Annotated in this window: 90 protein-coding genes and 2 pseudogenes (1 of these 92 only partly in view); 49 read left to right on the top strand and 43 right to left on the bottom strand. The window is 37.7% G+C overall.

The window, feature by feature from the left end; genetic code table 11:
- The 3 genes from bafA (ACFINX_RS01230) to bafA (ACFINX_RS01240) all read right to left on the bottom strand — a co-directional run.
- Positions 1 to 2,299, bottom strand: the 5' portion of a protein-coding gene (gene bafA, locus ACFINX_RS01230) for a BafA family autotransporter (protein ID WP_375668194.1). 278 nt of this gene lie to the left of the window's left edge; 2,299 of the gene's 2,577 nt are visible here — the first part of the coding sequence; it begins with the start codon at positions 2,297 to 2,299; its stop codon lies off the left edge, out of view.
- Positions 2,300 to 3,130: 831 nt separating this feature from the next.
- A complete protein-coding gene (bafA, locus tag ACFINX_RS01235; protein WP_375668195.1) occupies positions 3,131 to 5,695 on the bottom strand; it encodes a BafA family autotransporter in 2,565 nt (854 codons plus the stop codon).
- A gap of 362 nt (positions 5,696 to 6,057) precedes the next feature.
- The gene (bafA, locus tag ACFINX_RS01240; RefSeq protein WP_375668196.1) at positions 6,058 to 11,562 is read right to left on the bottom strand and encodes a BafA family autotransporter; all 5,505 of its coding nucleotides are present in this window, start codon (positions 11,560 to 11,562) and stop codon (positions 6,058 to 6,060) included.
- Between the two features lie 572 nt (positions 11,563 to 12,134).
- Here bafA (ACFINX_RS01240) and ACFINX_RS01245 point away from each other — a divergent pair.
- Positions 12,135 to 13,424: an MFS transporter gene (locus ACFINX_RS01245; RefSeq protein WP_375611247.1), complete on the top strand. Its 1,290-nt coding sequence runs from the start codon at positions 12,135 to 12,137 to the stop codon at positions 13,422 to 13,424.
- On the opposite strand, the gene ACFINX_RS01250 is transcribed toward ACFINX_RS01245, so the two are convergent.
- The 3 genes from ACFINX_RS01250 to ACFINX_RS01260 are packed head-to-tail and all read right to left on the bottom strand — an operon-like array spanning position 13,421 to position 14,299.
- A complete protein-coding gene (locus tag ACFINX_RS01250) occupies positions 13,421 to 13,687 on the bottom strand; it encodes a hypothetical protein (RefSeq protein WP_375611246.1) in 267 nt (88 codons plus the stop codon). The genes ACFINX_RS01245 and ACFINX_RS01250 overlap by 4 nt on opposite strands.
- Entirely contained in the window at positions 13,674 to 13,853 is a 180-nt protein-coding gene (locus ACFINX_RS01255) for a hypothetical protein (RefSeq protein ID WP_375611245.1), read from the bottom strand. The genes ACFINX_RS01250 and ACFINX_RS01255 overlap by 14 nt, the downstream gene beginning before the upstream one ends.
- Complete coding sequence (locus tag ACFINX_RS01260; RefSeq protein WP_375649565.1) at positions 13,853 to 14,299, bottom strand: DNA polymerase III subunit chi; 447 nt, start codon at positions 14,297 to 14,299, stop codon at positions 13,853 to 13,855. Before ACFINX_RS01260 ends, ACFINX_RS01255 begins: the two co-directional genes overlap by 1 nt.
- Positions 14,300 to 14,695: 396 nt before the next feature.
- On the opposite strand from ACFINX_RS01260, the gene lptF reads away from it, so the two are divergent.
- The 6 genes from lptF to rsmA all read left to right on the top strand — a co-directional run bounded on the left by lptF (position 14,696) and on the right by rsmA (position 22,235).
- Positions 14,696 to 15,886, top strand: coding sequence for an LPS export ABC transporter permease LptF (gene lptF / locus ACFINX_RS01265; RefSeq protein ID WP_375649559.1), 1,191 nt, complete (start codon positions 14,696 to 14,698; stop codon positions 15,884 to 15,886).
- Positions 15,883 to 16,974, top strand: a complete 1,092-nt coding sequence (lptG, locus tag ACFINX_RS01270; protein WP_375612925.1) for an LPS export ABC transporter permease LptG — start codon at positions 15,883 to 15,885, stop codon at positions 16,972 to 16,974. The genes lptF and lptG overlap by 4 nt, the downstream gene beginning before the upstream one ends.
- Positions 16,975 to 19,335: an LPS-assembly protein LptD gene (locus ACFINX_RS01275; protein ID WP_375668197.1), complete on the top strand. Its 2,361-nt coding sequence runs from the start codon at positions 16,975 to 16,977 to the stop codon at positions 19,333 to 19,335.
- A gap of 109 nt (positions 19,336 to 19,444) precedes the next feature.
- Positions 19,445 to 20,401, top strand: a complete 957-nt coding sequence (locus tag ACFINX_RS01280) for a SurA N-terminal domain-containing protein (protein WP_375629237.1) — start codon at positions 19,445 to 19,447, stop codon at positions 20,399 to 20,401.
- Positions 20,401 to 21,414, top strand: coding sequence for a 4-hydroxythreonine-4-phosphate dehydrogenase PdxA (pdxA, locus tag ACFINX_RS01285; protein ID WP_375668198.1), 1,014 nt, complete (start codon positions 20,401 to 20,403; stop codon positions 21,412 to 21,414). The genes ACFINX_RS01280 and pdxA overlap by 1 nt, the downstream gene beginning before the upstream one ends.
- A complete protein-coding gene (gene rsmA / locus ACFINX_RS01290; RefSeq protein ID WP_375611238.1) occupies positions 21,405 to 22,235 on the top strand; it encodes a 16S rRNA (adenine(1518)-N(6)/adenine(1519)-N(6))-dimethyltransferase RsmA in 831 nt (276 codons plus the stop codon). Before pdxA ends, rsmA begins: the two co-directional genes overlap by 10 nt.
- A 29-nt stretch (positions 22,236 to 22,264) precedes the next feature.
- On the opposite strand, the gene gmk is transcribed toward rsmA, so the two are convergent.
- From gmk to ACFINX_RS01325, 7 genes are all read right to left on the bottom strand, one after another.
- The gene (gmk, locus tag ACFINX_RS01295) at positions 22,265 to 22,942 is read right to left on the bottom strand and encodes a guanylate kinase (protein ID WP_375612929.1); all 678 of its coding nucleotides are present in this window, start codon (positions 22,940 to 22,942) and stop codon (positions 22,265 to 22,267) included.
- 298 nt (positions 22,943 to 23,240) lie between these two features.
- A complete protein-coding gene (mltG, locus tag ACFINX_RS01300; RefSeq protein ID WP_375611236.1) occupies positions 23,241 to 24,350 on the bottom strand; it encodes an endolytic transglycosylase MltG in 1,110 nt (369 codons plus the stop codon).
- 96 nt (positions 24,351 to 24,446) lie between these two features.
- Positions 24,447 to 25,709: a beta-ketoacyl-ACP synthase II gene (fabF, locus tag ACFINX_RS01305; RefSeq protein WP_375611235.1), complete on the bottom strand. Its 1,263-nt coding sequence runs from the start codon at positions 25,707 to 25,709 to the stop codon at positions 24,447 to 24,449.
- 101 nt (positions 25,710 to 25,810) lie between these two features.
- The gene (locus tag ACFINX_RS01310) at positions 25,811 to 26,047 is read right to left on the bottom strand and encodes an acyl carrier protein (protein ID WP_004860281.1); all 237 of its coding nucleotides are present in this window, start codon (positions 26,045 to 26,047) and stop codon (positions 25,811 to 25,813) included.
- Positions 26,048 to 26,307: 260 nt separating this feature from the next.
- Complete coding sequence (gene fabG, locus ACFINX_RS01315; protein ID WP_375668199.1) at positions 26,308 to 27,045, bottom strand: 3-oxoacyl-[acyl-carrier-protein] reductase; 738 nt, start codon at positions 27,043 to 27,045, stop codon at positions 26,308 to 26,310.
- Between the two features lie 18 nt (positions 27,046 to 27,063).
- Entirely contained in the window at positions 27,064 to 28,008 is a 945-nt protein-coding gene (gene fabD / locus ACFINX_RS01320) for an ACP S-malonyltransferase (RefSeq protein ID WP_375668200.1), read from the bottom strand.
- A gap of 77 nt (positions 28,009 to 28,085) precedes the next feature.
- Positions 28,086 to 28,673: an undecaprenyl-diphosphatase gene (locus tag ACFINX_RS01325; protein WP_375634131.1), complete on the bottom strand. Its 588-nt coding sequence runs from the start codon at positions 28,671 to 28,673 to the stop codon at positions 28,086 to 28,088.
- A gap of 335 nt (positions 28,674 to 29,008) precedes the next feature.
- Here ACFINX_RS01325 and rpsF point away from each other — a divergent pair, with 335 nt between their 5' ends.
- From rpsF to ACFINX_RS01370, 9 genes are all read left to right on the top strand, one after another.
- Complete coding sequence (rpsF, locus tag ACFINX_RS01330; RefSeq protein ID WP_375612935.1) at positions 29,009 to 29,416, top strand: 30S ribosomal protein S6; 408 nt, start codon at positions 29,009 to 29,011, stop codon at positions 29,414 to 29,416.
- Positions 29,416 to 29,664: a 30S ribosomal protein S18 gene (gene rpsR, locus ACFINX_RS01335; RefSeq protein ID WP_012754957.1), complete on the top strand. Its 249-nt coding sequence runs from the start codon at positions 29,416 to 29,418 to the stop codon at positions 29,662 to 29,664. The genes rpsF and rpsR overlap by 1 nt, the downstream gene beginning before the upstream one ends.
- A 149-nt stretch (positions 29,665 to 29,813) precedes the next feature.
- Positions 29,814 to 30,794 carry a hypothetical protein gene (locus ACFINX_RS01340; protein ID WP_375668201.1) on the top strand — a complete coding sequence of 327 codons (981 nt, stop codon included), beginning with the start codon at positions 29,814 to 29,816 and terminating at the stop codon, positions 30,792 to 30,794.
- 25 nt (positions 30,795 to 30,819) lie between these two features.
- On the top strand, positions 30,820 to 31,416 hold the full coding sequence (rplI, locus tag ACFINX_RS01345; RefSeq protein WP_375611229.1) for a 50S ribosomal protein L9: 597 nt from the start codon (positions 30,820 to 30,822) through the stop codon (positions 31,414 to 31,416).
- 593 nt (positions 31,417 to 32,009) lie between these two features.
- Entirely contained in the window at positions 32,010 to 33,500 is a 1,491-nt protein-coding gene (locus ACFINX_RS01350; protein WP_273791081.1) for a replicative DNA helicase, read from the top strand.
- A 6-nt stretch (positions 33,501 to 33,506) separates the two neighbouring features.
- Positions 33,507 to 34,883: a DNA repair protein RadA gene (radA, locus tag ACFINX_RS01355; RefSeq protein ID WP_375612937.1), complete on the top strand. Its 1,377-nt coding sequence runs from the start codon at positions 33,507 to 33,509 to the stop codon at positions 34,881 to 34,883.
- Positions 34,884 to 35,025: 142 nt separating this feature from the next.
- The gene (locus ACFINX_RS01360; RefSeq protein ID WP_375668202.1) at positions 35,026 to 35,601 is read left to right on the top strand and encodes a CvpA family protein; all 576 of its coding nucleotides are present in this window, start codon (positions 35,026 to 35,028) and stop codon (positions 35,599 to 35,601) included.
- Positions 35,602 to 35,683: 82 nt separating this feature from the next.
- On the top strand, positions 35,684 to 37,177 hold the full coding sequence (purF, locus tag ACFINX_RS01365; RefSeq protein ID WP_375610159.1) for an amidophosphoribosyltransferase: 1,494 nt from the start codon (positions 35,684 to 35,686) through the stop codon (positions 37,175 to 37,177).
- Between the two features lie 2 nt (positions 37,178 to 37,179).
- Entirely contained in the window at positions 37,180 to 37,929 is a 750-nt protein-coding gene (locus tag ACFINX_RS01370) for an SDR family NAD(P)-dependent oxidoreductase (protein WP_375620812.1), read from the top strand.
- Between the two features lie 70 nt (positions 37,930 to 37,999).
- On the opposite strand, the gene pssA is transcribed toward ACFINX_RS01370, so the two are convergent.
- The 5 genes from pssA to cysS all read right to left on the bottom strand — a co-directional run bounded on the left by pssA (position 38,000) and on the right by cysS (position 43,893).
- On the bottom strand, positions 38,000 to 38,839 hold the full coding sequence (gene pssA, locus ACFINX_RS01375; protein ID WP_375611225.1) for a CDP-diacylglycerol--serine O-phosphatidyltransferase: 840 nt from the start codon (positions 38,837 to 38,839) through the stop codon (positions 38,000 to 38,002).
- Positions 38,840 to 38,847: 8 nt separating this feature from the next.
- Positions 38,848 to 39,546: a phosphatidylserine decarboxylase gene (locus ACFINX_RS01380; protein WP_375668203.1), complete on the bottom strand. Its 699-nt coding sequence runs from the start codon at positions 39,544 to 39,546 to the stop codon at positions 38,848 to 38,850.
- A gap of 117 nt (positions 39,547 to 39,663) precedes the next feature.
- Positions 39,664 to 41,547, bottom strand: a complete 1,884-nt coding sequence (locus tag ACFINX_RS01385) for an ABCB family ABC transporter ATP-binding protein/permease (protein WP_375668204.1) — start codon at positions 41,545 to 41,547, stop codon at positions 39,664 to 39,666.
- A 115-nt stretch (positions 41,548 to 41,662) separates the two neighbouring features.
- A complete protein-coding gene (locus ACFINX_RS01390; protein WP_375611298.1) occupies positions 41,663 to 42,334 on the bottom strand; it encodes a DUF421 domain-containing protein in 672 nt (223 codons plus the stop codon).
- A 50-nt stretch (positions 42,335 to 42,384) separates the two neighbouring features.
- Complete coding sequence (gene cysS, locus ACFINX_RS01395) at positions 42,385 to 43,893, bottom strand: cysteine--tRNA ligase (RefSeq protein WP_375611222.1); 1,509 nt, start codon at positions 43,891 to 43,893, stop codon at positions 42,385 to 42,387.
- A 499-nt stretch (positions 43,894 to 44,392) separates the two neighbouring features.
- Here cysS and ACFINX_RS01400 point away from each other — a divergent pair, with 499 nt between their 5' ends.
- Positions 44,393 to 44,761 carry a TIGR02301 family protein gene (locus ACFINX_RS01400; RefSeq protein ID WP_375612942.1) on the top strand — a complete coding sequence of 123 codons (369 nt, stop codon included), beginning with the start codon at positions 44,393 to 44,395 and terminating at the stop codon, positions 44,759 to 44,761.
- Between the two features lie 417 nt (positions 44,762 to 45,178).
- Here ACFINX_RS01400 and ACFINX_RS01405 read toward each other — a convergent pair whose 3' ends face one another.
- On the bottom strand, positions 45,179 to 46,507 hold the full coding sequence (locus tag ACFINX_RS01405) for a dihydroorotase (protein WP_375668205.1): 1,329 nt from the start codon (positions 46,505 to 46,507) through the stop codon (positions 45,179 to 45,181).
- Between the two features lie 64 nt (positions 46,508 to 46,571).
- Here ACFINX_RS01405 and ACFINX_RS01410 point away from each other — a divergent pair, with 64 nt between their 5' ends.
- Positions 46,572 to 47,444, top strand: coding sequence for a YgfZ/GcvT domain-containing protein (locus ACFINX_RS01410; RefSeq protein ID WP_375612944.1), 873 nt, complete (start codon positions 46,572 to 46,574; stop codon positions 47,442 to 47,444).
- The gene (locus tag ACFINX_RS01415) at positions 47,437 to 48,054 is read left to right on the top strand and encodes a YfbR-like 5'-deoxynucleotidase (RefSeq protein WP_375610152.1); all 618 of its coding nucleotides are present in this window, start codon (positions 47,437 to 47,439) and stop codon (positions 48,052 to 48,054) included. The genes ACFINX_RS01410 and ACFINX_RS01415 overlap by 8 nt, the downstream gene beginning before the upstream one ends.
- 590 nt (positions 48,055 to 48,644) lie before the next feature.
- Here ACFINX_RS01415 and panB read toward each other — a convergent pair.
- The 11 genes from panB to rpoZ form a co-directional block, all read right to left on the bottom strand.
- Complete coding sequence (gene panB / locus ACFINX_RS01420; RefSeq protein WP_375612945.1) at positions 48,645 to 49,460, bottom strand: 3-methyl-2-oxobutanoate hydroxymethyltransferase; 816 nt, start codon at positions 49,458 to 49,460, stop codon at positions 48,645 to 48,647.
- Positions 49,457 to 50,317, bottom strand: a complete 861-nt coding sequence (gene panC / locus ACFINX_RS01425) for a pantoate--beta-alanine ligase (protein WP_375612946.1) — start codon at positions 50,315 to 50,317, stop codon at positions 49,457 to 49,459. The genes panB and panC overlap by 4 nt, the downstream gene beginning before the upstream one ends.
- Before the next feature lie 23 nt (positions 50,318 to 50,340).
- Positions 50,341 to 51,087: a DNA repair protein RecO gene (gene recO / locus ACFINX_RS01430; protein ID WP_375668206.1), complete on the bottom strand. Its 747-nt coding sequence runs from the start codon at positions 51,085 to 51,087 to the stop codon at positions 50,341 to 50,343.
- Positions 51,088 to 51,112: 25 nt separating this feature from the next.
- Positions 51,113 to 52,018, bottom strand: a complete 906-nt coding sequence (era, locus tag ACFINX_RS01435; protein WP_375612948.1) for a GTPase Era — start codon at positions 52,016 to 52,018, stop codon at positions 51,113 to 51,115.
- Positions 52,011 to 52,718, bottom strand: coding sequence for a ribonuclease III (gene rnc, locus ACFINX_RS01440; RefSeq protein WP_375612949.1), 708 nt, complete (start codon positions 52,716 to 52,718; stop codon positions 52,011 to 52,013). Before rnc ends, era begins: the two co-directional genes overlap by 8 nt.
- Entirely contained in the window at positions 52,699 to 53,511 is an 813-nt protein-coding gene (gene lepB, locus ACFINX_RS01445; protein ID WP_375611213.1) for a signal peptidase I, read from the bottom strand. The genes rnc and lepB overlap by 20 nt, the downstream gene beginning before the upstream one ends.
- Positions 53,512 to 53,590: 79 nt before the next feature.
- Positions 53,591 to 53,992: a holo-ACP synthase gene (gene acpS / locus ACFINX_RS01450; protein ID WP_375634162.1), complete on the bottom strand. Its 402-nt coding sequence runs from the start codon at positions 53,990 to 53,992 to the stop codon at positions 53,591 to 53,593.
- A 26-nt stretch (positions 53,993 to 54,018) separates the two neighbouring features.
- Positions 54,019 to 54,627 carry a DUF2062 domain-containing protein gene (locus ACFINX_RS01455; protein ID WP_375610146.1) on the bottom strand — a complete coding sequence of 203 codons (609 nt, stop codon included), beginning with the start codon at positions 54,625 to 54,627 and terminating at the stop codon, positions 54,019 to 54,021.
- Positions 54,628 to 54,720: 93 nt separating this feature from the next.
- Complete coding sequence (gene pyrE, locus ACFINX_RS01460) at positions 54,721 to 55,299, bottom strand: orotate phosphoribosyltransferase (protein WP_375629334.1); 579 nt, start codon at positions 55,297 to 55,299, stop codon at positions 54,721 to 54,723.
- Positions 55,300 to 55,315: 16 nt separating this feature from the next.
- Entirely contained in the window at positions 55,316 to 57,541 is a 2,226-nt protein-coding gene (locus ACFINX_RS01465; RefSeq protein ID WP_375654947.1) for a RelA/SpoT family protein, read from the bottom strand.
- A gap of 128 nt (positions 57,542 to 57,669) precedes the next feature.
- Positions 57,670 to 58,068 carry a DNA-directed RNA polymerase subunit omega gene (rpoZ, locus tag ACFINX_RS01470; protein WP_273791104.1) on the bottom strand — a complete coding sequence of 133 codons (399 nt, stop codon included), beginning with the start codon at positions 58,066 to 58,068 and terminating at the stop codon, positions 57,670 to 57,672.
- Positions 58,069 to 58,638: 570 nt separating this feature from the next.
- Here rpoZ and ACFINX_RS01475 point away from each other — a divergent pair.
- Positions 58,639 to 59,307: a uracil-DNA glycosylase gene (locus ACFINX_RS01475; protein ID WP_375613048.1), complete on the top strand. Its 669-nt coding sequence runs from the start codon at positions 58,639 to 58,641 to the stop codon at positions 59,305 to 59,307.
- 48 nt (positions 59,308 to 59,355) lie between these two features.
- Here the strand turns inward: ACFINX_RS01475 and smpB are convergent, their stop codons facing one another.
- Both smpB and dapA read right to left on the bottom strand, forming a co-directional pair.
- Positions 59,356 to 59,832, bottom strand: coding sequence for an SsrA-binding protein SmpB (gene smpB, locus ACFINX_RS01480; RefSeq protein WP_012231306.1), 477 nt, complete (start codon positions 59,830 to 59,832; stop codon positions 59,356 to 59,358).
- A gap of 18 nt (positions 59,833 to 59,850) precedes the next feature.
- Positions 59,851 to 60,735 carry a 4-hydroxy-tetrahydrodipicolinate synthase gene (gene dapA, locus ACFINX_RS01485; protein ID WP_375612952.1) on the bottom strand — a complete coding sequence of 295 codons (885 nt, stop codon included), beginning with the start codon at positions 60,733 to 60,735 and terminating at the stop codon, positions 59,851 to 59,853.
- Positions 60,736 to 60,985: 250 nt separating this feature from the next.
- Here dapA and ACFINX_RS01490 point away from each other — a divergent pair, with 250 nt between their 5' ends.
- On the top strand, positions 60,986 to 63,076 hold the full coding sequence (locus ACFINX_RS01490; RefSeq protein ID WP_375668207.1) for a lytic transglycosylase domain-containing protein: 2,091 nt from the start codon (positions 60,986 to 60,988) through the stop codon (positions 63,074 to 63,076).
- Positions 63,077 to 64,052: 976 nt separating this feature from the next.
- Here the strand turns inward: ACFINX_RS01490 and ACFINX_RS01495 are convergent.
- A complete protein-coding gene (locus ACFINX_RS01495; RefSeq protein ID WP_375668234.1) occupies positions 64,053 to 64,823 on the bottom strand; it encodes an energy transducer TonB in 771 nt (256 codons plus the stop codon).
- Between the two features lie 242 nt (positions 64,824 to 65,065).
- On the opposite strand from ACFINX_RS01495, the gene ACFINX_RS01500 reads away from it, so the two are divergent.
- From ACFINX_RS01500 to ACFINX_RS01520, 5 genes are all read left to right on the top strand, one after another.
- Positions 65,066 to 67,243 carry a TonB-dependent hemoglobin/transferrin/lactoferrin family receptor gene (locus tag ACFINX_RS01500; protein ID WP_375668208.1) on the top strand — a complete coding sequence of 726 codons (2,178 nt, stop codon included), beginning with the start codon at positions 65,066 to 65,068 and terminating at the stop codon, positions 67,241 to 67,243.
- A gap of 263 nt (positions 67,244 to 67,506) precedes the next feature.
- On the top strand, positions 67,507 to 68,550 hold the full coding sequence (locus tag ACFINX_RS01505; RefSeq protein WP_375611207.1) for a hemin-degrading factor: 1,044 nt from the start codon (positions 67,507 to 67,509) through the stop codon (positions 68,548 to 68,550).
- A gap of 23 nt (positions 68,551 to 68,573) precedes the next feature.
- Entirely contained in the window at positions 68,574 to 69,476 is a 903-nt protein-coding gene (locus ACFINX_RS01510) for a hemin ABC transporter substrate-binding protein (RefSeq protein ID WP_375649502.1), read from the top strand.
- Positions 69,477 to 69,481: 5 nt separating this feature from the next.
- On the top strand, positions 69,482 to 70,579 hold the full coding sequence (locus ACFINX_RS01515; RefSeq protein WP_375668209.1) for a FecCD family ABC transporter permease: 1,098 nt from the start codon (positions 69,482 to 69,484) through the stop codon (positions 70,577 to 70,579).
- A complete protein-coding gene (locus tag ACFINX_RS01520; RefSeq protein ID WP_375629313.1) occupies positions 70,576 to 71,409 on the top strand; it encodes a heme ABC transporter ATP-binding protein in 834 nt (277 codons plus the stop codon). Before ACFINX_RS01515 ends, ACFINX_RS01520 begins: the two co-directional genes overlap by 4 nt.
- Positions 71,410 to 72,556: 1,147 nt before the next feature.
- Here ACFINX_RS01520 and ACFINX_RS01525 read toward each other — a convergent pair.
- Positions 72,557 to 73,531 (bottom strand): tail fiber protein, encoded by a 975-nt coding sequence (locus ACFINX_RS01525; RefSeq protein ID WP_375612960.1) that lies wholly within the window; start codon positions 73,529 to 73,531, stop codon positions 72,557 to 72,559.
- Between the two features lie 1,862 nt (positions 73,532 to 75,393).
- On the opposite strand from ACFINX_RS01525, the gene thiC reads away from it, so the two are divergent.
- The 9 genes from thiC to ACFINX_RS01570 all read left to right on the top strand — a co-directional run bounded on the left by thiC (position 75,394) and on the right by ACFINX_RS01570 (position 87,103).
- Positions 75,394 to 77,229, top strand: coding sequence for a phosphomethylpyrimidine synthase ThiC (thiC, locus tag ACFINX_RS01530; RefSeq protein WP_375668210.1), 1,836 nt, complete (start codon positions 75,394 to 75,396; stop codon positions 77,227 to 77,229).
- Positions 77,226 to 78,176 (top strand): glycine oxidase ThiO, encoded by a 951-nt coding sequence (gene thiO / locus ACFINX_RS01535; protein WP_375631685.1) that lies wholly within the window; start codon positions 77,226 to 77,228, stop codon positions 78,174 to 78,176. The genes thiC and thiO overlap by 4 nt, the downstream gene beginning before the upstream one ends.
- Before the next feature lie 3 nt (positions 78,177 to 78,179).
- A complete protein-coding gene (thiS, locus tag ACFINX_RS01540) occupies positions 78,180 to 78,377 on the top strand; it encodes a sulfur carrier protein ThiS (RefSeq protein WP_273791115.1) in 198 nt (65 codons plus the stop codon).
- A gap of 4 nt (positions 78,378 to 78,381) precedes the next feature.
- On the top strand, positions 78,382 to 79,155 hold the full coding sequence (locus ACFINX_RS01545) for a thiazole synthase (RefSeq protein WP_375629378.1): 774 nt from the start codon (positions 78,382 to 78,384) through the stop codon (positions 79,153 to 79,155).
- Positions 79,152 to 79,757, top strand: coding sequence for a thiamine phosphate synthase (locus tag ACFINX_RS01550; RefSeq protein WP_375611199.1), 606 nt, complete (start codon positions 79,152 to 79,154; stop codon positions 79,755 to 79,757). The genes ACFINX_RS01545 and ACFINX_RS01550 overlap by 4 nt, the downstream gene beginning before the upstream one ends.
- Positions 79,748 to 80,506, top strand: a complete 759-nt coding sequence (locus tag ACFINX_RS01555; RefSeq protein ID WP_375638083.1) for a hydroxymethylpyrimidine/phosphomethylpyrimidine kinase — start codon at positions 79,748 to 79,750, stop codon at positions 80,504 to 80,506. The genes ACFINX_RS01550 and ACFINX_RS01555 overlap by 10 nt, the downstream gene beginning before the upstream one ends.
- Before the next feature lie 448 nt (positions 80,507 to 80,954).
- The gene (locus ACFINX_RS01560) at positions 80,955 to 81,794 is read left to right on the top strand and encodes a uracil-DNA glycosylase family protein (RefSeq protein WP_273791211.1); all 840 of its coding nucleotides are present in this window, start codon (positions 80,955 to 80,957) and stop codon (positions 81,792 to 81,794) included.
- 73 nt (positions 81,795 to 81,867) lie between these two features.
- Positions 81,868 to 84,495, top strand: coding sequence for an aminopeptidase N (pepN, locus tag ACFINX_RS01565; RefSeq protein WP_375668211.1), 2,628 nt, complete (start codon positions 81,868 to 81,870; stop codon positions 84,493 to 84,495).
- 286 nt (positions 84,496 to 84,781) lie between these two features.
- On the top strand, positions 84,782 to 87,103 hold the full coding sequence (locus ACFINX_RS01570; RefSeq protein WP_375620708.1) for an ATP-binding protein: 2,322 nt from the start codon (positions 84,782 to 84,784) through the stop codon (positions 87,101 to 87,103).
- On the opposite strand, the gene ACFINX_RS01575 is transcribed toward ACFINX_RS01570, so the two are convergent.
- Positions 87,100 to 87,624: a methylated-DNA--[protein]-cysteine S-methyltransferase gene (locus ACFINX_RS01575; protein WP_375668212.1), complete on the bottom strand. Its 525-nt coding sequence runs from the start codon at positions 87,622 to 87,624 to the stop codon at positions 87,100 to 87,102. The genes ACFINX_RS01570 and ACFINX_RS01575 overlap by 4 nt on opposite strands.
- An 814-nt stretch (positions 87,625 to 88,438) precedes the next feature.
- On the opposite strand from ACFINX_RS01575, the gene carB reads away from it, so the two are divergent.
- From carB to ACFINX_RS01590, 3 genes are all read left to right on the top strand, one after another.
- Positions 88,439 to 91,924, top strand: a complete 3,486-nt coding sequence (gene carB / locus ACFINX_RS01580; RefSeq protein ID WP_375649456.1) for a carbamoyl-phosphate synthase large subunit — start codon at positions 88,439 to 88,441, stop codon at positions 91,922 to 91,924.
- A 247-nt stretch (positions 91,925 to 92,171) separates the two neighbouring features.
- Positions 92,172 to 92,381, top strand: coding sequence for a cold-shock protein (locus ACFINX_RS01585; protein ID WP_012754908.1), 210 nt, complete (start codon positions 92,172 to 92,174; stop codon positions 92,379 to 92,381).
- Between the two features lie 322 nt (positions 92,382 to 92,703).
- Positions 92,704 to 93,906, top strand: a complete 1,203-nt coding sequence (locus ACFINX_RS01590; RefSeq protein WP_375612967.1) for a pyridoxal phosphate-dependent aminotransferase — start codon at positions 92,704 to 92,706, stop codon at positions 93,904 to 93,906.
- 1,162 nt (positions 93,907 to 95,068) lie between these two features.
- Here ACFINX_RS01590 and ACFINX_RS01595 read toward each other — a convergent pair.
- Together ACFINX_RS01595 and trxB are read right to left on the bottom strand one after the other, a co-directional pair.
- Positions 95,069 to 95,974 carry a LysR family transcriptional regulator gene (locus tag ACFINX_RS01595; protein ID WP_273791217.1) on the bottom strand — a complete coding sequence of 302 codons (906 nt, stop codon included), beginning with the start codon at positions 95,972 to 95,974 and terminating at the stop codon, positions 95,069 to 95,071.
- 42 nt (positions 95,975 to 96,016) lie between these two features.
- Positions 96,017 to 96,973 carry a thioredoxin-disulfide reductase gene (gene trxB, locus ACFINX_RS01600; RefSeq protein ID WP_375638079.1) on the bottom strand — a complete coding sequence of 319 codons (957 nt, stop codon included), beginning with the start codon at positions 96,971 to 96,973 and terminating at the stop codon, positions 96,017 to 96,019.
- A 310-nt stretch (positions 96,974 to 97,283) separates the two neighbouring features.
- On the opposite strand from trxB, the gene ACFINX_RS01605 reads away from it, so the two are divergent.
- Positions 97,284 to 98,678: a TrkH family potassium uptake protein gene (locus ACFINX_RS01605; RefSeq protein ID WP_375668213.1), complete on the top strand. Its 1,395-nt coding sequence runs from the start codon at positions 97,284 to 97,286 to the stop codon at positions 98,676 to 98,678.
- A gap of 1,218 nt (positions 98,679 to 99,896) precedes the next feature.
- On the opposite strand, the gene ACFINX_RS01610 is transcribed toward ACFINX_RS01605, so the two are convergent.
- A complete protein-coding gene (locus ACFINX_RS01610; RefSeq protein ID WP_375668214.1) occupies positions 99,897 to 100,955 on the bottom strand; it encodes a glycosyltransferase family 4 protein in 1,059 nt (352 codons plus the stop codon).
- 17 nt (positions 100,956 to 100,972) lie between these two features.
- Entirely contained in the window at positions 100,973 to 101,446 is a 474-nt protein-coding gene (gene greA, locus ACFINX_RS01615) for a transcription elongation factor GreA (protein ID WP_007347010.1), read from the bottom strand.
- 338 nt (positions 101,447 to 101,784) lie between these two features.
- Here greA and ACFINX_RS01620 point away from each other — a divergent pair, with 338 nt between their 5' ends.
- The 3 genes from ACFINX_RS01620 (at position 101,785) to ACFINX_RS01630 (ending at position 106,082) form a co-directional block, all read left to right on the top strand.
- Positions 101,785 to 102,099, top strand: coding sequence for an SH3 domain-containing protein (locus tag ACFINX_RS01620; protein WP_375612971.1), 315 nt, complete (start codon positions 101,785 to 101,787; stop codon positions 102,097 to 102,099).
- 258 nt (positions 102,100 to 102,357) lie between these two features.
- Complete coding sequence (uvrB, locus tag ACFINX_RS01625) at positions 102,358 to 104,667, top strand: excinuclease ABC subunit UvrB (protein WP_375668215.1); 2,310 nt, start codon at positions 102,358 to 102,360, stop codon at positions 104,665 to 104,667.
- 629 nt (positions 104,668 to 105,296) lie between these two features.
- A complete protein-coding gene (locus tag ACFINX_RS01630) occupies positions 105,297 to 106,082 on the top strand; it encodes a BA14K family protein (RefSeq protein WP_375668216.1) in 786 nt (261 codons plus the stop codon).
- Positions 106,083 to 106,150: 68 nt separating this feature from the next.
- On the opposite strand, the pseudogene ACFINX_RS01635 reads toward ACFINX_RS01630, so the two are convergent.
- Positions 106,151 to 106,462 (bottom strand): annotated as a pseudogene (locus ACFINX_RS01635) (MBL fold metallo-hydrolase); the annotation flags it as partial.
- A gap of 4 nt (positions 106,463 to 106,466) precedes the next feature.
- On the opposite strand from ACFINX_RS01635, the pseudogene ACFINX_RS01640 reads away from it, so the two are divergent.
- Both ACFINX_RS01640 and ACFINX_RS01645 read left to right on the top strand, forming a co-directional pair.
- A pseudogene (locus tag ACFINX_RS01640) lies at positions 106,467 to 106,865 on the top strand (two-component sensor histidine kinase); the annotation flags it as partial.
- A gap of 472 nt (positions 106,866 to 107,337) precedes the next feature.
- The gene (locus ACFINX_RS01645) at positions 107,338 to 107,961 is read left to right on the top strand and encodes a BA14K family protein (protein WP_375649438.1); all 624 of its coding nucleotides are present in this window, start codon (positions 107,338 to 107,340) and stop codon (positions 107,959 to 107,961) included.
- Positions 107,962 to 108,029: 68 nt separating this feature from the next.
- Here ACFINX_RS01645 and ACFINX_RS01650 read toward each other — a convergent pair whose 3' ends face one another.
- The gene (locus tag ACFINX_RS01650) at positions 108,030 to 108,680 is read right to left on the bottom strand and encodes an MBL fold metallo-hydrolase (RefSeq protein WP_375617610.1); all 651 of its coding nucleotides are present in this window, start codon (positions 108,678 to 108,680) and stop codon (positions 108,030 to 108,032) included.
- A gap of 144 nt (positions 108,681 to 108,824) precedes the next feature.
- Here ACFINX_RS01650 and ACFINX_RS01655 point away from each other — a divergent pair, with 144 nt between their 5' ends.
- A complete protein-coding gene (locus ACFINX_RS01655; RefSeq protein ID WP_375668217.1) occupies positions 108,825 to 109,529 on the top strand; it encodes a response regulator in 705 nt (234 codons plus the stop codon).
- A 7-nt stretch (positions 109,530 to 109,536) separates the two neighbouring features.
- A complete protein-coding gene (locus ACFINX_RS01660; protein WP_375622250.1) occupies positions 109,537 to 110,877 on the top strand; it encodes an ATP-binding protein in 1,341 nt (446 codons plus the stop codon).
- 45 nt (positions 110,878 to 110,922) lie between these two features.
- Here ACFINX_RS01660 and ACFINX_RS01665 read toward each other — a convergent pair whose 3' ends face one another.
- Together ACFINX_RS01665 and ACFINX_RS01670 are read right to left on the bottom strand one after the other, a co-directional pair.
- Entirely contained in the window at positions 110,923 to 111,423 is a 501-nt protein-coding gene (locus tag ACFINX_RS01665; protein WP_375622251.1) for a YbjN domain-containing protein, read from the bottom strand.
- Between the two features lie 379 nt (positions 111,424 to 111,802).
- A complete protein-coding gene (locus ACFINX_RS01670) occupies positions 111,803 to 112,072 on the bottom strand; it encodes an accessory factor UbiK family protein (protein WP_375622252.1) in 270 nt (89 codons plus the stop codon).
- A 304-nt stretch (positions 112,073 to 112,376) separates the two neighbouring features.
- Here ACFINX_RS01670 and lgt point away from each other — a divergent pair, with 304 nt between their 5' ends.
- From lgt to pgeF, 3 genes are all read left to right on the top strand, one after another.
- Positions 112,377 to 113,255, top strand: coding sequence for a prolipoprotein diacylglyceryl transferase (lgt, locus tag ACFINX_RS01675; RefSeq protein ID WP_375622253.1), 879 nt, complete (start codon positions 112,377 to 112,379; stop codon positions 113,253 to 113,255).
- Positions 113,230 to 114,309, top strand: coding sequence for a class I SAM-dependent methyltransferase (locus ACFINX_RS01680; protein ID WP_375668235.1), 1,080 nt, complete (start codon positions 113,230 to 113,232; stop codon positions 114,307 to 114,309). The genes lgt and ACFINX_RS01680 overlap by 26 nt, the downstream gene beginning before the upstream one ends.
- A 102-nt stretch (positions 114,310 to 114,411) precedes the next feature.
- Positions 114,412 to 115,203 carry a peptidoglycan editing factor PgeF gene (gene pgeF / locus ACFINX_RS01685; protein ID WP_375668218.1) on the top strand — a complete coding sequence of 264 codons (792 nt, stop codon included), beginning with the start codon at positions 114,412 to 114,414 and terminating at the stop codon, positions 115,201 to 115,203.
- Positions 115,204 to 115,343: the final 140 nt, after the last annotated feature.

A 115,343-nucleotide genomic window follows, 5' to 3' on the forward strand; every position in this document is an offset into this window, starting at 1 on the left:
AGCCAACCTCACTGCGTAATGAAGTGAATGGACGCATGTCACCTGTCATGTCATTCGATAACTTGATTTCTTTACCCTCAACTTGCAACCATGTAAATTGTCCATAAGGCTGCAACCAACTGTTCTTTGACGTCTTAAGTCGATAACCTGCTTCAAAGGAGGCGCCCAGCGCCCATTGCCTATAACTTCCTTCAATCCCTAAACCATTCGTTGAAACTGCCTTTAGAGTATTTTGATAATGATTGTATTTTAAAATACCATCGAGATACCATCCACTATGATCCAAATAAGTGACATAAGCGCCAATACCATAAGTATTGATACCACTGATGCCCCCCCGTGCATGCGCAACACGGGCACGATCATAACTGCCAAAACCACCTATATAAAATTCTCCATTTTCCCACTCGCTTAAACCATTGATCCCCAAAACGATACCGGTCTGATCCAGTTTAAAATCTATATGCTCTGTAACAACACTCTCTTTAGATTTAATCGCATAGGTCCATAAAGCCGTATTCTTTTTACTTTTATCTAGAATTCCTCTTCCCGCACGTACGGTTTGCATTTCATTGTGAAAAATCATCGCTGGAGCCACAGACATAGACAATACCGCATCTGTAGAGGGAGTGGTCAAAAAGTGAGAAACTGAAAGTTTCTCACTCAATTGTAGAAAAGGTTGTTCTTTATGAACTGGACGCACAATCATTTGATCGGCTAAAGATTGAGAAGAGGTTGAAACAGCAGTTTGTTGTTTTTCATCAGAAAGAGGATGAGAACTTCCTGAACCTAAGACTTCAATAACGTGACTTCCAAGAGAGGAAACAGTTGGAGATACAGAAACACTAGAGACATTCTGTGCCCCTCTTAAATGACGTGGAGGTCGTGGTTTAGCTGGTTGTTTTATAATAGGTTTACGAGAGCCTGTATTTTTTCCTCTAGAAGGAGCACCTTGATCAGATAATGCAAGAGGAATCTTCGTTTTCTTGTTTACACACTGTGCTTCAGTATTCGAACGTGTCGTACCTCCAGAGGCTCTTCCTAAATACCAAATTGTAGCACTACCACTAGAATCAGCACATCTATCTCTCTTCAGCAATTGATATTGATAGGCCCCACCATCAACAGCTGTAATGTCCTGACCCGAAAGGTCTGCCAGAGTAAAATTAGCGCCTCCATTGTGGCTTCTATCAGTAATTAAATTAATCCCTGTAACCAAACTATTCTTTTGTGAGAGAAGACCTGTAATTTCACGACCAGAATCTGCAACGCTTATTTTGTGATTACCTGCGCCCTCATCAATCGATAAGTAATCACTCGAATCCCCCGTAGCACTAATATTGAATCGAAAATGTAAACTCCCTGAAAGTTTCTCAACATGAAGTGAAATATATCGTGGATCATACGGTATAGAAGTAAAAATAACAGTCCCATTTTGCCCCCCTAAATCTTCAATTTCAATCTGAGGTTTTTCTCCCATATTCCGTTCACCAACCTCAAATATTGTTTCATCCACTCTGTCCTTTATAGGAATTTTTTCCTTAGTCGTATGATTTGTCCTATCACCAGCGAATAAATAAAGTTCTCCGTGATCATTGATCCTTACTTCTCCAAGGACCTCTTGTACACCAACATGGAACCACGATTTAGCAAAGTTGTTAACAGTCAGACCATCCACAAACCCTTCAGGATATACAACTTGAATAGCATGATCTTTCAAATTAGTAGCATAAGATTCTCCTAACGCTAAGACGTGCTGTCTCCCATTCCCAGAGACCTCAGCATACATTGATTTTCCCCCCTCTTTTCTTTGTCCTGCATAAAGATTTTGTTCTCCGTTATCTCCCACTTTCGTATACCAACCCCACGCTCCATCATACACATTCTGCTGTCCAACTGTTCCACCATCCCCAGTAACTGTGGAATTATATGCACTACTTTTTCTCTCCACGCTTGTAAGATCAATATATGGCTCTTCATGAATAAACTGCTGACCTCCCAAAATTTTGGCGTTCATTGCAATTCCTGCCCGTGTAACTATTTGCATCCCTCCTTTTTTAATAGTGGAACCTACAGAACTTTCTCCATTATCAACAAGCTCTACATCACCATCTTTGAGAATAGTATTATTGCGAAAAAAATTAGACATCAGTGCTATTTTTTTTTCTTCCTCTTCTCTATTTACCACATGTGTTGCTCTTGTTAGCACTCTATTCCTACTCTCAACTGCACTTGCAGATTGCACAAGACAACTACTGATCATCAATACTGAAAAACTTAATTTGTATTTATACCGCATTATCCACACTCCACTCTCAATTATTTAGAAAAATACCCCGCGACTACATAGATAGCTCATTTTAGATTGTATCATAATGTGTTTTATTTATGTCTAAATACAATTTTTTAGTGTATTTTTTTAATTTAAACAACTTAAAGTTGTTTATCTATAAACCACTAAAAAACTCTAACTTAAGGCAGAAAAATTGAATAAAATTCAAAATGTTCACTTAAGTTAAAGGAATAATTTGCATATCTGGAATTATAGATGAAAAAAATGCTCGTGCCCTTTAATGGGGCCCCCTCTTCACGTAAAACAAAACGCCATTGGGTTGTACATTCACTCACTTGTTTTAAAGAGACATCTCTCAATGCACTCAAGCCCATTTCGCCACGTCATCCATGAATGATATACCGGTAAAGCCATTGACCCCCCAATCTTTACGCTTATGAAGAAGCGGGCCGATATCATCATACACTTTGCCATCCCAATGTTGTGACAGCCCTTGACACTAGAGACGATTCATCAGAGACATTTTTACTTCTTTTTTGTATAGTTTTTATACACACCTTCATCCCGCTTGCGATGTGCCAAGCGAATAATTTTGATTGATTCAACATAAACAGATTTGGAATGAGAGAATCCTATGATTTTCGCGACTCTCATTCAACATGCATAGAAATGAATTATTATTATAAATTCAGTATGTTGCCTTTAAAAGAGAGAGTATAAAGACATTTCTACTATTTGAGAAAGTCCTTACACTCTCGAGAAGACATAGCCGAACGTTATCTGTTTAAGTTTGCAAAACAATTACATTTGTAAAGTTAATCAGCCATGCACACATATTTAGAAACTATAGCGTAATCCTAAAATACCTTGAAGAGCATTCTTAATCTTATGTCCTTTTAGATAATGTGCTTCCGCATAAAGTGTTAGTTTATCATTGACCGAACCGTTTAAACCAATTCCCAATTTACCCGCACTGCCTGATAAATCTGTAATAAATTTATACTGGTTATTAATTGTCGTATAATTATTATTTATATTCTCACGCAACCAAGCTGCCATAATGTAAGCTGTTAATGAAGTTTCTGAACTCACAAAAAATTCATGTCCTGCAGTCAATCCAACTTCACTGCGGAATGAAGTTAATGGGCTTAGATCACCTATCATTCCATTGGAAAGTTTTATTCTTTTACCTTCAACCTGCAAACCTGTTAGCTTGATATAAGGCTGCATCCAAGTATTCTGTGCCGGTTCAAAATAACAACCAATCTCAAATGATCCACCTATCGCCCACTGATTGTAATGACTTTGAATGGCTAAACCATTCGTTGATATGGCTTTCAAATTATCTCGGTAATAATTATATTTCAAAACACCATCCATATACCATCCACGATGATCAAAATAAGTTGCGTAAGTTCCAATACTATAAGAGCTCAAATCGCTGTCACCACCTCGTGCATGAGAAATACGTGCTTGATCATAACTCCCGAAACCACCAACATACAACTCTCCATGCCTTAATTCACTCAACTGATCAGCACCAAAGACTAAACCTGTCTGCCCAAGCTTAAAGTGTGTATGGCCTGTCGCAACACGTTCTCTGCTCTTAATCCCATAAGTCCATAGTTCGATATCCTTCTTATTTCTGTCCCAAATTTTTCTACCATTCCGTATAATTTGCAACTCATTATTAAAAATAAGCCCAGGAACTACGGACAACGTTAACACTGCATCTGTAGAGGGGGTTGTTGATGTTTCTCCAGGAAAAAAAGGATTTGTCGGATCTGGTATAGAAGGTTCTGGTCCACTGAGGCGGTCTGCCGATAAAAACCAAACTTTTCCATTTTCATCCTTTCTTTCTTTCAAATCATACATATAAGTTCCACCATCAATGGCGTTAATTTTTTCACCCTTAAGATCTGTCAGCGTAAAATGCGCTCCACCACTTTGATCCGTAATTAAATCACGCTTATTTGAAAAAGGATCCGTGATTTCAACTCCAGAATCAGCAACACTTATTGTATGTTTCCCAGCGCCTTTCTCAACCAAGAGATAATCACCACGGTTATGGGCAATCGTAGTATTGAACGCGAAATGTAAATTTCCTGAAAGATTATTCACATGAAGCTGAGAATAATATGGATCAGAACCTGTAAACGAAAAAATAATACTCCCTTCACCACTTAATTTTTGTATCAAAGAACTTTTTCCATCAAACTCATCAGTAATAGAGTATAGTTTTGTATCTTTTCCATTTAAAATAATATCTTCTACTGTGGTGCGTTGTTGATCATTCCCAGCATAAAGATGGATCTGCCCAGAATGGTTTACCTGTGTCTTGCCTTCTAATGTTGCTCCAGCATGCACCCATGATTTTGTTTGATCATTCATTGTTAGATTTTTTACAGATCCATCAGTATATATTTCCTGAATAGCACTCTCATTTAAAGTGACTCCAATAGCCTGACCGCCTTTTAAGATACGCTGTTTACCACCACCAAAAACTTCTGTGTCAAATGCAAAACCACCATTTTTTGCACTTTGAGACTTTTGTCCAACCTCTTGGACACCCCCTTGCATAACTTTTGTATTCCAAACTTTTCCGCCATCATATACTTTTTGTTGGCCTAGTGTTTCATCTTGACCATAAATGATAGTATGAGAAGCACTACTGCCTTTAATCTCTCCTCCAATATCCCCCTCGCCGAAAATAAGCTGCTCACCGCCATAAATTTTAGTCCCCTCTACTTTCCCTCCATTTCCAACACTTTGGTGCCCGCCTTCTTTAACAACAGCATTTTTCGAAAAACCTTGTTTTCCTTTTAAAGCCTGAACATTTTCAATTCCACCATGTTCAATTTTACTATTCTCACTGAGTCCTCCTGCATACACATAAAGCTCTGCACCATTCCTTACAGTGTTATTAATGGATCGCCCTGGACTATCAATCTCACCATCATTTGAAATGTATGCTTTACCTTCATTATCAAGGATATAATTTTCTAATATTGCCCCATCTTTAATGGAAATAAGTTCAGGCTTTTTAAGAAACGCAGTATTTTGTTCTTGTGCATTATATCCAGCATTGTCACGATGACTGCTGTCAAGCTCCTGTTGACTCGCAAACACTCTAGCACCCTTATCCATGATAAAATCGCTAGGCTTTTTCAAAAAGTCTAATTCATTGCGCGTTCTTACCATGACATCATTAGAGGCTCCAAGTATGCATCTGCCTGTTTTCATATCCTCATTGTATTGATCTTGAAATACTTTATCATTTTCATAACTTGAAGATTGACAAAAAAGTGCTGTTCCCCCCTCATTTGCAGCAGCAGCTTGCACAAAACAGCTGCTCAACATGAGTATCCAACAATGTCGTTTCCATTTATATTGTAGAGCCATATCCTCCCCCCTTCACGCCTGCATAGACACTAAACGTAATTAGCTCTACAAAATATATTTTCAACCTTAGATTGCAACAATCCTTCTTAAAAATCCTCCTTATCTCATAAAAAACCGCTCTTTATAGTTTTTAAATACTTTTTTGATCAAGAATATAAGAGCGCTCTTATAGTGCTTCTTTAGCATTTTCTCGGAGTTTTCTTATCAAAGATAAAAAGTAATGCATAATCAAGTATATAAGGGTATACAGTTTATCATGAACAACGAAGCTGCGTGCTCTGAAAAATTGTTCTCTGAACCTTTAATTAAAGACCTTTAAAAACAATCATATATTTAAAGATAACTAAAAAATAACCATATATTTAGAAACTATAGCGTACACCTATAATTCCCTGAAGGGACTGTTTTGTTTTACGCCCTTTAATATAATGGGCCTCACCATATAACTTTAACTTCTCACTCACTAAACTGCTTAAACCTATTCCTAATTTACCTGCATTCCCTGATAAGTCCGTGGTAAATGAATGCCGTTGATTAATTAACGTTTGATTGTCATCTTTATTCTCACGCAACCATGCTGCTATAATATACGCAAGCGATGAGGAATCCATGTGAAAACCAAATTCATATCCTAAAGATAAACCAACCTCACTGCGTAATGAAGTGAATGGACGCATGTCACCTGTCATGTCATTCGATAACTTGATTTCTTTACCCTCAACTTGCAACCATGTAAATTGTCCATAAGGCTGCAACCAACTGTTCTTTGACGTCTTAAGTCGATAACCTGCTTCAAAGGAGGCGCCCAGCGCCCATTGCCTATAACTTCCTTCAATCCCTAAACCATTCGTTGAAACTGCCTTTAGAGTATTTTGATAATGATTGTATTTTAAAATACCATCGAGATACCATCCACTATGATCCAAATAAGTGACATAAGCGCCAATACCATAAGTATTGATACCACTGATGCCCCCCCGTGCATGCGCAACACGGGCACGATCATAACTGCCAAAACCACCTATATAAAATTCTCCATTTTCCCACTCGCTTAAACCATTGATCCCCAAAACGATACCGGTCTGATCCAGTTTAAAATCTATATGCTCTGTAACAACACTCTCTTTAGATTTAATCGCATAGGTCCATAAAGCCGTATTCTTTTTACTTTTATCTAGAATTCCTCTTCCCGCACGTACGGTTTGCATTTCATTGTGAAAAATCATCGCTGGAGCCACAGACATAGACAATACCGCATCTGTAGAGGGAGTGGTCAAAAAGTGAGAAACTGAAAGTTTCTCACTCAATTGTAGAAAAGGTTGTTCTTTATGAACTGGACGCACAATCATTTGATCGGCTAAAGATTGAGAAGAGGTTGAAACAGCAGTTTGTTGTTTTTCATCAGAAAGAGGATGAAAACTTCCTGAACCTAAGACTTCAATAACGGGACTTCCAAGAGAGGAAACAGTTGGAGATACAAAAGCTGGAGATCTTTGACTCAAGTTTTGGCGGTTTTTTCTTCGACGTGGCAATTTAATAATACGCGCTTGTGGTGCTGCAATAGTTGAAAGAGAAGAAGCTGATTGATTTTGATTTAAATGCCGCATAGATCTGCTTCTACTACGTGGTAAACTGTTGAGAAATGAAACATTATCAATAAATACTGCAGATAAATACCAAACTTTTTCGCCCCCACCCTCATCAATTCTCTGTTTTAAACCATACGTATAGGTTCCGCCATCAATAGTTTTAACATTTGCACCAGAAAAGCTTCTCAGGGTAAAATGTGCTCCTCCACTTTGATCAAAAATTAAATCAAGTCCTGCTGAAGAAGGATCAACAATTTCAATACCAGAATCTACGACACTTATTGTATGAAAACCACTCCCATTCTCAATAAAGAGGTAATCACCTTTTCCTTCTGCAAGGCTAACATTAAGGTCAAAATGTAGACTCCCTGCTAGATTATCAATATAAAGCTGAGAGTAATATAAATCATCTTCAGAAGAAGTAAAAATGACTTTTCCTACACCGCTTAACTGCTGAATGCGTGTACTTTTATCGTCAAACCCACGAGCAACGGAGTATAATTGAGCGTCTTCTCCGTTTAATTCAATGTTTTCTACTATAGTTTGTTGACCATTATCTCCAGCATCAAGATGGAGCCCACCAAAATCCTGAACTTTTATTTCTCCTCCTAATATTGCACCAGGAGAAATCCATGAATTAGCATTACCTTCAATCGTTAGATTCTTTACAATTCCACCTGCATAGACTTCTTGAACACCACCAGTGCGTAAAATGACTGTATTTGCTTCACCTCCTGCTAAAACACGCTGCACACCCTCTGAAAAGATTTCAGCATTTACAGCTAAACCGCCAGCTTTTTCTGCAAAGTTATCATCATTAGGAAACCATTTAGCAAGAGTTTGTATTCCTCCACTCATCACTTTTGTTCCCACAGCCATCCCATCATCATATACATTCTGCTGTCCTGGCGTATCACCTTGACCATACAGTATCGTGTTATAAGCGCTGCTCCCCACAATTCCACCATTTACATAACCATCTCCGAAAACAAGCTGCTCCCCACCATAAATTTCAGCTCTCAATGCGGTTCCTCCTCCCTCCACTCTTTGTTTTCCATCCTCGTAAATAATCGTAAATTCTGAAATCCCTTGTTCCCCTACAATCTCAACACCACCATTTTCAATGGTTGTATTTTTACTGAAACCACCAGCTTCAACATAAAGTCTTCCTGATCCCTGAATTGTATTATTAATAGACTTCTTAAGAACACCTTGCTCTCCATCATCAGAGACATAAACTACGTTATCATCACCGAGCAAAGAGCTTTGTAGAATTCCTCCTCCTTCCCCAATGCTGTAATGAATTACATCAGAGATACTAAAATCTTTTGCCGATGTCATATTTTCTTCTTTTTCAGGAAGCTTATCTATAGGCGACTCCACATGAGGTGAAGGAATTACAGGAGCAGAAGTTATTTGTGATGTAGCCAAAGACCAAGTCTTTCCCCCATTATCATCTTTTGTCTTTAAGCCATACATGTAAGCTCCACCATCAATCGTACTCGTCTCTTCACCAGAAAAATCTGTCAGAGTAAAATGCGCATTTCCGCTTTGAACATGAATTAAATCAAGCTCCAAAACTAAATTCTGATCTTGTAGAGGAGAATTGGTAATTTCAACACCAGAATCGATAACACTTATGGTGTGATTACCTGATCCTTGTTTTATCAGAAGATAATCACCGCGCTGTTCTGCAAAATTAGTATGCAACCTAAAATGTAAACTCCCTGAAAGATCATTGATCTCAAGTTTAGAGTAATGTGGATTAAACACGGTAGAAGTAAAAATAACACGACCATTCCCACTCAGATTCTCAATCAAAGAACTTTCACCATCTATATTAGAGGCAATCGCGTACAATTTTGTATCTCTGCCATTTAAGACAATTTTTTCTACTTCAGTACGAGATTGCTCTGCACCAGCATAAAGATAAATCCGTCCAGAATCATTAACCGTTGTCTTTCCTTCCAATGTTGCGCCACCATGTAACCATGATTGTGCTTGATCCTTAACGGTTAAATCTTTTACATAACCTCCTAAATCTATTGCCTGAAAAGCAGTCCCTTCTAAAAGAACGCCAATCGCGATTCCTCCCGCTAAAACATGTTGCTGTCCACCAGAAAAGACCTTCGTATCAAAGGCAAAACTGCTATACTCGTCTAGATCCTCTTCTCCATAAAGATTTTGTATCCCTCCTTCCATGATCTGTGTGTTAAAAACCTCTCCATCACCATACACATTCTGATATCCTCGCACTCCATTCTCACCAGAAACGATAGTGTCATAGGCGCTGCTCCTCACCGTCGCACCTTTAATATCAGACTTTCCTGAAACAAATTGCTCACCTCCGTAAATTTTAGCCCCTTCAGCTTTTCCCCCCTCTTTAACCTTTTGTTGCCCACCTTTATGAACAATAGTATCCTGTGAAAGACCCTGTGTTTTAATAAGCTCAGTGCCACCTCTTTGAATTGTCGTATACAAGCTAAAACCACCGCTATAAACGGAAAGCTTTCCACCATCTTTAACTGTATTACTAATTGAAGTTTCTCCATTGCTATCAACTTCCTTGCTACTCGTGTCAAAGCTAGGATCTGCAATAGAAATAGTTGTTCCTTGATCAATTGTGAGTTCTGTAAGTAAATCACTTGATGAACCAGTATATGGTTTCAATACACTATCAAAAACTTGAGAAGTTGTCTCATCAATGGTGTGGTTTGCATCTAAGTACCAAATTTTACCAGTACCCTTATTGTTTCTATGTTTCAAACTGTACCGATAGGTTCCGGCATCAACAGTTCCGATTTTTTCACCAAAAGTGTTTGTCAGAGTAAAATGGGCATTTCCGCTGCGATCAGTAATTAATTTAAGCTTTTTGTAAGAAGAATTTGTAATTTCACGCCCAGAATCAGCCACACTTATTGTGTGAGAACCAGAGCCCCTTTTTTTAATCACAAGATAATCACTAAGCTGCTTGGCAAAATTGACATTAAAATCGAAATGTAAAGAACCTGAAAGATCATCGATATTAAGCTGTGAATAATGCTTATTAGTCCCTAAAGACGTAAAAATAACTCTCCCATTTCCTTTTAAATTCTTAACATTAATCTCAGTTTTTTTGCCGTTATCTTCAGACGCAATAATGTATAGTTTGCTATCTTCTCCATTTAAATTAAGATTTTCTACTTCCGTAACAGCTTCACCATTTCCAGCATAGAGATAGAGGTTGCCAAAATCATTAACATTTGTATCCTTATCTAATATCGCACCGGCAAAAACCCATGATTGTGCTTGATGATTAATTGTTAGATTATCCACGTATCCAGAATCATATATCTTCTGAGTAGCTCTATCGTATAAAGTAACTTCGCTCGCATTCCCTCCTGCAAAGATATTCTGCATACCATTTTTAAAAAGTTCGGTACTCAGTGCAAAAGCCCCCTCATTAATTGTAAAATCTTCATCTTTTATATCGGCTGTATCAGCATCTTCTGAGAAACCGTTATGAAAATTCTCTTTACCATCAAGATTCTGGACACCACCTTTCATAATCTTTGTGTCAACAGCCATCCCCCCACTATAGACACTTTGTATTCCTAGCATTCCATCTGCAGCATGAATTTCAGTGCCATAAGCACTACTTGCCTTATCTTCACGCGACAAACCATCCCCAAGAAACCCCTTACCAAAAATAATCTGCTCACCGCCATGGATTTGAGCCCCTTCTGCATTTGCACCACTCTCAACAATTTGTTTTCCCCCTTTTTTAACAGCGGCATATTCCGAACTGCTCAAGTTTTGGACAAACTCAATCCCACCATGCTCAATTGTCGTATCCCTGCTAACACTTGCTGCATCAATGTAGAGTTTTCCCCCTTCTCTAACCGTATTATTAATGGAATAAGCTGCATCTTTATAGTTAAAGCTATTTATTTCAGAACCTTCAGAGTCACGGTTAGTAATATAGATCGTAGCACCATCGCTTATTATTGAATTTGGGAGTACTTCAAAGAATAGCTTTTCTAATCTCTTCCTTTCCTCTTCTGAAAGATCACTTCCTTCTACTGTCTGTTTATTCTCTATCTTTTTTGATCCCCCCTTTTTTTCTTTTAGTCCCCTCACTTCCGATAACAACTTTCTTGTCTCTTCTAGGTGTTCACTGATACTTACTGGTGTTAATAACTTTTCTCTTGGTGTAGCTACTCCATATGCACTCGCAATCTTGACAAAAAAACCACTGGCCATTACCGCACAAAAACTTAATTTCAATTTGCGTTGCATTATTTACACTCCATAATTTTAAATTTAAATTCTCCCATTTAGAAAAAAGTGCATAGATCAAAACAACACAACGTAATTGCTCAACCTCATGTCTTTTAAGATAGCAAAGCATTCGATGGATTAAGCTCTGACAGATCAAATATACACCATGTGTTTTAAAATGCATGCACAACTAAAAGATTTAATTTGTTTTAGATACACTTTAAAAGTGTTATAATTGCATCCATGAAAAATATTTTTAATATTTTGAGACACTAAACACTGATCTACGAATAAGATTGATTCCTTAATAGATAAAAATGGCATTAAACTTTAAAGGAAACAGCAATGTGAATGAGAGCTGCGTTTATGGCCACCTATTGCCATCTTCTACAGCATTTAAAACAGTGTCTTTATTTTATTCAATATGGATAATATATAGATCACTTATTCATACTCATCAGTCCATAATCATTGTTCTAATATATAACGAAGTGTCATAATATTGACTCGACACCGATTTGAAATTTCTATAGTTATAGTCAGTTAACTCGTCATTTGATTTGTCATATACTAAAAGGGACATTCTATTCATGTCTATAAACTCAGAAATGAAAGCTACAAGCAACAGAAACTCCCCTCGTCGGATTTTATTTGCAAGCCTTATTGGCCCAACAATTGAATTCTTTGATTTTTATGTCTTTGGCACTGCCGCAGCTCTTATATTTCCTCATGTGTTTTTTCCAACACAAAATGATCAAATTGCTATTTTACAATCTTTCCTAATATTTGGAGCAGCCTTTTTTGCCCGCCCTTTTGGATCAGTTGTTTTTGGACATTTTGGAGATAAGATTGGAAGAAAAGCAACACTTATCGCTTCTCTTCTCACAATGGGTCTTTCAACAGTCATTATTGGTTTTCTTCCTACTTATGAAATAGCTGGGTGGTTTGCCCCTTTCCTCTTAACCTTGTGCCGTATTGGACAGGGAATTGGATTAGGAGGAGAATGGGGAGGAGCTGTTTTGCTCGCTACAGAAAATGCCCCTCCAGAAAAGCGCGGCTGGTATGCAATGTTTCCCCAATTAGGCGTTTCAATAGGTTTGTTTTTATCTATTGCTGTTTATTTGGGTCTGCTGCATTTCCTTGATCGTGAAGAACTTTTAGCTTGGGGATGGCGTATTCCTTTTATTGCTTCAGTTGTTTTTATGATTATAGGATTATGGGTCCGTCTTTCAATCAATGAAACTGTTCAATTCAAAAAAACTCTTGAAAGTAAAAAACATGTCAAAGTTCCTATCATAGATGTCTTTTTAAAATGTCCACGAATCCTATTTCTTGGAATATTTTCTGGTATGGCAACTTTTGTTTTGTTTTACTTGGTTACTACATATTTGTTAAGCTATTCAACAAACCATTTGCAATTGCCATTTCATCAAGCTCTTCAAATCGAAATTGTCGGTGCTATTTTTTGTGGGATTTTTACTGTCATCACGGGAAGACTCGCTGACCGTATTAGACGTAGAACTTTGATGATTTGGATTACAATCATCACCGGTATTTATTCTTTCGCAATTCCTTATTTCTTAAATTCTGGAGTTATAGGAGTCCTTGCAATGTCTGTCATTGGCTTATCTCTCATGGGAATGATATACAGTCCTCTTGGTGCTGTTTTGGCTTCACCATACCCAACAGCAATTCGATATACCGGTTCTTCTATTACTTTCAATTTATCTGCTATTGTAGGAGCATCTCTCGCGCCTTATATTGCAGAATATCTGGTGCAACATTTCGATACATCTTATATCGGTTATTATTTGCTTCTTGCTTCTTTTATTTCACTGATTTGCTTCGTCGGATTTACAGATGATGAAATATCCAACTAAAATATAATAACGAAGAATAAAATAAGGACTGGCGGCAAAAATGCTGCCAGTTTCGTTTTTAAAGATAGGGGTTGAGGTATTTTCCACCACAATATTCCTGCAAACAAGGCACTCAAAAAGAAAAATAAAAAATCTGCAATATTGCTTATATAAGAAACAGCAAACATTTCTGATAAGATATGCGTTGTCCCCAACCATGAAACGCAAAAGAAGGCCAACATCACAGCCCATAAAACAAGCAAAATTCGATCAATAATTATCATTATGGCGTTTCGTTTTTTTAATTATAGTCCATATATTTAACATGCCTAAAAGAAAAATCACAATAAAAACCCAACGCCCTCCCCCTGAGCCTTCCGTAATAAAAAGTGCAGGATTTACTATTCCCAGTAATCCTATAAAAATCAGAACAATAGATACAAGACGCATTAAACCTGTTTTTCCCAGCGACAATCTTCAGTCTGTTGCCAATACGTTAAATTATGATTTTCCATTTTATATTTTTTCCACTGTGCACGAACGAGATTCAACTGCTCTTCACTTCTACCATCAAATATCACGACAAGCCGTTGATAAGCATCAATATCCGAACAAACAGCTCCCTCTATGAGAAAACGAATCTTTGAATCATTCGGATTTTCTTGTCCTGTCGTAAGAAATACAGGCTGAAAGTTTGGATATTGATCACACTCCGTTCCATGTCCAATAAATGATTCATCAGTATAAACCCATAAATGTATATCTATAGAATCGCGTTGTTCTTTACTCACACACTGTATTGTTACTTTACCAAAACGAGCCAATGCACGCTCCACAAGCGTCGGCAAAATACCCTTCAGCGTTGACTGCGTCAAATGATAGAATAAAATATCCAATCTCTTAAGCCTTCATCATTCTTTATAAAAAGCTAACATCTTTTTAAAAAAAATTCTATATCCCTAATACAAAGGAAACGGTTCAAGATATAAACCCTCTTTTTTGATTGAGATGCATTATCTTTTTGCACGTGTCTTTAAAAGACAAAAATTTTTATCTTCAACGTTAATAAAAAAGTTTTTTAAGTTATTTTCTAGATTCTTTGTAGACTATAGTTGAAAATAAAATATAATGTACGGAAAATTTAAAGAGGACCTCATAGGCAATTTTATATTATTTATTTGGTAAAAATATCCAATTCATGAAAGGATATTTTTTCAAACTTTATTACATTTTAACCGAAAGCAGTAAGAATATTTGCTATCGAATTAAAAACTGAGGATTTTCCCCAATTTATGCGTATTATTGAGTTCTACATCCTGAAACGTGTCCTTGTTTTGTTTAGTTCTGTCATGATTGCAGCAGTGGGCGTTAGTTGGACTATACAAATTCTTGCACGGATAAACTTTCTCACAACAAGTAAACAAACACTCCTCACAGTCTTACAATTTTCACTCTCATTGGTTCCTTCTGTTATTTTTGTTGTCATTCCGTTTGCATTAGTGATCGCAATTACAACCATCCTCTCAGCAATGCATCAAGAATCAGAACTTGCTGTCATCAATGCCTCTGGTTTTCCTAAAAGTACTGTTTGGAAACCTATCCTTCTTCTTGCTATTGTTGCATCCTGTACCTCCTTTTCTATAGCTAATTTTGTTGTTCCTCAAGCGCGTCTTCATATGCGACAAATGCTAGCAAGCGCTCATTTTGATCTTATTAATCTATTCATTAGTGAAGGGAGCTTCCAAAAACTCACCAATAACCTTTACATAGAAATTGGCGAACGAAATCCAAATGGAACACTTGAACGCCTTTTCATTGCCGACCAGCGTGATCCTAAGACTGATCTTTTTTATTATGCAACAGACGCATCCATTGTGAGCAATAAAAACGGCAGTTTTCTGGTTCTCAATAACGGTGAAATAGAAAGAGTCAATCATCAAAATAACAGTGTTTCAATCGTGCAATTTAGCTCATATACTTTTAGCCTAGGAGAGTTTATCCCCAGTGATAAAACACCTACTCTTTATCCAAAAGATCGGTCTCTTTCTTATTTACAAAACCCTGACCCAAAAGATCCCTACTATCAACGAAAACCACTCCAATATAAAGCTGAATTTCACCGCAGATTAACACAATGGCTCTACCCTATTGTTTTTTCACTTATTGCATTAGCAGCAGCAGGGGATGTACGCTCCCATCGACAAGCTCGTCATTCCGCAAATCTCTCGGCAATTGCCCTCTCTTTTCTGGTGTATTGGATAGGATATTTTTTCGCAGAAAAAGCAAAAAGCGATCTTGCATACGTTCCTCTCCTTTATATTATACCCATAGGAACAAGTGCATTTGTCTTTTTTATGCTTTTAACGAATCATAAAATTGGGCTTCCCACAAAAGTTAATGAGATACTTCAAATCGCTTTTCAAAAAATAATGAACAAATTTGAACAGCAAAAATCTCAAGATTCCTCGGATAAAATATCATGATTGGGTGGACACTTGGACGATATTTTTTTATACGGTATCTTAAAATAACTTGTTATTTCTGGGGAAGCATTTTTGTTCTTGCTCTTTTAATCGATTTCACAGAGAATTCTGGTAGGCTATCTTCCCTTCCGCATTATACAGCAAAAGATGCATTTTTCCTCTCTGCTTTACGCATCCCTTTTATCATGCAACAACTTATCCCTTTCATTGCACTCTTTTCTGCAATGGCAACGCTTATCTCGCTCAACAAAAAACTTGAACTTGTAGTGACTCGTTCAATCGGTGTTTCTGCATGGCAATTTCTTATGCCAGCTTGTTTTGGAGCTTTTCTTTTGGGATTATTTTCAATTCTTCTCATTAATCCACTTGCTGCATGGGGATTTTCTCAAGCAGAAAAAAAGATGACTGAATGGCGCAATCACAATGTACTAACACCTCTTCACAATACAAGTATCCACTGGTTAACACAACGTACAAATTTAGGCAGAACAACCATTGGTGCCAAATCTATCACCGATCAAGGACTTTCTCTTCTCGATGCCACCTTTGTACAATACAATGACAACGCAACCGTCAAAAATTGGATTAACGCCCCAAAAGCAACCTTGACTAATGGATTTTGGCTATTAACAAATGGAACAATCTATAAAATAGGGCATCCTCCTGAAAAATTTACCGTGTTGCAAATAAAAACCAATCTAAAACCTGAATTTTTAACGGAACGTTTAGTGAATCCCGCAACTATTCCATTTTACCAATTGCCAAAAAAAATTATGATTGCACGTTCATTTGGCTATTCTGCTAATAATTTTGATATGTATTTTCAATCTTTGATTGCATTACCGGCATTGCTTGTGGCAATGACCCTCATTGCAGCAACTGTATCTTTAAATTTTACACGTTTTGGGCAATCTAGAATGTTGATTCTTGGTGGCGTAATAGCTGGGTTTATGCTTTATGTTATTTCCGTACTTGTTCAAGCTTTCGGTAATGCTGGATATATTCCACCAATTATTGCAGCTTGGACACCCGTTGTTATTGCGTTATTCTTAGGAATCTCTTTTTTACTTCATAAAGAGGATGGCTAAGTGAAAGCATTAACACTTAAAAAAACTATTTTAACAAAATTAAGTGCTCTCGCTTTTAAAAGTGTTGTGGGGGTTATTTTAGGAAGTGCTTTGTCTTATTGTGCGCACGCTCAAAGCCTTCAATCTCCTTCTCAAAGTCGCATTCAAAATCTGGAACCTCCTCTTTTGCTCTCTGCGGATGAACTCATCTACAATCGTGATGAAAACACTGTTTCTGCACACGGTAATGTCCAAATCGAATATGATGGCAATAAAGTTGTCGCTCAAAAAATTATTTACAATCAAAAAACAGGACGGCTTATAGCACAAGGGAACGTTGAAATTACTCAAAAGGATGGTAATAAAATTTATTCCAACCAAATTGATATGACCAAAGATCTTGGCGAGGGTTTTGTAAACGCCCTACGTATTGATACAGCCAACAATGTTCACTTTTCAGCCCAAAATGCTACACGCAAACACAATCACATAACAGTCTTTGAAAATGCAACCTATACAGCCTGTGAACCTTGCTCTTATAAACCAGATAGAGACGTCCTATGGAAAATTAAAGCAAGAAAGATCATATGGAATAATAGCGTCAAAAAAATTCGGTTTGAAAATAGCAGTTTTGAAGTTTTTGGTGTACCGATTATAAAATTTCCAAATTTTGAGATCTATGATCCAACGGTCAGGCGTGCTAGCGGTCTGCTTACTCCTCATTTTTTTTATACTGATTATCTCGGTATGGGGATAAAGAATTCTTATTTCTGGAATCTCGCCCCCCATTATGATTTTACCCTTTCTTCTACGGTTTATACCCAACAAGGGCTTTTAACCGAAGGGGAATGGCGTCAGCGTTTAAAAACGGGACGTTATAACATTCGCTTTGCTCATATATATCAAATGAAACCGCATAGATTTGATAATGATACGATTGATGCCCAACATAAAAACCGTTATATGCTGGCGACAAAGGGGGATTTTCGTATTAATTCACACTGGACTTATGGATGGGATATTCTTGCACAATCAGATCGGCATTTTAGTCGTGCCTATAAACTTGAAAACTATAACAATCCTACACAACTTTCTCAGATCTATCTGAATGGTCTTGCAGGAAAAAATTATTTTGATATGCGTTTTTATCATTTTAAAGTTCAAGATTCAATATTGAATGATCCTCATTATGAACGTCACTCTCGGCAAGCGTGGGTCTTACCACGCATCGATTATTTTTTCACACCAGATGAACCCATTTATAATGGAGAGCTTACCTTCCATAGTAATATGCAATCAGTTTATCGTCGCCATGCTGACTTCAGTTCACCCGACCAGAACGGAAACCCTCTCAACACAGTAAAACTTTCTGGTATGGCTGGAAATAGTTTGCGTTTAACAAACGAGCTTCAGTGGAAAAAGCGCTTCAACACGCACAACGGACTCATCTTAACCCCTCTTCTCTCTCTACGAGCTGATATCATTACAACCAATGCAAGCGAAAATCACACAGATTTTATAGAAAACAATACCTTATCCGCAATTCATGGTTCAGCAATTCGTGGCATGGCAACAGCAGGGTTGGAACTACGCTATCCCTTCCTCATTACAGCTGATCATTCTACACATATTATAGAACCAACTGCACAAATTTTTATACGCAATAATGAACAATATATTGGACAAATTCCTAATGAAGATGCTCAAAGCTTTGTCTTTGATGCAACCACTCTCTTTCAACGAGACAAATTTTCTGGTTATGATCGTGTAGAAGGTGGTACAAGAGCCAATATAGGTATAAGATATTCTGGAAGCCTTAATGATAATTGGTCTCTTTATGGTCTCATTGGACAATCCTTTCATCTAGCAGGAAAGAATTCTTTTGCAGAAAAGGACTTTATCAATGTCGGTACTCATTCTAGCTTAGAGGCAAAACGTTCAGACTATGTTGCAATGTTTGGTACAACCCATAAAAGTGGTTTTTCCTTAGAAACGCGTGGACGCTTTGATAAAAAAACAGGAAAAATCCGCCGTAGTGAAATCGAAGCATCACAAAAATGGCAAAATTTTTGGGCGGCTCTACAATATGCCTATATCGCAAAGCAACCAGATTATGAATATTCTCAAGAGCGCCAAGAAATTTCTTTTCAAACAGGACTTAAATTGGCAGATTATTGGTCCATTAATAGCAACGCCGGTTATGATTTAGTATCTGGTACATTTATAAAGCGAGGAATTAGCTTGAGTTATATGGATGAATGTTTCGGGTTAACATTCGGTTATCAACAGGTAACGAATCCAGGCAGGAAAGCACCCTTGCAAAACTTTAATTTCTCTCTTTCATTGCGTACGATTGCAGATATCGGAAAAAAGATAGATTAATTTATAAAGGGAATGTATCAGTCATTTAACTTATCATTGTTTTTATGAAAGAAAGCGTGTATTTTAAGTTGTTGATGAGAATTAATAAACAATGCGAAAGCCTATTTACATGAATAAATTGAAAAAGCGTTTTCTTGCTTTATTTTATATTGCATCTTTGAGCGTAAGTAGCCTGCTAATAAATGGATTTTTGATTCCGACAGTCTTTGCGCAGACTTCTATTGTTGTTACAGTTAATGGCAACCCCATCACAAATTATGATATACAAAGACGCCTTGCTTTTCTCAGGCTACAACAAAAGCAAGGCAATTTGGTGGCACAGGCTAAAAAAGAGCTTATTGATGAAAAGCTAAAAAATATTGAAATAAAACGTCGTAATATTGAAGTAAGCAATGATGAAGTTGATAGAGCTTTTGAGAATTTTGCGACACAAAATAATATGACGATTGATCAGCTCAACCAGATTCTGATCCAAACTGAGATCACAGTGCAACACTTTAAAGATTACATCCGTGGACAAATAGGATGGGGGCGTCTTGTTAGCGCACGCTATCAAGCTGAAACAGGTATGATTAGCGAACAAGAAGCTGTACGCAGAATATTAAAAAATGGTGGTGTAAAACCTTCAACCAACGAATATACATTACAGCGAATTGTTTTTGTCATTCCTGCACATCGTCGTTCAGAGATCTTTGAAAGACGTCAAAGAGAAGCAAGTAATTTTCGCGCACATTTCCGTGGATGTGCCAATGCTCACAATCAAGCAAGAGGTATTTTAGACGTTACTATCCGCCACTTAGGAAAGTTTCTGGAGCCACAACTTCCTAATGCATGGGAACAAGCTATTCTTGAAACGCCTGCTGGAAAAATGACAAAATTACAAGAAACATCTGATGGAATCGAAGCAATTGCTGTCTGCAAAATAAAAAGAGTTTCTGATGATTATGTCGCTCGACTGATATTTTCTCTTCAAGATAGTAAAAAAAGAAGCCCGCAAAAACTTGAAGAATTAAGCGACAAATATTTAGAAGAACTGCGCCGAGTGGCACGCATTCAAAATTCATAATGGCTGCTCTTATTGTTAGCGGTGGTGATCCTGCCGGAATTGGTCCTGAAATAGTACTAAAAGCGTGGAATTTGCGTGTTACGCGCCAAATTCCACCTTTTGTACTTCTTGCTGATCCAGATGTTATTCGTTCGCGCGCTCGTTTTTTACAGATTGATGTTGAGGTGCAATCTGTTTTAATCAATAATCCTGCAAAAAATTTTCAAAGCGCTCTTCCTATCATACCGTTAAAAAACAAACAAAGTGATCAATTAGGTATACCTTCATCGAAAAATACAGCTGGAATTATTGAAGCAATTAAACGCTGTGTTCAATTGATTCAAAATGGCCATGCATGTGCACTTATCACTTGTCCTATTGCAAAAAAGAGTCTTTATGATGCCGGTTTTCAATTTCCAGGTCATACAGAATTTTTAGCCGATTTAGCCCATAAAGCTTTTCATAAATGTTATCATCCAGTTATGATGTTAGCAGGACCTCGATTAAAAACAGTACCAATAACTGTTCATATTCCATTTAAAAATGTTCCTTCACAGCTTACCCGTGATTTAATTATTCAAACGGTACTTATTACTGAATATGACTTAAAAACAAGGTTTAAAATAACATCACCCCGACTAGCTGTTGCTGGTCTTAATCCTCATGCTGGAGAAGGAGGTGCAATGGGAAAAGAAGATATTGAAATTATCACTCCTGCTATTGAATATCTTAAAAAGAAAGGACTCAATATTGCAGGCCCGCTGCCTGCCGACACAATGTTCCATGAATGCGCAAGAAAAGCATATGACGTTGCCATTTGTATGTATCATGATCAAGCCCTTATCCCTGTTAAGACATTAGACTTTGATAGCACTGTTAATGTCACGTTAGGTCTACCTTTTATTCGCACGTCTCCAGATCACGGGACTGCTTTTGACATTGCTGATAAAGGGATAGCCTCTCCCGAAAGCTTTATTGCTGCTCTTAAACTTGCAAATCAACTTGCAAAAAATAGTTTAAACCCATGCCAATAGATAATCTCCCTCCTCTGCGTGAGGTCATTGATATATATGGATTACAAGCGCATAAATCTTTGGGGCAGAATTTTCTTTTTGATCTTAATTTAACATCTAAAATTGCTCATCAAGCAGGCAATATAGAAGGAAAACCTGTTCTTGAAATTGGTCCTGGTCCTGGAGGTCTCACACGTGCCTTGCTAGCAAAGGGTGCCATTGTAACAGCAATAGAACGCGATGAGCGCTGCATACCGGCTCTCTTAGAAATAGAAAAACACTATCCTAAAAAATTAAAAGTTATTTGTAATGATGCACTGAAGCAAGATTTCTCAAAACTCTTTGAAACAAGCCCTGTAAAACCGCGCATTATTGCAAATCTTCCCTATAATATTGGGACACAACTCTTATTAAATTGGCTTTTGACTGAACCATGGCCTCCTTTTTATGAATCAATGACATTGATGTTTCAACGTGAAGTTGCCAAACGGATTACAGCTAAACCTCAATCTACTCATTATGGACGTCTTAGTGTCTTAACTGGCTGGCGTACCACTGCTAAAATTGCTTTTGATGTCCCCCCTCAAGCCTTCATACCAATACCTAAAGTAACGTCTTCCGTTGTTCATATTATTCCGCGAATACAACCTCTTTCCTGCTCTGCACAAAAACTAAGCCTCGTCACAAAAACCGCCTTTGGGCAAAGACGAAAAATGCTTCGTCAAAATCTCAAAATACTTGGAGGTGAAGAGCTATTAGAAAAAGCTGGAATTGATGGAACGCGCCGTGCTGAAACGCTCTCGATTTCTGAATTTGTAACTTTAGCGCATCTAGTGCTCTAAAAAATGCACTTTGTGTTATAAAACCTTTTTTAATCACAACATTTATCGATTTTTTCAGCAATAAGCCCATCAACAAAAGAGCCAAGATAAGAACAACGCTCACGTTTTACGGTTTCAGCTAAATAAATTGATTTAATAAAAGATAAAGACTGATCTAAATCTTCGTTAATCACAACATAATCATAAGAAAGCCAATGCTTTAACTCCGTTCGTGCATTTTCCAATCGCAAATTGACAGTATCTTGACTATCTTCTGCTCGACGATGTAAACGCGAAACAAGCTCTTTCATTGATGGTGGAAGAATAAAAACAGATACAGTGTCTCCTAGCATCTTTTTTTGCAGCTGCTCGGTACCTTGATAATCAATATCAAATAACATATCTTGGCCAGCATTCAATGCGCTTTCAACAGTTTCACGTAAAGTGCCATAATAATTTCCGTGAACTTCTGCCCACTCAATAAATTCATCCCTATCACGCTTATATTCAAACTCTTCCTTTGAAATAAAGTAATAATGCAGCCCATCTACTTCACTAGGACGCCTTTTCCTTGTGGTCATACTTACGGAAAGCTCTAATTGTCCCTCTTTTAGAAGTAATCGAGAAATTGTTGATTTACCAGCACCTGAAGGCGAAGAAAGAATAAATAAAAAACCGCGGCGTTGATTTATTTTTATAGCACTCAATTTACTTTCAAAGACTGTCATTACATCACTCTACTTTGTTCATAAATGTTTCTCCAAAATTTGAATTATACATTATCTCAACCTCTCCCCTAATCAATGTGTTTTCTTAGCAATTCTCAATGTTATTTTGCTCTTTTTTGAGATAAGGTATTAGCAGTATATTCACTTTTTTCTTAAATATTTTTATCCATACGCCAACCCACTTGTGACAGACAAGAAAATGATTTTTTATCATTCTCATAAAAAATTTAAATAGAAAAATTTTACTATATTTGGGATTCTCATTTACGATGCAAAAAGATGTGTTATCACTATAAATTCAATGTTTTGCCTTTAATTCTCGCCACTTGCGAACATTCATATTATGTTCCTCTAAAGTTCGAGAAAAAACATGCCCTCCTGAACCATCAGCAACAAAATAAAGTGCATCACTGCTTGGTGGATGTGCCACCGCTTTTAAAGAATCTCGACCTGGATTTGCAATAGCCGTTGGGGGCAAACCATTAATTTTATAAGTATTATATGGTGTTTCCTTCTCAAGATCTGAACGATAAATTGCACGACCGGATGGTTTTCCTTTTCCTCCGAAGAGACCATAAATTACTGTTGGATCCGATTGAAGACGCATATGCTTTGTAAGGCGGTTATAAAATACCGCAGCAACCATTGGTCTTTCTGCTGCAATTCCCGTTTCTTTCTCAACAATTGAGGCTAATATAACAAATTCATCAATTGATTTAATGGGTAAATCAGGTGAACGCGTAGCCCATATAGCATGAATTAATTTTGTCTGTCCTTCACGCAACCTGTTTACAATCTCTTTACGCGTTGTTCCCCGAATAAAACGAACAGTATCCGTCATTAAATAACCTTCTGGAGGCAAAATTTTTGGAAGGTCTCCAATCAAAATTTCATTCGCAGCTAATCGATCGAAAACTTGCTGAACCGTTAAACCTTCAGGTACTGTAAATGTATACTCTATAGATTTTCCTTTCACAAGAATATCCATAATATCCTGCATCGAAGCATGAGCTGGAATTAAATATTCACCAGCCTTCAGATGCGTTGTTTTTTGGTGATAACCAACCCCATAAACAAAAATATCTGATGATCGAATGAAACCACGTTTTTCTAGCAATGAAGCAATTTCACGAATTCCGGTACCAGGATGGATAAGAACAATTTGTTCTTCCTCAATTTTTCCCTTTTCTTCAAAAATACTTTTTCCAATATAAAGAGGAATACTTATGGCAAAAAGAATAATCACAATCAGCATAAGAAAAAAATGACCGAGAATGACCAACGGATTACGGACGATAGATGATTTCTTTCGTTTTTTATGTATTAACATGTCATAACTATCTGCTAAATGATTCGAAGAGGAATCACTTACGTCCTTTAATGATTTTCCATTTTTCACATCGGACATAACCCCTCAATAGCGATTAAGGATAATATTATAATTTCTTATTCACCTTATAATAAAGTAGAAAACTCAAAAGCAAAAATTAAATAAAAATACTTATTATCCCCTAAAACGTCGCATCACCAACGATGCATTTGTCCCACCAAATCCAAAAGAATTAGAAAGAATCGTATCAATCTTTCGTTCACGCGGTTTGTGTGGTACAAGATCGATTTTCGTTTCAATCGATGGATTGTCAAGATTAAGTGTCGCTGGGGCTATATTATCCCGTATAGCTAAAATAGAAAAAATAGCCTCAGCAGCACCGGCTGCACCAAGTAAATGCCCGATAGATGATTTCGTTGATGACATAGAAACTTGTGGTGCATAACTCCCTAAAACACGCTCAACAGCCGCTAGCTCTATGGAATCAGCCATCGTAGATGTACCATGAGCATTAATATAATCAAGTTCACTTACATTCACTTGTGCACGCTTAAGAGCAGCTATCATACTACGCTGAGCCCCTTCACCACTTTCTGAAGGCGCTGTAATGTGGTAAGCGTCACCAGATAAACCATAGCCAATAACCTCAGCATAAATACGCGCTCCTCGTTTTTTGGCATGTTCCAGCTCTTCTAAAACAACAACAGCTGCTCCTTCCCCCATCACAAAACCATCACGATCAATATCATAAGGACGTGACGCCCGTTCAGGATCATCATTGCGACAAGTAGAAAGAGCTCTACAAGCTGCAAAACCTGCAAGAGATATCCGATTTATCGGAGATTCAGTCCCCCCTGCCACCATGACATCTGCATCACCAAACATAATCAAACGTGCCGCATCACCAATTGCATGCGCCCCTGTTGAACAAGCCGTTACAACAGAATGATTAGGCCCCCGTAAACCATATTGAATAGACACATAACCAGAAGCAAGATTAATCAAACGACCTGGAATAAAAAAAGGAGAAACACGACGTGGGCCCTTATCACGAAGCGTATAACCAGCTTCAACAATACCCTCAACTCCCCCAATTCCCGAACCAATTAACACGCCTGTACAAATCTGATCTTCATCACTCTTAGGAAACCATTCGGCATCTGCAAGCGCTTGGTTAGCAGCAGCCATTGCATAAACAATAAATGCATCAACTTTACGTTGCTCTTTAGGTTCCATATACAAATCAGCATTATAAGTCCCCTCTGTTCCATCCCCTAAGGGGATACGCGCAGCAATCTGGCATGGCAAATCTGACACATCAAACTCAGTGATACGTCGGACACCACTTCTTCCTTCAAGAAGTCGTTTCCAACTATATTCAGTATTACCAGCTAATGGAGATACCAACCCTAAACCAGTAACAACAACACGTCTCATAACTTCTAACCTTGAACTAAACTTCACCTCTCAAAGCTCTCTTTTCAAAAGAGCTCCGAAGAATATAGGCAAAAGCAATTTATGCCTTTGCCCTTTAGTAATCACGCAGAAGCTTTATCAATGAACTTGACTGCATCGCCAACTGTAAAAATCGTTTCAGCAGCTTCATCTGGAATTTCTACCCCAAACTCTTCTTCAAAAGCCATAACGAGTTCAACCGTATCAAGGCTATCAGCCCCTAGATCATCGATAAAGCTTGCATTTTCTACAACTTTATCAGCATTAACCCCAAGATGTTCCACGATAATTTTCTTAACGCGCTCTACTGTGTCACTCATGTTGAAATCCTCGAATTTATATTTCCTATAATTTGGTTAACTATATCGGTTCATCTAATCAAGCAATAGATGCATTACTTTAAAAGATTTTAGTAATGATTTAAAACATCCTGTGGATATCCCCTACAAAATGAACCAATCTGACATTCCGACATCAATTGATCAACGACCATATTAAAGAAATAGATGCATCTATCCATTTCAATCGTTACTATCTAAAATAATACAACTCATAAATCAATGTGGAATAAAATAAATACTCAAATCATTGCCATTCCACCATTGATATGGAGTGTTTGACCTGTCGTATAGGCTGCTTCATCGCTTGCTAAATAAACAGCAGTAGCGGCTATTTCTTGCCCACTTCCCATACGTTTCATCGGAATCGCAGCCATAATGGCTTCTTTTTGCTTTTCATTAAGCTTGTCTGTCATTGCGGATTTAATAAATCCTGGAGCAATACAATTGACAGTGATGTTTCGCGAAGCAATTTCTTGTGCCAATGCTTTAGAAAAACCTATCAAGCCTGCTTTTGCAGCACAATAATTCGTTTGTCCAGGGTTTCCCACAACACCAACAACAGATGTAATGTTAATAACCCTTCCATAACGGCGGCGCATCATAGAATGTATTAATTCACGCGTCAAAAGAGAAGCAGCTGTTAGGTTAACTTCTAAAACATCATCCCAGTCTTTATCTTGCATACGCACAAAAAGACCATCCCTAGTGATTCCCGCATTGTTAACCAAAATATCGACGCCATCCATTTTTCTCTCTGCAACTTCAGCCAATTGTTTAACCGATTGGCGTTCAGAAAGATTAGCGGGAAATACAAAAACATTCTGCCCTAATTCTGCCGCCACTTCTCTGAGCTTTTCTTCACGTGTTCCATGAAGTCCAACAATGGCTCCTTGTGCATGAAAGCAGCGTGCAATTGCCTCACCAATTCCTCCTGATGCCCCCGTTATAAGAGCTTTACGCCCTGTTAATTTAAACATTTTTAAACTCCTTATAGATTAAACGCCAAGCATACCTAGCGCTGATTCTATTTCATCAACTGTTCCAATAGTTACCCCTTTTATATCCTTGTTAATACGACGCGTTAAACCTGTTAATACTTTTCCAGAACCAACTTCAAAAAGCGTATCAACCCCATTAGCCCCGATCCATTCTATTGTTTCACGCCACCTCACCCTCCCCGTCACTTGTTGGACAAGAAGAGAAGCAATACGTTCTGGATCCTTTTCTGGTGTAACAGAAACATTGGCAATTAAAGGAACAATAGGTTCCATTTTATTAACAGTCAAAAGCGCTTTCTTCATGGCATCAGCAGCAGGCTGCATTAAAGACGAATGAAAAGGTGCAGAAACTGGAAGAAGAAGTGCACGTTTTGCACCTTTTGTTGATGCAATCTCTACCGCTGCCTCAACTGCTTTTGCTTTACCGGAAATAACAATTTGCCCACCACCATTATCATTAGCAATCTGACATAGTCCTTCTCCAGAAACAGTTTCACAAATTTCTTCCACAATGTGCTCTTCTAAACCAATTAATGCAGCCATAGAACCTTCACCAACCGCGACAGCAGCCTGCATAGCATTGCCACGAATACGCAAAAGTCTTGCCGTATCTGTGAGAGTAAATGTACCAGCAGCACAAAGAGCCGAATATTCGCCTAAAGAATGACCAGCAACAAACCTTACCTTTTCTTCTATACGAAGCCCTAATTGTTTCATCACACGAATGACAGCCATAGATACAGCCATTAATGCCGGTTGTGCATTTGTTGTTAACGTTAAAACATCTGCTGGTCCTTCAAAAATGATCTTTGATAATTTCTCACCCAAAGCATCATCAACTTCCTCGAAAACCATCCGTGCGACAATAAATTGCTCTGCAAGCGCTTTCCCCATACCAACAAGTTGACTCCCCTGCCCTGGAAAAATAAAAGCTGCACCCATTTATCAACTCCTAAAACTGTACAATTAAATTATTTTCTTTTGACCTTATTCATCCGCACAAATCAAGATAAAGCCCTTTATTTAAAACGAATACCACACTTAAAATTATATTTTAAAGGCGGAATTTGATATAAAAACTTAGGGAAATAGGGTGCTATAAACTGAATAATACCCAAACTTATGAGACTTCCTAAAAGTGCACCTGCTAAAATATCAAAGGGATAATGTACACCCACAAAGATGCGCGCCCAACAGATTAAGCATAAAAACACTACGGCAAATTTAAAAGTAACTTTGTATCGGTAAAAATAAAAATTAGCTGCATAAGATGCAATGGTCAAGGCATGATTACTAGGAAAAGAAGCTGTTGCACGATGTTGAATAAGCGGTGTCGTCAGCCCTACCACGAATGGGCGAGGATGAAAATAAAAAAGAGAAATGAGATAACCTATGAAAAGAGATGCACAAATACTCATGCAAATGCTTAGCACAACACACCGCTCCCTCTCCCCACCACAAAACCACAACGCACAAAGATGGAGAGGAATAATATAAATTAAAAACTTTGCACAAAAAATACTAAACAAAACTACAATCGACCAAGCTTGATGATTGCCGACAAACATTTCAAAGAGTGTAACATCAATCTGGTTTAAAAAGTCCATTTTTCCCTCCTTTGCCTTTATATTACAGTATTATCTTTTTGTAGAAGAAGGAAATATATCAAGATTTAACAAATCAATTTTTTTATGTGCATAAACTTGCTATTTTAAAAGATAACCTGTAGATATGAAATATTCGTTGCCGGCACTTTAGCTGGAGGTTGAACGGAGGGCTGTAAAATATCAGTAGGAAATACAATGTTTCCGGCCTCCCGTATCTCCGCTCTGAGATGTCTCGAATTGTAAACGCGTCCTTTCTTCTTTGGATTTCCAAAAAAGACAAGTCGCAGAGGCTTTGCGCTAAAACCGGTGAAATTTAATTGAAGAAAGGCAAAACAATGGCTCTTTATGAACATATGTTCCTTGCCCGACAAGACATTGCACCGCAGCAAGTTGATGAACTTTTGAGTCTCTACAAAGGTGTCATTGAAGCGCATGGTGGAAAAGTTGGGCGTATAGAAAATTGGGGACTTCGTCCTCTTGCTTACCGTATTCGTAAAAACCGTAAAGCTTATTATGTCTTAGTCAATATTGATGCACCAGCTTCAGCAATTGCTGAAGTGGAGCGTCAGATGCGCATCAATGAGGATATTTTGCGTTATATGACCATTCGCGTAGAAAAACACGAAAAAGAAAAATCTGCTATGCTCTCACACCTTGATCGCAATAGTCACATTGGACATGATGAAGAGCGTCCTCGTTTTCCACGTCGTCAACGTGAAAATACTATAGAAGGGGTAGAATAATGACTGATACTAATCAAAACTCTGCACGTCGCCCCTTTCATCGTCGTCGTAAAACGTGTCCTTTTTCAGGGACCAATGCTCCCAAAATTGATTATAAAGACATCAAGTTGTTACAACGTTATATTTCCGAACGTGGGAAAATTGTTCCTTCACGGATTACTGCTGTTAGTCAGAAAAAACAGCGTGAATTAGCTAATGCTATCAAACGTGCTCGCTTTTTAGGCTTACTTCCGTACGTTATAAAGTAAGCAATCAATACGCTATGCAACTGGAGAGTTTCTCCAGTTGCATTTCTTATATGGTTAAAAAATAGCTTGTTGTATCCTATGTTAAGCTATTAAATGTCAAAGTTGGGGTATTGACACACCTCTAACTGCAGAAAGCAGGACAGCAATAAATGAAAAAAAATCGTACTTATGAGATATTAACCGGTATTTTGGCAGGATTATTTGCTGTTGTGATAGGACTGGCAATCATCAGTGTTGCAAATATCGCGCCCTTTTTTTCTCTTCTTCTTGGCTGCTTTCTTTCATTGCCAATTTTTATTGTTGCGTTCGGTCAAGGAACATTAGCCAGTCTCATCGCCCTCATAAGTGCCACTGTTGTTCTTATCATAACCACTAATACCTATATTGCTCTTGGCTTTATGTTCTTATTTTTCCTTCCTGCTGTCTATGCTTCTTGGCTTCTTGGGCTTGCACGACCAGCGCAAAAAGAAAACGAACTGATATGGTATCCATTATCATCGGTTATTTTTCATTTAACTAATTTTATCGCTCTTATAGCAACTTTCATTGGGCTCTATGTTCAAACACGTCCTTCCACACCCATCGTTGCAAAAAAAATCACCGAAAACATAGCACAAACTCTGCAACAAACACAGTCAATAAAAGAAGCCGATATACGCGCTTTTAGTGAGCTTTTAATGACGCATACAGCAACTTTTACTGCTTTTTCTTTGACTATTTATAGTTTGGTTTTTCTCATTGGTAACCTTTACTTTTCCATGATAGCAGCACAACATATGAAATGGCTGAAAAGACCCCGTGATGATTGGAGCGAAACTCTCCGCCTTCCCATTTCTGGAATTGTTATTTTCATTATTGTTTGCATAGCATCGATGGTTGAGCTGAGCGCTTCTCTTAACTTGAGTACCCGTGTCTTTAGTACTGCATACATTGTCATCATATTAATTAGCGGTCTAGCATATCTTCACAATATTACAAAAGGGGTAAACGGTCGGATTATTATACTTTCTCTTGTTTATATTGCTATTTTAACAGTCGTTTTTACTCCACCTATTGTTTTCATGATGCTTTTGATGGGAATTTGGGCTGCTATTCAATACAATTTTCAATCACGCAAAAAACTCCACTAAATTTATTTGTTCGAAAGGAAAAACTATGGATATTATTTTACTTGAGCGCATTCCTCGTCTTGGTCAGATGGGTGATATTGTCTCAGTTAAAGATGGTTATGCGCGTAATTTTCTCTTGCCTCAAGGTAAAGCTTTACGCGCAAATGAAGCTAATAAAAAACATTTTGAGATACAACGTGCACAACTTGAAGCACGTAATCTTGAACGCAAAAGCGAAGCGCAAAAAATTGCTGAAAAACTTGATGGACAATCATTCATTGTTGTTCGTTCTGCTGGTGAAACAGGACAACTTTATGGTTCTGTGTCAACACGTGATATTGCTGAAATCATAACAGATGAAGGCTTTTCTATTGGAAGAAATCAAATCGAACTTAATCATCCAATAAAAATGATCGGTCTTCACACTATCACTCTTAGCTTACATCCAGAGGTTCAAATTTCTGTGATTATTAATGTTGCGCGTTCTACCAGTGAAGCACAACGCCAAGCAGAAGGTGAAACCCTCACTTCGGCTAAAGAAATATATAATATTCAAGAAGAATTATTAGAAGAAAGTCAGGAAGAATTATTGGCAGAAGAAATTAATGACAACGATATAAACAGTTCTCATCAAGAAGCTTAATTTCTATTTTTTCTTTCTGTTTTATATTTTTTATTCCATTTTAAATATCGATCATAAAATACTCGCACTTTAAAAGTGAGTATTTTATGGCTATCGTACATAAAGAACCTAATTTTTATGAAAGAATTAGAAATATACTATTTAAAGGCATTACATGCCGAGAATGGTAGTATCACTAAGAGGAAATGTCTTTTGTTTTCCAGCATATAAAGTAAAAATAATTTAAAGTTCTACCCTTAAGACTAAAGTTTGTATGAGCGTTAATTTGATTATATCCTCACATGATCTGAAATAATTTCAGTTATAAAAAATAATTCTACTTACACAGATATTGGAATTTTAAGGTTAAGTAACTTAAAAATACTTAAATTTAGAGTAGCAAAACTTCCACTTTAAAATCACATATTATAAAATAAAATAGATAGACGTTATATAAATAATACACAAATGATAAATGAGGAACGAAAAGAGAGTTTTAAAAAATTATATAATTTTAACTTAAAATGAAGGTTTGTAGCTCTATTCTTTTAATTATACGATTTTCAATTTATCGCCTAAAGTAGCTAGACTTAGAATTTTAGTGGAAAAATATTATGGAAGAAACTAACGTTGTTAATGTCAGCTCTTCAAAGAAAGAGGATTCTCCTTCTTTTCGGCAACTTCCGCATAATATTGAAGCTGAACAGGCATTGCTTGGTGCCATCTTTATCAACAATGATTCTCTTGACCGCGTTTCAGATTTTCTAAAACCAGAACATTTTTTTGAACCATTGCATCAAAAAATTTATCATGTTTTATCTCACCTTATTAAAACAGGAAAACGTGTAGATCCAGTTACAATCAAGCCCTATATCCAAATGGAAGAAAAAATTGGAGATATTACTGTATACCAATATGTTGTTCGCTTAGCCACAGAGGCAGTCACTATTATTAACGCTGAAGATTATGGACGCGTCATTTACGATCTTTTTATCCGACGGTCTTTGATTAACCTTGGAACTCAAGTTGTCAATACAGCCTTTGATGCTCCTGTAGAACTCACGCCTACCCAACAAATTGAAACTGTTGAAAATCAGTTATTTGAGCTAGCAGAAAAAGGGAAATATGGAGGTGGATTTGAAAATTTTAATGAGGCTATTAAAAAAGCTATCGATATGGCAAGTGCTGCGAAAAAGCGCTCTTCACAATTATCAGGGATAGCCACCCATATTAAAACACTTGATGAAAAAATGGGAGGATTACAAGCATCTGACTTAATTATCCTTGCGGGCCGCCCTGGTATGGGTAAAACCTCACTGGCTACCAATATTGCCTTTAATATTGCTAATGCTTATAATCGTAATGCCAATATCCAAGAAAATGAAGGCGGCATTGTGGGATTCTTCTCACTTGAGATGTCATCCGAACAGCTTGCAACCCGTATTATTTCTGAACAAACAGAAGTCTCTTCTTCTGATATTCGGCGTGGCAATATTTCAGATGAACAATTTTCAAAAATTATTCGTGCGGTGAACCAACTACAAAAGGCACCACTTTATATTGATCAAACTGGGGGAATATCAATTACGCAATTAGCTGCTCGTGCGCGGCGTCTCAAGCGGCAACATGGTTTAGATATCTTGTTTATTGACTATATCCAACTCATGACAAGCAGTTCAAAGCGTTCATCAGAAAATCGTGTTCAAGAGATTACAGAAATTACCACAGGATTAAAAGCATTAGCGAAAGAACTTAATATTCCTATTATCGCTCTCTCTCAACTTTCACGTCAAGTAGAAAATAGAACAGATAAACGTCCACAGCTCTCAGATTTACGTGAATCTGGTTCAATTGAGCAAGATGCCGATATCGTTCTGTTTGTCTATCGCGAAGAATATTATCTCAAAAATGAAGAACCAAAACTAGGTAGCTTGGAACATACGAAATGGCAAGAAATAATGGATAAAGCTTTTGGAAAAGCTGACGTTATTATTGCAAAACAGCGCCATGGGCCGACAGGAATCGTGCCCCTTGCCTTTCAATCTGATTTCACACGCTTTAGTGATCTGGCCGATAGCAATTACCTTCCAGAGCAAATTGGTTAAATCGACATGGCGCGTAATCGTATTCAATTTATCTGTCAAAATTGCGGAACCATCCATTCCCGTTGGGCAGGAAAATGTAGCGCTTGTGGGGAATGGAATTCCCTTATCGAAGAAACTATAAATAGCGGCATAGGAAGTGGTCCTAAGCAGAATGCTCGTAAAGGACGCATTGTCACACTCACATCTCTTTCTGGAAATATCGAAGATGCTCCACGTATTCATTCTGGTATTGCTGAACTTGATCGTGTTACCGGTGGGGGCTTTGTCCGTGGATCAGCACTCCTTGTTGGAGGTGATCCGGGTATTGGTAAATCAACATTGCTGACACAAACAGCCGCTGCTTTATCACGTAAAGGATATAATGTCATCTATGTTTCAGGTGAAGAGGCTATTGCGCAAATTTGTCTGCGCGCACAAAGGCTTGAAGCTAACAATACAGAAGTGAAACTTGCTGCTGAAACCAATGTTGAAGATATTCTGGCAACCTTAAGCGAACATAAAAACCTTGATATGGTGATTATCGATTCGATTCAAACCCTATGGTCAGATACAGCAGATTCAGCACCTGGCACTGTCACACAAGTACGTATCGGTGCTCAGGCAATGATCCGCTTTGCCAAGAAAACAGGAGCCGCCGTTGTTCTTGTTGGGCATGTTACAAAAGATGGACAAATTGCTGGTCCTCGAGTCGTTGAACATATGGTTGATGGCGTTCTCTATTTTGAGGGTGAAGGAGGACATCATTATCGCATTCTTAGAACTGTAAAAAATCGCTTCGGACCAACAGATGAAATTGGTGTCTTTGAAATGTCTGATAAAGGATTACGCGAAGTGATAAATCCATCTGAATTATTTTTAGGGGAACGTAATGAAAAAGCACCAGGCGCTGCTGTTTTTGCAGGAATGGAAGGGACACGCCCGATACTCGTAGAAATTCAAGCGCTTGTTGCTCCTTCTTCCCTTGGGACACCAAGACGTGCGGTTGTCGGATGGGATGGAAATCGCCTTTCTATGATTCTTGCCGTTTTAGAAGCTCATTGTGGCATTCGTTTTGGACAGCATGATGTCTATCTGAACGTGGCAGGTGGATATCGCATATCAGAACCTGCTGCTGATTTAGCTGTAGCCGCTGCTTTGGTATCTTCTCTTGCCAATATCGCATTGCCAACGGATTATGTATATTTTGGTGAAGTCAGTCTTTCAGGAGCTACCCGCGCTGTTGCACATTCAGCACAGCGCATCAATGAAGCAAAAAAACTCGGCTTTCAAGGAGCCTTTCACCCCACAACAACAACCGAAATGATGAAGTCGCTCAACTTTCAACAAAAAACTTTCTCCGACCTTCCCGAACTCGTTGCTACTCTTACCGTAAGTAAAAAATGATCTGCACCACAGATATGATAATATAGAAAAAACTCTATAAAATACAAAAGATCCTTGCTATAAGAACAAAAAATGGCATAACAAAAAATATATTTGCACACAGACTTAAAAGAACACAACTTTATGTATAAGGAACAAACAAATGATCATAACAATCCTTGATGGAATTGTCGTAGTAATCATCCTGTTGTCCGCTTTTCTTGCTATGCTTCGAGGATTTTCACGTGAAGTGTTATCGTTGATTTCTTGGGCAGTTGCAGCTGTTACGACACTGTTTTTATTCAAACCTGTCTTACCTTTCTTTGAACAATATCTCTCTAATAAAATGATTGCATTGATCACAACATTGGTCACAATTTTTATTATTGTTCTCATTATTACTTCAATTATTACAATGAAGATCTCTGATTTTATTATTGATAGTCGAATTGGTATCCTTGACCGTGCTATTGGTTTTATTTTTGGAGCACTTCGTGGTTTACTTATCATGGTCATCGGTATGTTACTGCTTAATGCACTGATTAAACCCGAGCTTCAAGCGAATTGGTTAAAAAATGCAAAAACAAGGCCTATTTTAGATTCATTGGGACAAAAAGTTTGGGAAATACTCCCCAAAGATATTGGATCTGTTCTCGAAAAGACGGAAAATTTGTTTAAAGACAGCAATAAACATATGTATGAGCAACACTCTCATGAAAAGATAATTTTCAAAAAATAGAGAATAGTTTTTCATGAGGAAAGAGAACTAAATGATGTAAAATGTGATATTAATGATTCCTCCATATCACAACTGAAAGAATATGATGATAAAAAGCGATGTTTTCTGTCAAGAATTTTCATTAGATGATGATACCCTTCATGAAGAATGTGGAGTTTTTGGTATTCTTGGGCATGAAGATGCCGCAACATTAACAGCTCTTGGACTCCACGCACTTCAGCATCGTGGGCAAGAAGCAGCTGGGATTGTTTCTTACCATAATAAAATATTTCATCAAGAAAAGCATTTAGGTCTTGTTGGCGATCACTATACAAACCCTGCAACACTTGCGCGCTTACCAGGAAATCGTGCTATTGGACATACCCGTTATTCAACAACTGGAGAAGTGGCATTACGCAATGTTCAACCCCTTTTTGCTGAATTGAAAGTTGGAGGTATTGCTATTGCGCATAATGGTAATCTTACCAATGGTCTCACATTACGCCGTGAACTCATCGCTTCTGGTGCTATCTGTCAATCAACGTCAGATTCAGAAGTTTTTCTCCATCTTATCGCCCGCTCACGTTATGAATCGTCCTCTGATCGTTTTGTTGATGCGATTCGGCAAGTAGAAGGTGGGTATGCTATGTTAGCGCTCACACGTACAAAGCTTATTGCGGCACGCGATCCAACAGGAATTAGACCTCTCGTGATGGGGGAACTTGATGGTAAGCCTATCTTTTGTTCTGAAACTTGTGCTCTTGATATTATTGGAGCAAAATATGTCCGTGATGTTAAAAATGGAGAAATCATCATATGTGAAATACAAAAAAATGGGGAAATTACGAAAAAAATTATAAAACCAGAAAATACAAAACCAGAAAAACTTTGCTTGTTTGAATATGTTTATTTTGCTCGTCCGGACTCAATCGTTGGAGGACGTAGTGTTTATACAACACGCAAAAATATGGGAATCCGTTTAGCACAGGAAGCCCCTTGTGAGGGTGATGTTGTGGTTCCTGTTCCTGATGGAGGAACGCCTGCTGCAATTGGCTATGCACAAGAAATTGGAATTCCCTTCGAGCTTGGTATTATTCGTAATCACTATGTTGGCCGCACTTTTATCGAACCAACACAACAAATTCGCGCTTTTGGCGTCAAGTTAAAACATTCGGCAAACCGTCCTGTGATTGAAGGAAAACGTGTTATTCTGGTTGATGACTCTATTGTGCGTGGAACAACATCCCTTAAAATTGTACGAATGCTTCGCGATGCAGGAGCAAAAGAAGTTCATATGCGCATTTCTAGCCCTATGATTTTTTATCCTGACTTTTATGGTATTGATACACCTAAAGCTGAAAACCTTTTAGCAAATCAATATCCAGATTTAAAATCTATGTGTGATTTTATTGGAGCGGATTCATTAGAATTTCTTTCAACGGATGGATTATATCTTGCTGTAGCAGGGGAAAAACGGAATAACGCCGATCCACAATTTACTGACCATTATTTTACTGGATATTATCCTACGCATCTGGTTGATCAAGAAAATCTCTCCAAAATTCATCAATCATCTGTTCTTAAAACAAGAGATTAATGATGACAAAACGTGACTTTAGTCTCCATGGGCGTGTTGCACTTGTTACTGGCGCATCAAGAGGGATTGGCTATTATTTGGCACTCGAGCTTGCTGCACGCGGCGCTCATATTATTGCTCTTGCACGAACAGTCAGTGGACTTACTGAATTAGATAATCAAATCCGAGAAAAAGGAGCTCACGCAACCCTTGTTCCCCTTGACTTGCATCATATGGAAAACATCGATACCCTTGCTATCTCAATTGCCAAACGCTGGAAAAAACTTGATATTATCGTTGCAAACGCAGGAATTCTTGGAACACTCTCACCAATAGCGCATATAGAAAACACGGTATTTGAAGATGTTTTTCAAATAAATCTTTTCAGCCAATGGCGCTTAATGAAAGCCGTTGAGCCTTTATTACGTGAATCTGATGCTGGACGAGCCATCCTGTTATCCTCAAGCGTTGCGCATGCTGCGCGCCCATTCTGGGGAGCTTATGCAGCCTCTAAAGCGGCTTTAGAGGTGATTGCCCGCTGTTGGGCAGAAGAACTCAAACAAACCCCTATTAAGATTAATTGTGTCAACCCTGGTGCCACACGCACTGCCATGCGCGCTGAAGCTATGCCCGGTGAAGATCCACAAACTCTTCCTTCACCACAAGAGGTTGCAAAAAAGATAGTCCATTTGTTATCACCTGATTTAAAGGAAACTGGAAAACTCTTTAATGTCCATAAAAATCGGTTTGTAGATTATCATGTACCTGATTGATCATCATATGAGAAGTAAATCGTTTGACTCTCTCTTTTTCCTGTGCTTTTCGACAGAAGAATGAAGCACTTTATAATTCTTGGATAGCTTTAGCATCAGCCTTTTTCTCTTCTAAAGTAGCACGTTTATTATAAGCGATAAAACTACAAGGGAGAAAAATCATATAGCTAACAGCTGTAATCAATAAAGTTTCCCATGTGTAAGTCGCAAGAAAACCGACATAAATAACAATGACCAACATGCACGGTATAACGATATCGCGCCTTAAATTTTGATCAATTGTTTTTGCATTCCATACCGGTAAACGACTAATCAAAAGAAAAGCAATAATTACAGTATAAAGACTAAAAAATAATGCCCACCCCCAATTAGGGACCAAACCAAGAGTGCCTAAATAGGTAGGCAATAAAAGTAATAATGCTCCTGCTGGTGCTGGAACACCAACAAAATAACTTCTCTGCCACTTAGGTATATTGGGGTTATCTAACATCACATTAAAACGTGCTAATCGCAAACAACAAGCAACACAATAAACAAGGGCAGCAACCCACCCAATATGATTCGCTTGATTCAAGATAAAAGAATAAACAATGAGTGCAGGGGTAACACCAAAATTTATAACATCAGCAAGAGAATCCATCTGTGCCCCAAAAGATGAACTACCATCTATTAAACGGGCAATGCGACCATCAGCACCATCTAAAACTGCGGCCAAAAGCACCATTAAAATAGCAGCTTCATAGCGATGTTCAAAAGCCAAACGAATGCTGCTCATCCCTGCACAAATTGCTAAAATAGTAATGATATTGGGAATAACATACCGCATTGATGTAGGTGAACGCCGCCGATTTGCAACATCATCATGCTGCCCCTCAGGATTGAATGAAGAAAATGGCGAAAAATTTTTCATTGTGAGTCCTAATCGTATCTGAAGTCCGTTGTGGCACTCTTATCATCAAAAGAACCCAAAACTGTTTCTCCAGCAATTGCTGTCTGTCCAACTGCAACACGCAATTTCATTTCAGTTGGTATATAAACATCAAGGCGAGAACCAAAACGAATCAATCCAAATCGCTCACCAGTCATAACGGCATCGTTTTCTTTTGACCAGCAAACAATCCGGCGCGCAACCATTCCCGCTATTTGTACGACACCAATTTTACCATGTTTGCTATCAATTACCACCCCATTACGCTCATTAAACTGACTAGCTTTATCAAAGTCAGCATTGGTAAATCGACCTGGATGATAAACGATAGACTCTACTGTACCACTGATAGGAATACGATTAATATGGCATGAAAAAACATCCATAAAAATGGAAATACGGATCATTTCATCTTTCCCTAATCTTAATTCTTCAGGTGGAACACATGATTCCACAAATGAAATACGCCCATCTGCAGGCGACATAACCCAATTTGAATTCAAAGGGATCACACGATCTGGATCACGGAAAAAGTATACACACCACACCGTGAGAACGAGACCAAACCAAAACAACGGACTCCATATCCAACCAAGAATGAGCGAAATAACAAAAAACGCTACAATAAAAGGATAACCTTCTTTATGAACCGTTACAAAGCTATTATGGAAAGATTGCAGAATACTCATATAATTTCCTATTCATCGTAAACTTAAACAAGCAACAAAGCTTTTTGTTCCTCTTGTGTCTTTTTATGTATTTAATCAATCACTCCATATAAAGATATAGATTACATTTTGCTCTATTTATTTTTTACGATTAACAACACTCGTCTCATCTTCTTCACGCATTTTACGTAATTTTTCTTCTGCTTGCGATGCTTCAAGCTGCTTATTCCACATTGAAGCATAGAGACCTTTCTTGCGTAAAAGCTCTGTATGCGTCCCATTTTCAATAATACGACCACTTTTAAGAACTAAAATTTCATCCGCATTGATAACAGTAGAAAGACGGTGCGCAATAATCAATGTTGTACGTCCACGGCTTACAATATCCAATGCTTGTTGAATTTCCTGTTCCGTCGCCGTATCAAGAGCCGCCGTTGCTTCATCTAGAATAAGAAGTGGAGGAGCTTTTAAAAGTGTCCGTGCAATAGCCACGCGTTGTTTTTCACCACCTGATAATTTGAGACCTCGCTCTCCTACCATAGACTGAAAACCTTCCGGTAAAATTTCAATAAATTTTGATATTTGTGCCATTTCAGCAGCTTTGCGCATCTCTTCATCTGTAGCACTTGGACGCCCATAGCAAATATTATAGGCAATTGTATCATTAAATAACACCGTATCTTGTGGGACCATGCCAATCGCTTCACGCAAACTCTTTTGTGTTACGTCACGAATATCCTGCCCATCAATTGTGATAGAGCCTGCATCAACATCATAAAACCGAAAAAGCAACCGAGAAATAGTAGATTTACCGGCACCCGATGGACCGACAATAGCGACTGTTTTTCCTCCAGGAACTTCAAAATCAATATCTCTGAGAATCTGACGTCTCGAATCATAGGAAAACTTTACCTGATGAAAACAAATGGTCCCATCGCTTATCTTTAACGGTTTAGCATCCGATTTATCAACGATCTCTTTCTGAACATCTAAAAGATCAAACATTGCTTCAATATCCGTTAAACCTTGTCGAATATCACGATACATTGAACCAATAAAATTTAGTGGAATGGAAAGTTGCATTAAAAGCGCATTAATAAAAACAAAATCTCCTAAAGTTTGTGTCTTATAAAAAACTTCATAAGCTGACATCAGCATCATGATCGTCATTCCAATACCAAAGATAAGAGTCTGACCAAAATTAAGCCAGCTTAAAGATGTCCAAATCTTTGTTGCGGCTTTTTCATAACCTACCATAGAAGCATCAAATCGATCGGCTTCTAGAGTTTCATTACCAAAATATTTGACCGTTTCAAAATTCAAAAGAGAATCAACAGCGCGAGTATTCGCCTCAGTATCCGCTGTATTCATTTTTTGTCGAATGCGAATACGCCAATCACTCGCCTTAATGGTAAACAAAATATATAATCCAACCGTTACAACAACAATGAGAAGATAATGCCACCCATAACTTATATAAAATACCAGTGCCGTTAATATAAATTCTAAAACTGTTGGTACTGTACTAAGAATTGAAAATCTTACGATCGCTTCGATTCCTTTTGTTCCACGCTCAATCACACGAGAAAGCCCACCTGTTCGGCGTTCCAAATGAAATCGCAAAGATAACTCATGCATATGTACAAAGGTTTTATAAGCTAATTGACGAACAGCGTATTGACCAACAGTGGCAAACAGGGAATCGCGTAATTGATTTAATCCAGCCTGCATAATACGCGCGACATTGTATGCCAAAACAAGCATGATGGGAATAATCCAACTGGATGGGAACCATTCAGGTAGCTGAAAGCTTGAATCAAGCACATTCGTAGAATATTTAAATAAATACGGTACAGATATGAGAACGAGCTTAGCCAAAACAAGATAAAATATTGCCCATAGCACACGCATTTTTAGATCACGCCGCCCTACCGGCCACATATAGGGCCATAAATTGTAAAGTGTGTGCAGAGTCTTCCCTGTATCTGATGATACAGTTTTTGTCATTTCATTGCGTTTCATAAAGTCCTTACTTCTCTATCATCCGCACAAACAGGCAAAATACCCTCTGTGGTTATTTATAGATTCATCTCTTCATTATGGCTTCCAATAAGCTATACCTACCCGTTTTTTGAAGTTAGACTGTTTTTGAAAAAGGAACAAGAAATAATCCACTATACAATTTATTATTTTGATCTGTATTTTCATACCACTCTGCTGCAAATAAATTTTCAACTTTTACATGTTTTTTTTTCAATTCTGCCTGAAGCCATTTTTTTGTTTTACCAATCTCTTTCAGCCCCTTATCAAGAATTTCACCATTTTGTATTAAAATGATAGACTTCTTTCCTTCTTCCTTTTTAATAACGGAACAATCGCCATTGGTTTCTAAACGAACGAAAGCAGCTTCATGTAAACTACAGCCTTTAATGCGCAACATTGTAATCAGATCATTCACACTGATACCTAATTTTTTAATCTTATCCACTTGAAATACTCCATCTAAAACCAATGCAATATGTCGTCCTGCAATAAGACGACGAAAAAAAACTGAATAGCGCATCAGAAAATTAAGAGATGTGACTAAAGTCTGCCAAATAAATAAGACAATCAACAATTGAATACTGCTAACATCCGGACTATAAATAACGCCTCCAATAATACTTCCCATGACAAAATTACTTACCAAATCAACTGGCGTCATTTGACTAAGACTACCACGACCTGTGGTTCTTAAAATCAAGAGGAAAGCGATAAGTCCTACAACTAGTTTTAGTGCAACATACCCATAATGATATAAAAATTCCATCATATTCTCCTTTTTTATGGAGCTGCTGGAATAGAGACATTAGTGTCGCTTTAGTGTCGCTTTATTTCCCACACAGTTATGCGCTCACCACTCTGCGGATCCTTACTGTCTTTTAAAAGAACCCCCTTGGCTGCAAGCTCATCACGAATTGTATCCGCAGCTTCCCACTCTTTATTATGGATAAGTCTTAGTCTTTCGGCAATGCGCTGATCAATAAATTTTGTATCAAGGAAAGTTTTTCTCGTAAATAATGGGCAATCTATTTCTTTAATCCATTCTTGTCTTAACAGTCCTAATAAATTCATCCCATTCAGAAGAGCCAAAGCATTTCCTTCTTTATAAAATTTTCGCAAAAGAGTCAGTGCTTTTGGAGTATTAAGATCATCACTAAGTGCATCTATCAAAGTATCATCAATTGCTTCATTGTTTTTCATCTCACTCTTTTTGCTGCGAAGCCATTCATACCAACGATACAGTTCGCTGCTCGATTGTATTAAACGCTGTGCTGTCCAATTTAATGGTTCACGATAATGCGTTTGCAACATCGAAAAACGCGCAGACAAACCAGCCCAATTTTGCTTCATTTCATCGGTTAAAATACCATTAAACTCCCCCAAATTATTCTCTAAAACAGAACGAATAGTTATGAAATTGCCAAAGCTTTTCGACATCTTTTTGCCTTCAACTTGTAAAAAACCATTATGCATCCAAAAATTAGCCATTCGCTCCGTCCCAAAAGCTGAACAACTTTGTGCAATCTCATTTTCATGATGAGGAAAAATTAAATCAATTCCACCACCATGGATATCAAAAACATTGGCGGTCGGATCATCACAGGTTAAACCACCGCCATAGGGCGCTAATAACTTTGCCATTGACATTGCAGAACATTCAATATGCCAACCTGGACGACCTAAAACAGGAATTCCGCCCGGTGATTTCCAACCTGGTTCTCCTTCCACAGAAGGCTTCCACAAAACAAAATCCATCTCTTCCCTTTTATAAGCAGCAACATCGATACGCGCCCCCGCCCTCATTTCATCTAAAGAACGATTTGCAAATGCCCCATAATGGGGAGGATTTTTTATGCTACTTACAGAAAATAATATATGATTTTCCGCTTCATAAGCGTGCCCCTTTTCAAGCAACCTTTCAATTAAAGAGCGCATCTCCTCTAAATGCTCAGTGGCGCGTGGCTGACTGGTTGGCAACAGACAACCAAGTGCTATGGTATCTTGCTGAAACTGAGAATATGTACGTTCTGTTAAGTGACGAATAGCCTCATTCAATGATACGTTTGGATATTCGCTAGCTGCTCGTGCATTAATTTTATCATCGACATCTGTAATATTACGTGCATATAGAACATGCTCATTGCCATAAACATGACGCAATAAGCGAAATAAAATATCAAAAACAATAACAGGACGTGCATTTCCTATATGCGCATAATCATAAATTGTCGGTCCACAAACATAAAGGCGTACTCTTGTCGCATCTATTGGTGTAAATTTTTCTTTTTTACGTGTTAGCGTATTATAAAATCGCAACTCTTTCATTTATTGACTCCATGGACGATATTATGCACCGATCCTTTTAGATGTATCTTATCTCAAATCATTGTATTACGCGGTTTAAGCTAAAAACTTGTATCTTATAGTAAATTCTTCTTACCATTTTCCCATTGTATTTACGGCTGTATCCATCGTTTATCATAAAAACAATCTATTTTATTTGATTGGACAAAAGCGTTCTATCATTAGAGATGCTTTCTCTCCTTAAAGAAAATGAGCTTAGAAAAAAATCTATAGGCAATACAATATAAATCTATGTGAAAAATAGATAGTTTGCAGAAAGAAAATCTTAAATTTTTAACCACACAAAGCTTCGTCAGTATTTTCAATATTCCACAATGGGTTCCTTACTGCCTCTTACGCCCTATATTTTATAATCAATAATTGAGAATAATGTAGCAATTAACTTTATTTTTTTACACCGTTCTCATGACAAAATTATTTTATCTTTACAGAGTTTTATTCAAAGAAAGCAATAAAAATAATGCGGTATAGATTGATGAACATCATTATTTTAATATTTCTTGTCATTTCAATGCCAACCTTTGCACAACAATCTCCACCTTATGAAAAAAAATTACTCCGACTAGCAGAAATTTTGGGATCATTGCATTCTCTCCAAAATCTTTGCGAGCCTCCAACAAACCAATGGTATGACTATATGAATGCACTGATTGAAGCAGAACGCCCCATTCCACAAAGACGTGCTTATTTTTATGAAGCGTTTAATGAAGCGTATCGTGCTTTCTCAGAAAATTATCATCATTGTACACAAGCAGCCATTGAAGCCAACCAAAGATACATTGAGGAAGGAAGAATTTTATCTGAAAACCTCCTCATGCATTATAAATAATTAATCTATACAAAAAGTAGCTCTCTCAATCTTAGCGATATCAATGATACTCCTTTCACAAATGCGGGGAGCAATAAACCAGCTCTGAAAATAGAGAGACGTTTAAAGAATAATGTCTTGATACGCTTTTATTCATATGCGCCTTTTTCCCCATACAAAACTGTTCTTTGGCTTCCTCCCCACACTTTAACGGACAAAGATTTTTAACTAAATTTGCTCTGTAAATAATCTAGGTTCTTGTTGAACAAGGTTTCTCTTGGCTTCTAACACATGTAATTTGCTGCATAGTTTCTACAAACAAGCCTAAGAATACTCACCTCGCATTAAAAAAACACTTATGTACCAAAGAGGCTGACATACCCTATATCACCACTCTAAAAGATGGTATTTTACGGCATACTTATAATTTTAATTTGTTTACACCAAAGTTTCCATAAATTTAACAGGCTCTCCTTGTGAAGGTGTAACAATTTCACCTTCCCACATAACGCGCATACCACGGATAATAGTCCCAACAGGCCAACCTTTAACTTTTTGACCATCATAAGGTGTCCAACCGGCGCGAGAACCAATTAAGCTATTCGTAATAATTTCCTCTCGCTTAAGATCAACAATGGTTAAATCAGCATCAAACCCAACAGCAATGCGCCCTTTACAACTTATACCAAAAATACGACTAGGGCCATGTGAAGTGAGATCAATAAAACGTTCAAGAGATATTTTTCCTGCATTCACATGTGTCAACATAATTGCTGCTGTTGTTTGCACGCCTGTCATACCTGAAGGTGAAGAGGGATAAGGTTGAAGTTTTTCTTCAAGAGTATGAGGCGCATGATCTGAACCTAAGACATCAATAATTCCTTGTTGAACACCGTACCAAAGAGCGTCACGGTGGCGCGGCTCACGAATAGGCGGATTCATCTGAATTAATGTACCAAACTTCTTATAATCATCAGCCGTGAGTGTCAAATGATGTTGTGTCACTTCAATTGTTGCAACATCCTTATGTTTTTTTAGAAAATCAATTTCTTCTTCTGTCGAAAGATGTAACACATGAATCCGAGCCTTCGTCTCATGAGCAATTTTTACCAAACGCTGCGTACATTTTAATGCCGCAACTTCATCACGCCAAATCGGATGTGACGATGCATCCCCTTCAATACGCAATATTTTACGCTCTTTGAGCCTCGCCTCATCTTCAGAATGAAAAGCCGCACGACGGCGTGTATTCTTCAAAATAAGGCGTACACTTTCATCATCATCAACCAAAAGATCACCGGTAGAGGACCCCATAAAGACTTTAATTCCAGCCGCACCAGGAAGTCTTTCTAATTCAGATAGTTCATGAGCATTTTCACGCGTTCCTCCAACCCAAAATGCAAAATCACAATGCATTCGATGAAATGCGCGTTGAACCTTATCGCTTAATGTTTCTTCTGATGTTGTCAATGGATTGGTATTAGGCATTTCAAAAACTGCCGTAACCCCCCCTAACACAGCAGAATACGAGCCACTTTCCAAATCCTCCTTATATTCATTTCCTGGCTCACGAAAATGCACTTGGCTATCAATAATTCCTGGTAAAATATGAAGCCCCGTACAATCAATGACCTCACTAGCCGATGCACATGTAAGGTCGCCTATTTCAGCAATACGACCATTTGTAATACCAATATCACGCTTGCTTCTTCCATCATGATTCACAAGTGTTGCACCTTTAAAAATTGTATCAAATGTTTTAAACATAACCACGCTCCTTACATATTGCTCACTTATCGATTATGTAACTTTGAGCAGAAAGGCAAGAACCATGATTGAAAAACAAAATGCCATTTGCTTAAAAAACCGCGGACTTATTCAAATTACAGGCGAAGAAGCAACAGATTTTCTACAATCCCTGATCACGACAGATGTAAAAAAAATCAGTCCACAGGAACTTTTCCCTGGAGCCCTTTTATCCCCACAAGGAAAGGTTCTTGCTGATTTTCTTATCGGAAAAAAAGAAGATGGTTACCTGATTGATATCAGGATGCCTTTAGCTGATACGCTCCATAAGCGTCTGTTGCTCTATAAGCTGCGCAAAAAAGTAGAAATTACACAACCATTCCAAGAGCTTGTTACAGTTTCTTTGAATAATGAATCAGATGCTTTAAATTTTGATTCAAGTTTTGTTGATAAACGCTTCCCACAAAAAGAAAAAATAATACGAATCTATGGCAAAAAACCTTTTTTAACTTCAGAATATCATGACACATGGAATCAATTGCGTATCCGTTATGCAATTGCGGAAAGTGATCAAGACTATGAAATTGGCAAAGTCTTTCCTCATGATATTAATTACGATCAAATCAATGGACTTGCATTCAATAAAGGATGTTATATTGGACAAGAAATTGTTTCACGAATGCACCACCGCCGTGCAGCACGTCGCCGTATTTTTATTGTAAAAGGCCAGTGTAAATTAATCCCTCAATCTAGCATTGAAGCAGGAACAAAAGTGCTTGGCTACTTGGGAACATGTGTAGAAAATGAGGCTCTTGCTTTAATGCGTATTGACCACGTCAAAGATGCTATGGATCATAACATCCCCTTTACTGTAAAAAACATTCCTGTCACTATAAGCATTGCTGAAAATATGAATTTTACCTTTCCTGAAAATACTATAGAAAACACTCATGGCTAAAGCTGAATTATTAAAAAATGGAGAAGCCCGCGCTTGGCAAAGAATGCTCTCTGGAAGGCGACTTGATCTTCTCAACCCTTCTCCTTTTGATGTTGAAATTGAAGATATTGCCCATGGACTTGCTCGCGTAGCACGTTGGAACGGTCAAACACGAGGAGAGCATGCCTATTCTGTTGCACAACATTCACTTTTGGTTGAACAAATATTTCAAAAACTTTTTCCACAATCGGGAAGCAACGAATGTCTTTATGCCCTTCTTCATGATGCTCCAGAATATGTCATCGGCGATATGATTTCCCCTTTTAAAGCTGTTATAGGAAAACAATATGAACGCGTTGAAAAGCGCATCCAAGATGCTATCCACATGCGCTTTTCTCTTCCCGTTGATCTTTCTCAAAAACTTTTAAAAAAAATTAAACAAGCCGACCGTATCGCTGCCTATTATGAAGCGATTACGCTTGCTGGATTTAATACAGAAGAAGCCCTTCACTATTTTGGCTCTCCCAATAATATTTTACCCGATGATCTGAATTTATCCCCCTATTCTACCCAACACATTGAAAACGCATTTTTAACGCGCTTTAATGACTTGGATGTCCAAAGATTATAGCCCTTTCGCATTGTTGATTCCTTGTCATTACAGAATCATCACACTGACTTATAATAATAATTCATTGTTTTTTCATTTTGAATGAGAGCTCCTAATATCGTAAGCTTCACTCATTTCAAATCTGTTTATATTGAATCAATCAAAATCATTCTCTTGCACACCACAAGCGGGTCTGGCGTGTGGGTAAAATTTTTTAAAGAAAGAGTTAAAATGCTTCTTATGACCATCTCAAGTGCTAAGCGCTGTCGCAGCATTGAAAATTGGCAAAGTGTGTGATGATGCCGGCTTGCTCTCTTATGAAGCGTAAAGACGGGAGTACTCTATAAATTTTATACACTTCATAAGGGACTTACCACTATACTATTCACGAACGCCGTCGCGAAATAGGTTGGGTACCTTAAGAAAGCTTTCTTTAAAAAAGCATGTGAATTAGCGACCCAATGGCGTTCTGTTTTGCATGAGAGGCGTGACTTCATTAAAGAAATGGAAAAAATCACAGTTCAAATTGCATACAAAATATATTAAAAATGCACATTCATTATCAAAATAACAAATGTTCTCTTGTCAAACCTTTCATCTTAAACTGAAGTTTATTTTAGTTTATAAACTTCATTATCCGCTGGGAAAGCACGAGATGTGACATCCTCTGCATAATTCTTTATTGCAGTTTCCATGGCTTGTTCAAGGTCTCCATAACGGCGTACAAATTTTGGCACATGAGAACCATAGCCCAACATATCTTCCATAACCAATACTTGCCCATCACATTGATTGGACGCCCCTATACCGATCGTAGGGATAGAAAGCTTATCTGTCAGTTTCACCGCTAAAGGTTCAACCATTGCTTCTAAAACAACAGCAAAAGCACCTGCCTCTTCAATCGCTGCTCCATCTGCTTCAATTCTTTGCCAATCATTCTCCTTGCGTCCTTGTGTTTTAAAACCACCAAAACGATTCATTGCTTGGGGTGTAAGACCGATATGCCCCATCACTGGAATGCCACGTTTACACAAAAAATCTACTGTTTCGGCTATATAAACGCCCCCTTCAAGCTTAACTGCACCACACCCCGTTTGTGCAAGAATGCGCGATGCATTTAAAAAAGCTTGCTCTGGACTTTCCTCATAAGAACCAAAAGGCATATCAATAACAACAAGAGCTTTTTGAGATCCACGCACCACGGCTTTCCCGTGTGAAATCATCATATCTAAATTAACAGGAAGCGTTGTCTCAAACCCATACACAACCATCCCAACGCTATCACCAACCAAAAGGATATCGCAATATGGATCAGCAATCCGCGCAGTATAAGCTTGATAAGCTGTTAAAGAAACAATTGGCTGTTGTCCCTTTCGTGCACGTATTTCGGAAGATGTTATACGCTTTACGGTTTTATGTACACTCATTTTCCACCCTTCTCTTGCAATATATATTGATCAATCAGCCTTATCTCACCAAAGCGGACAGTAAGAAGTAAAACTGCTGGTTTATTCAATGTTCCTTTAACCACGCATAAAGTTTCCATATCCCGTAAATCTATCGCTTCAATGATTGCACGCGTTTCTTGTTGTAAAATATCACGAACAGTTTTGCATAATTTATCAACCGACCGTTCACCTTCATGATAAAGCTTTTCAGCAGCTTTTCCACTTTCAGGAATAATTTTGGCAGCTTTACGATCTTCTAATGTTAAAAGCTGATTGCGTGAAGAACACGCTACACCATCTGACTCCCGTAGAATAGGAACTCCAACGATTTCAATAGGAAAAGCCAAATCTTCAACCATACGCCGAATAATTAAAATTTGTTGAAAATCTTTTTCCCCAAAAAAAGCCTTATCTGGTTGGACAATGTTAAAAAGTTTAGCAACAACGCTTGTTACACCACAAAAATGCCCCGGACGTAATTTTCCCATCAAAATACGTGATAATTTTTTCACTTGTACAATTGTATCATTCCCCAGTGGCCACATTTCATCGACAGAAGGAGCAAAAACACATTCAACACCTGCTTCTTTTAACAAAGCACAATCGCCCTTCAAATCTCTTGGATATTGAGAAAAATCTTCATGAGGTCCAAATTGCTTTGGATTGACAAAAATAGAAACCACTACGCGATCACACATTGCTCTTGCATACTGTACTAATGCAAGATGTCCATCATGCAATGCCCCCATTGTTGGAACAAAACCAATCGAAAAACCTAAACGTCGTTCCTCTGAAGTATATTGGCGGACTTCAGCAATTGTCTTTAAAATTCTCATTTTCCCATTCAATTATCATCAGATCAACCAATTAATGCCTGTACACCAAATTGACGCTCAAACAATTGTATCAAATTTATGCGCACTGACGGCTGCTTTATATCTCGTGGCTCCCAGACATGACGCATAAGAAAAAAACCCGTCAGTATAAAACCATTTATTATGTCACTAAAATCAGCAGGACGAGTCGTTCTTTGTACAAGAAACTGTGGTAGAATGAGAAGCTTTTTTTTCCAAGGTTCCCCTGCTTCTTCACAGACAGCCCGTCCAGATTTTGGTGATACGTAATGAAGCCTTTCCTGACGACCTGTTGCAGCACAACAAGATAAATCAAGACCAAAACCAAGTTCTTCAAGAAGCCGCATTTCAAAACGTACAAGCAATTCTGCATTTACAAATGGTTCATCAAAATTCTGCATAAAAAGGTGTAAAATATCATATAAAATGGGGTGCGGATCACGTTCGGGAAGAAGCCGCAAATGAAAAGCTATCAATTGCAAAGTATAAAGTGCTTCTGGTAGACAGATTAATCGTGCCGCATGTAAATCAAGAGCTTCAAGCCGAAAAAGTCCCAAATGTTCGTCTAAACGAGCCCACCATTCAGCCTCCACAAAATTTCCAGGTTGAAGAAGAGCTGCCATGCGACGCGAGCGCCCCCCTTTTACCACTCCCATATAACGACCATGTTCACGTGTCATAATCTCAAGAATAACACTTGTTTCACCATATTGGCGTGTACCAAGTATAACGGCTTGTTCTTTCCACTTCATTTTACTTTAATTATTTTTAAAAATCTTATTTTAAAAAATCCAATCCCATTTCACGATAACGTTCTGGATCGGTATCCCAATTATCGCGCACTTTCACAAAGAGAAAAAGATGCACCTTTTGATCCATAATTTCCATGAGTTCTTTACGTGCTGCTTGACCAATCGCTTTAATTGTATCTCCTTTTGCTCCTAAGACAATTTTTTTCTGACTCTCACGCTCGACATAAATAACTTGATTAATTTTAACGGAACCATCTGAACGCTCTTCCCAGTTTTCTGTTTCAACCGTTGAGGAATAAGGAAGTTCATCATGAAGACGAAGAAAAAGTTTTTCACGCGTAATTTCAGCAGCAAGATGACGCATAGGCATATCAGAAATTTGATCTTCCGGATAATACCATGGCCCTTCCTGCATCATGTTACTCAACGCATGAAGTAAATCCTTGCAACCAGAACCGTTTAGAGCAGAAATCATAAATGTTTGCGCAAACTTTACACGTTCATTTATTTTAGTGGTTAACGCTAGAAGAGATGATTTAACAACTGTATCAACCTTATTAAGAACAAGAACTTTTTCTTGTTTCATATTGTTTACAATATCTAACATCATATCAACTTCATCCGAAAGACCACTTTGAGCGTCAATTAAAACGAGTAGAACATCAGCGCTCTTAGCCCCTCCCCAAGCAGCAGAGACCATGGCTCGTTCTAAGCGCTTATGGGGACGAAAAACACCCGGTGTATCAACCAACACAATTTGCACATCATCATGAATGACAATACCGCGGATTAAAGTTCGTGTTGTTTGTACCTTATGTGTTACAATTGAAACCTTTGTTCCAACCAATTGATTAACCAATGTCGATTTACCGGCATTAGGCATCCCAATAAGCACAACAAACCCAGAACGCTTTTTCATAACGTCACTCATGATCATTTTTTCCTACTGTTTTCCATACACCCTCTCGTCGCAAAATTTTTTCAGCTGCCATTCTTTCAGCATATCTTTTGGAGCTTCCCTGCCCAATCTCTGAAGCAAACCCAGAAATACTGACCTCTACCATAAAAACAGGATCGTGATCTGGACCTGAACGTTTTATAACCTGATAATGTGGTTGTGCATTGCCTTGGATATGCGCCCATTCCTGTAATTCTGTCTTGGCATCACGTCGACCAGCATCCATTTTCTTTGCCCGACTTTGCCAATATTTTTGAATAAAAGGGCGAACGCTTTCCAATCCTCCATCGAGATATATTACGGCAATCAAAGCTTCCACGACATCTGCATGCATGTTGATAAGTCGACGCCCCTCAAAATTTTTCATCTCAAAACCAACACGGATCATATCAGGAAGTCTCATTTCACGCGCAATATCAGCACATGTCTGTGCATTGACCAGATGATTTAAACGGACTGATAATTCACCTTCACTTGCCTGAGGAAAAAGTTGATACAGCATCTCTGCAATCAAAAGCCCTAAAACCCGATCCCCTAGAAACTCTAGTCGTTCATAATTCCCCTGTTCCGAATCTTGTACACTCGAGTGTGTTAATGCCTTCTTTAACCTCTCTTCATCTTTAAAACGATGCCCCGTCAGCTTGAAAAGCTGATCAATCATGAGACGTTTCATCGTTGTTTCCTTGCTTGATAAGCGGCAAATCATGAACCGTATTTATGAAAGAAAACAAACGTTTCCAACGCACATCAAATGGCCAGCGCCAAATCTGCCAAGCACTTGAACCATTACTGATAGAAAAGAAAATCACGCTCGCGCGACCAATAAGATTTTCTTCTGGAACATAGCCTACATCTAAACGACTATCATCTGAATTGTCGCGGTTATCTCCCATCATAAAGTAATGTCCTTGAGGAACTTCAAAGACTTCTGTATCATCAACTTTCGGGATGAAAGCTAAATCAAGTGTATCATAACTGACACCGTTAGGCATTGTCTCGCGATAAACCTCAACAGGATAGTTAACCTCTGTTATATCAGAATTATCAATCTCCCCCATAAAGTGACGTGAAACAGCCTCATCATTAATATAAAGGACACTTTGACGGACTTGTATACGATCACCTGGTAGCCCAACAACGCGTTTTATATAATCAATCTTCGGATTACTTGGTAAGCGAAAAACGACCACATCTCCACGTTGAGGTTGAGATGCCCAAATCCGTCCAGAAAAAAGAGGAGGAGAAAAGGGGATGGAAAAACGAGAATACCCATACGCATACTTAGAAACAAACAGATAATCTCCCACCAACAAAGTAGGACGCATTGAACCGGAAGGAATACTAAACGGCTGGAAAAAAAGTGTCCGAATAAACGCTGCTAAAAGCAAAGCCTGTATTAAAACAGAAATAAATTCACGAAGCCCACCTTTTTTTTCTTTTTTATGCACTTTATCTTTTTGGATCATCACCAACTGCCTTCTCATCACAGATATAATTTTTTTCATCATAATATTCAAATAACAAAAGCACAATCTCTCATGCCATCTATCCACGTGGAAGTGCTTCGATAATAATAAATGCCTGTGCCCAAGGAAAATCATCTGTTATACTAAGATGAATAACTGCATCATGATGAGGAGGTAATAACTTTTGAAGTTGTATTTGCGCACGATTTGTTAATTGCATTATTGGTTTACCAGACGGCAAATTAACTACCCCCATGTCTTTCCAATTGATACCACAAGCGATTCCCGTTCCTAAGGCTTTAGCACATGCTTCTTTAGCAGCAAATCTTTTTGCATAGGACGAGGAGCTTTTTTTGAGATTTTCAGATCTATTTCTTTCAATATCCGTAAAAATACGTTGGATAAAACGCTCACCATAACGAACCAACATTTTCTCAATACGTCGTATATCAACCAGATCATTTCCAAGACCAATAATCATAAGATATTACCCGATCTTTCTTAAATTTATTTCTGTTTTAATACAGGCGATGAGCGCTTCTTTAAACGCCTTTTTTTTATAATCTTTTGATATCGCTTTTGTTTAAAACGAACCGTTGCTCTGTAAACACCTATATAAGATAAACCACCAAAAACAATACCTAAAAGAGTTCCCCCTAAAATCATAGGACTCATAATTGTGTCCCATGCGCCTTTAAAGAGGAGAGAGAGATTTGACAATGTCAAACCATTAAATAGAGCACGAATTTGCGAAAGAGAAATCTCTTTGACATCGCTAAAAAGTGATAAACAAAAATACCCTACTTTATAATCAGCCATGACAATCAATAAAAATGTGAGTGGATTAGAAAAAATTGTCCCAATGATTGCGGCAGCAAAGTTTGCACGCAAAAGCCAAGAAAAAAATATTGCCAAAATAATATGCAGCCCAAAGAAAGGGGAACAAGCTAAAAAAACGCCAACAGCAACCCCTAATGCTACTTCATGCGGTGTTGCTGATATACGCAAAATACGTTTATGTATGTAGCAAAATGAGCGAGAAAATGAACGACGTGGCCATAACCAAAGTCGAATACGCGTTACAAAATCTATTGGTTCTCGACGACGAAAAAGCATATGACTCTCAATATACATCTTTTGATGATGAAATAATCTATATCATCCAAATTAATCTTTTTAAGCTTTTGCACAAAAAAAATAGAACGACAATTAAATATTTCGACTGCCTGGTTTAATCGCGGGAAGAACAGAAAGCTCTGCAGGAAGTGCATCACTAGCATAAGAGGTTATCTCGTATTCAGCAAGCGCAATCAATGGAACTCCAACATTGACCTTACCACCAGAACGATCAAGGATACATGCACTGGCCAACACCTCTGCTCCTGCTGCAACAAGCGCTTCAACAGTCTCACGAATGGAAAGACCCGTTGTTACAATATCTTCAACAATAACAACCCGTGCACCCTTCTTGATTTCAAAACGACGCAATTCAAAGATGCCATTTATACGCTCTACCCAAAGAGAAGGAACACCAAGGTGACGTGAAGTTTCATAGGAAGGAATAAGACCGCCAATTGCGGGACCAACAACATAGTCAATTTTTCCCTCGATAGATTTTTTGATTTTTTCAGCCAATCCACGACATAACTTTTCCGTCAAGTCAGCATGCATGAATACTTTCGCTTTTTGCATATAAGTCGCACTATGGCGCCCCGATGTTAAAATAAAATGCCCTTCTAGAATAGCATCTGCTTGTTTAAAAATATCAATGACATCTTGTGTATTCATTGCAAAATCTTTCTTTTTATCCATGAACCCGCCGTACTGTACTTACTGAACCTGCCTTTTTTAACTGAGAAAAAATACGATTCAAATGTTTTAAATCCCACACTTCCAAATCAATCATAATTTCTGTAAAATCTGGTGCTGTACGGATAAAAGATAAATTTTGGATATTGGCATCGTTAGCAGAAATTATTTGTGTAATTTCAGCCAAAGAACCAGGACTATTTACAACTAAAATATTCATCCGTGCAGGAAAACGTTCATTCATTTGGGCATCAATATCCCAGCGGACATCAATCCATCGTTCTGGCTGATCATCATACGCCATCAAAGCTGAAGACTGTATTGGATAAATAACAATCCCAGCTCCTGGCTGCATAATACCAACAATCCGATCTCCAGGTACTGCTCCTTCCGGTGAAAAACGTACGGGTATATCTCCACGGGTTCCTCTAATAGGCAAGGCTTTAGATTGATGATTCTCGACCATTGCATTCTTTTCATTTTCTGGAACTTTAAAAATCATACCTTGAGCATTTTCAATATTAAACCAACCTTCTTCCCCAGGCTTAAAAGATGACTTTTGTACCACACGGTGATCTTGATAATCAGGATAAACCGCTTTAATCACATCAGCGGAAAACAGCTCTCCACGCCCAACAGCAGCCAATACATCCTCTACATCTTTACGTGCTAAACGTGGCAAAACTTTCTTCAAAAGGTCTTTTGAAAATTGCTTTCCCATATATTCAAATGAACGCTCGAGAATACGATATCCTAAACCCGAATATTGTTTACGTACCGCTGCACGACTTGCTCGTCGAATAGCTGAACGTGCTTTACCCGTGACAACAAGAAATTCCCATGCTGCTGGCGGAATTTGAGCGTGTGAGCGAATAATATCAACCTCATCACCATTTTTTAATTTGGTCATTAAAGGCATAATACGACCATTGATTTTTACACCAACACAAGAATCACCGATGTCTGTATGGACGGCATAAGCAAAATCAATAGGCGTAGCTCCTTTAGGAAAAGCAATTAATCGACCTTTCGGCGTAAAACAAAAAACTTGGTCTTGAAAAAGCTCAAGTTTTGTATGTTCTAAAAACTCTTCTGGATTATCTCCATCAGACAAAGATTGTATCGTTTGACGCAACCATGCATAGGCATTCGTTTCACTTGATAACTTCACAGTCGAATAATTGGAACCGTGCTCTTTATATATGGAATGAGCAGCAACCCCATATTCAGCAACTTCATCCATAGCAGCCGTTCTAATTTGCAACTCAACACGTTGTCTTGAAGGACCAACAATTGTTGTATGAATAGAACGATAATCATTTTGCTTTGGTATAGAGATATAATCTTTAAAACGACCAGGAACCATTGGCCATGTCGTATGAATGACACCAAGAGCACGATAACAATCATTCACGGACTCAACAATCACACGAAATCCAAAAATATCCGATAATTGTTCAAAAGATAATGCTTTACTTTCCATTTTGCGAAAAACTGAATAAGATTTTTTCTGACGGCTTTTAACATCTGCTTTAATGCCATGCTCGAAAAAAAGTTTTGTCAATTCATTTTCAATTGTGGAAAGCAAATCACGGTTGTGTTTCAATAATTCAGAAAGTCGATTGGTAATCGTACGATAACCTTCTGGATTTAAATAAAAGAAAGAGAGATCCTCTAATTCCTCACGCATATCCTGCATACCCATACGACCTGCAAGTGGCGCATAGATATCCATCGTCTCCTCAGCAATTCGCCGACGTTTATCATCACGCATAACACCAAGGGTACGCATATTATGAAGACGATCAGCAAGTTTGACTAAAAGAACACGAACATCATCAGAAATAGCAATAAGAAGTTTACGAAGATTTTCTGCTTGTACGGCTTTCTTTGATACAAGATCAAGCTTATTAAGCTTTGTAAGCCCTTCAACCAACTTCCCAATTTCAGAACCAAAAAGCTGATCAATTTCTGCTCGTGTAGCGCTTGTATCTTCAATTGTATCATGCAAAAGAGCAACAGCAATCGTTGCCTCGTCCAACCGCATATCTGTCAAAATAGCAGCAACTTCTAAAGGATGAGAAAAATAAAGATCACCTGACGCACGCTTTTGATGTGCATGCTTTTTCATTGCATAATCATAGGCCCTGTTTAAAAGAGCCTCATCTACGTCAGACTTGTAACGTTGAACACGTCCAACAAGCTCACACTGACGCATCATACGAGCATATCCTTTATCTTTTCACACCTCTAATCTTTATTGAACATGTCCTATCAATAAAAGACAAGAAAAATAATTGCTCCTTACATGACAAGGTATCTTTACTCCTGTAACATAAATTGCTGCAATTAATAATCGTCACTTTTTTCTGGAACAACCAAACCTTCAATACCCGCTAAAAGCTCTTCTTCTGACATATGATCAAATGAAGTACCTTCTTCTTGCGACGACGTATTAAAAACACTTTCAGCTTCACCTGAATGGGTAATAAATTCACTTGCCATTTCTGGCTCATCTACTTCCACATGCTTTTGCAACGAATGAATAAGGTCTTCCTTTAAATCAGCAGGCGACAATGTTTCTTCTGCTATTTCACGCAAAGCAACAACTGGATTTTTATCATTATCACGATCAACCGTAATCTGCGCTCCTTGTGAAATCTGACGCGCCCGATGACCTGCTAAAAGTACCAATTCAAAGCGGTTGTCAACTTTATCAATACAATCTTCTACCGTTACGCGGGCCATTTATGCCTCTTTCTCAAATAAAAAAATTTAATAGCGGATAGAGGAGTATATACAATAATCAAAATAAAACACAAGAAAAACAACACAAACTTTTATATTTTTTGATTAAAGAACTTATTTAAAAAAATTCTTGGAAAATTTATAAAAATGTATAACCTATTCATGCTTGTTATCAAAATTTCTTTTAAAAGCATTCCAATAGATTGACTTCAAACAAAGGGAGGTCTTTCTTGACAAAATACTTGTCTGGAGTCCTTATCCTTTTAAAAGGAATACCTGCTGTTTAAACCCTTTGCAATAACAGCAGCCTTATACATACTTTTTATGATAATATCTTTATCTAAAGAGAAAACTTTTTTCTTTGAACATCATGTGTATCGCACTCTTATTCATCGAATAAATTACTGAAAGATGATCTCTCTTTACACAATAATGAGCAATAAGTTTATATTAAACTTTCTTCTAAAAAAGTTTATTTATATTCATTATAGATTGTTTATCAAAACATAACCCGTCATATACGCTATATAAAGACTCAAAAAAATAGAAAAACGATTGATGCCTAACACCATGAATAGCCAATTAACATCACTTTGCCCAGAACCACCCCAAAATTGCAATTTATGTCCTAGGCTTCATCAATTTATCGCTGGCTGGCGTGTAAAAGAACCAAGTTGGTATAACGCACCGGTGCGCCCATTCTTTCCTTATAAAGGGCCAGATACAACACGCCTTCTTATTGTTGGGCTTGCTCCTGGATTACGCGGAGCAAATCGAACTGGACGTCCATTTACTGGTGATTATGCTGGGCACTTACTTTATTCAACTTTAAAAAAGTTTGGTTTTGCCCAAGGAACCTTTGAAGAAAGAGCAGACGATACTCTTGAACTTATTGATGCAGCAATTGTTAACTCTGTTCGTTGTGTTCCACCAGAAAATAAACCCACCGGTGCAGAAATTAACACGTGCCGCTATTTCTTCTCACCTCTTTTAACAAATCTTCCCAAACTTAAAGCCGTTATTACCTTAGGCACCATTGCGCACTATTCAACGATACGTGCCCTTAATGCAAAAGTTTTATCTCACCCTTTTGGACACGGTGAAATCAATAACATCGGCAGATTACGCATCTTTTCGAGCTATCACTGTTCTCGTTATAATACAAATACTGGGCGCTTGACAGACGCCATGTTTCACCAAATCTTTCAAGCAGCAAAAACATACTTAGATCAATGCTAAAACTGTTTTAAAAAGTGCTATAAATAAAGAATATCGAAATTGCATCCATCATCCATATCTTTTTAAAAGTCTTGCTTTTTCACGTCCCCAATCACGTTTTTTTTCCGTTTCGCGCTTATCATGAAGCTTTTTCCCCCGCGCTAGAGCGATCTCCAACTTAACGCGCCCTCGTTCATTAAAATAAAGTTTGAGAGGAACAAGTGTCATTCCTTCACGAGACGTTGCATTAAAAAAACGTGCCATCTCACGTTTTGAAAGTAATAATTTGCGCAAACGTCGTGGTTCATGATTAAAACGATTAGCCTGCGTATATTCAGGAATATAGCTGTTTACTAACCATAATTCCCCATTCTCAAAACTCGCATAGCTTTCAGCAATATTGGCATGATTAGAACGTAAGGACTTCACTTCCGCTCCCTGAAGGACAAGACCAGCCTCGAGATTATTAAGGATTTCAAAATTAAAACGTGCTTTACGATTGTCAGCAATTATTTTCCGTACGGGCGCGTTCTTTTTTTTATTCATGGCTTTGTCAATATCATTTTATGCTTTTAAAAGACCAGCATGACTGAGGGCTGCATCAATAATCTTCTTTGTTCTTTCTGTTAATGGAACAATAGGAGAACGCACAGTATCACCACAAAATCCTAATTTTGCAGCAGCATATTTAATACCTGCTGGACTAGGTTCAATAAACACAGCACGATTAAGAGGCATCAAGCGATCATTTAATTCTCGTGCTGTTTTATAATCACCACGAAAACAAGCGGCTTGAAGTTCAGCACAAAGCTTTGGAGCAACATTGGAGGAAACTGAAATACACCCCATACCTCCATGTGCATTAAAACCTAACGCCGTACAATCATCACCGGAAAGCTGTACAAAATCTTTTCCACACTTTTCACCTTGTTCACTAACACGCTCAATTCTGCTCGTTGCATCCTTAACACCAATGATATTGTTAAAATCTTGATAAAGGTCTTTCATCGTTTCTACAGCCATATCGATAATAGAACGACCAGGAATATTATAAATTATAATCGGAATAGAAACAGCTTTGGCAATGGAAGAAAAATGCTTGTATAAGCCAGATTGATTTGGTCTATTATAATAGGGAGTGACAACCAAAACTGCATCTGCACCAGCTTTTTGCGCGTATTGTGCAAGCTCTACAGCCTCGCTTGTGCTATTTGATCCCGCTCCAGCAACAACAGGAACACGCTTTGCAACCTGCTCAACACACAATTCTATAATCCGCTTATGTTCTTCATGACTTAACGTTGCTGATTCACCTGTTGTCCCAACAGGGCTTACACCGTTAATCCCTTGTGTGATCTGCCATTCAACAAAATCACAAAACGCCTTCTCATCAATCGCGCCCTTGTTATCAAACGGTGTGATAAGCGCAGTTATAGCTCCCTTGAGCATGATAAACTCCCTATAATGTTTGCTTTTATTTTTTTATAATCGCCTTTTATAAATTTTAAATAGAACATAATCTTGCTCTATCATTGAAGCAAGATGAATTTCAAAAAAAGCCCCCATAAGATGAAAATGTCCCTCCTTAAATGTTGAACATTTCTTTAAAATAAGCCGTCTATATTAACGCGTTTTTCATGCTTGTGTTCTATAAATCCTTAAGTTTTTACAAAAAGCAAGGTCTCAAGGTCTTTTCTCTATGCGTGTATTATCCACCTCTCTTTTCGTATCAACCTTTACTACACTTATACTGGCAATAAGAATTTTATTTTCAAGTGCATACGCGCAAACACCCCTTTTGCAAGGGAAAGTACCAATCCCTTTGGTTCGCCCTACTCCCTTTACCGCAAAAGAAGCTCAAGAATCTCTTCAACAGATACACACTACATCACACAATACTGCTACACTTCAGCAACTGAAAACTGGGCTAGATGCACTAGCAAACAACAATATTGCAAAAACAATAAATCTTCGTAATTCAATGGAAAAACATAGCCTTGATCGTCATATTTTGACATGGGCGCTGGGGGTGTCAAACCAAGCTAATATACCCAGTTCTGAAATATTTAATGCAATCAACAAGCTAAAAGGATGGCCCGGTATAGAAACGATGCAACGCAATGCTGAACGTGCTTTTCTTAACGAAACCAACGTCACACGCGCAATCATCCAAAAATTTTCTCATCACCCGCCCCAAACAGCACAAGGGATGGCTCTCTTCGCTAAAGCACTTATCGCAACGGGACAAACCACTCGTGCTCAACACGTTATTGCGCCATGGTGGCATAAAACACAGCTTAATGCAAAAGAAGAAGTATTTGTTCTTAAAAATGCAAACGCTGCATTAAAACCTATTGATCATTTGAGACGCATGCAGTTTATGCTCTATGCACATCGTTTTGATTCAGCAGCACGCGTTGCAAAATTAGCCCATGCTCAATCTCTTTTTAATGCTTTTGTGGCCGTTGAAAAAAATGATCCTAGAGCTACACAAAAATTAAAAGCTGTAGAGAGATCATGGCAAAAAGATCCTCTTTTTCAGTTTGCTCGAATACGCCATCTTCGACGAACAGAGCAATATGATGCAGCAGCAGCACTCATGATGAAAACATCAAAAGATGCATTCCGCCTTATGAACCCTCATTCATTGTGGAAAGAACAACGCGCCCTTTCTCGTGAAATGCTCGATTTAAACAAACCAAAAATTGCTTATCAACTTGTTGCAATGCACACTGGTATAACATCTGCATTAGCCGTCGATGCTGAGTTTCATGCAGGGTGGTATGCACTACGGTTTCTTCATAACCCTAAATTGGCAATGCAGCATTTTTCACGTATTCCTCAACTCTCTTCTTTACCTTTTTATGCATCACGTGGATATTACTGGATGGGACGAACAGCAGAAACGCTAGAAGAACATCAAAATGCCCAGCAATACTTTCATCGCGCAGCTCATTTTGGTGCAACTTACTATGGTCAATTAGCCGCTGCACGACTCAACCAAAAAAAGCTTAAAGTTTTCTTTCCCAAACCAACAACCGCTGAGCGACAACATTTTAGTGCACGAAAAGCGATCAAAGCAATTCAACGTCTTGAAGCAGCCGGCTATGCTGATTTTGCTAAAATTTTTTATAGAGAGCTCGGAAAAAAAATAGAAAGCCCCGGTGAATTAGCTCTTCTGGCTGTTATGGCAGAAAAAAATGGAGACTATTATACCAGCCTCAAAATTGGAAAAATGGCTGTTTTTCAGGGGAAAAATGTCGGTGCACTCTCTCATCCTCTGGGAGCTATACCAGCTTCTGCTAATATTTCTGTAGAAGAAAAATCGCTTATCTATGCCATTGCACGCCAAGAAAGCGAATTTAATCCAACAGCCATATCAAAAGCAGGTGCACAAGGTATACTCCAATTGCTTCCTACAACAGCAAAAGCACTGGCAAAAAAATACTCAATCGCATGGTCTCCTAAAAAATTTAGCAGTGATGCTCATTATAATGCAACATTAGGTGCTCATTTTCTCAATGAACAATTAGAACGTTTTAATGGATCCTATATACTAACTCTTATTGGCTATAATGCGGGTCCCCGTCGAGTCAATGAATGGATAAAACGTTATGGCGATCCTCGAGGTCAATCTCTCGATAACGTCATTGATTGGATTGAACGTATTCCTTATACAGAAACACGTAATTACGTGATGCGTGTCATGGAAAATTATGGTGTCTACAAAGCAAGACTCACTGGGAAAATAGATATAAAAACCGACTTGCTTTCTGGTCGACGGAAATAATATGCCTTAACTTCCCAAATAGCATTTGAAAGCGTTGATAAGAAGTGTTTTTATTCCTTTTTAAATAGTACCATACCCACTTTCTTAGGACGTATAAGAAAGTAATTTTAATTGATTCAGTATTAATAAATTCGAAATGATGAATTATCATTATAAATCAACAGGTAGTACAAATAATTCATTTCTTCTCAACATAGACGACAATATCATAGAGATTACAAATATAAGAGAAGAGTGAAACAAATAGCTCATCCTTTTACTGTTGCTTATTAGTCAATATTCAAATCTTGTGAAACAGCATCTTTTAAGACTATTTTTCCTGCTTATAACATTTCTATACCAAATAAGAGCACGTTATTATATATATCGTTTGGATTATCTCTGATAACAGAAAGACAGACTCATTGAGTTAGAAAGCCTTAAAGACAAACAATTCTCTTCTGCCCCTTCCCTTTCATTCGGTTCTACGACTTTGAAATATGTCAATATCTTTTAATGATGAAGATGAAACTTTGCTTTTTTTTCTCATTTTTACATATAAGCTCACATCCTTCACACAAAACAGAGCATCCCAAAATAGTATGTTTTTCTTATTTATAATTCCTCTTTTATTTTAATGTTTCTAAGTCCATTTCACAACGGTGTATCTGAAAAGTACTTACGAAAATCCTCTCACGAATGGTATAAAAATCGATTAGACACGATTAACCTTTAATTAATAAAAGCTATAGCTCTATCATCCCTTAACTCCCAATGTTGCAAAAGCCCTTTCATTTAGAGCACTCATAAGAAGTATATTCACTGCTTTTTAGAAGTTTTTTATCCATGCTCCTCCTCAACTTGTATCATAAGTAAGCGGATGGTTTTGATTGATTCAACATCAAAAAAATTCGAATAAATTATATTTGAACTTTCATTAAAATTATAAACAATCATTATAAATCAATATATTATAAGAAAGCGCCCCGCATAAAAATCAGCTAAATATTAGGGATACTCTAATTGTTTTATTCACTTTTGATGGTGGTGGTGGTGGAAAAGAACCAACGCGTCGAAGGGCTGCCATCGCTAATCGATCAAGTTCCGGGTCACCAGCAGAGACTACTACACGACTAGAAAAAATACTCCCCTGCTCATGCACCATAAATTCTAACTTCACCGTTCCTTTTGTACGATTGGTGCGCTGTCCCACAATATAATTTTTTTGTCTTTCTAATTGTGACTGTACCTTTGCTAACCACTCCATTAACAACATATCTTCAAGCCCTGCTGTCCCGCCGCCCTTGTTGATGGAAGAAGAACGTACCGCCTTTGCATTGGAGCGCTTTACTACAGCCTTTGGCATCGGTATTGTTTTTTTGATAAACGCTTTATGCTCCACTTTTTGAGGTAGGGGTTCTTCCAAAGGCTTTAAGTCATCTTGTTCTACTATATGCTGAGGTTCTTCCGATTGAACTTCATCCACGGATTCCAATCCTTCTGACTCCTGCTCTAGGAGATCAGACTGTAATACTTCTTGCTCTGTATTAATATCCAACTCTCTATGAATATCTGGCAAGTCTGTATCAACATCCGGATATACAGTTTCTTGCATAAAAGTCAGCATAATCTCCGACGAGAGCAAACCATTACTTATACCAGTACTTTGAAAATAAAACTGTGCTGCCAATAATACATGCAAAAAGAAAGCCCCAATAAATGCACCAATCCAAAGAGTTAATAATTGTTTCGTATTTGCAAAAATCATCGTTTCTTCTGCCACTATTTTAAGCTTAATATTGGTGTTCAATCTCATTAAAACAGGCTATTTTGAAATTGCAACTTTTTTCTTGACTGATTTTGTCATGTTTAATATGGTCTTCTAATGATTTTGTGACGTTGTCAAAATCATTCCTACTTGGCTGGCAAGTTTTAATCAGTGAGTCCAGCCTTTTTGTATTAAAAAATTTCAAAACAGAGAGGGGATGTTTAAAAGGGTTATGATGTGTTATGCAAATAAGACGAAAAAATATCTATAAAAGCTGTGTAATTTTAAGTGCATTATCGGTCTGTATACCTTCATTTGTTTTTGCACAAAATAAAGATGGAAGTGCTGTCACTGAACTCAAACCAATCCTTATTAAAGGAAAAAAAATAGAAGATGTTTCAAATTCAATAACCATTCTGACTGATCGTAAGACCAACAAGAATATTGATGAAAGACAAATAACTGATGTTTATGATGTGAGTCGTCTTAATCCTTCCGTATCCTATAACTCAGAAAATAACAGTTTCGTTATTCGGGGTTTAGATGCAAACCGTGTTCTTATGACAATGGATGGTATTTCTCTTCCATGGTTTAATGATATATTCCGTGGTGGAGGTGGAAACACAACTTTTGATTTCAATGCTCTTTCTACGTTTGATACTATTCAAGGATCAGATTCTAGTCTTTATGGTTCTGGCGCCTTAGGGGGAATCATTGCGTTGCGTACCCTTGATCCTGAAGACCTGATCGTGGAAGAAAAGAATTGGGGAAGCCTTATAAAAGGTGGTTATAATTCTGTTGATAACAGCTGGCGCATCGATCAAGCTTTTGCTGTGCGTAATTACCAGACATTTTTACTTTTTCAAGGATCTTATGTAGAAGGTCATGAGCGCAAAAATATGGGAACAGTAGAAGGGTATGAGGAACGCACGCGCAAAAACCCTTCTCACTTTGATAAAAATAACTTGCTTTTTAAAATTCATCAATATTTGAGTGATAATCACCGCCTTGGTTTTACCGCAGAGCGTTTTGGTCATAATAGTAACACACATGAATTAAATTCGTCTAAAAGATACGCTCCAGGTTCCGTTTATGAGCAGGATAATAAACTTCGTGAGCGCTTTTCTCTTTCTTATAATTATAATGGTAATGGTGATGCAGTTCTTGATGCGTTTAATGGGCAGCTTTATTGGCAAAGGCAATCAAGTCGTTACGTTATGACAGGCGTTCGTGTTTCAGCTCCCAAAGGGGATTATTTGAGAGATAATTTCTTGCGTAATATCAATTATGGTTTCAATGCTGATGCCCTTAAAAAAGTGGATTTTGGCACTATAAACCATACGTTAAAGTTTGTAATGAATGTTTCGTCATCTAAATTTCATCACTATTTGTTAGGTAAAGACAATTGTCATATAAAAGAATACGCTCGGGGATGTCTTTTTGTTCCTGCTAATCGATCAGATTCACCAGACACAAATGGTTACAATTTAGGTTTTGTTTTTGAAGATGAAATTGGGTTGGTTGATGATCGTTTTCGTATAACACCAGGAATCCGGTATGATTGGTACAAATATGTTCCTCAGAAAACACCTTCTTATGAGAAAGCACTGATTTCTGATAAATTCCCTCCAGAAAGAAGTGGTTCACGCTTTTCTCCTAAATTACGCGTGGAGTGGGATGTTCGTAATCAAGTAACGCTCTATGCTCAGTGGGCACAGGCTTTTCGTGCACCACGTATTTCAGAACTTTACGTCTCTTATATCAAACCTTCTGCTTATTACGTGAAAGGGAATCCTGATCTTCAACCAGAAACAAGCAATGGGTATGATGTTGGTCTACGGTATGGAAATGTAAATTTCGGTGGTTCCTTCAATGCCTTTTTCAATCAATATAAGAATTTCATAGATACTGAGGATAGAGGGCCATCAGAGGAATTTAGATTTGCGCGTCGGCATTACATGAATCGTTTTCACGTGCAAATTTTTGGTGTTGAGACAAAAGCCCATTTAGTTCTTAAAAATGGTTTTCATAGCAATGTTGCTCTTGCTTATTCACAAGGAAAAGATCTTGATAAAAAGGAGTATCTTAACTCAATTCCTCCTTTGAAAGCAGTTATCGGATTAGGATATGCAAAAGAGGTTTGGGGAAGCGATATTATCCTTACTTTGGCAGCTAAACGTGACAAAGTAGCCGGAGAATCTGATTACCAAAAAATTCCAGGATATCATGTCGTTGATATGACAGGGTGGTGGAAACCATTCGGTGAAACGGGACCTATTCTAAGAGCCGGTGTTTATAATCTTTTCAATACAAAATATTGGAATGTATCTGAACTTCCTTCAGGTAAAAGTTCAACACCAAAAGATTATTATAGCCAGCCTGGTCGTAACTTTAAGGTGTCGTTTGTACAAAAGTTTTAGTCACTTCTGTTAATTATTCGGTCAATAAAATCGTATTGATAAAAGGATTAATTATTGTGTTTCTATTTTCAACATCTTTAAAATTACAAAGATTTGGTAGAAAAGTTTTAATTCTTTCTGTTTTATCGTTTTTTGATTGCTCAGCTGTTGGCGATAGAGTGTTATTTTGTGATAGATTGAACTCTTAAAAGAATTTAATTTATTGCCTTGGAATTGTAAAATTTGAAAGTTAGTTTTTGAGTTAAGTAACATAAGGTAAATTCATGGCACATACAGCTGAAATGATTCTTCGTTTGCGTGAAGAAAAAAAAGAAATGCGAAACCGCGATTTTGCGGTTTCGATTGGTATATCTGAAGCGGAGCTCATTGCGGCTTATTGTACCATTGGAAAAGCAAAAAGGCTACAAACTGATGTTGCTACTCTCTTGGAAAATGCACCTCGACTTGGAACCGTCATGGTCTTAACTCGCAATGAATATGCTGTTCACGAAATAACGGGACGCTTTGAAAAAATTGTTCAAAACGAACATATTCCTATCACACTTGGTGAAATTGATTTGCGTATTTTTACAAAACAATGGAAGTTCGGTTTTGAATATGATGTCGTTATTCTTGGAAAACCTACAAAAAGTCTGCAATTCTTTGATCAACATGGCGTTGCTATTTTAAAGGTCTATTCTAAAGATATGACAAATATGGAAGAGTGGAATAAACTTGTTGAAAAGCTCCTTCTTGAAGATCAGTCTCCTGTTCTTAACATTCTTCCCGTTTCTCTCCCAGCCCAATGTGACATAACAGAATTGGATATTGAGAGTTTTCGGGATCGTTGGCGGAAAATGACAGATGTACACCAACTTCACAAAATTATTTCCGAATTTAAAATTAATCGACATCATGCTGTAAAATATGTTGGTAATGAATTTGCCGATGAATTACAGGTAAATGCTGTTGAAATAATGCTTAACCAAGTCGCACAACAAGAACTGCCAATCATGTGTTTTGTTGGGAATAAAGGGTGTATTCAAATTTTTAGTGGGACTGTAAAAAATATTAAGCAAATGGGACCTTGGCTTAATGTTCTTGATCCAAGATTTGACCTTCATTTACTCACGTCTGGGATTGCTAGAGTATGGCATGTTCGCAAACCTACCCGTGATGGTTATGTCAGTTCACTTGAAGTTTTCGATAAAGATGATGAGATGGTTATTCAATTTTTTGGCGTACGCAAGGAGGGTCAAAAAGAACGTGAAGATTGGCGTTCTTTATTGAATAGTTTGCCATCATGCCAAGAAAACAGCAGTAACTAAGATAAGATAAGATAAGGTTAGACATGTTCATATCTCTTTTACATAGGTTATCAAACCTTTTTCTTACGTGTTTACTGCTCTCTCTTACTTGTTTTTCTAAACAAGTAATTGCTGAACCTGCAACGCGTTTTCCTGAAAATGCTCGAATTGTTTCTATCGGCGGAGCACTTACAGAAATTGTCTATGCATTGGGAGCCCAAGATCAACTTGTCGCCCGTGATAGTACAAGCGTCTACCCACAAGAAGCGCTCAAGCTTCCTGTGCTTGGATATATGCGTGCTCTTTCACCTGAGGGGGTTTTATCACTTGCTCCAGAGGGTATATTGCTTGTTGAAGGAAGTGGTCCCGCTTCAACAATTGATATTCTCAAAAAAACATCAATACCTCTGGTGATCATACCAGAAGACTACTCCCGTGAAAATGTGATAGAAAAGATTCGCCTCGTTGGTCAAGCCATTCATCGGGAAGTGCAAGCCGCGGCGTTAATTGAGAAATTGAAGCGTAATTTTTTAGACAACGATGCGCGTTTGGCGAAAGTAACAACACCAAAGCGTGTTCTTTTTGTTTTCTCTGTGCAAAATGGACGCGTCATGGCATCTGGAACAGGTACTGCAGCTGATAGTATGATCAAACTTTCAGGCGCTATCAATGCTATCACCGATTATAAAGGATATAAACTTCTCAACGGCGAAGCATTATTGAAATCAGATCCTGATGTTATTTTGCTTGTAAAACATGGTGCAAGATCAACCAGCATTGATAAGATTTTAGCCATACCGGCAGTTCAAGCAACAACTGCAGCGAAAAATCATGCCATAAAACAGATGGATGCTATGTATTTTTTGGGATTTGGTCCACGTACTGCAGACGCATCAAGAGAGCTTATTGAGATACTTTATGGTGCACATCAAAACGGTAAGAGCTGATAAAAATGGTAGACGGTACATCCAAGATGCATTTACCTAAAGAAAAAGAAGGTAAAAAAATAAACCGTTCAAAGCAGGGAAAAATTTTATTATTAAGCTTAATAATATTCCTTATTTTCAGTATTTTTGGTGGGCTCTTGAATGGTGCAGCAAAGGTTTCTTTCGTTGATCTCCTCCATGTGATACTTACACAAGATTTTTCGCTAAGTAGTAAAACGCGTGATTACCTCGTGCTCATCGACATAAGGCTTCCCCGTGTTATCTTGGGATTATTAATTGGAGCAGCCTTAGCTGTCTCCGGTGTTCTTATGCAAGGGCTTTTTCGTAATCCTCTTGCAGATCCCGGAATTGTAGGTGTATCAGCAGGTGCTGGACTTGGAGCAGTCTTAGCAATTGTTGTCGGCATTGCTTTTCCTGTTTCTTTTGCACCTTTTCTAGAGCCTTATAAAGTTATCATAGGTGCTTTTTTTGGTGGACTTTTATCAACGATTATTCTCTACATAATAGCAACGCATAATAGCTTTACCTCTATTGCAACCATGCTGCTTGCAGGTATTGCTCTTGGTGCATTAAGCAGTGCTGTTGTCGGAACATTGATTTTTGTCGCAAATGACCAACAACTGCGTGATATCACTTTTTGGAGTCTGGGCTCTCTTGCGGGCGCTACATGGTTGAAAGTATGGCTTGTTCTCCCTTTTATCGTTATTGGTCTTCTTTTCTCTCCCTTTTTATCACGAGCACTTAATGCCCTTGCTCTTGGAGAAGCTGTTGCTGGCCATATTGGTTTCCATATTCAACGCGTCAAAAATATTGCTATTCCCCTTGTTGCTCTTATGTGCGGTAGTGCTGTTGCTGTCAGTGGTGGTATTGGTTTTATTGGTATTATTGTTCCTCATATTTTACGTCAGCTCATAGGTCCTGATCATCGCTATCTCATTCCTTGCTCTGCTCTCTTGGGAGCAGCATTACTTATTTTTGCTGATATGTTTGCACGCTTAATTGTTGCCCCCGCAGAATTGCCGATTGGGATTGTAACAGCACTTTTTGGTGCACCTTTCTTTCTATGGATCCTTATATGCAAACGAGGAACAGACTTTTCATGATTGAAGCGACAAATATTTGTGTTCAGCGCGGAAAGAAGCAGATTCTTAAACACATTAATCTTCAAGCTAAAAGTGGTGCTTTTACCATTATTATTGGTCCTAATGGATCAGGAAAAAGTACTTTTATCAAAGCTCTGAGTGGTGAAATTCCTTACAGTGGAAAAATAACCTTAAATGGTTATAATGTATGCCAAACAAAAACTCATGTAATGGCAAAAATGCGCGCTGTACTACCACAATCAACAACGCTCGTATTTCCATTCTTAGTCCATGAAGTTGTAGGGCTTGGCCTTTCTGTAAACCAATTTAGCATTGCCAAAGCCGAATTGCAAAATCTTATCCAGAAAGCTTTAGAGTGCGTTGACCTTTCTGATTATGGCAACCTGTATTATCACCAATTATCAGGTGGAGAACAAGCTAGAGTACAACTTGCCCGTGTACTTTGCCAAGTCTGGAAACCTGTTCATAATGGGATTCCTCGCTGGATGATATTAGATGAACCTATTGCTAGCCTCGATATTCAACATCAAATCATCGTTATGGATATTGCTAAACAATTTGCTCATTCTGGTGGCGGCGTTCTTGCTGTTCTTCATGACCTCAATCTCGCGGCACATTATGCAGATAACATGATCTTGCTCAAGGAAGGTGAGATTTATTGCGAAGGAAATGCAACTAATGTGTTGACAACACAAAATCTCCGCAATGTTTATCATTGTTCTTTAAACGTTTCTGAATTACCTAAAGAAGATATCCCTTTTATACTCCCTCAAACGACATCCTCCTATGAAATTAGATCTCTAGGCTATCGGCTTCAATCTAAAAACTAAAGTCCATAGCAAAATAAAACACGCAAATATTCAAGAATCTTTTTTATTTTTATATGAACTCCTTTTTGTCATCTATCATTAAAAAAGAAGACCAAGCACCCTAAAGATATTTTTGGAAAAAACTACCAGTTTAAAATCTTTCAAGATTTTACGTAACTAAAAACATGTGAAGTTTTGTTTTGCTATCAAACTGTTAGATAATACGAATTTATACAACATAAATATGCGTTTTCCTACTCTTTACTATCACTTTTATCTTTATAAAAATGATTCAAGAAATGCGTACAAATGCCTTTGTTATAATAACGGATGTATTATTATATCTTCTAAGGACCATATAGAAATCAAGTACCTTTCTCCCCTGCATAAAAGATTTATTTGTAACTTTAATGGTAATGTTTTCTTTATAACACATATATTTTAGCTTTTTGTATAAATAAATATTGATTTACAATGATATTTTTACTTTTCTCTCTCTATTAAAAAATTGTTTATTGGCATATCATAAAGAATTAACCTATTGAATAAAAACTTTAAAATAAACTCAATAACGCTTCTTGTAAGCCCCCTAATGCAAAAACAATACGGAATATAGGGATGAGGAGAGAGTATAGAAATAGCGTTGCTCTGCTGCTTCACAAGCATAACGATGATTCCACTCAAAGGGGTACTATCATTTACAGATAAAGCCTCCTACCATGGCAATGCAAAGAAATGAAATTGACAACAAGGTGAGAAATATCTTTATAAGATGAATTAACTCATACAGGGGTATGCTATTTTTGCACAAAAAAACGCTAAAAATATTGTACTTTTTTATGCCTCAGGTTGAATAATTTTATTACCTTCCCTATCAAAACACCTTATGAAAAAATATATCTCCAGATCTCTTCACGGCACAGTTTAAATGATTTTTACACATTTTCCCTATGTTATCATACAATTATAAAAAAGTTATGATTTTCTTTTTTTATAATAAATTATATCCTTAACTCTTTCTTTCAATCATTTTAAAATTGTTTTTTGACTCTCTCAAGTATCCTATTAACAATATAGATTTCCTTTTCATATGCATAAAAAATAACGCGGAATTGCTCCGCGTTAACAAAATTATCAAGGTGTATAGATTATTATTACTTAAACATACTCATGATTTTATAGCATAGACAACGGTTGTATTAACAGGGCGCGTTTCTGCCTCACCCGTATGGGAAAGAGTTACCTTGTGTGTATGTGCACCAGCAGAAGCTGTTCTCCCTTTCAGGGTCGTATTATAAGTATAATGATTCGGGAGTCTCCCAATATCACCAACGGGCCATCCTACCCCTTGATACTCAAAATTATGCGCATGCTCGCCTGCGTTTTCAATACTCCCAATATGCGTATGTGATTTTATGCTATCTTGTTGTTCATCTGCAAACTTTCTACCACCATCTAAACCCCGACCATTATCAAAGCCGCGTAAAAACATGCCTCTAAAATCAGGAACTTTAAAAGTTTTATTGCTGTCTTTTCCCCATTTATCACCTATTGCCTCGAATAACTGCGGATAATCTTCACGCTTATAGGCCTTACCATCACATAAAAGCCAACCATTTGGCACATTTTGCATAGCAAATGTTGCAATGAATCCAGAGGGGAAACTTTCTATCTTTGGTGGTGTAGGGTTTAATAAATACCAACCCTCATGCTCTTTTATTAAAACACCATTATTGTATACCATTTCATAAATGCCATCTGTTTGAAATTCTCCACCTTCTAATGGTATAATCCCCGCATCAGTGGCTTTATAGATAAGCTTTTCTCCTATATTATTAACAGTTATTGTTGTCACGCCAATATTTACACCACAAGCTTTAAAACGTATGACGATATCATTGTTGTATTTCTTTATAGGCGAAACTGTCTTTAAGGTAATTAATGTTGTTTTATCTTCCAAATTTACTATAAAGCTTGAATTAATAGACCCACCATTATCTGCAAGATATTCGCGCACACGCTGCATCATCGCCCGTGCACTATCATTAACAGAACTAGGCGGCTGTCCTTCTGCCCAATTAATGATACTATCTGAATAAGCATTTTCATCAGCCTTTAGAGACCAATCATAGATATTAGACATTTTAAATCCCCCATTATTTTCATAGTTTTTCTAACAACTTCTCGTTCTGTGCACTAAAATGTGCTGCCGCTGTTTATTGGTACATCATAACCACTGCACCATCCTTATTTACGCATTTTATCTCTCTTCACTCCTTCCAATTTTATAACCTAAATTCACCAGACGCTTTTCATAACATTAGTATTAATGCTTTCTCTTCTAATGTATAATGTAACCACCTCATCTGATGTTACTTAATATCTTGTTTTGTTGCTTTGCTGTTGTTATATAATTATTTTTTCAATCTTGCATCTTGTTGCAAAATTTATAAATACTTCCAAAATTTTTCTTATTATGGATTTCATATAACCATTACTGAATGTAATAACTTATCATCCACATAGAAAGTTTCTGACTTAAACATTATCTTTTTTTATTTTTTTCAATAGTTTAAATCTATCTCGTCGATATTTTATACCATATATTTTAAACAAAGAAATTCTATCTTTTGGCTATCATTTGTATTAAAACTTTAAAAATTAGCTTCAAATTTTTTGCATGCTTCATTATGTTTTTATTCACATGCAGATACTTTGTTCTATTTTATTCAATTGATTTCTGAAATTGTGTCACAAGATTAGCACCAATGTTTTTTTGAATAAGCTTTTGTTCAATCTAAATGTATCACAGAGAATATATTCAATATGGACATTTGCTCCACACTTTCATTAAACTGGAAATAAAATACTTTGAAATATTAAATATCACACACCTTCACAAAATTTGAAGGTTGTATCCGATCCGGAAAAAATTAAAAAGCATAACCCAGCCCCTCCCCCAATTTTTATGAACAATATCCTTGTTTATTAAACGCCCCATAACCAACTTTCCCCCTCCCACACTTAGCACATCCCCCTCTATATATTATTATATGTATATTTTTTTTGCAAGAACAATAAATCATTCTAAACAACATCTTGCAATTATTGGTGTTCTTCTTAATTCAAGGCAATATTATTTTTATAATAAAGATTAGGTATTGTTTCTCGCTTTTATTTATCGCATTTTTAATGCGAACATCCCCCTCATGAAGAATAGAATGCCCCAAACAAAATATAATGATATTGCATATTACGCACTTTTTAAGAAATATTGCTCAAAATATACTCCTTTCATTTTACGACAGCGCACGTCAATGATACAATAGCAAGCCATTATAGATCATCAGCTTTAAGCTTTTGAAGATACAAGTGGAATCCATCATACATTTTGTTGGCTCCCACGTTTTGACAGCCTCACATCTTAGAATGTTCATTAAATGACATTTGGCTTCCTTTCTTCAAGTGCTTTGCCCCATACGCTCCCACTTATGACGTGCAAGGAAGTGTTTTTATACGAAAAGATATATGATGAGAGGATCTTATGGTATTCTGAGTTATTATTTTAATATGAAAAAAATCTCAATCAAAGCCATAAACTATCTACTTTTCCCTGATAATCCGTTTTTAACTTTATTCTGGTTTATAAAAGCTTCAATATCATAGTTTATCACTTCATAATATCTATTTTCACTCTTAAAAACACACCAAAATCGTTTAAAATATATTTTTATGATTGACAATATAGATATTTAAGCCAACCATATTCGTATTAACAAAAATACTTCAAGTGGGAGGAGGCATGCAAATATTAGAATAGATATTGTATCAGTTTTTCAAAATAACTTTTCTTGGGCTGTATTGGGTTTTCTTTGCTACAAAGCAATACTATCCCTATTCATCTGAATGCTCGTGATTGATAATTTGAATACATCTCCATTAACATCGTAACTCCATTAACATCGCAACCTATTTTTGAACTCCGTGTCTATAAGGAAAAAGTTTGTGCAGAAAAATACTCCATCAATCAGTTGTAGCCCCTTTCCCGCTTCACGCAAAATTTATCAACAGAGCCTTCTCTTTTCTGATGTGCGCGTACCATTGCGTGAAATTTCACTGGCTGATGGCAGTGGTGAAAAACCTTTAAACGTCTACGATACTTCTGGCCCCTACACAGATAAAGATATGATCATTGATATTACAAAAGGCCTGCCAGCAATTAGCTTGCCTTGGCTCTCTAAGCGGGATGATACTGAAACTTATCCTGCACGATTAGTTAAACCTGAAGATAATGGATTGACTTCTGATAAAAACCTTACTCCAGCCTTTAAGCAAAAACGTTCTATTTTACGAGCAAAAAATGGCAAAGCAATTACACAAATGGCTTACGCACGCGCAGGCATTATTACCGAAGAAATGGAATATGTGGCTATACGAGAAAATGAAGGATTAGTAGTAAAAGAACGGCAGAATGTACCATCAAATGAAACATTTGCTGGATCAATACCAGAAATTTATACTGCGGAATTTGTGCGCAATGAAATTGCTTGTGGACGCGCCATTATTCCACAAAACATTAATCATCCAGAGTGCGAACCCATGATTATTGGGCGTAATTTTCGTGTTAAAATTAATGCTAATATTGGCAATTCAGCAGTAACTTCATCTATGGAAGAAGAAGTTGATAAAATGGTTTGGGCCATTCGCTGGGGAGCAGATACAGTTATGGATCTTTCTACAGGTCGAAATATTCACAATATTCGTGAATGGATTATTCGAAATTCTCCTGTGCCCATCGGGACTGTTCCTCTGTATCAAGCACTCGAAAAAGTACAGGGTATTGCCGAAAACTTAACATGGGATATTTTCCGTGATACCCTTATTGAGCAAGCAGAGCAAGGTGTTGATTATTTTACCATTCACGCAGGATTAAGATTACCATTTATTCCTATGACCATTGATCGTGTAACAGGTATTGTTTCACGAGGCGGTTCTATTATGGCAAAATGGTGTCTCCATCATCACAAAGAAAGCTTTCTCTATGAACATTTTGATGAAATTTGTGATATTGCAAAAACATATGATATCTCTCTTTCATTAGGAGATGGGTTACGCCCTGGCTCTATTGCCGATGCCAATGATGAGGCCCAATTTGCAGAGCTTAAAACCTTGGGAGAATTGACAAAAATTGCTTGGAAAAAGGATGTACAGGTTATGATTGAAGGACCAGGACATGTCCCAATGCACAAAATTAAAGAAAATATGGAGCAACAATTAGATCTTTGTCATGAGGCGCCTTTTTATACTTTGGGACCTCTTACAACGGATATTGCTCCTGGTTATGACCATATTACATCAGCAATTGGTGCCGCTATGATTGGATGGTTTGGAACTGCTATGTTGTGTTATGTAACACCTAAAGAACACCTAGGACTCCCCGATAGGAATGACGTAAAAACTGGTGTGATCACTTATAAAATTGCTGCTCATGCCGCTGACCTTGCTAAAGGTTTACCTAGAGCACAATTGCGCGATAATGCTCTTTCGCGTGCACGATTTGATTTTAGATGGCATGATCAATTTAACCTTTCTCTTGATCCAGAAACAGCCTGTGCCTTTCATGATGAGACAATGCCTAAAGAAGCCCATAAATTGGTGCATTTTTGTTCCATGTGTGGACCAAAATTCTGTTCTATGCGTATTTCCCATGATATTCGTGAGGCAGCCGCAATAAGAAAAACAAAAGGGGAAGGTATGATCGCCATGGCCGAAAAATATCAGAAAAATGGTGACCTTTATATGGAAATTGTTCCTCCTCAAAAAAAGAAAGTAAATAGTTGAAGAACATTCTTATCAAAGGTGCAGGTGTAGGCGGCTTAACAGTTGCCTTTATGTTACAGCAAAAAGGTGCTTCTGTTACTGTATCGGCCCCCCCTCATTCACCTATAGGAAGTGCTAGTTGGTATGCAGGAGGAATGCTTGCACCTTACTGTGAAAGGGAAAGTGCAGAACAAATTGTTGAAGATCTTGGTGTACAAGCTATACAATGGTGGCGTAAAACGCTCCCAAACCTTGTCATACAAAAAGGCACTTTAGTGGTTGCACCTACACGAGATAGAGGAGAGCTTGAACGATTTTCTGTGCGTACGCATAATCACAAAACCGTAGATAATACAGAAATAGCTCATCTTGAACCAGATCTTGCGGAACGTTTTAACTGTGCACTCTTTTATGAAAATGAAGCCCATATTGATCCTCGCAAAGCACTTATGGCTTTAAAAGAAAAGCTTCTCAACAATGGAGCCTGTTTTGTTGATGTAGAAATAGCTGAAAAAAATTTTGATATTGTTATTGATGCGACAGGAATAGCACGTTTAGGAAAAGATAAAAATATACGGGGCGTACGCGGTGAAATGCTTCTCGTGCGCTGCACCGATATTAAAATTTCGCGTCCAATTCGTCTTCTTCACCCACGGTTTCCTCTTTACATTGTACCTCGACAAGATAATATTTTTATGATTGGTGCAACGATGATTGAAAGTGACTTTGATGGTGCAATCTCTGTAAGATCAATGATGGAACTGCTCAACGCGGCTTATACTTTACATCCTGCTTTTGCTGAAGCAGAAATTATTGAATCTGGCGTTGGTGTTCGTCCATGTTATCCTAATAACTTCCCTTCTGTGCATAAAGATGGTAACTTTATTTCTATTAATGGATTTTATAGACATGGTTTTCTGTTGTCTCCAGAAATGGCAAAACGAGCAATGGAATTGGCATTGGAATAAAACATGCAAATATTTGTTAATGGTGAAACAGTCCAAACAGAAGTTATGACTCTCGGTCTCTTGCTTGAAGAATTGGGGTATGAAGGAAATTGGCTTGCAACTGCTGTTAACGCTGAAGTTGTTCCCATAGATGCACGAAGCCAATTTGTCTTGCATGAAGGAGATAAAATTGAAATTTTAAGCCCAATGCAAGGAGGCTAAAATTATGCTGAATCTTTATGGACGACAATTCTCTTCCCGTCTTCTATTAGGTACAGCGCAATATCCTTCACCAGCAATCCTTCGTGATGCTATTCATAAATCGAATACGGAAATTGTAACTGTTTCCTTGCGCCGTGAAACTGCAGGTGGAAAACAAGGTGGACAATTTTGGAAATTTCTTCAAGAACTTGGGGTAACAGTGCTTCCTAATACTGCTGGTTGTTATACTGTTAAAGAGGCCGTAACCACAGCCCAATTAGCAAGAGATCTTTTTAAAACAGCTTGGATTAAACTCGAAATTATCGGTAATTCAGACACCTTACAGCCAAATATTTTTTCCTTAATCGAAGCAGCTCAAATTTTAAACAATGAAGGTTTCAAAATTTTTGCCTATACAACGGATGATCTCATTGTTGCTGAAAAACTTTTTGACATTGGTTGCCGTGTTATTATGCCTTGGTGTGCTCCTATTGGTTCTGCCAAAGGACCTCATAATACTGATGGATTGCGTTCTATCCGTGCTTATCTTCCTGATGCTACTCTTGTTATTGATGCCGGCATTGGACGCCCATCACATGCCGCTATTGCGATGGAACTCGGTTATGATGCAGTACTGCTTAATACCGCAGTTGCTAAAGCAGGTGATCCTGTCTTAATGGCTGAAGCATTTTCTAAAGCTGTTCAAGCAGGACGTATGGGATATAAAGCTGGCATGATCGAAGCACGCAATGTAGCAGTCCCTTCAACACCAATCATTGGAAAAGCGGTATTTTCATGAAACTGGATCCATTTTACCTCATCGTTGATAACGCTGATTGGATTGAACGTTTGCTTCCTCTTGGTATCAAGCTCGTACAATTGCGTATGAAACATGAAAATCAACAAATAATCCGTCAACATATCAAGCGTGCAAAAAACATATGCAATAAATTGGGAGCACAATTAATTATTAATGATCATTGGGAAATAGCAATTGATGAAAAGTGTAATTTTATTCATCTGGGACAAGAAGACCTAAGCAATGCTGATCTTCACGCAATTCGTAAAAGTGGTATAAAAGTTGGTCTTAGTACACATGATGAACATGAATTGGATATCGCACTCTCTGCTAATCCTGAGTATATTGCACTTGGTCCTATTTATCCGACAATCTTAAAAAAAATGAAATGGATGCCGCAAGGACTAGAAAAAATCAAACAATGGAGAAAGCGGATTGGTGCTTTACCTTTGGTGGGTATTGGTGGTTTAACACCAGAACGCGCAGTGGGTGTTTTAAAAGCAGGAGCAAATAGTGCTGCTGTTGTGACTGATATTATCCTCCATAAAAAACCAGAAGAGCGTGTACAGCAGTGGATAAAAGTGACACAAACATGGCGTTGATACCTTCTATTCTTATTGTTGCGGGCACTGATCCAACAGGAGGTGCTGGTATTGTTCGTGATATAGAAACCTCTGCACATTTTCAAATAAAAGCAAATTTAGCAATTACTTGTGTTAACGTACAAGATGATAATCGCGTTGTCGAAATCATTCCAATGCGTGGGGACCTCGTCGCTGCGCAAATGCGTGCTGCCCTAGAAGCAAATCCAATAAGCGCAATAAAAATCGGTATGACGGGGACAAAAGCAATTATAGCAGCAATCTGTAACGTACTCAAAGACTATCCCCATGTTCCAGTTATTTTGGACCCTGTACTTGTCGCTTCATCAGGAGGAAAACTAATAACGGAAACAATCATCGACACGATGATCGATAAACTGCTTCCTCATGTTGATCTTTTAACACCGAATAGAGAAGAACTCGCTCTTCTTAGCCACAGTCCATTGGCATCTCATGATAAGCAAGCAATACAACAAGCAAAAAAACTTTTGTCATTGGGAGCTCGCTCTATTTTAGTAAAAGGGGGACATGCAGAGGGGCCTCTTGCAATTGATAGCTTCATTGACAAAACTGAAGTCATAAATATCTCTACTCCACGTTTAAAAGGAACAATGCGAGGAACAGGTTGCATTCTCTCAAGCGCTATTGCAGCGCATTTAGCATTAAATGAACCTCTCATTTCAGCTGTAAAAAAAGCAAAAGCATATATCCACACATTGCTTTTAACCCATTGTAAAAATAGTTTATAACGTCTTAGTATTTTCTCATATAAAAGTAATATTTATATATTTCAATTAATATATTTAATTTTTTTAATAAAAGTTATTAAAAAAATATAATAATATAAAATTTATAATTAATCCTATAAATAAAATACTACAAAATTCATTTTCATTAAGTATTAAATATAGAATATAATGATAAAAAATATTATCACACCACTTGCATTCAGTAAAAAATTCTTTTAGTATGAGTGAGTTTAGTCTGTTTAAAAAGTTGAAATAGCGCAATTTAAACAAATTGTACATTTAAAGATGTATATAATCGCGAACATTCGCATTTTACGATTTGCCTTTTTTGTGAAAAGAGAGAATCCTATCAGCGTTCTTATACATTAATGGCTAGCGAATACATTTAATAAAACTTGAAGGATAATTTTGTTTGATCTATAATCGCTAGATCATTAGAAAAAATAAAATGTTAAATCAAACACCATGCTCAATTTCCTATGAAGAACTCTTAAACTTTTATAAAGAAAGTGGTGCGGATGCCGTTCTGACAGATTTTCCTATTGATCGTTTTAAGCAGTCTGCTTGTTCAGAGAGAAAATTAATATCTGTCGTGAACATTTCTCATAATCAACAAGCATCTCCCAAAACATCTCCAACCGTAAAATTAGATCATCATCAGCTGCATAACTCTAGGACTATACAAAATGAATCCACAGCTATAGAGAGTGCAAAAAGTGCAAAGACACTTGATGAATTAAAATCTGCTCTCCTTGCATTTAATGGCTGTTCATTAAAATTGACAGCAAAAAATACCTGTTTTTCAGATGGAACAGCAGGAAGCCCCCTGATGCTTATAGGCGAAGCACCAGGACGAGACGAGGATATACAAGGAATTCCTTTTGTGGGAAAAGCCGGGATGTTGCTTAATAAAATCCTCGCATCAATTGGCTTAACAAGAAATAATGTTTACATTGCCAACACTATTCCTTGGCGTCCGCCAGGAAATCGTACACCAACACCAAGAGAAGTTGCCTTGTGCCGCCCTTTTATTGAACGGCACATTTATTTAGCGCGTCCTCGTGTTCTTATAGCACTAGGAGGCGTTGCTGCACAGTTTCTTACTGGATCTCAAAATGGGATTATCCGAACAAGAGGGAAATGGCATATCTATGAAAGCGAGGATAATATAAAAATACCTGTTATGCCAACTTTCCACCCAGCTTACCTTCTTAGAACCCCTAGTCAAAAGAAGCTTACATGGATAGACTTCTTAGAAGTAAAAAATCGCCTCGACAGCCTTTTGTAATTCTTTAATCCTATATTGCTTCTAAAATTAACACACCCTTCTTTAACTCTTAAAATACAAATGGGAAAAAACTATGAAACAGCCAATAACATCTATTTATCGTTTGGAAGACTACCAACCAACCCCTTACGTTATCCCTAAAACACAACTTTCTTTCCAATTAGCACCGACAAAAACCTATGTTACAGCCATATTGTCTATTGAATCCCGTCACGATACAAAAGAATTAACACCTCTTGTTCTTTCTGGTGATGATCTTACTTTAATTTCCGTTTCTATTAATGATGAAATATTAGCCCCAAACACTTATAAAGTGACGCCTTCACGTTTAGAAATTACAACGCCACCAACGGTTCCTTTTACATTGAAATTGGTTACGGAACTGAATCCTGAAAGCAACCAACAACTTATGGGGCTTTATCTTTCAAATGGTGTTTATTGCTCACAATGCGAATCGGAAGGTTTTCGTCGTATTACTTATTTTTACGACCGCCCAGATGTTCTTTCTACCTATAGAGTGAAAATTGAAGCAGATACCCAAACAATCCCAATCTTGCTTTCAAATGGTAATCTGGTGGAAACAGGAACTTTAGAAAATAATCGCCATTTTGCCATTTGGGAAGATCCTTATCCCAAACCATCTTATCTCTTTGCTTTAGTAGGTGGAGATCTTGATAAGTTAGAAGACCATTTTACAACTGTATCTGGACGACGTATCGAGCTTGGTATCTATGTAGAAAAAGGAAAAACCGAACGCGCAACCTATGCAATGGATGCTCTTAAACGTTCCATGCGTTGGGATGAACAATGTTTTGGGCGCGAATATGATCTTGATGTTTTCAATATTGTTGCTGTTTCCGACTTTAATATGGGAGCAATGGAAAACAAAGGCCTTAACGTTTTTAATGATAAATATGTTCTTGTCGATCCTGAAACAGCAACCGATCAAGATTATAGAAATGTTGAACGTGTCATTGCACATGAATATTTTCATAATTGGAGCGGTAATCGTGTTACCTGTCGCGATTGGTTTCAACTCTGTTTAAAAGAAGGATTCACTGTTTATCGTGATCAGGAATTTTCATCAGATCAAAATGTACGCAGCCTACAGCGAATTGAAAATGTAAAAGCATTAAAAGCGACGCAATTTGCAGAAGATGCAGGACCTCTTGCGCATCCTGTGCGTCCTCGTCAATATAGCCAAATTAATAATTTTTACACAACAACTGTTTATGAAAAAGGTGCTGAAGTTGTTCGCATGATACGGACTATTTTAGGTCCTACTCTTTTTCGTAAAGGCACTGATCTTTATTTTCAACGTCATGATGGACAAGCTTGTACAATTGAAGATTTTATTACCTGTTTTGCTGAAGTGTCTGGTCAAGACTTCTCCCAATTCATGCTATGGTATGAACAGGCAGGAACACCCAATGTAGAAATCGATAGTCATTATAGCGATGGTGTTTTAACAATTCATGCAAAGCAACATATTCCCGCAACCCCACAACAAAATACAAAAAAGCCTATGCTTATCCCTATCGTATTTGGCTTGTTAGGACCTAACGGAGAAAACCTCACCTATGAAGCAGATACAAATATTCAATCAGATGTTATGCTTTTATCCAAGGAAAGCCAAACCTTTACATTAAAGGGACTGCGTGAAAAACCCGTTTTATCACTGCTGCGAGACTTTTCAGCACCAATCATTCTACACACTCCATTCAATGAAAGAGAACTTATTTTTCTTGCACAACATGATGACAATCACATCAATCGCTGGCAATCTCTTAATCATTTAATGACGCAAGCTTTGATTCAAAGCATTCAAGATAAAACACAAGAAAAAGCAACACTCCCTTCTGCTTTGCTAAAGCTGATTGAAACGATCATAACAGATGAAACCTTAGAGCCTGAATTTCGTGCCTTCTGTTTAAATTTACCTAGTGAAGTTGAGCTTGCTCATACAATCGGTAAAAATATTGACCCAGATCGTATTCATTATGTCCGCAATCAGTTTTTAGTTTCACTTGCACAAACTCACCAAGAGCTCTTAACAAAACTCTATGGACAAATGCAAACCCAAGAGCCCTATTCACCAAACACTGCACAAGCTGGAAAGCGAGCATTAAAGAATATCATACTGGATTACCTTTCCATTGCTGAAGCCAATCCAAATCGAGCTGCTATACAGTATGCAACAGCTGATAATATGACTGACCGTATGGCGAGTATCGCTGTTCTCGTGAAGCGTTTTAATGAAAATGAGCAGGCACAAAATGCCTTAAATGATTTTGAAAACAGCTATCAGAATGACCCTTTGGTCATGGATAAATGGTTTTCTATTCAAGCAATGGTTGCTGGCACATCAACACTCGAGAATGTTCAAAAGCTCATGCAACATCCGCTGTTTTCACAAGATAATCCTAATCGTGTACGTTCTCTAATCGGTGTTTTTGCCTCTAACAATCTCACGGGCTTTAACAGGATGGATGGAGCATCTTATCATTTTCTTTGCCAAGTTATTTTGGAAATTGACAAAAAAAATCCACAGCTTGCTTCACGATTATTAACAATGATGCGCTCTTGGCGACAATTAGAACCTATTCGACAACAAAAACTTGAAACTGAATTAAAAATGATTGCTGCTGCGCCAAAATTATCAAGCGATGTTGCTGATATCATCAACCGTCTGCTTACTTGAAACAAAAAATTATTTTAAATCAATATGCTATAATATTTTTTAAAATAAATTCTATAAACTATTCGATCATCATTAAATCTATAAACAGGCAATCTAAGCCTGTTTATAGATCACGTTTAAAGTACTTTTTTCTTTTCATATTCCAAAATCATAAAAGTAAAATTATTTTTTTTTAAAAAAAGACTGGACAGAAGACTCCTGTTTTGATTCATTGCACTCGATGGGGTTACTATGAATATCGAAGCAGTTTTTAAATCACATTATTCCAGAATTAAAGGAACGCGAGATGGCTAAATTGGACGCATATAATGCGCCAAGGGAGGTGTATGCTGATTCAAAATCAAGCGCTCAAAGTCGCAAGGAGCGGACAGAGCGTACCAATCTGTTTTCTGGTTCTGCCTATAAAAAACTTCTTTTTATTGAACCTTGGCTGCGACGTTCACTCCCATTTGTAATTCTTGCATTTCTTGTTATACTAGCAGCAATCCGTTTCCTATCAATCTATGATTGGCGCAACACAATTGATAAAAACACGCATTCTACCATCGCTCTCTTAGCTTCTCATATTACCAATACAATCGACCGTGACTTACTTGCCGCCACTCGACAAGGAAAAGCTGCTGCTCTTTCTCATAATCATTTACAAAATATCCTGACTAATTTTCGTAACAAAGGTTTTATAAAAACCAGCGCTGTTATTGCTATTGTCGATCAAAAAGGCAATGTCCTAGCTTCATCAAGTTCCGAGATTGTCTTAGGAAAACCCTTACAGAATTTTACCTCTGAAAGCATTACTTTACAAGCTCTAGGAAAACATGCTGGAATCATGAAAATTACAATAGGAAAAGATATTCCTGCTCTCGCTTCCTTTCAGCAAACAGAAAATGGACAATATGGGGTATTCATCAGTGAAAAAATGCAACATATTTACATGGAATGGCGGAAAGCTCTCTCGTTAAATATAACCATGTTCATTGGAACTAGTGGCGTTATCCTTGCTCTTCTTTATGCTTATTACAACCAAATTGTACGAGCACGCAAAACAGATCTTGTTTCAGAAAAAATTCAAAACCGTATTGATATGGCAATGATGCGTGGACGCTGTGGACTATGGGATTGGAATATGGCAAGTGGACGCGTCTACTGGTCACGAGCAATGTACGAAATGCTCGGCTATGTCCCTCAAGATGCATTGCTCTCAATTTCCCAAATTAGCGCCATTATCAATCCAAATGATGCGAATTTTTTTGACCTTGCTCAGGAATTAATGAGCGGTAAAAAAAAGCATATCGATATTAACGTTCCTATGCGTCATGCTGATGGTCATTATGTATGGATGCGCATTCGTGCCGAAGTTACTGAAGAAGAAGAACCCCATTTGGTTGGTATTTCCTTCGATATTAGTGAACAGCAACAATTGGCTGAACAAACAGCGCAAGCCGACCTTCGTATCCGTGATGCGATTGAAAACATTTCAGAATCTTTCGTCTTGTGGGATGCTGAAGGACGTTTAGTCATGTCCAACAGCAAATTTTGCGAATATGCCGCTATTCCTAAACAAATTCTCCAATCAGGTATCCAACGTGCAACCGTCGAAGCCATGGCACGCCCTGCACTCAGTGAATATCCCCTTAAAGATGATGGTACTGGTAACTTAACCAGTATTCGCCAAACGGCAGATGGTTGTTGGCTCAAAATTAACGAACGACGAACCCAAGATGGAGGATTGGTTTGTATTGGTACTGACATTTCTGAGCTTAAACAACAACAGGAAAAATTTGAAGACAGTGAAAGGCGTCTTTTCTCTTTCATTCAAGAACTCAAGCGCGCGCGAGGGAGTGCTCAACAACGCGCAACAGAAGTTGAAAAACTTAATAAAAGTCTGAAAGCAGAAAAAGAACGCGCCGAAAGTGCTAATAAGGCTAAATCAGAATTTTTAGCCAATATGTCTCATGAATTGCGCACGCCTCTGAATGCTATTCTTGGTTTTTCAGATATCATGTTGCAATCGACTTTTGGTCCTCTTGGTTCACAACGCTATAAGGAATATATGCATGATATTTACAATTCAGGAACCCATCTTCTAACCCTTATCAATGACATCCTTGATATGTCAAAAATCGAAGCAGGAAGATTTACGCTTGATTGTAAAAATACCGATCTTGAGCCCATCATTAGTGAAGCAGTACGAACACTAACACCTCAAGCTCAAGAAAAAAATATTGTTGTTACAACAAACATTACCCCAGAACTTCATGCTGAAGTTGATGGTCGTGCAATGAAACAGATTTTCCTTAATCTCATCTCTAATGCCGTTAAATTTACGCCTTCTGGCGGAAATATTGATGTCTGCGCTTTCAAGAAAAAAAATAACCTTATTTTTAAAATTACAGATACAGGCGTTGGTATTCCCCAATCAGCAATTAAAAAACTTGGGCAACCTTTTGAACAAGTCGAAAATCAGCTCACTAAATCTCATACGGGCTCAGGTCTTGGATTAGCCATTTCACGCTCCTTGCTAGAACTCCACAAAGGAAAACTTGAAATTACTTCAAAAGAAATGAAAGGAACAACTGTAACGATTATAATGCCCATCACACAAAGTTAAATTTTTCCATTTTGTTCCCGTTGTAGTAAAATCTGTTTCCGTTTTTCCCCCCAACGATACCCTGAAATAAAACCATTTTTACGCACAACACGATGACACGGAATGATAATAGCCAATTCGTTACGTGCACAGGTATGAGCAACGGCACGAAAAGCTTTCGGCATACCAATACGGCATGCTAAGATCTCATATGAAATTGTTTCACCACATGGTATATCACATAATACTGCCCATACTTGTCGTTGAAAAACTGTACCATTTATATCTAAGGGAAAATTATATTTTTTTACCAGCTTAGGTGTTTCTATCATGGCTATAATATGGGCAACTTCTCTCTTAAATGTATTGTCACCTACAACTTGTTGTACATCACCAAAGCGTATCGTAAACTCCTGTAATAATTGCTCTATAGTGTCTCCTAACGCTATATGACAAATCCCTTTTTGAGACCTAGCCACCAAAAGCTTTCCTATTGATACATCTTTCAGACAGAATACTCTCGTTTGGGAAATATTCAGCATTTTAGCCTTCTTTATATTTTAAAAAGTTTTGAACATCATCCATAAAGTAAAGGGAGAGTATTCACTATCTTTTAAAAACAAACAAAATCATTCTGAAATTATCTCCTTAGCCATTGTATTAAATACACTCTCACCCTTTTATGAAACAGACACATCTATAGATTGACGTTCCCTACCCTAAAACAGAAACTTCGACCAGAGCTGATCTATCAACAATCTTGCTTTTTATATAACAGATTCCAACTGAACCCATTTGATATGGTTTATTTCATAAGCTCTCTACAGACAAATCCTGCTCTGAATTCTATCATACACTCTAACAAAAACACCTTAATGTGGTAAATTTTCATACCTTATATCACAACTCTAAACGGCAGTATTTTACGGAACAACACGATAAGCTTCCCATTTTATTTTACGAAATCCCATCGAACCATAAATAATAGCTTATGTTTTACAAGCAACAGAAAAAGCGCGTGCTCTCTTAAGCAAAAAACGTCATAAAACACAAAGAAAGTATGCCGGCAATGGATTGGAAAGATGTTCCGGCTTTTTATGCTCCACAGTATGCTTGAATATTCTAATTTGTTGGAGCACTGTTATTATTTTTTATCAAAGGTCATACTTTTGATAAACTGACGAGATGACTCAACTCAAAAAAGAAATTTATCTTCAATTTTATGAAAAAAAGCATGGAAAAGGTATTTTAATGCTTACTTTCTTTTTCACTTAACTTATAAAATGACGGTAGCCTCAGAACTAAAATATTTTGCCCGCAACAATCACACACAGATATTTGTCATAGGAAAAAGTCATGCCCAAACGCACAGATATAAAATCTATTCTTATCATCGGAGCAGGACCTATTATCATTGGTCAGGCATGTGAATTTGATTATTCAGGCACTCAAGCCTGTAAAGCATTAAAAGAAGAAGGTTACCGAATTATTTTGGTAAATTCTAATCCTGCCACGATTATGACAGATCCAGATCTAGCTGATGCAACTTATATAGAGCCCATTACTCCTGAAATAGTTGCCAAAATTATTGCTCACGAGCGTCCCGATGCCCTTTTGCCCACTATGGGAGGACAAACAGCCCTCAATACTGCTTTATCATTAAAGCGTATGGGTATTCTAGACCGCTATCATGTTGAAATGATAGGAGCCAATGCTGATGCTATTGATAAAGCTGAAGATCGTGCTTTATTCCGCCAAGCGATGGCAAAAATCGGTTTGGAAACGCCACGCTCTATGTTAGCCAATGCAACAGAACTGAAAGAAGAAAATCGCCAACAACACGCAAAAACGTGTGCTGAACTTAAAGCAAAACTTTCTGGTGCTGCGCTTGACAAAGCACTCGAAGAACTTGAGCGCAACTGGCGACATACCGAAGCTGATCGCAAACAACATTATATTGCTCATGCAACAGCAAAAGCAGTTCAAGCTCTTGATGTTGTTGGGCTTCCAGCTATTATTCGTCCTTCATTCACCCTTGGTGGAACTGGTGGTGGAATCGCTTATAACCGCTCTGAATTCTATGAAATTATTGAACGTGGGCTTGAAGCTTCACCAACAACAGAAGTATTAATTGAAGAAAGTGTTTTAGGGTGGAAAGAATATGAGATGGAAGTTGTTCGTGATAAGAACGACAACTGTATCATCGTTTGTTCTATTGAAAACATTGATCCAATGGGGATTCATACCGGTGATTCGATCACTGTAGCACCTGCTCTCACCTTAACCGATAAAGAATATCAATGTATGCGTAATGCTTCGATTGCTGTTTTGCGAGAAATTGGTGTTGAAACGGGGGGATCCAATGTACAGTTTGCTGTCAATCCTGAAAATGGGCGCCTCATTGTTATTGAAATGAATCCGCGTGTTTCTCGCTCTTCAGCGCTTGCCTCAAAAGCAACGGGGTTTCCCATTGCCAAAGTAGCGGCTAAACTGGCTGTTGGTTATACACTTGATGAATTAAAAAATGATATCACGGGTGGTGCAACACCAGCATCATTTGAACCTTCTATTGACTATATTGTGACAAAAATTCCTCGTTTTGCGTTCGAAAAATTTCCCGGTTCATCACCTGTCCTCACAACTGCGATGAAATCTGTAGGAGAAGTCATGGCAATTGGACGCACTTTTCAAGAATCGTTACAAAAAGCACTCCGTGGACTTGAAACAGGGCTTACGGGTCTTGATGAAATTGTGATTCCAGAGCATGCTGAAGGTGATGAAAAAAGTTCTATACGCTCAGCCATTGCCATACCAAGCCCTGATCGTCTACGCTATATTGCTCAAGCCATGCGCACAGGCTTACCCTTAAATGAGATTCACCAAATTAGCAAAATTGATCCGTGGTTTTTAGAACAAATAGCCTCCATCATTGAAATGGAGCAGCGTATCCGCATTCATGGATTACCCCAAGACGCAGATAATTTACGTATGTTAAAAGCTATGGGCTTTTCAGATGCGCGATTAGCCTCCCTTACAGGGAAAGAACCCGATTATATCGCAGCTTTACGTAAATCACTGAATGTTAAACACGTCTTCAAACGGATTGATACTTGTGCCGCTGAATTTTCTTCTCCTACAGCCTATATGTATTCAACATATGAAGTTCCCTTTGCAGGTGTAGAGCACTCGGAAGCACACGTTTCTGAACGCAAAAAAATTGCTATTTTAGGCGGTGGACCAAACCGCATTGGGCAAGGTATTGAATTTGATTACTGTTGCTGCCACGCTGCTTTTGCACTGCGTGATGCAGGATTTGAAGCGATTATGATTAACTGTAATCCTGAAACAGTTTCAACCGACTATGATACCTCTGATCGCCTTTACTTTGAATCTTTAACAACAGAAGACGTTATCGCTATTTTAGAAGCAGAACAGGAAAAAGGAGATTTGGTTGGAGTCATCGTCCAATTTGGCGGACAAACACCCTTGAAATTGGCAAGCGCTCTAGAAAAACACAATATCCCCATCCTAGGTACTTCACCTGACGCTATCGACTTAGCAGAAGATAGAGACCGCTTTCAAAAACTGTTATTTAAACTTAATTTAACACAACCTCAAAATGGTATTGCCCACTCCATTGAACAAGCACGCCTCATTGCCCACGAACTAGGCTTCCCTTTGGTTGTACGTCCCTCTTATGTTTTAGGAGGACGTGCTATGCAAATTATTCGTGATGAACGTAGCTTACAAAATTATTTACTTGAGAGTGTCCCTGAATTAATTTCAGAAGATATCAAAGTCCGTTATCCTAACGACACAACAGGACAAATCAATATATTGCTTGGTAAAAATCCGCTTCTCTTTGATACCTATTTAACAGAAGCAATTGAAGTAGATGTTGATTGTCTATGTGATGGTAACGAAACACTAATCGTTGGTATTATGGAACATATTGAAGAAGCTGGTATCCACTCTGGTGATTCAGCATGTTCTCTACCAGTCCATACGCTCTCAAATAAAATAGTTACTGAATTAGAGCGCCAAACCAAAGCATTAGCACAAGCACTTCATGTTCGCGGCTTAATGAATGTACAATATGCTATAAAAGATGACACCATTTATGTCTTAGAAGTCAATCCCCGTGCTTCACGTACTGTCCCATTTGTTGCAAAAACGATTGGTCGCCCTATTGCTAAAATGGCTGCACGTATTATGGCAGGAGAAACGCTTCATGATGCTCTTGAAGCTTATGGTGGATTACCTTCTTTGCAAAAAAAACAACATATTGCCGTCAAGGAAGCAGTATTTCCTTTTGCTCGTTTTTCAGGTGTTGATACACTTCTTGGTCCAGAAATGCGCTCAACCGGTGAAGTTATGGGACTTGACTATGAATTTTCGCTTGCTTTTGCTAAAGCCCAACTTGGAGCTGGTGTAAAACTCCCTAAAGAGGGAACTTTGTTCGTTTCTGTAAGGGATGAAGATAAAAAACGCATCTTAAATCCTGTAAAACGTTTAACTGAGCTTGGCTTTTCTGTTGTCGCCACAAGTGGAACACAAAAATTTCTCACCGAACACCACGTTGAAGCAAAAAAAATTAACAAAGTTCTAGAGGGACACCCCCATATTGAAGACGCTATTCGTAATCGCCAAATTCAATTGATTTTTAATACAACTAGCACTGCCAGTGCCATCTCAGACTCAAAATCATTACGTTATGCAGCACTCATGCAAAATGTTCCCTATTATACAACAATAGCTGGAGCCGAAGCCGTCGTAGAAGCGATCAAAGCACTCAAAAAAAGGCACCTTGAGGTACGTTCACTACAAAGTTATTTTAGTTGAATTTTTTTCTACTTAGCAAAATATACACTGTTTTCTTATTTTTTCTTTATATAAAAATTGATTAAGACTTGCTTTTTGTTCTAAAAACTTTTATAGAGGTTTCATCGAATTTTCGGTTACGTGACTTTCTTTCCTGTGCAATCTGCACTTTCGACGAAACTTCTCCCACCTAATTTCGATCTACAACCGTATTGAAGAAATGAAAGCTTCAATGCTCAATATAATTATATATTCTAAGGAGTTTCCTATGTCTACAGGAACAGTTAAGTGGTTTAATACAACAAAAGGTTTCGGATTCATTCAGCCTAGCGATGGTAGTGCAGATGTATTTGTACACATTTCTGCCGTCGAGCGTTCAGGTCTAAACAGTCTTAATGAAGGGCAAAAAATCTCTTATGATGTTCTTCAAGATCGTCGTTCAGGAAAATTTGCCGCTGGTAACCTTGCAGCCCTTTAAAGTTTAAATTCTGCAATATTTTATTTAGAAATCTTCGTCTGTAAAGACGAAGATTTTTTTATTTTGTATAAAGCATTATTTTACCTTGTTAAAATAAAAGACTGCTTATCTCCTTTGCACAATTTATCAAACCTCTCTTATACTTCCTCAAAAACTTTCATAAAATCTACGAAGAGATTATCTTGTAAAATATCTCAAAAAAGAAGAATATAAAGCCCGTGTAAGAGTATTTTGGAAGTTTTTTATTGCATACAATATAATCTCTTATAGAATATCCTTAAAGCAATAACCATTTGTTGATATAATATAAGGATTTAAAATTATGGCTTTTATTGCCGACAAACTGTCTCGTATCAAACCTTCTGCAACAATTGCTGCTTCTCAAAAGGCCCGCCATTTAAAAGCATTAGGGCGCAATGTTATTGCTTTAAGTGCTGGAGAGCCAGACTTTGATACCCCAGACAACATCAAAAACGCGGCTATTGAAGCTATTCGAAGGGGAGAAACAAAATACCCTCCCATATCAGGAATTCCAGAATTGCGCCAAGCAATTTCTGCAAAGTTTAAAAGAGAAAATAATCTTCTTTACCAACCAGAACAAATTATTGTTGGTACCGGTGGAAAACAAATTCTCTTTAATGCATTCATGGCAACTTTGAATAAAGGAGATGAGGTCATCATTCCATCCCCTTATTGGGTTAGTTATCCAGAAATGGTCGCACTCAACGATGGTACGCCTGTCTTTTTAGAAACAAAAGCCGAATTTTCTTATAAACTCCAACCACAAGAGCTAGAAGCTGCCATTACCCCCAAAACCAAATGGTTCATCTTTAACTCTCCTTCAAATCCATCAGGTGCCGCTTATACACATAATGAATTGAAAAAACTTACAGATGTTTTAGTAAAATATCCTCATGTTTATATCCTTTCCGATGATATATATGAACATCTCACATATGAGGGTTTTACCTTTGTGACTCCAGCTCAAGTAGAACCAGCGCTTTATGAGCGTACACTCACAATGAATGGTGTTTCTAAAGCCTATGCGATGACGGGATGGAGAATCGGTTATGCAGGCGGACCACAAGAACTCATTAAAGCCATGGATACCATTCAAGGACAGCAAACATCTGGAACAAGTGTCATTTCACAATGGGCTGCGGTTGAAGCACTCAACGGGCCACAAGACTTTATTGCTAAAAATAAAAGTATTTTTCAAGCACGCCGTGATCTCGTTGTCTCCATGCTAAATCAAGCTCCTGGCATTCACTGTCCAACGCCTGAGGGTGCTTTTTATGTTTATCCTTCTTGCACCGGACTTATTGGAAAGAAAACACCCAATGGTCAACGTATTACGAATGATGAAGACTTTGCCATAGCGCTTCTAGAAACAGAAGCTGTTGCTGTCGTCCAAGGATCTGCTTTTGGACTTGGATCAACTTTTCGTATTTCTTATGCAACATCAGAAGAATTACTTGAAAAAGCTTGTATACGTATACAGCGTTTTTGCAACAGTTTAATTTAAAATTTTTAATATCATCTCTTGTGATTGTTTTTTGCCGAATGTTAGTATATCCGAGAAAATATCTGAAACTGTGTCATGGTCTAAATCTATCGATTCAGCAAAAATATCTATGAATAAACACAAAAATAGATGCTGTAGATAAAGATCAAAAAAATTTAGCTATCAAATAAATGAATCGGTCTATTATCATAAGAGATGACAAGCCTATTCTACTTTCTCCATTCAATTTATAACTCTAAAAAAGACCGAGCACTTTTAAACACAATTGCCCTTATAATCAAAGGCCCTTACAATAAAATCTCTTCTATTTCTCAGCTTCTTCTTCGTCCTAAAACGAAGAAGAAGCCACCTCCCATCGTTGTGTAAGCAATCCAGTTTCCTTTAAGTTCTATTTAATAACTACTTGATTTACTTCATAGGCTTTATGAACAAGACCTGCCTTAAATATTCACCTCACATTCTAATAAAAAGCACTTCATGTATAAGGTTTTAAATATTTTATATCACACCCCTAAAAGACAGACTTTTACAGTACAATAGAATATCCCCTCTCAAACTCCTCATTGAATTTTAGTATTCTTAAAAAAATTGTTGGATATCCACCAGTTTCGAAATTTTTTCTTTATCATCTTCCCATATATTGCAATTTCTAGGGACTCTTTCAAAAATTTAAAAAAAAGCCGGACATATGTCCGGCAAATTTGGAAAATCCTCAGAGATAAAATCAATCTGATAGATCTTCGTAAGGGAACACTCAAGAAAACGAAACTGGGAGGCAACATAATCAAGAGATAGTATTCTATGTCATTTTATAAGGAAAAGCACAATAAAGACTTAAGCGTATCTGCTATGCAATAAACACATAGCTTTAAATTTGTCTCCATCATGTACCACTCTCTTTAATTAAATAGTAAAAATGTTAACTACACCATCACACGATTGTCCATTTTTCAATATATAATAACCCTCACGGTTGCTAGCATTCATAAAAAACATTTATCCCTCTTTTCAAAAATATTTACCCGTACGAACTCCCTCCACTTTTAATGTGCAACAAATAATTTTAATTGATTCAATATAGGCAAATTTGAACCGAAAGAATATTACGGGAGTCTCAAGTTGCAAAACAGCTAATTATTCCTTATAAATTAAGATATTAATATTAAAAAGACCACTGGCGAGCTTTTAAAAAAATATAATCTCGAAAAGCATTTAACCTTGCCAAATTCTTTAAATTATAAGGATAACAAAAAAAAGTATCAAAAGAAGGAATATCAACCATATCAGGAAAAAGACGCACTAAATGCTCATCATTATTGACGATATAATCAGGAAGCACAGCAATCCCAAGATCACGCATAAGCGCATTCTTTATTGAGATGATATTGTTGATTTGTAAAACTGAAACGCGCAATGATCCATCACTTCTACCAGCCTTTTCCAACCAATTTAAACCAGACAAATAAGGTGGAACAGGTTCACCGAACGAAATAATACGATGCTCATCGAGATCAGACAATTTTTCCGGCTTTCCATAATTTGCAATATACTTTTCCGAAGCATAGACATGCATATGAATTGTAAAGAGTTTTCTTTGTATAAGATCAGGTTGTTTGGGTTGATGTAAGCGAACAGCACAATCCGCATGACACATTGTCAAATCAAGCTCTTCATCGGAAAGCAAAAGCTGAACCTGCATATCAGGATAAAGACTAAGAAATTCTGGCATACGCTCTGCAATCCACCCTGCCCCCATTCCAAAGGTCGAGGTCACACGCAAGTGCCCCGTTGGTTTTGCATAGCTTTCACTTAATTGCAAACGCACACTTTCAAGCTTCATCAAAACATCATGAGCTGTACGATAAAGAGTTTCTCCCTGTTCTGTAAGAATCAAACCACGCGCATGACGTTGAAATAAGGATACCCCAACCTCTTGTTCTAAAGCCGAAACCTGTCGTGAAACGGCTGATTGAGATAAATGAAGTTTTTGAGCAGCATGCGTAAAAGATCCCGCTTCTGCTGCAGCGTGAAAAACCCTTAACTTATCCCAATCCAACGGTGGCGCCACAATTAATTCTACCTCTATATTCTCTATGTTCTCAATGAATGACTAACGCCTGGGTATATCCAAAAACCGTTCTGCTTCCAACGCTGCCATACATCCTCTTCCCGCAGCTGTTACAGCTTGGCGGAATGTTTCATCTGTCACATCCCCAGCAGCAAAAACACCAGCAATGCTTGTTGCTGTTGAGTCGGGTGCTGTCCATAAATAGCCGCCTCGTTTTTGTTTCAGCTGTCCTTCAAACAGAGAAACAGCAGGATCATGCCCAATGGCAATAAATATGCCCTCTGCATTCACTTTCATCTCGTGACCTGTCTTAACATTTTTCAGACGTGCCCCTGTTACAACAGCGCCCATTGAATCTTGAGCTGGCAGCCCCACAATTTCTTCAACCACATGATCCCAAAGAACACGCACATTATTACAAGCCAGCAACCTATCTTGTAAAATTTTTTCTGCCCGAAACTGCCCCCGCCTGTGAACCACGCTTACACTTTTAGCCAAATGCGATAAATAAAGTGCTTCTTCAACAGCCGTATTTCCTCCTCCCACGACAATAACGTCCTTATCACGATAAAAAAAGCCATCACATGTAGCACAAGCGGAAACACCTCCGCCCATAAAGGTCTGTTCACTTTCTAAACCAAGCCAGCGCGCTTGAGCTCCTGTTGCAATAATCAGTGCATCACAAGAATATTGTGTTCCTGAATCCCCATATAAGACAAAAGGATACTTCAACAAATCAGCCTTTATAATTGTATCATAAACAATTTTTGTCCCCATATTCTCAGCTTGTTTTGCCATTTGTTCCATCAACCATGGTCCTTGAATGGGATCTGCAAAACCTGGATAATTCTCAACATCAGTTGTAATTGTTAATTGTCCACCCTGCTGCAAGCCCGTCACCAAAACCGGCTTAAGCATTGCTCTTGCTGCATAGACCGCCGCTGTATAACCAGCCGGACCTGAGCCAATAATTAGCAGACGAATATGCGATTGTACCATTAAATCCCCTTCACTTTATTATAAATTAATTATTCTATAAATGATAACGGAATGCAGCCTTTTAAAAAAATATTTTTCAAGAGCCCTAATTATGTTATGTATACTTCTTTTCAAGTTTTATGAAAAGGTCTGATTACTAATTCATCAAGGCACGCTAATGTTAAGAATTAATCCTTATCCTATAAAGAGAAAAATGTAACTTCTTATGAGCACAAAACCATAATAAAAAGAGATACAAAGATAGGGAACGATCATTTTTCAATTTATTATCAATGTCTGTGCACGTTTTGCCTTAATCATGGGAGGAGCAATGCTTTTGCCAATTTTTGTGGATTTGCACGACAACAATCGTAATTGGATAAGCTTTCTCTATTCTTGTGCCATAACCACCATGTTAGCAACGCTGATTCTTTTAGCAACTAAGGGAGCTACTTGTCGCTTTTCAGCACGGCTTGGCTTTATGCTCACTGTTTGTCTTTGGCTTACAGGAAGCATCGTAGGTGCCTTACCTCTTTATCTTTCTCCTCTTCCCATTTCTCTAGCAGGAGCCATTTTTGAATCTGTTTCTGGAATTACAACAACAGGCTCCACAGTCCTTTCTGATCTTGATAATTTATCGCGAAGTATTTTATTATGGCGTTCTCTTATATGCTGGATTGGGGGCATTGGTTTTATCGGTTTAGCCCTCTTAATTTTGCCTTCACTGCGTGTGGGTGGCGTGCGACTTTTTCATATGGAATCATCTGATAAATCTGAAAAAATATTGCCTCGCATCAACCAAATTGCTAACGGAATTATCATCGCTTATGTTGGGTTAACATTGGCTTGTATGCTTTCTTATTTTGCTGCAGGCATGAATTTATTTGATGCCATTAACCATGCAATGAGTACAGTAGCAACAGCTGGTTTTTCAACGCATGATGCTTCTTTTGGCTATTTTTCTGATACACCAGCCATCTTAATTATTTCAACAATCTTCATGTTGCTTTCTGCTTTACCTTTCGTACTTTATGTTAAATTAGTCCTTCCTGGACACTCCAAACGCTTCCTTGACCCACAAGTGATTGTTTTTCTCCATATCGTTCTCCTTTTCAGCTTTGCTTTAGCGGCATGGCTACGGTTTTATGATCATCGCGCGTTCCACTTGATTTTCCTTGATGTCATTTTTCACCTTTCATCCATTATTAGCACCACCGGTTACAGCGCTGAAGATTATCAACTTTGGGGACCGTTTGCGCTTGGAATTTTCTTTATTGTTTCTTTTACAGGCGGATGTGCTGGTTCTACTTCTGGTGGTATGAAAATCAATCGCCTCATTATTCTTTGGCGTATTACACAAACAAATATACAAAAACTTCTTTCTCCTAATGTCGTTGTAAAAGCGCGCTACGATCACTCAAATATATCAAATGATGTTGCTCAAGCCGTTTTGTTTTTTGTCTGCCTTTATATGTTTTGCCTTGTTATCGGCACTGCACTTTTGCTTACAACCGGTCTTGACTTTACCTCTGCCTTTACGGGGGTCTTAACCGCACTTTCAAATGTTGGTCCAGGCTTTGGAGATATTATTGGCCCCACTGGTAATTTCTCTACAATCAACGATCATGCTTTATGGATTTTAAGTTTTCTAATGTTAGCTGGACGCCTTGAAATCATAACAATATTCGTCCTTTTTATTCCCGCTTTCTGGCGTGAACAATTCTAATGTATAGAATATTTTATGCTACCATGATAAAAAATTGACAAGATAAAAAGGCGAGAACAGTATGCGTCATAATATTCACCCCTTACTCAATCCACTGAAGATTTTCTAAAATTTCCATACAAATCATCATATCAATGATATAAAAATAATTCAACAAAAACAATCAAATACCAATATTTTCAAAGCCATAACATATAAAACTTCACTTTATTGATCTTCTTTATCAAATAAAGTGGACGCATAGAACATTCTTTTTTACGAATAATCTCTCATGCAAAAAATATGAATATTTGCTGATAAAAGTGTTTTTTCTCTTTAATAGAGTTACACCCTTATAGAAAATAAAATGCTATTATATTACGAACTCACAAGCTTGTAAAAAACATCTCACAATACTCATCACCCCCATTTCACGACAGCCCTCATGAAAGATATAAAATGAGCACCATCATTTTTACTTAAATAACAATAAGATGCAAGTCGGTACCAAAAAATAAGATATAAATTAGTACCACCATATTATTTTCTTTCTATTAATGTCGTAACAGCCTGCATTTCAGACAATTTATAAGAAATCTCTTTACACCCTGTCTTCAATAGTTTTTATCCACCACATGCCTTCTTCCAATTGTGATGTGCAAGAAGATAGCTCTCATTGTTAATATCAACAGATTTGACATAAGAAAATCTTACGCTACTCAAAGCTCTTATTCAAATTGAAAAGGTAAGTTATCTATAAAAATCATATATATATATATATATTGATCTTAAATCCATCTTATCATGAATTTATTGAAAATATGTACGACTATTTTATCCATGGAGATACCATCATTATCTTTTTAAGACAAGAAAACGTTTTTTTTGCTATCTATTTAAGTCTTACAAAACCAACAATATCAGCACGACCCCGTATAAGATAGTGCATAAATCCCCAGACTTGAGTTAAAGCATTATTTTCTTATTCTAAAATATCAATGAATAAAAGTAGCTTTCTTCTCTCCTAGTATGCTTTATCATAAACTACATATCGCTCTCAAGCGTATACATTTTTAATCTTTTATCCAAAATTTTGGGAACTTCTTATAGTGTTCTACTAAAGACAATATAAATTTTGTAAAATAATATTTATATCATTGAGCTGTTTTCTTGATAACTATGAAAAACCTTTAAGGAAAATACTTTTATCATTCCTCAAGAAGATTTTTGATATAATAATCAAAGTCTTTTTTCTGCAAACAGTTCTTTGTAAACACTTTCAATCTTGCTTGCCTCTTTTTCCAAAGGAAAGTGCGTACGAACATGGGTTAAAGCTTTCTTTCCGGATGCCAATGTTTTTTCTACATCAGCAAAATAAGGTTCAATTGCTGCTGTTAAAGCCGCTCCATCTCCTGCTTTTACAACTGTTCCTGTCGCTTCTACAACCAATTCTTTATAAGCTCCTGCATCACTCGTTACAACCGCAACCTGTGATGCCATTGCTTCTAATGGTGTTAAACCGAAACCTTCTGTACGAGAGGGTGCAACATAAAGTGTTAAACGACGGTACCATAAAGGGATGTCCAGAATCTCACCAAGAAAAATAATGCGATCATCCAGACCAGCCTTAGCAATCTTTTGGCGTAATTCTTTTTCAAAATGATAATATTGCTCTGTCGTACGACCAGCGATAAGTGCTGTCCATTCAGGATAGTCAGGCAATAATGCTATCATGGCATCAACAAATAAATCTGTTCCCTTTGAGTAGCGCAGACGCCCAAAACATCCTACCGCATATTTTCCTGGAAATCCTGTCGAAGAAAAGTAATCATCAAGAGTGTGTGGTGGAGTAAAACGCCTCACATCCACCCCATGCATAATAACCTTATGAGGCACTTCTAAATAGACGCCCGTACGTGTACTGGTAGCGATAACCCTATCCATACAGCGAATCAACCATTTGGTAAAAGGCTTATGATGACGTTGTGAAGCCGATGTGAAGATAAGTTTCAGCTTCATTCGCAAAACATCGCGCAAAAAGATCCCACAAAGCATCTCAATATTGCGTCGTGCATGCCAAATACGAAACGGCTTCCCTTTCGGACTTTTCCAAAGTCCGAAAAGGTCCCTAAAGGCAAGAGTTGGTAAAGTTCGTGGTAAACCAAACCCCAAAGTGGATATACGCACACCCTGTTCGCGTTGCAGTGGAATAAGCTGAATAATCGTAGATGTTACTCCCGACAAACGCCTTTTAAAGTGAGGCGCAATAATTTCAGTTTCGTCCAAAGATACACGCATAATAATCCATATGTTATTTAGATGTACTGAACCTTAATGATCTCGTAATTATGCGCACCACCTGGTGCATTCACCTCAATCACATCACCTTCTTGCTTGCCAATAAGTGCACGTGCGATAGGCGAAGAAATAGAGATTTTACCAACCTTTACATCAGCTTCTTGATCCCCTACGATCTGATACACTTTTTTTTCCTCAGTATCCTCATCCAAGAGTTTAATGGTTGCACCAAATTTTATTTTGTCACCTGAAAGACGCGAGACATCTATAACTTCTGCTCGTGCGATATAATCTTCAAGCTCATTTATACGCCCCTCATTATGACTTTGTGCTTCTTTAGCTGCATGATACTCAGCATTTTCAGATAAATCACCATGCGCACGCGCCTCAGAAATTGCTTCAATAATTCGCGGACGCTCCTGTTGTTGACGCCAACGCAACTCTTCTTTAAGACTCTCAAAACCAGCTGTAGTCATCGGAACTTTTTCCATAATCCGTCCCTTTCTATTACACGGAAGGTTTAATAAAAATACAAAAAACGGCTTCCAAAATTACTTTTGGAATCCGAAAACTACGATCTTTTTTATTATATAGTACAGTATCGCTGTTTTCCATATAAAAATAAATAAAGGAAACAAAACATGCACAAATAGTGATTAAAACATCTCATTTTGGTGTTTAAAACGTTAAACTTCACTCTTCTCTTTAAAGTGTCCTAAAGAAGAAAGAATTGTATTTTTTTCTGTTTTATCATAATCTAGTAAAAGAAATTATATAGAATATGAAGAGAGAAGGATAGAAAATCTCTAAAGAAATTCTTTACAGAAAAATGAAAAAAATCGTCATTTTTTTTATGTTTGGCTCTTTCTTTTTAGCCACAACAATATCAGAGGCAGCAGATGCTTTTGTTACGAGAAATCTTAATTTTAGAACAGGTCCCAGCACTCAATATGCACTTTGCGGCTTAATCTCTGCTGGAGAATTAGTTTTTGTTAAAAACTGTGAAGGAAATTGGTGCCATATCCGATATAACACTCAAATAGGTTGGGTGTCATCTCGTTATCTTTCATTTAAAGATGGAAATGATCTTTATCACACATATACAATGTCTTTAATGCCCAAACGTACCGATTATTCTCCATAACAGCCATAATAACTTATGCCCTCTTGAATATCATCATGGCAAAAATACAATAGTGTTCACGAACAACCACAAATATGCTCCTTCCAAAGAAATACTTCGAAGAATTTGTCTCATAAAAAACTTGATCAATATCCTAATGAAGGCTCCAATAAACCAAAACAAATCTGTTCAATAACGTTTTGCTGTTGTCGTAATAAATTTGTAAAAATTAGTATTTTCTTTAAAATCACCAGCACTTTTCTATCAAAGGATACAACAATGAAAAATGGTGTTACTGCAACAGTAGAAGCTCTTTCTGCTCTTATTGCTTCAGGTAATCCTCTTTTTAAGAATGGTGCATTATGGACACCTCACCGCCCCATTCGTCCTGAAAAATCTGAAGGTGGTATTCCATTTCAACTCGAAACATCTTTTAAACCAGCGGGAGATCAACCTCAAGCCATTAAAACTCTGGTTGAGGGAATTCAAAAAAATGAACGTACACAAGTGCTTTTGGGTGTTACCGGCTCAGGGAAAACCTATACAATGGCCAATATCATTGAAAAAACACAGCGTCCAGCTCTGATTTTAGCTCCCAATAAAACTCTAGCAGCGCAGCTTTATGGGGAATTTAAAAGTTTTTTTCCCCATAATGCCGTCGAATATTTTGTTTCCTATTATGACTATTATCAACCAGAAGCCTATGTTGCACGCTCAGACACTTATATTGAAAAGGAATCCTCAATTAATGAACAAATCGACCGTATGCGCCATGCTGCAACACGCGCTGTCTTAGAGCGTGATGATGTTATTATCGTCGCATCTGTCTCCTGCATCTACGGAATTGGTTCCGTAGAAACCTATACGGCCATGACCTTCGAAATAGAAAAAGGGGACAAACTCAATCAACGAAAACTCTTGGCTGATTTAGTCTCTCAACAGTATTATCGACAAGATATCAACTTCGTTCGTGGTTCCTTTCGTGTACGAGGGGATACAATCGAAATTTTCCCTGCCCACCTCGAAGATCGTGCTTGGCGTATTTCGCTCTTTGGCGATGAAGTGGAAACAATTACGGAATTTGATCCTCTCACCGGACAAAAAACAGGCGATCTTCAATCAATTAAAATTTATGCCAACTCACACTACGTAATACCACGCCCAACACTTAACCAAGCGATGAAATCTATCAAAATGGAACTCGTTCAACGCCTCGATGAGTTGAACGAAGCTGGACGTCTTTTAGAAGCACAACGTTTAGAACAACGTACAGTTTTTGATTTGGAAATGTTGGAAACCACCGGTTCATGTCCAGGAATTGAAAATTATTCACGTTATTTAACAGGACGAAATCCCGGTGAACCACCCCCAACTTTATTCGAATATATTCCACTCAATTCTCTTGTTTTTATCGATGAAAGCCATGTAACCATTCCCCAAATTGGTGGTATGTACCGAGGTGATTTTCGCAGAAAAGCAACCTTAGCAGAATATGGTTTTCGCCTCCCTTCTTGTATGGATAACCGTCCTTTGCGCTTTGAAGAATGGGATGCTATGCGCCCACAAACGATTGCTGTCTCCGCAACACCTGGACGGTGGGAAATAGAACAATCTCACGGTACTTTTGCAGAACAAGTTATTCGCCCCACAGGGCTTGTTGACCCACCAACAGAGGTTCGTCCAGCCAAAAATCAAGTCGATGATGTTGTGAATGAAATTCGTAAAACAATTCAAAAAGGCTACCGCACACTAGTGACCGTCCTAACCAAGCGTATGGCCGAAGATTTAACGGAATATCTCCACGAACAAGGTATTCGTGTACGCTATATGCATTCCGACATTGATACATTAGAACGCATTGAAATTCTACGCGATCTTCGGCTTGGCACCTTTGATGTCCTCATCGGTATCAACTTGCTCCGAGAAGGCTTAGATATTCCAGAATGTGGTTTTGTTGCCATTCTAGATGCCGATAAAGAGGGCTTTTTGCGCTCTGAAACTTCCCTCATACAAACAATCGGACGTGCTGCACGTAACGTAGATGGCCGTGTTATCCTCTATGCAGATACGATCACTGGTTCCATAAAACGAGCCTTACAGGAGACACAAAGACGTCGACAAAAACAAATAGCCTATAATGAAGAACACCATATCACACCGAAAAGTATCAAAAAAAATATCGGAGATATTCTCAATTCATGCTATGAAAACAACCATATTCGTACAAATATCCCTGATGTCATCGAGAAAAAAAATATGGTTGGCAACAATTTAGCATCTCATATTAAACACCTCGAAAAATTAATGCATGAAGCAGCTGCTGATCTTAATTTTGAAGAAGCAGCACACCTTCGCGATGAAATCAAACAATTACAAAAGATAGAACTAGAACTCGCGGAAAATCCCTTAACACATCATAGCGAACAATCCACCCATGAGCGCGTATTACAACCAAGTCTTTTCTCCAAACCAAACCTTGCACACATGGGACCAACCATGGACACTGGTATTTTGGAAAATCAAAAAGGAAAATCTCGTAAAAACACCCCTAATCAAGCAACAATAAAACGAAAAAAACGCAATCAATGAAGGAGCAAAAAATTTCAAACCGCATAAAATAATCTTCAGCTCTTCTAAAAAAAGACGAAAGCTCAAAAGCAAACAGCGTTATCCGAAAAATAGACAACCTCCAACATCAAGGGTGCTTCAATTTGTCTAAAACAACATGAGAGAGAACATTTTATAAAAAATTTCTAAAATATATTATCTTTATACAGTTATACTCTGATATCTAACTCAATATTATTTATCCTTACAAGAAAATATTCAAATAGGACACTGTCCTATAATACAAATAAAGTAAAATAAGACTTTATCATAGCACCATAAGCCTATGATAAAAAATGATAACTTTTATTCATATCCCTATTGTTCAATTCATATTGTACCAAACAATAAAAAATTATCCCTAAATAAAGAGTTTATATTCCATAGTAAAAAATCGTGGACTCTCAATACAAACTTATTAATTAACCTCAAGCAGAGTACATTAATTGAAATCAAAATTCTGTTATGATTTCATTTTACTGTCTCCGCGATAGATTTAACTAAATAAATTTTTATTTTTTTGTCACAATAAAGTCCAAAATTGTTCAGGCTCTATTCAGTTTGAAACGTGTAGGATGTGAAAAATACGAATTTACACAAGGAGCATCATTATGAAAAAAGTGATCAGGTTAGCGGTATTATCAGCAATGTCAACTGTGACCGTTTTGATGCCGCTAAATGCAACGCTTGCGGATATGGCATGGAATCGTAGTGACTCTATCTCGAGAGAAATAGATGATATGATGAGGAAGATGCGTAAAGAAACAGATGATGCGATAAGGGAAATGAGGAAGAAAGCTGATATTCTGCCTTGCGGTTTTTCTCGCTCCCATTGTTCTGATAAAAAACGTAGCTTTTTATCTGATGATTTCCAAAAGTTTGTTGATGATTTCCACAAGAGTTCTGATGACGACAAGAGAAGATTTAAAGCCAAACATGAAAGGTCTGTAGCCAAACATAGTAAGACGGAACAACAACAACACCATCATCACCACCACCACCATTATCATCATGTTGAAAACAAAACATATCATTACGTCGAGCGCAAAAAGACAAAACACAGTAATATTCATATAGATAACTCAGGAGATGCTTTAGCGGTGGGTATTCTTGGTCTTGCAACAGGTACGATTCTTGGTACAATTTTAAAAAAACCAGAACAGCCACAAGTGGTTTATCAAATAGTACCACAAAATCAGGTAATTTATCAAAAAGTTCCGCAAAATCAAAGAGTTTATCAAGTGCAGCAAACGGTGGCATATGAGCCACTCCAGCAATCATTAGAATCTGATTGGCTTAACTATTGCAAGAAAAAATACCGTTCTTTCAACCCTAAAACAGGAACTTTCCGAGACCGTAATGGTTTGGAACACGTTTGTTATGCCCCAATAAATTAACTTCTGTTCTGCCCTACTAAAAAGTCTTAAATGGCAAAAAAAAACGCTTCAAAGCGTTTTTTATTTGCTCATATATTAAAATCTTGAAGAAAAGGATTATTTTGGCGCTCATAGCCTATGCTACTTTTGGGACCATGCCCACAGATAAAACAAACATCATCGCCTAAGGGTAAAACTTTTTCTCGAAGAGATTGCATCAATTTTTCATAAGAACAGAAGGGGAAGTCCGTACGTCCAATAGAACCACGAAAGAGAACATCACCCAAGAGGGCTAAGCGCTCTTTTTCATTGAAATAAATAACATGACCAGGGGAATGCCCCAGTGTATGTAAAACCCTAAACTCATGTCCAGCAAAATACACACACTCACCATCTTCTAACTATATCGAACAACGCACCACGATGCTTTCGGGTGTAAGCCATGATTTAAGAACCATTCTCACCCGTTTTAAACTTCAGCAAGCGTTAGCAAATACTGACTTTGATATCAAGCTGCTTGAACAAGATGTGAGCGACACGCAAAACATGTTAGAAGATTACCTTGCTTTTGCCCGTAGTGAAGAAAGTGAGTGTGTTAAAACTTTTGATTTAAATGCTCTTATGCAAAAATTCTCTACCGATGTGCATCTTCACAAACGTCAATTTTCCTACACCATTGAAAGCCCTACACCAATACAAGCACGCCCACGTGCCTTCAGGCGTCTCATCAGCAATCTTGTGTCAAATGCATTTTGTTATGCCAATACTGTCAAACTAACAGCCATATCCCAACAAGAATGTTTCCCATATATCAAAAAAAGTTCCCGCAATATATTATATTTATACAGTTATAATATGATATCGAACTCAATATTTAGCCTCACAAGAGAGTGGTCAAACAGGACTGTATTCAATCACACAAATAAGGTTCTATCTTAGCACCATAAGCCTATAATAAAAAACGATAACTTTTGTTCATACACCTATTGTTCAATTCATATTGTATCAAGCAATAAAAAATTACTCATCAATAAATAATTTATAACCAATAGTAAAAAATCTGGTGCTCTAAATACAAGCTGCTTAATTAATCTTAAGAAGAGTACATTAATTGAAATCAAAATTCTGTCATGATTTTATTTTATTGTATTGATAATAGTTTTAACTAAATGAATTTTTATTTTTTTGTCACAATAAAGTCCAAAATTGTTCAGTCTCTATTCAGTTTGAAACGTGTAGGATGTGAAAAATACGAATTGACACAAGGAGCATCATTATGAAAAAACTCTTCAGATTAGCGGTATTATCAGCAATGTCTACTGCAACCGTTTTGATGCCATTAAATCCAACGCTTGCAGATATGGCATGGTATCATAACTATGACATGAGAAGGGAGGCTGGTTTACCGTCTCACAATTTTAGCTCCCATTTTTCTCATAGTGAACATCACTCTTTTGATAACCCCCACACGCGTCATTATGTTAGCCATAAATGGGGAGCACAACAACACCATCATGTTGAACACAAGACATATCATTATGTCGAGCGCAAAAAGACAAAACACAGTAGTATTAATATAAATAACTCAGGAGAAGCTTTAGCAATGGGCATTCTTGCTCTTGCAGCAGGTGCACTTCTCGGCAAAATTTTTAAAAAATCAGAACAGCCACAAGTTGTTTATCAAACCGCACCACAGCATCAAATTGTATATCAACAGGTTCCACAAGAACAGATAATTTATGAAGCTCCGCAAACGGTGGAATATGAGCCAGTACAACAATCATTAGAATCTGATTGGCTTAACTATTGCAAGAAAAAATACCGTTCTTTCAACCCTAAAACAGGAACTTTCCGAGACCGTAATGGTTTGGAACACGTTTGTTATGCCCCAATAAATTAACTTCTGTTCTGCCCTACTAAAAAGTCTTAAATGGCAAAAAAAAACGCTTCAAAGCGTTTTTTATTTGCTCATATATTAAAATCTTGAAGAAAAGGATTATTTTGGCGCTCATAGCCTATGCTACTTTTGGGACCATGCCCACAGATAAAACAAACATCATCGCCTAAGGGTAAAACTTTTTCTCGAAGAGATTGCATCAATTTTTCATAAGAACAGAAGGGGAAGTCCGTACGTCCAATAGAACCACGAAAGAGAACATCACCCAAGAGGGCTAAGCGCTCTTTTTCATTGAAATAAATAACGTGACCAGGGGAATGTCCTGGGGTGTGAAAAACCTTAAACACATGTCCAGCAAAATGAACGCACTCACCATCTTCTAACCATTGGTCAGGAATACAGATGCAAGCATCAGTGATGCCATAATTTTTTGCGCTTTCGCTCACGGCATCCATCACAGGCTTATCATCGCGATGTGAACCGATAATTTTTACATTAAGCGCTTCTTTCACTTGCATTGCTGCTCCTACATGATCAAAATGACCATGTGTTATCCAAATAGCCTCAACGATAACACCATTCTTTTCGATTACGTCTTGAATTCGTGGCCAATCACCACCAGGATCAACGAGAACCCCCGTTTTACATTCACTATCAAAAAGCAAAGTGCAATTTTGTTGGAATGTCGTAACTGGAATAATATGTATATTAAGACTACCCATAATATCCTTTTCAAAAATAACTTTTTTAAATTTATAAATAAAACTTTCTTTCCTTTAAGGTAAAGGTGCTGCTCGACAGCTTTATACAACTTATGTAAACTTGCATTTTGTGTAAACTAAATTTTTATCAAGGTTTTTTTAAGAATGAGCAATCACGTTCAAGTTTTGTGTGACGATGCCCCTCACCTTCTTGTGATTGATGACGATACACGTATTCGCAATCTTTTATTTCAGTTTCTCATTAAAAATGGATTTCGTGTTTCAGTTTCAGCCAATGCGAATGAAGCAAGACGACTATTGGCAAGTTTAGATTTTGATCTTCTTATTGTTGATGTCATGATGCCTGGTGAAAACGGTATTGACCTCACTCATTCACTCCGCCAAACAAAAAATGTCCCTATCTTCATGCTAACAGCTTTATCAGAAATAGACAATCGTATCCGTGGATTAGAAGCAGGGGCAGATGATTATCTGGCTAAGCCGTTTGACCCTCGTGAACTTCTCCTTCGCATCAACGCCATTTTACGACGAGGTTTTCCCCTTAGCCAACCCAAAATTGAGCAAATCGTTTTTGGTCCTTATATATTTTCAATTTCACGACGCGAACTCAAAAAAGGAGGAGAAATTATTAAATTAACAGATAAAGAGCAAGAAATGATGGTCATTTTTGCCGAAAATGCAGGCGATACAATTCCGCGCCATAAATTTGCGACCGATGACAGCAATATAAGTGAACGTGCCATTGATGTGCAGATCAACCGCCTTCGTCGTAAAATAGAAAAAAATCCAGCACTCCCTATATGGCTCCAAACTGTGCGAGGAATAGGGTATAAACTCTCAATTGAATAGGCGCACAATGTTCAAACCTTTAAGATTTTTTTTTCGATGGCTAACGAAAAAGATGCCTAAACGGCTTTATGCTCGTTCTTTGATCATTATTATTGCTCCCATGGTGCTTCTGCAAACGGTCATTGCTTACGTCTTTATGGAACGTCATTGGCAAATGGTAACCGAGCGTCTTTCAACTGCTGTCGTGCATGATATTTCAGCCATTATTGATATTCTTGAAACATATCCACAACAAGATAACTATGAAGATATCAAGCGTATTGCACAACAACGTATGGGATTAAACATTTCTATTTTATCTCCTGCCCCCTTACCCCCACCAGGACCTAAGCCATTTTTTGCAATTCTTGATTATTTTCTAAGTGAAGAAATCACCCGCCAAATTAACCGTCCCTTCTGGATCGATACTGTAGGAGATTCTGATCTTGTTGAAATCCGCATCCACCTTGGTCACAATATCTTACGCGTCTTTGCTCCACGCAGCCAAGCTTATGCTTCCAATACTGCTATTTTTTTAAGCTGGATGGTAGGAACAGCTCTTGTTTTATTGCTGATAGCAATTTACTTTTTGCGCAATCAAATCAAACCGATTCAACAATTGGCTGAAGCAGCAGAAAGCTTTGGACGCGGTCGTCCTTTACCAAAAGGATTTCAACCACAAGGAGCTGATGAAGTTCGTCGTGCAGGCATCGCTTTTGTACGCATGCGTGAACGTATTGAACGCCAAATTGAGCAACGTACCATGATGCTCTCAGGAGTAAGTCATGATTTAAGAACCATTCTTACACGCTTTAAACTTCAGCTAGCATTAGCAAATACTGACTTTGATATTAAACCGCTTGAGCAAGATGTAAGTGACATGCAAAATATGTTAGAAGATTATCTTGCTTTTGCTCGTGGTGAAGGAAGTGAAAGTGTCAAAACTTTTGATTTAAATGCTCTTATGCAAAAATTCTCCGCCGATGCTCATCTTCACAAACGTCAATTTTCTTACACTATTGAAGGTCCTACAGAAATACAAGTACGTCCCCGTGCTTTCACACGCTTAGTCAGCAATCTTGTATCAAATGCATTTTGTTACGGTACGACCGTTAAACTAACCGCTAACTCTCAACTAGAATCTTTTATATTGATAATCGATGATAATGGACCTGGAATTCATGAAAATATGCGCACAGAAGTTTTTAAGCCATTCTTTCGACTTGATAAAGCGCGAAATCAAGATGCAAGTGGAACAGGACTTGGTCTTTCTATTGCCCAAGACATAGCACGCAGCCACGGTGGCAACATACAATTAGATGAGAGCCCTCTAGGGGGGGTGCGCGCTATTCTTGATATCCCCCTATGAGTAATATTTCAGCAAACCGTCTGTAAAAATAACAGACTGTATATTTTAGGCATTCCCTACAGTTTCAAACAAAGTGTACTGTAGTGCCTTGTAAGCACTTTCTCCCGACAAAGCAACCATCTGAAATGCAACATAATGGCTTTCACAGACTTTAAGTGCATGTATCAACAATGTTTCAACCTGTATATGAGATGGATGCATCCCACCAGCCAAAAGAAGACCTTGTCGATAAATAACTGAATTATTCCTTTGCCAGTAATCAAAATGTCCCAACAACAACTTTTCATTAATTGCTAGCAATAAGCGCTGTATTTCAGCTGTTTGAGCATTTTTTATAGAAAGATCAAACGAACAAGCTAAATGAAGTGCTTCATGCTCTTCCATCCATGAAAAAGCAAGACGATAGTTTGCACGTTTTCCTTCCACACAAACGCTAATTTCATCTTGTGCATCCCGCTCAAATGACCAATCATATTCACAGGCAATCTGTTCGATAAAATCAACAGGGTGCTCTTTTCTTTCTGTGGCGCAAAATGCAAGCCTCATCACAATCCTCAATCATCTTTAAACATTGTCAACAGAATATAAACCATCTAAACTGTAACAATATTTTGCTACAATCAGAACCTTTACACCAAACAAATACACATAAAAACATCGACAGTACACAAACACCCAGAACACAATCGCGCTGTTTAGGGCAACCTGATAATCATAAAACGAATCATCAAGTCTTTTCAGTGTATTGATACAATTTCATAGCGCCAGCCCCCCTGATTCAAAAAAATGTATTTTACCCCCAAAAAAATCAAAAATAAACAAATGCTCCGCTCTAACAGACTCAAGATTAAGCATTTTTTAGTTTCACGCATCATATTGAAAAATTGGGGATATTTTTTGAAGATTCTTTTTTTAAGAAACTATTTTACTTTTTTGTGTCTGCGTTTTTTAAATCATCTTTTTTTAAATCATCAAGGCGCCTTTTCAAATCAGCATTATCAGCATGGATTTTCAGCACCATCTCCTTAAAAGTCTCAAACTCTTCGCGAGAAACAAGATCAAGTTTGTTTGCTATCTTTTCAGCCTGCACACGAAAAGCTGTTCCAGCTTCACGTCGTATGCCTTGCGCAACGTCAGCAGCATCCGTTGCTAATTTTGCTAATTCATCAAAAATACGGTTTGATCCATTACGCATAACATTTTTCCTTAAATTTTAATTATTGACGCACGCATTATAGCGTATTCTCATAACATTTAGATACTGTAATTTGTTCCTTTTACTCTATATTTTACATACTATGTAGACTTTTCATAACGATTTTGTTTAAGAGTTTTTAATACTCCTTTTATCACCATATTTTTTTACCGCGATAAATCAGTGGAAATCTATCACCCTTTCTGTCTAGCCTCCCTACTGACTTGACCATTGTGCATTCATCTGTCATTTCTGATCATCAGAGTCACTTCATATTCATCTCATAATGTAAGATGCTTAACTCATGAACAATTTGTCTTGTCCAGCCATTGCTTTTCCGTCTTTTCTTGATCCTGTCATTATCCAGCTAGGTCCTATAACACTTCATTGGTATGGACTTGGTTACGTGCTGGGTATTCTTTTTGCTTGGTGGTATGCGCAAAATTTATTAAAAAAAACATCTCTATGGTATAGAAACCACCCTCCTATGGATAAAGAGAAGATCGGAGATTTTGTTGTCTGGTCTGCCATAAGTGTTGTTGTTGGAGGACGTTTAGGACAAGTTCTTGTATGGGATCCCATTTACTATTTTAACCATCCAAGTGCTATCATTGCCGTATGGGATGGGGGAATGTCCTTTCATGGCGGACTTATTGGTATTATCATTGCTATGATCTGGTTTGCCCGTAAAAATCATATTAACATACGAGCCATGTTTGATATCATTGCTGCAGGTGCTCCTATTGGTATCGGCATTGTACGAATTTGCAACTTCATCAACCAAGAGTTATGGGGCAATATTACTACACATCCTTGGGCTGTTTGTTTTCCTCTCGATCCTTACTATTTACCGCGCCATCCAAGTCAACTTTATGAAGCATTTATGGAAGGATTTCTTCTCTTCATCATCCTGTGTCTTCTTATTTTTTGGTTCAAAGCATTAAAACGTCCCGGTACTGTATCAGGGATATTTATTATAGGCTATGCAATAGCACGCAGCATTTCTGAAATTTACCGTGCTCCTCAGGAAGATCCAGAATGGTTTTCCACACTTTTCCATTCTACTGGTTTTACCTATGGCATGGCTTTATCTCTTCCCATGTTTCTTTTAGGGGGATATCTTCTTCTCCATGCCTTTAAATATAAATCGACAGAAAATGGCCAGTCTCAAAGAAAAAATTAAAGAAATTATTGCCCTTAATGGACCAATCACTGTTAGCCAATATATGACGTTGGCACTCACCGATCCTCAATTTGGTTATTATCAAACACAAACACCTTTTGGACGTGCTGGTGATTTCATTACAGCACCTGAAATAAGCCAACTATTTGGAGAGATGATTGGCATTTGGACTCTTGCAAGCTGGAAAGCTCAAGGTTGTCCTTATCCTTTTATTCTCGCTGAAATAGGTCCAGGACGTGGAACTTTGATGGATGACATTTTGCGAACTATCCAAAAGCTCTCTCAAACGGCATTTAATGCTGCTGAAATTTTTCTGATAGAAATAAGCAAAAAACTTGCAAAAGAACAAAAAAAACGCCTTTGCTCTTATCAAAAACAAATCCATAGCATTGAAAATTTTAATCAAATTCCTTCAAAACCTCTCTTCCTCATTGCTAATGAATTTCTCGATACACTCCCTATCAACCAATATATTAAAGTCAATGGAGAATGGAAAGAGCGCTGCATTACAGTCAATCAAAATGGAGATTTCATCTTTATTGCTGCCCCACATAGACTTCCCTCTTCTTGTCTACAAACCTATTGTTCTAAAGTGCCTGACGGAACAATTTTTGAACATGCCCCCTTACGACATCAGTTCATGAAACAAATCAGCCACCATTTAGTGCAAGTAACAGGTTCTGCTTTACTTATCGACTATGGTGCTTGTGATCTTGCTTTTGGTGATACGCTGCAAGCTCTCTCAAAACATAGATTTCGTGATGTTTTCGATGCCCCTGGTGAACATGACTTAACATCCCATGTTGATTTTTCTTTTTTAAAAACCATCGCTCTTGAACAGGGCTGTTTTGCTGAAATCTTCGAGCAAGGAGAATTTCTTTTTAAAATGGGGCTACTGGAGCGCGCAAAACAGCTTGGAGTGGGAAAAAGCACTCCTTTGCAAGATAAAATCCGCCAAGACATCGAACGGCTCGCTGGTCCAGATCAGATGGGAAAATTATTTAAAGTTTTACATTTCAGTAATAAAAACATCTCCATCCCTCCCCAATTTTGATGATCAGCGCTTTTGTCAATAAGCACATCATTATCTGAAATATTCATTGACAAATATGAACATCTCCATCCTCATTTCAAATAATCTCCATAAGGAACTTTTATGAAATCTATCCCTCATCCCATTCTTGCAAAAAATCTTTCTACTTTACACAGCCATGGGATAAAACATGGATTTTTTACACGTCAAGGTGGTGTTTCAAAAAATCTTTATCATAGTCTTAATGTTGGGAAAGGTTCAAATGATCAACCTGAACATATCGTACAGAATCGTCTTTTGATCGTCAATTATTTTTCTATTGAGGCGAAAAATTTAGTCACAGTCAATCAAATACACTCCTGTAACGTTGTCGTAGCTCATCAAGCAACTATCGGTACCCCTCCTCAAGCTGATGCTCTAGTTACGACCACCCCAGAACTCGTTATTGGGGTTCTTACAGCAGATTGCGGCCCCATTCTGTTTGCTGATCCACAAGCTGGAGTCATCGCTGCAACTCATGCTGGCTGGCGTGGAAGCTTAAATGGAATTATCGAGAAAACAATTGCTGTTATGGAAAAACAAGGAGCCAAAAGACAATCAATAACAGCAGTCCTTGGACCTTGTATTGGTCCATGCCACTACGAAGTAACAAGTGAATTTTACGACCAATTTATGGAGAGCCATAGCAAATTTCAAAAATATTTTTTAAAAACAGAAAAAGTCAATCATTTTCGCTTTAATCTATGGGCATTTATTATAAACAAACTCAAAGAAGCAGGCGTTAATGCTTCTTGTGTAGAGCTTTGTACCTATCAAGATGAACAGCGTTTTTTCTCCTATCGCCGTGCAATTCACCGCAACGAACCCGATTACGGACGGCAAATTTCCGCTATTATGCTGAAAAACAAAAGATGAGCCCCTTTTATGCTTGAGAACAATACCAAAACTGCAAAACTAAACTTTTTACCCAAATGGAAAAATAAATCCCATTGTACTTTGCTTTTTTCACGAAATTATCTAGCAGCCCATAAAATATGATAGCCTTCGCTATGATC

It is taken from the genome of Bartonella sp. AP36NXGY (assembly GCF_042195865.1).
Lineage (GTDB): Bacteria > Pseudomonadota > Alphaproteobacteria > Rhizobiales > Rhizobiaceae > Bartonella.

What these genes read in the sequence shown, in the direction of transcription:
- ACFINX_RS01570 (WP_375620708.1), top strand. Translation starts at nt 84,782, where the DNA reads ATGGCTAAATTGGACGCATATAATGCGCCAAGGGAGGTGTATGCTGAT.
- rpsR (WP_012754957.1), top strand. Translation starts at nt 29,416, where the DNA reads ATGACTGATACTAATCAAAACTCTGCACGTCGCCCCTTTCATCGTCGT.
- pyrE (WP_375629334.1), bottom strand. Translation starts at nt 55,299, where the DNA reads ATGAATACACAAGATGTCATTGATATTTTTAAACAAGCAGATGCTATT.
- panC (WP_375612946.1), bottom strand. Translation starts at nt 50,317, where the DNA reads ATGAGAATTTTAAAGACAATTGCTGAAGTCCGCCAATATACTTCAGAG.
- rpoZ (WP_273791104.1), bottom strand. Translation starts at nt 58,068, where the DNA reads ATGGCCCGCGTAACGGTAGAAGATTGTATTGATAAAGTTGACAACCGC.
- panB (WP_375612945.1), bottom strand. Translation starts at nt 49,460, where the DNA reads ATGAGTGTACATAAAACCGTAAAGCGTATAACATCTTCCGAAATACGT.
- ACFINX_RS01520 (WP_375629313.1), top strand. Translation starts at nt 70,576, where the DNA reads ATGATTGAAGCGACAAATATTTGTGTTCAGCGCGGAAAGAAGCAGATT.
- ACFINX_RS01505 (WP_375611207.1), top strand. Translation starts at nt 67,507, where the DNA reads ATGGCACATACAGCTGAAATGATTCTTCGTTTGCGTGAAGAAAAAAAA.
- ACFINX_RS01665 (WP_375622251.1), bottom strand. Translation starts at nt 111,423, where the DNA reads ATGAGGCTTGCATTTTGCGCCACAGAAAGAAAAGAGCACCCTGTTGAT.
- ACFINX_RS01605 (WP_375668213.1), top strand. Translation starts at nt 97,284, where the DNA reads ATGCTTTTGCCAATTTTTGTGGATTTGCACGACAACAATCGTAATTGG.
- ACFINX_RS01575 (WP_375668212.1), bottom strand. Translation starts at nt 87,624, where the DNA reads ATGCTGAATATTTCCCAAACGAGAGTATTCTGTCTGAAAGATGTATCA.
- ACFINX_RS01590 (WP_375612967.1), top strand. Translation starts at nt 92,704, where the DNA reads ATGGCTTTTATTGCCGACAAACTGTCTCGTATCAAACCTTCTGCAACA.
- rplI (WP_375611229.1), top strand. Translation starts at nt 30,820, where the DNA reads ATGGATATTATTTTACTTGAGCGCATTCCTCGTCTTGGTCAGATGGGT.
- radA (WP_375612937.1), top strand. Translation starts at nt 33,507, where the DNA reads ATGGCGCGTAATCGTATTCAATTTATCTGTCAAAATTGCGGAACCATC.
- trxB (WP_375638079.1), bottom strand. Translation starts at nt 96,973, where the DNA reads ATGGTACAATCGCATATTCGTCTGCTAATTATTGGCTCAGGTCCGGCT.
- carB (WP_375649456.1), top strand. Translation starts at nt 88,439, where the DNA reads ATGCCCAAACGCACAGATATAAAATCTATTCTTATCATCGGAGCAGGA.
- ACFINX_RS01680 (WP_375668235.1), top strand. Translation starts at nt 113,230, where the DNA reads ATGGCCAGTCTCAAAGAAAAAATTAAAGAAATTATTGCCCTTAATGGA.
- fabF (WP_375611235.1), bottom strand. Translation starts at nt 25,709, where the DNA reads ATGAGACGTGTTGTTGTTACTGGTTTAGGGTTGGTATCTCCATTAGCT.
- ACFINX_RS01390 (WP_375611298.1), bottom strand. Translation starts at nt 42,334, where the DNA reads ATGGAATTTTTATATCATTATGGGTATGTTGCACTAAAACTAGTTGTA.
- smpB (WP_012231306.1), bottom strand. Translation starts at nt 59,832, where the DNA reads ATGAATAAAAAAAAGAACGCGCCCGTACGGAAAATAATTGCTGACAAT.
- ACFINX_RS01255 (WP_375611245.1), bottom strand. Translation starts at nt 13,853, where the DNA reads ATGCGTCTTGTATCTATTGTTCTGATTTTTATAGGATTACTGGGAATA.
- ACFINX_RS01410 (WP_375612944.1), top strand. Translation starts at nt 46,572, where the DNA reads ATGATTGAAAAACAAAATGCCATTTGCTTAAAAAACCGCGGACTTATT.
- ACFINX_RS01405 (WP_375668205.1), bottom strand. Translation starts at nt 46,507, where the DNA reads ATGTTTAAAACATTTGATACAATTTTTAAAGGTGCAACACTTGTGAAT.
- rnc (WP_375612949.1), bottom strand. Translation starts at nt 52,718, where the DNA reads ATGAAACGTCTCATGATTGATCAGCTTTTCAAGCTGACGGGGCATCGT.
- ACFINX_RS01630 (WP_375668216.1), top strand. Translation starts at nt 105,297, where the DNA reads ATGAAAAAAGTGATCAGGTTAGCGGTATTATCAGCAATGTCAACTGTG.
- ACFINX_RS01340 (WP_375668201.1), top strand. Translation starts at nt 29,814, where the DNA reads ATGAAAAAAAATCGTACTTATGAGATATTAACCGGTATTTTGGCAGGA.
- ACFINX_RS01280 (WP_375629237.1), top strand. Translation starts at nt 19,445, where the DNA reads ATGAATAAATTGAAAAAGCGTTTTCTTGCTTTATTTTATATTGCATCT.
- ACFINX_RS01545 (WP_375629378.1), top strand. Translation starts at nt 78,382, where the DNA reads ATGCTGAATCTTTATGGACGACAATTCTCTTCCCGTCTTCTATTAGGT.
- ACFINX_RS01385 (WP_375668204.1), bottom strand. Translation starts at nt 41,547, where the DNA reads ATGAAACGCAATGAAATGACAAAAACTGTATCATCAGATACAGGGAAG.
- mltG (WP_375611236.1), bottom strand. Translation starts at nt 24,350, where the DNA reads ATGTCCGATGTGAAAAATGGAAAATCATTAAAGGACGTAAGTGATTCC.
- pepN (WP_375668211.1), top strand. Translation starts at nt 81,868, where the DNA reads ATGAAACAGCCAATAACATCTATTTATCGTTTGGAAGACTACCAACCA.
- ACFINX_RS01415 (WP_375610152.1), top strand. Translation starts at nt 47,437, where the DNA reads ATGGCTAAAGCTGAATTATTAAAAAATGGAGAAGCCCGCGCTTGGCAA.
- ACFINX_RS01610 (WP_375668214.1), bottom strand. Translation starts at nt 100,955, where the DNA reads ATGCGTGTATCTTTGGACGAAACTGAAATTATTGCGCCTCACTTTAAA.
- ACFINX_RS01475 (WP_375613048.1), top strand. Translation starts at nt 58,639, where the DNA reads ATGAATAGCCAATTAACATCACTTTGCCCAGAACCACCCCAAAATTGC.
- ACFINX_RS01310 (WP_004860281.1), bottom strand. Translation starts at nt 26,047, where the DNA reads ATGAGTGACACAGTAGAGCGCGTTAAGAAAATTATCGTGGAACATCTT.
- ACFINX_RS01655 (WP_375668217.1), top strand. Translation starts at nt 108,825, where the DNA reads ATGAGCAATCACGTTCAAGTTTTGTGTGACGATGCCCCTCACCTTCTT.
- pdxA (WP_375668198.1), top strand. Translation starts at nt 20,401, where the DNA reads ATGGCTGCTCTTATTGTTAGCGGTGGTGATCCTGCCGGAATTGGTCCT.
- acpS (WP_375634162.1), bottom strand. Translation starts at nt 53,992, where the DNA reads ATGATTATTGGTCTTGGAAATGATCTGGTTGATATACGACGTATTGAG.
- ACFINX_RS01620 (WP_375612971.1), top strand. Translation starts at nt 101,785, where the DNA reads ATGAAAAAAATCGTCATTTTTTTTATGTTTGGCTCTTTCTTTTTAGCC.
- ACFINX_RS01555 (WP_375638083.1), top strand. Translation starts at nt 79,748, where the DNA reads ATGGCGTTGATACCTTCTATTCTTATTGTTGCGGGCACTGATCCAACA.
- ACFINX_RS01245 (WP_375611247.1), top strand. Translation starts at nt 12,135, where the DNA reads ATGTCTATAAACTCAGAAATGAAAGCTACAAGCAACAGAAACTCCCCT.
- recO (WP_375668206.1), bottom strand. Translation starts at nt 51,087, where the DNA reads ATGAAGTGGAAAGAACAAGCCGTTATACTTGGTACACGCCAATATGGT.
- ACFINX_RS01325 (WP_375634131.1), bottom strand. Translation starts at nt 28,673, where the DNA reads ATGGACTTTTTAAACCAGATTGATGTTACACTCTTTGAAATGTTTGTC.
- bafA (WP_375668196.1), bottom strand. Translation starts at nt 11,562, where the DNA reads ATGCAACGCAAATTGAAATTAAGTTTTTGTGCGGTAATGGCCAGTGGT.
- ACFINX_RS01650 (WP_375617610.1), bottom strand. Translation starts at nt 108,680, where the DNA reads ATGGGTAGTCTTAATATACATATTATTCCAGTTACGACATTCCAACAA.
- gmk (WP_375612929.1), bottom strand. Translation starts at nt 22,942, where the DNA reads ATGACAGTCTTTGAAAGTAAATTGAGTGCTATAAAAATAAATCAACGC.
- rpsF (WP_375612935.1), top strand. Translation starts at nt 29,009, where the DNA reads ATGGCTCTTTATGAACATATGTTCCTTGCCCGACAAGACATTGCACCG.
- ACFINX_RS01660 (WP_375622250.1), top strand. Translation starts at nt 109,537, where the DNA reads ATGTTCAAACCTTTAAGATTTTTTTTTCGATGGCTAACGAAAAAGATG.
- pssA (WP_375611225.1), bottom strand. Translation starts at nt 38,839, where the DNA reads ATGAAAAATTTTTCGCCATTTTCTTCATTCAATCCTGAGGGGCAGCAT.
- uvrB (WP_375668215.1), top strand. Translation starts at nt 102,358, where the DNA reads ATGAAAAATGGTGTTACTGCAACAGTAGAAGCTCTTTCTGCTCTTATT.
- pgeF (WP_375668218.1), top strand. Translation starts at nt 114,412, where the DNA reads ATGAAATCTATCCCTCATCCCATTCTTGCAAAAAATCTTTCTACTTTA.
- rsmA (WP_375611238.1), top strand. Translation starts at nt 21,405, where the DNA reads ATGCCAATAGATAATCTCCCTCCTCTGCGTGAGGTCATTGATATATAT.
- ACFINX_RS01455 (WP_375610146.1), bottom strand. Translation starts at nt 54,627, where the DNA reads ATGCTTTTTCGTCGTCGAGAACCAATAGATTTTGTAACGCGTATTCGA.
- ACFINX_RS01515 (WP_375668209.1), top strand. Translation starts at nt 69,482, where the DNA reads ATGGTAGACGGTACATCCAAGATGCATTTACCTAAAGAAAAAGAAGGT.
- ACFINX_RS01585 (WP_012754908.1), top strand. Translation starts at nt 92,172, where the DNA reads ATGTCTACAGGAACAGTTAAGTGGTTTAATACAACAAAAGGTTTCGGA.
- ACFINX_RS01495 (WP_375668234.1), bottom strand. Translation starts at nt 64,823, where the DNA reads ATGATTTTTGCAAATACGAAACAATTATTAACTCTTTGGATTGGTGCA.
- ACFINX_RS01360 (WP_375668202.1), top strand. Translation starts at nt 35,026, where the DNA reads ATGATCATAACAATCCTTGATGGAATTGTCGTAGTAATCATCCTGTTG.
- ACFINX_RS01670 (WP_375622252.1), bottom strand. Translation starts at nt 112,072, where the DNA reads ATGCGTAATGGATCAAACCGTATTTTTGATGAATTAGCAAAATTAGCA.
- ACFINX_RS01490 (WP_375668207.1), top strand. Translation starts at nt 60,986, where the DNA reads ATGCGTGTATTATCCACCTCTCTTTTCGTATCAACCTTTACTACACTT.
- era (WP_375612948.1), bottom strand. Translation starts at nt 52,018, where the DNA reads ATGAGTGACGTTATGAAAAAGCGTTCTGGGTTTGTTGTGCTTATTGGG.
- greA (WP_007347010.1), bottom strand. Translation starts at nt 101,446, where the DNA reads ATGGAAAAAGTTCCGATGACTACAGCTGGTTTTGAGAGTCTTAAAGAA.
- ACFINX_RS01550 (WP_375611199.1), top strand. Translation starts at nt 79,152, where the DNA reads ATGAAACTGGATCCATTTTACCTCATCGTTGATAACGCTGATTGGATT.
- purF (WP_375610159.1), top strand. Translation starts at nt 35,684, where the DNA reads ATGATGATAAAAAGCGATGTTTTCTGTCAAGAATTTTCATTAGATGAT.
- dapA (WP_375612952.1), bottom strand. Translation starts at nt 60,735, where the DNA reads ATGCTCAAGGGAGCTATAACTGCGCTTATCACACCGTTTGATAACAAG.
- ACFINX_RS01645 (WP_375649438.1), top strand. Translation starts at nt 107,338, where the DNA reads ATGAAAAAACTCTTCAGATTAGCGGTATTATCAGCAATGTCTACTGCA.
- lptG (WP_375612925.1), top strand. Translation starts at nt 15,883, where the DNA reads ATGATTGGGTGGACACTTGGACGATATTTTTTTATACGGTATCTTAAA.
- ACFINX_RS01400 (WP_375612942.1), top strand. Translation starts at nt 44,393, where the DNA reads ATGCGGTATAGATTGATGAACATCATTATTTTAATATTTCTTGTCATT.
- bafA (WP_375668195.1), bottom strand. Translation starts at nt 5,695, where the DNA reads ATGGCTCTACAATATAAATGGAAACGACATTGTTGGATACTCATGTTG.
- cysS (WP_375611222.1), bottom strand. Translation starts at nt 43,893, where the DNA reads ATGAAAGAGTTGCGATTTTATAATACGCTAACACGTAAAAAAGAAAAA.
- fabG (WP_375668199.1), bottom strand. Translation starts at nt 27,045, where the DNA reads ATGTTTAAATTAACAGGGCGTAAAGCTCTTATAACGGGGGCATCAGGA.
- ACFINX_RS01510 (WP_375649502.1), top strand. Translation starts at nt 68,574, where the DNA reads ATGTTCATATCTCTTTTACATAGGTTATCAAACCTTTTTCTTACGTGT.
- ACFINX_RS01350 (WP_273791081.1), top strand. Translation starts at nt 32,010, where the DNA reads ATGGAAGAAACTAACGTTGTTAATGTCAGCTCTTCAAAGAAAGAGGAT.
- fabD (WP_375668200.1), bottom strand. Translation starts at nt 28,008, where the DNA reads ATGGGTGCAGCTTTTATTTTTCCAGGGCAGGGGAGTCAACTTGTTGGT.
- ACFINX_RS01250 (WP_375611246.1), bottom strand. Translation starts at nt 13,687, where the DNA reads ATGATAATTATTGATCGAATTTTGCTTGTTTTATGGGCTGTGATGTTG.
- ACFINX_RS01465 (WP_375654947.1), bottom strand. Translation starts at nt 57,541, where the DNA reads ATGATGCGTCAGTGTGAGCTTGTTGGACGTGTTCAACGTTACAAGTCT.
- lepB (WP_375611213.1), bottom strand. Translation starts at nt 53,511, where the DNA reads ATGATCCAAAAAGATAAAGTGCATAAAAAAGAAAAAAAAGGTGGGCTT.
- ACFINX_RS01380 (WP_375668203.1), bottom strand. Translation starts at nt 39,546, where the DNA reads ATGAGTATTCTGCAATCTTTCCATAATAGCTTTGTAACGGTTCATAAA.
- lptF (WP_375649559.1), top strand. Translation starts at nt 14,696, where the DNA reads ATGCGTATTATTGAGTTCTACATCCTGAAACGTGTCCTTGTTTTGTTT.
- lgt (WP_375622253.1), top strand. Translation starts at nt 112,377, where the DNA reads ATGAACAATTTGTCTTGTCCAGCCATTGCTTTTCCGTCTTTTCTTGAT.
- ACFINX_RS01560 (WP_273791211.1), top strand. Translation starts at nt 80,955, where the DNA reads ATGTTAAATCAAACACCATGCTCAATTTCCTATGAAGAACTCTTAAAC.
- ACFINX_RS01500 (WP_375668208.1), top strand. Translation starts at nt 65,066, where the DNA reads ATGCAAATAAGACGAAAAAATATCTATAAAAGCTGTGTAATTTTAAGT.
- thiS (WP_273791115.1), top strand. Translation starts at nt 78,180, where the DNA reads ATGCAAATATTTGTTAATGGTGAAACAGTCCAAACAGAAGTTATGACT.
- ACFINX_RS01525 (WP_375612960.1), bottom strand. Translation starts at nt 73,531, where the DNA reads ATGTCTAATATCTATGATTGGTCTCTAAAGGCTGATGAAAATGCTTAT.
- ACFINX_RS01370 (WP_375620812.1), top strand. Translation starts at nt 37,180, where the DNA reads ATGACAAAACGTGACTTTAGTCTCCATGGGCGTGTTGCACTTGTTACT.